The organism is Nocardia arthritidis (assembly GCF_011801145.1).
Lineage (GTDB): Bacteria > Actinomycetota > Actinomycetes > Mycobacteriales > Mycobacteriaceae > Nocardia > Nocardia arthritidis_A.
Map to the genome: position 1 here is coordinate 6,079,692 of NZ_CP046172.1, position 113,953 is coordinate 6,193,644.

The following is a 113,953-nucleotide window of genomic DNA, read 5'->3' on the forward strand; positions in this document are numbered from 1 at the left end:
GTTCGGATTGTCCACGGATTACGAGGTTTTCCTGCTGTCGCGCATGGTGGAGGCGCGCGCCGCCGGCGCGGATACCTCGGCGGCGGTGCGGATCGGCACGGTCAGGACGGCCAGGGTGATCACCGCGGCCGCGACACTGCTCGTCCTGGTGACGGGCGCGTTCACCCTCTCGCCGTTGACGCCGATGCGGTTCATCGGGATCGGCATGATCATCGCGCTGGTGGTGGACGCCACACTGGTGCGAATGTTGTTGGTACCGGCCCTGGTTCAGCTGATGGGCGCGGCCAACTGGTGGCTGCCGTGGTCTTCGCGCCCGCGCCGGTCGGCGGAACTCGCCGATGTCGCGCCGCACACCGAATCGGCCGCCACGATGTAGGTTGCGCATTCCGGACCGACCGGTAGGCTGGCTGCCGTGCGGCCCCAAGCGAATTGGGGCCGCAGCAGCCGATCCGACCGTTGTCCGAACCTTTCTCAGGACCCCGGCCTCGACAAGGATGCTGCCACATCCGCGCGGATAAGTCGCATCGGAACGGCGATTACCGCACGCGCAACGGATCGTGCCGGTGTTCGCTCGCCATGAGCGACAGCGACCTGGGCAAACGCGCCCCCAAAACCGTTGGAAGATAACGAAATCGCAACATACCGGAGCTCATGTTCCCGAATTGTTGTCTACCTGCCTAGATGAGCTCGCCCGCGATGGCGGCGACCAGACCGCCGTCGACGATCAGATCCTGGCCGTTGACATAGGCCGCTTCGTCCGAGGCCAGGAAGGTGATCACATTCGCCACCTCCTCGGCGGTGCCGACCCGGCCCGCGACGATCTCCCCGGCCACCGCGGACTTCGCGTCGGCGGATACCGCGGCATGGAACATCGGGGTCTCGATATAGCCGGGGCTCACCGAGTTGACCCGAATACCCTTGGGCCCCAATTCCGCCGCCAAAGTGTGCGCCAGATTGTGTACGGCCGCCTTGGTCGCCGAGTACAGTGAGCCGCCCGGCAGCCCGCGATGCAGCGTCCACGACGCGTTGATGACTATCGCGCCGCCCCGGGACAGCAGCGGGATCGCCTGCTGGATGGTGAAATACACGCCCTTGAAATTGATCCCGACCACCCGGTCGAATTCGGCCTCGGTGACCGCGTGGTTCGGCCCGAACGAGGCGACGCCCGCATTCGCGAAGAGGATGTCGAGTCGGCCATGACGCTGCCGGATCGCCTCGGTCAGCGCGCTCAGGTCGGCGAGATCCGCTGCGTCACCGGCGATTCCGAGCGCCCGCTCGCCCAGTTCCGCGACGGCGGCGTCGAGTTTGGCCTTGTCACGTCCGGTGACGATCACCCGCGCACCCTCATCGATCAGTCGACGAGCCGTGGCGAACCCCATGCCGCTGGAGCCGCCGGTAATGAGGGCGACCTTGTCCTGGAATCGAAAACTGCTGTGTGCCATGGGTTCAGCGTGCCGCGCTGACCGAAGGGCAACCAGTGCGCAATCAACATGGGTGTGGCACCACCACCTTCACGCCGGTGCCGCGACCCGAACCCGCAGCAGCCGTTCGACCCTGGCCGCGGTTTCGGTATCCGGGCGCGGGTTGTACAGCTCGAGATACCAGTCCGGATGGTCGACGACGGCCAACGTCGTGGTATCGAAGAACAGGTCACCCACCTCCGGGTGATGCACCGCCTTCACCGCCTGAGCCGGAATCCCGACGTCGTGCCGGGCCCACAGCTCGGCGAATTCCGGGCTCAGCGAACGCAGTTCGGCGACCACCCGGCCGAAGCCCGGATCGTCCGGCGCATGCGCCGCCGCGGCGCGAAAGGCGGCGACCACGGCGGGCGCGTTCACGGCCCACTGCCGGTGCGCGCCCCGATACCTGGCATTGGTGAAGAACGAGATCACGCAGTTGTGATCGCCGTCGCCGTAACCGAACACCGTGCGCGTTCCGTCATTGATAGCCAACAGATTCCAATACCGATCGCGCAGAATCGCGGGCCGCGGCGACCACGCATCCACCAACTGCCGCAACTCCGGCCCCACCTCACCCCCGCACCCCCGCCGACCCGCGGCGGATTCAGCCCGGCCAGCACATAAAGGTGCTCCCGCTCCGCCCCACTCAACCGCAGCGCCCGCCCCACCGCATCCAACACCTCCCCGAAACCTTGATATCCCGCCCCTGCTCGAGCCACGTATACCAAGAAACCCCAACCCCAGCGAGCATCGCGACCTCCTCCCGCCGCAACCCCGGCGTCCGCCGAATACCGGCAACAGGTATCCCGACCTCCCCTGGCGAGACCCGAGCCCGCCGAGTCCGCAGAAAATCACGCAACTGCTCACGCCGCCGCCCACGCACCGCAACGGAATCATTGGTCATGACGTGGTCAACAATCGCGCGCCGCCCGGCCCTTCCCGATAGGCCGCGATCTGCTCCGCGCCAGCCTTCGGAATCGGTTCAGTAGTGGTAGCGAGCCTGCACAACGGTGATGTTCTCGCCCGCGACCGAGTAGACCAAGCGATGCTCGTCGTCTATACGACGCGACCAGTAGCCGGATTTGTCACCCTTCAAGGGTTCGGGCTTGCCCAGCCCTTCGAAAGGGTTGCGTTCGATATCGCCGATCAGGCGCATGATCCGTAAGGCTATCTTGCGGTCGGTCTTCACCCAGTGTTCGAAGTCTTCCCATGCAACTTTCGCGAAAGTTATCTTCATTCAAGCCCTTTCGCGAGCGTGTCCATATCCACCTCAACCGTGTCCCCGGCTTCGGCCTGGGCGATGCCCTGGGCGAGACGGGTAGCGTTGGCAGGGGAACGCAGCAGGTAGAGCGTCTCGCGCAAGGAGTTGTACTCGTCCTCGGAGATCAGGACGGCGTTACCTTTGCGGCTGGTGATGTGGATGGCCACGGCGTCGTCGTTGACCTGCTCGATGAGCGGGTACAGGTTGGCCCGGGCCTCACTGGCGGACATGGTGGTCATGGGTGCATTCCTCTCGCAGCGTCACCACAATGGTACCGGATTCCGGTACGAGTCGACTGAAGGAACGAGCAGAGGAAGAGTTGCCATGAGCAGCTTCACCAAATGGGATCGCGACGCCTACCACAAGCGGGTCGGAGCAGAAGAAGCCGCGCGCAGGCGGGCGGAGATCATGGCCGAACAATGGGGACATCAGCTTGCTGAGGAACGTCGGCGGCTTGGCTATACACAAGCGGGGTTAGCTGAGCTGATGGGTGTCACGCCGGGCCGGGTGTCGCAAATCGAGCGCGGAAAAGTTGCAACCGTCGGGGCGATCTCCGCCTATGTCGCAGCTCTCGGAGGAAAACTTGAACTCCTGGCCGATATTGGAGGCCATCTGCTTCGTCTTCCCACACATCCCGCCGCGTGACCATCCCAGCCTCTCGCAGCACATTCGTAGCAGGTCGGTCCGGTTCGAGTAAGTTCCCGCGAGCCCCGCGGAGACATCGGACATGTGGATACCGCGGCCGACCCGACCACTAGTCTCCCCCGTCAATCAGCTTGTGGCTGCGGCGAGTTCGAGGACGCGGTTGTTGGCGGGGTCGACTACCGCGACCGTGCCGGTGCTGTCTATATCGAGACCGGCGAGTTGACCGCCGTGGTCGGTGAACGGGAGTTGGGTCAGCGAGGTCGATCCCGGTCGTTGCAGGTAGACCTGATCGGTGACGATGCAGATACCGGTGCATGCCGGGAATCCGTCGACGATGACATTGCCGCTGTTGTCGGCCGCGATATCTCGGATCAGACCGAAATTGATCTGTAGGTCGACGGCTGTCGCGGATCCCGCGGGGAGTTTCCAGGCATGCGAGCCGACGTTGGCGAGCCCGGCGCCATAGATGTCCCCACTACCGGTGATGGCGAGGCCGTTGTATCCCTGCACGGGCAGCGGGACCGTGCTGGGGCTGGTGGAGCCGGGAGCGAATTTCCAGACGTCCATCGGCGCGGTGTTATTTATATTCGGGCTGCCGGGCTGTTCGGCGGCGACGACGAGGGTGCCGTCGGTGGCGGCGGCGATGCCCCAGGGCGCCTGATTTTGGCCGGTGAAGGTGTAGAAGGTCTGCGGGGTGGCGCTTCCGGCGGGCAGCTTCCAAATGATCTGGTGTTGCGGGTCGGTCCAGTAGATGTTGCCCGCACCGTCGGCGGTGATGCCCCAAATCGCGTTGGCGTCGGCCACCAGCGTCGTTTGGACATTATGCGAATCGAGCTTCAGGATCGCGGCGGGTGGCGCCTTCAATTCACCGACGACGACGGTTCCGGCGCCGTTGAACGTGAGTGCTTGGGGATGGTCGAGATTGGTGAACGGCAGGACGACCGGCGTTCCCTGCGGAGGTGGCGGCGTGGTGGTGGTTGTTGTCGATGTCGGCGGGGATGTGGTCGGCACCGTGGACGTCGAGAAGGCGGCCAGCGAGCGGGTGGCCTTTTCGAGGTACGTTATCCCGTCGACGTCTTTTGTCACCGGGTAGCTGGCGTGGATGCCCGCTTCCGGGCATTTTTTGCCGCACCGTGCGACCACGCCCGGGTCTTTCGGCGCGCAGACGACATCATTCAGGAGGCAGATCTGCGAAATGTGCGTACCGGGCGGTGCGCTGCCGGGCGGGCTACCCGCAAAGGGCATATACGGCTCCATCTGCCCGACGCCCACCCGGCCCGCGCCGGTAGAACCGAAGTTCGCGGTGCCGAAATGCGTAATGGTGTCGCCGGCCCAGCGGTCACCGTCGGCGACGAACAGGGCCGAGTCCACGAAATGGTCGATGAGGTAGCCGGGGCCGAGTTTGTAGATGATGCGGTGCATTACCATCGCACCTTGCGAATATCCGCCCAGCACAACGCGTTTGCCGCTGCATGCCGGGCTGGTTCGAAACTGTTCCAACATCTGCTTCGTGAGCGTGATGCCTTCGTCGATGCTGGCGAAGAAGTTGTTCGGCGCGCCGATGAGCGCGAGTTTTATGGTGTCGACGTCCTGCGCGGGATAGTCGACGGTGACAATCCGCAAATTGCGCCCGGATTTGGCGAATTCGTCGCGCATCGACAGATAGGCGGACGCCATCGGCCCGCCCGCGCCGCTATTGTCTGTGGCTTCTTCGCCCGAGCCGCGTGCGGCGATCAGTACATCGGTCCCGCGGTCGCAGGCGATACCGATGGCCGGATCGACGCATCCGGTGTCGGACGATTGGCGACAGAGCGACAGTCCACTATCGGCCCGCGCGTGCACCGGCGCAACTACGAGAACCACAACGCTGACCGCAATTGCGACCAGCGCGACCGCAGGACCGAACAGTACGTTAGACGGCAGCCGCCTACCCGACGACGACAAGTGAATCCCCTTGGCACGGAAAACAATCTAAGAAATATGACCACGCCCCCGACCAGCACGGCAGGTAGAAAGTAGCAGAATGCCGTCGAACCGTCCATCACTCGAATGTCCAGTCTCTTACCGGGATTCGATCGAGCCACAACCTCGAAACTTTTTCTCGCTAGCCGCTTTTAGCCTGAAACGCCGCGAGGAGTTGCGCCGCCGCATCGTAATAGGCCGCACGGATAACGAATCTGCGGAAACCCCAGCGCTTTTCGTGTCGCGACAACTCGTCGACCAGCTCCGGCAGGGTGCCGATCAGCACGTAGGGTGCGACCAGCAGGTCGGACGCGGTGATGCCCGGTATTTCGGCGGCGAAACGGGTGGCGGCGGCCTCCGCGTCGTCGGTGATCTCGACGTACTGCACCAGCGCCTCGAAGTCCGGGTCGCGGTCGCCTGCGGCCGCCCGGACGTGGTCCATCTGTGCGTCGATTTGGTCGCGGTGCCAGTTGACCTCGTGGTTGTGGCCGTCGGGGAGGGTGCGGCCGGTGCCGGAGAAACTGATGATGTCGGCGTGCCGGGCGGCGTAACGCAGCACGCGGTTTCCGCCGCCGCCGATGCGCAACGGGATGGGCTGTTGGATCGGTCGCGGGCGGGTCAGGACGGCCTCTCGCAGGCGGACGTGCGCGCCGTCGAAGGTTACGGGGTCGCCGGTGAGGAGTCTGCGGGTCGCGTCGGCTACCTCGATCATTCGATCTACTCGGGCGCCCGGCGACGGATATGTGCGGCCCTGCATGAGCCATTCGGCCGGGGTGTGCCCGGCGCCGATCCCGAACTGCGCGCGACCGCCGGATAACAGGTCCAGCGTCGCCAGTTCGTTGGCCAGCGGTAGGGGTTCCCACATGCCCGCGTTGATCACGTTGGCGCCGAGGCGGATTCGTTCGGTCACCGTCGCCGCGGCGGCCAGCGCGACGAGCGGGGCGGTGTAGGAGCCGGGATGGTCCGGGACCAGTAGCGCGTCGAATCCGTCAGCGTCGCACCGGCGGGCGAATTCGCCCCACGAACCCGAACCGGGATCGCCGACCATCGAGATCCGCATCGTCTCCGCCCTTCTCCACCCCTGCCGCACACGGTAATTCGCGATCGGCGCGATGCGCGGAATTCAGCGGAGCGCGAATTCCGGTGTGTCAGCTGCCCGCCGGGAGTAGGGGCGCGACCACCTCGGCGATCTGGGTGGCGAGATCGCAGGTCATGAGGTTCGCCGAGGTGGGTGGCACGTTGGTGGCGACGAACAGCGAGCCGGTGCGCGTCTCCACGTTCACCTCGCAGCCGCCTGGGATCGCGGGATGCGCCTTGTAGCGCAGGGCTTTCCGTGCGCCGACCGCGATATCGGCGGCGTCCGGGAATTTGCTTTTGACCTGTGCGAGCGTGTTGTTCGTCGTCTGCACCACGAAGCCGTAACCCGCCTTCGCGACGTAGACGCAGCCGGTGCGGGTGCTGTCGGCGACGCGGTCGTTCTGCGGTGCGGCAGGGCGGGCGTCCCACTGGTGGTCGGCGAGGATTTGCGGGGTGAGCGCCTTACACGGATCGAAGGGCTGCGATATGGCACCGGCCGAACTGCTGGGGGCGGCCGTTGTCGCCGAATCGCCGCTCGCGGCCTGTCCACCACCGCATCCGGCCAGCAGTGCGGCCACCGCGATCGCGAAACCCGCTGGCGCGGCGCGGAATCGGCGCCTCATGGCTGTAGCTCGCGCATCTTGGCGGCGAATTCGGCGTCGGCGCGGACGTAGGAGTCGCAGATCGTCTTGAACAGCGACTTGATGTCCTGCGCGACCGAAATGTAGTCGGTGAGCGTGTCGTAGGCGTTGTTCGGCCCGCCGACGCCCTTCTCCTGGAACATCCGCACCAGCTCGGCCGCCGAGGTGAATTTCGCTCCGGCGTCCTCGCCGAGGCCCCAGGTCTCGTTGTACGCGATCTGCTGTGCGACGGTCTGCGCGGCAATGAGTTCGGTGATCAGATTCTGGCATGCGGTGTCGATGGCGACGAAGCCCGCCGGATCCATCCGCACCGACAGCGCCCCCGACTTCGCCTCCTGGATATACGAACTGAACGGACTGTTCAATGGCACTGGGCTCACCCCTTCCGGTAGTGCCCTCCGATCATATGGACGTATACCAGCGCCGTCCGGTTCCACCGGATCACAGAGAATCTTTGCGCCGGTCCGCTTTCCACACGGCGTAACGCTCAGGCAGGCAGACCGCGCACGGCCGGAAGCCCGCGCGGATCGCGGTGTCCTCGTCGGCGAAGAAGACCCGCTGGTCACGGTAATGACCACGGGCCAGCGCGCGAAGTGCGGACGGGCAGTCGAGGCGGCCATAGATCTTGGCGCGCCGATGGCCGCCCAACCGCCCCGGGGTCGCGCTGGCGTATGGCCGGCCCGCGGCGTCGAGCAGGGTATACATGGATCCGGTTGGCGTGCGCGGCTATTCGGCGTCGTGCAGGACGAGGCCGAGGGTGTGCCGGATACCGCCGCGCAGGCGGCTCACGCCGTGCCGCACCGGCGCCCGCGACCAGCCGCGGCTGGACGGCGTCGGCCGGTCGCGGGTGGTGAAGATCAGCCCGTGGCCCTGTTCCAGCACGGTGACCGTGCCTTTCGACTGCGCGCGCAGCCGCTGCTCCACCAAGAGGAATTCACCGCCGGTGTGATCTATGCCCGGACGGTCGAGGCCGATCACCACCTGTAGCGGAAATACCAACTCGCCGTACAGGTCCCGGTGCAGTGCGTTCCAATCTCCTTCGGTGTAGCGCAGCAGTATCGGCGTCGGCCTGGATTGCCCTGCGGCGCGGCAGGTTTCGAGCCAGTCGCCGAAGTCGTCCGGCCACGGCGCCGGATCGCCCAATCGCTGCGCCCAGGACCGGGCCACCGGCAGCAACCGCCGGTAGAAAGCCGCGCGCAACTCCATGATCGGCGCGGGCACCGGATCGGCGAAATAGCGGTAGGTGCCCTGCCCGAAGCGATGTCGCGCCATATCGATGGTGGCGCGGAACCGCGGCCGGTCGTCCCACATGTCGACGAACTCGGCGCATTCATCCGGCGTAAGGATGGGGCCGGTCTGGGCGCAACCGTGCGCGTCGAGCTCACCGGCGAGCTCGTCCCACGGTTGCGCGTCGACCCGATCCGTCAGTGCGGCAGTGGATTTCATGCCGCCTCCAGGGCCAGCAGCGTATTCTTCGCCGCGACGCCGCCGACGTACTGCCCGATCGACCCGTCGCTGCGCACCACCCGGTGGCACGGAATCACCACGGGCAGTGGGTTGTTGGCGCACGCCGAGCCGACGGCCCGCACGGCGCGCGGATTCCCGACCGCCGCCGCGACCTCGGCGTAGCTGGCCCGGCGACCGTAACCGATATCGGCCAGATGCTCGATCACCTGCCTGCGGAAACCGCCGGTCAACCGCAGGTCCAGCGGCAGGTCGAAATGCGTTCTGGCGCCTGCGAAATACTCGTCGATCTCGCGGGCCACCGCGTCGAGGCGGCCCGGCGCGGCGAGCACCCGCGGGCTGATCCGGGTGGCCAGTGCGGCGAGCACCGCATCGTGATCCTCGTTCGGGTAGGCGACGCGCACCAGACCCGCCGGGGTCGCGGCGAGCAGCAGCGAGCCGACCGGGGTGTCGACGGTGCGGTAGGCGATATCGAGCAGACCAGCCTGCTCGGCCTCGGCGGCCAGCCTGCGGTGCAGTCCGGCGAGGGTATCGGCGCTATCCGCGGACAGCGCGTCGAACAGGCCGTTCGGATCCGGGATGGTGACCATCATGATCGGTCCTCCTGGTAGATCTTTCGTAAGGTTTTCAGGCCGTCCGCGGCGGCGCGGCGGGCGGCGTCGGTGGAATTGCCGAGCAGTCGGGCGATTTCGGCGTGCGGCAGGCCCGCCAGATAGTGGTAGGCCACGGCCTGGCGCTGCTTGGCCGGCAGCGCCGCGAGCGCGGACCACAGATCCGGGTCGTAGCCCGCCGGATCGGCACCGGGCGCCGGACGCTCGGGCAGCGTGTCGGCCGGAACCGGCGCGCGGGTCAGCGCCCGGCCGACGTCGATGGCGCGGCGGTGCGCGATGGTGACCAGCCAGGCCTCGATATTGGCGTCGGGGGCCAGGTCCGGATAGGCGCGCAGCGCCGAAAGGAAGGTTTCCGACCAGGCGTCCGGCGCGTCATCGGGACCGAGCACCGCCCGGCACACCCGAAGCACCATCGGCCCGTACTCGGCGACCACTTGCTCGAACGGAGGCAAACTCACACCCGGTAGACGCTCCGGGCGCGGAAAACGTGAGATCGGCCGGTCACGGGGTGTTTCCGCGGGAAAGTCCGCTGGCGCGCAGCACCCGGCGTTCGATTCCGGCGCGGATGGCTGCCTCGGCGCCGATGATCCGCACGTGGCGCCGCGCCCTGGTGATGGCCGTATACAGCAGTTCCCTGGTGAGCAGCGTGGATTCCGGTTCGGGCAGCACCACCGAGACCGTGTCGTACTGACTGCCCTGGCTGCGGTGGATGGTCATGGCGAAAACCGTTACCACCGAGGGGAATTGGGTGGGGTGCACCAGATACGGTTCGCTGCCGCGCTGCAGGGCCGCGCGCAGCGAACCGTCGGGCATCCGGACGATGACGCCGGTGTCGCCGTTGTAGATGCGCGCCTCGTGATCGTTGGCGGTGACCAGCAACGGCTGCCCGGGATACCACTGCGACTGATGGGATTCGGGGCCTGCGCCGCCCGCGGCGGCCCATTCCGCGGCCATCCGGTCCCAGCGCTCGACGCCGAACGGCCCCTGGCGATGCGCGCACAGCAGGCGGTGCGATTCGAGCGCGGTCAGCGCCGCCGCAGCGGCACCGGCGCGCGCCGCCTCGGTTGTGTCGCGGGCCGCGCGCACCACGTCGGCGCGCACCGCGGCGACGTCTTCCGGTGCGCTGAAGGACAATTCGTCGCCGCCGGCGCGCAGCAGCGCGAGCGCGGCATCGGCGTCGCCCGCGCGGACCGCGACGGCCAGGTCGGCGATGCGGCCGCCGAAGCGGCGGCCGCGGGTCAGCCGGACGATGCCGCCGCGCAGCCTGGTTCGCTCCAGCCCGCTCAGCGACTCCGAATGACCTTGCGCCGCTTCGGTTTCCGATCCGATAATGCGGTCGAGCAGCGGATTCGGCGCGCCCGCCACGGGACCGGCGACCAGATCGGCCAGCACCGCGCCCGCGTCGACCGAGGCCAGCTGGTCCGGATCGCCGACCAGGATCAGCCGGGTGTCGGGGCGCAGCGCGGCGAGCAGGCTGCTCATCATGGTCAGCGACACCATGGAGGTCTCGTCCACCACGATGACGTCGTATGGGAGCCGGTTGAATTCGTGGTAGCGGAAGCGACCGCTGCGCCCGCGCTGCCACCCGAGCAGCCGGTGCAGCGTCGCCGCGGTGAGCTCGGGCAGGCCGAGCGCGGCGGCCTGTTCGCGCACCGCCTCCTGCAGCCGCGCCGCCGCCTTACCCGTCGGTGCGGCCAGCGCGATGCGCAGCGCGGGCAGTTTGGGATTCGCCCGCTGGTGCGCCTGCAGCAGCGCGAGAATCCGCGCGATCGTATGCGTTTTTCCGGTGCCGGGACCGCCCGCCACCACGGTGGTCCAGTGGGTCGCGGCGAGCGCGGCGGCCAGGCGCTGCCGGTCGGGACCGGCGCCGAGCGGTGCGTCGAAGAGCCGATCCAGTTCGCGCCGAACCAGATCCGGGTCGACCGTCGGGTGCCGCGCCGAACGCTCGGTGAGCACCCGCCGAATCGTCTGCTCCTGCTGGTAATAGCGATCCAGATAGAGCAAAGGGCCGGTGTCGCCGGTGCGTTCGGCCTCGACCAGGCGCAGCGGCCGCAGCGGGCCCGCCTGGCCGCCGCACACCAGCGGGCTCACCCGCAGCGCCGCGACAACCGCATCGATCTGCGGCCACGGCAGCGTCGCCGGATCGACACCCGTTCCGGCGTCCCAGGTTTCGTCGGCGTCGATCCCGATCTCGCGCATCCGGTGCAGTTCGAGACAGACCGATCCGGACCGCACCGCGCGCACCGCGAGGGCCGCCGCGAACAGGACCTCCTCGCTGGATTCCCGGCCGAGCCGGCCGAGCCGCAGCGCGACATGGACGTCGGCGGCCGAAAGCACGCCCGCCTCGTTGAATTCGCGCAGCAGACCGGTGCCGCGCTGCGCGACCTGGATCGATGTCATCGCCGATCACCGGCCAGCAGGTCGGAGAGCTCGACGACGAGGGCCGCGGGCGGATACCAATCGAAAACGCCACAGCCGTGCGGTGTTTCGGGTCCGATCATGCCCCGGACGAAGAGGTAGCGGCAGCCGCCGAGGTGCCGGGCCGGATCGTAGCCGGGCAGCCGCCAGCGCAGATAACGGTGCAGCGCGACGGAATACAGCAGCGCCTGGAGCGGATAGTGCGACCGCAGCATCTCCGCGGCCATCCGGTCGCGGGTGTAGTGCGCGACGGTCAGATCGCCGGTGCCGAGGCGGTTGGTTTTGTAGTCGACGACGATGAAGCGCTGCTCGCCGTCGGGACCCGCGACCCGCAATACCGCGTCGATGCTGCCGGTGAGGTAGCCGCGCAACGGGATATCGTCCAGGTGGGCAACCAGATCGGCGTATTCGTAGAGGTCGTCGTCGGTGGGCAGATGAGCGCGCAGCAGGTCGGCGATCCGGCGCAGGGTCGCCGCCGGGGCGTCGCCGCCCGCCAGCGGCAGCTCGAATTCCAATTCGTTCAACCGATCCCGGTTCGGGATATCGGCCAGGGCGCCGAATCCGAGCGGGGTGCGCAGCACCGCGAGCAGCGCGGTGCCGAGTATCGCCGGATCGGCCTCGGCGAGCAGCTCCTCGGTGGCCGCGCGGCAGCGGGTATGCACCTCGGTGCCGAGATCCGCCACGTCCGTGTCGATCAGCTCCAGCACGCCGTGTACCAGGGTGCCGAATTCCGCGCCGTAGGGCAGCGCGTTCATCAGCGATGGCGCCGCATCCGTTGCGGCCGTGTCCGTTTCGGCGAGCACCGACGGATCGGCTGGTTCGTCCGATGGACCGCGATCGTCCTCGGGTTCGGCATCGGTGACCGCGGCATCGTGCGCGCCCGCGGTGAGCGCCGAATACGAGGTGCGCCGCCAGTGGTGGTCCAGGGCGCGGGTGAACCGCGCGACGGCGAGTTCACCCGTCGGCGTCTCGGTGCGGATGCGCCGCGGCGTCACCTCGGCCGCCGCGTCCACCGCGGCCACCGCGACGGCCTCCGGCGCGCGGGCCGCCCAGGCCGAAAGCGCTTGCACCACAGCGTTGTCCGCGGGCACGGCGGCCTTGGCCGGTACCAGGTCACCGCCATCGGGGCGGCCGAGGATCATTCGGTGCAGCGGCGCGGCCGCGGTGGTGATGGCGGGCGCCCACCACGCGACGATCTGGCACATGGCGCGGGTCAGCGCGACATAGAGCAGCCGCAGTTCCTCGCCCGCCTCCTCGGTTTCGCTGCGCAGCTTGCGCTCGCCGTAGCCGGGGGCCTCTTGACCGCCGACGTCCAGCGCACGGGCGCCGGTGTCGTCGTGGAACAGCAGCGTCTGCGGATACGGGTTCTTCGCGCTGTCCCACGCGAAAGGCAAATAGACGACCGGGAATTCGAGACCCTTCGCGGCGTGCACGGTCGCGATCTGCACCGCGGCGGCATCGCGGTCCAGCCTGCGGCTGCGGTCGGCGACGGCGCCGGAGGCCGGATCGCGCACCCGGTCGGCCAGCCAGCGGGTCAGCGCGGTGAGGCCGAGCGATTCGGTGAGCGCGACCTGATCCAGCAGTTGGGCGATGTGCCGCAGGTCGGTGAGCTCCCGCTCGCCGTTCTCCACCGCGAGCAGCCGTCGCGCGAGATCCGTTTCGGCGGAGAGCTTTTCGAAGACCGCCGCGAATCCGGCGCGGGCGAACAGCCGGGCCGCGTCGCGCAGCTGGGCGCTGATCCGGCCCACCAGATCGGCTCCGCCGCCGTCGATATCGGCCGCGGTGCAGCCGAGAATCGGTGTGCACGCGGCCAACCGGACCCGATCCGCCCGATGCGGCTGTTCCAGCGCACGCAGCACCCACAGCCAATCGGTCGCGGCCGCGGTGCCGAATACGCTGGTGCCGCCGGCGAGCACCGACGGAATGCCGACGCGATCCAAAGCCGCTCGCACCACATCGATTTGCGAACGCGTGCGCACGAGCACCGCGATATCACCCGGCCCGATCGGCCGCGGCGACGGCCCGGCCGAACGCTGCCCCGAGGCCAGCACGGCCGCCGAACGCTCCCACGGCGCCGCCGAGGAATCGGCGACGACCCCGCCCAACGCCTCGATCCCGAATCCGGCGCGCGGTCCGCCATCGGACCCCGCCCGCTGGGCAGTCACGAATTCCGTTGCCGCCGAGCCGGATTCAGCGGTCGGCGCGAGGTCGCGATCGCGCTGCGGCTTGGCCGTATCCAGCGCGACACCGGATTCCAGCAGCCGCACGATATCCGCGGCCAGGTCGTCGGCGACCTTGGCGCGCATCCGGCCGACCGCGGGGAAACCCGATTTGTTCAGCGGCCCAGCGCCTTTGCGCGGCAGACAGCGCAGCCGCAGCGGGGTGATCAGCTCGGCCGGACCGGACAGCCGCGTCCACGGGCGCGTCGCGGCGACCGGGTGTACCAGGATGTCCCGGTGGCCGAGGGCCGCACCGCCGTGCAGATGGTCGAGGGCCGCGAGCAGCCCGGCGTCGCTGCGCCAGTTGGTGGTCAGCTCGCTGCGCGTATCCGCGTGCGCGACGGCGTCCAGGTAGCTGAGCACCTCAGCACCGCGGAAGGCGTAGATGGCCTGTTTCGGATCGCCGACCAGCACCAGGGTGGCGTGCCCGTGGAACGCGCGGCGCAGGATATCCCACTGCAACGGGTCGGTGTCCTGGAATTCGTCCACCAGCGCCACCCGGTAGCGTTCGCGGATGCGGCGGCAGGCGCGCGGCCCGTGCGCCGGATCGGCGAGCACCTCGTGCAGCAGCACCAGCAGGTCGTCGAAGTCGCGCAGCCCCGAAAGCCGTTTGCGCCGTTCGGTTTCCGCGCGCACGGCGGCGGCGAACGCGACCCGCTCCCCCGCCGGACCGCCCTCGTCCGGCACCAGCCGCGCCTGCCGGTCGCGCACCGCGGCCAGGCCGAGCTGATGTGCCTCCTTCAACGAAAATGGCTGTGCCGCACGGGCATACCGGTTGAGGTACAGATCGTCGACCACCGTGCCGATCAGTTCGTCGATGGTCTCGACCAGCCGTGCCCCCGGATCGTGCTCCCCGGCCAGGCCGAGCTCGTCGAGCATGCGCTGGCAGAAGCTGTGCGTGGTGGCGATGGTGCCCGCGTCGAAATCCGAAAGGGCGGTGAGCAATCGGGCCCGCCGCCGCCACACCTCGTCCGGATCCGCCTGCGCCAGATGCCGGATCAGCTCGTCCGGATGCGTCCGCGCCCCGAGCGGATCGGCCAGCGCCGCCGCCACCGCGACGAAGCGGTCCCTGGTGCGCTCCCGCAGTTCCTGGGTCGCGGCCCGGCTGAACGTCACCAGCAGCAGCTGGGTGATATCGACGCCCGCCTCGGCCACATAGCGCACCGCGAGCCCGACGATCGCGTGCGTCTTCCCGGTGCCCGCGCTCGCCTCGAGCACGGTGGTCCCGGTGGGCAGCGACCCGATCGGGTCGAACGGCTCCGCGGTATCGATCCGCGAGATCGTGCTCGCGACCGTCATCCCCGGAACCCGCCCGCCGGTCCGGGAAGGGATCGCGGGGAGATCAATTCACGCATACCCGCCACCATCCCTTCCGATTCACGACACACAGCATCTTTTCCGAAGCGGCGGCCCCGATGCCGGGGGCGCGCCGATCGGGCCCGGAATCGTTCACGGTTGACCCTGCGACTCGGCGCTGAGCAGCGGGACCCACATGCGCCGGGCCAGCGCGCCGAAACGGGTGGATTCGCCGGGTTCACCGCTGGGCGCCTGCGCCGCCATCAGGTCATCCAGGCGGGGCGCCGGACCCCAGACATAGCGCAGATGACGGTCGGTGTGGTCGCCGAACTGTGCGGGACCGTTCGGTCCGCCGTTGAATTCGCGTTCCGCGGCGGCGCACGCCTCCTCGACCGACGCGCCGCGGAAACGGCGCTCGGCGTAGACGGCGGTGGCGGTGGGTGCGACGGGCAGCGGTTCGGTCAGGCCCGCGTCGCGCAATCGCACCAGCTCGCGCAGCGCGGCCATGGCGGCGGGCACATCCGGCGCGGTGAGTTCGGAACGCCAAGCGGGACGGCCGAATTGGCCGCGGCCGGTGGTCACCGCGCGCCACGGCCGGTCCTCGGTGACGGCCAGCGCGAGCAGCGAAACCCACGCCGCGATGCGGTGTTTCGGCGCGAGCCGGGAAAATGTGGTGCGCACCAGCGTTTCCCCGCGCACCTCCGGCACCGTGCCGGTGAGCCTGCGGCCGTCGCCGAGATCGATGGCGATATCGACGGCGCGCGCCTGCCCCGCGTAATCGGCTCGCGCCGCCCGCACCAGCTTGTCGACGGTCTGCTCCACCTCGTCGAGCACCGCGCCGCCGAGGCCGAACGGCGGCAGCGTGCCGCGTCGCCATTCGGCCGCGCGCAGCGCACCGGGCTCCGCGCCGGTGAGCCGGGCGGCCAGCATGCGTTCGCCCAGTTCCCATTTCGCGAGGCCGTCGAGTTCGATGGGCAGCCGGTCGGCGATGTCCTCCTCGTGTTCGGGCACCCGGATGCCGAGCCGCTGCCACAGAAATGCTCGCACCGGATGTTCGGCGAACGAAATCAGTTCGGCCAGGCCGACATCCGCGGGCGCGACGGGAGGCAGCGGTTCCGGCAGGAATTCCGGCCGCAGCGCGGGCGGACGCCCGGCCGAGCGCGCGCCCGCGAGGGCGACGGCATCGAAGCTGAACGGCGCGTCGGCGCGGAAATTGCGACGGTCGAAGGCCTGCAACGGATGCCGGGTGACCACCGCGTCCATACCCGCCGCGCCGACGTGGGCGCGCAGCACATCCAGCAGTTCGGCCACCGGGATGGCGGGCGGGCGGTGCGCGCCGGTGACCGGATCGGCGCCGGTGTGCAGCAGCAGCAACTTCTCCTGGGCCGCCATGATCGCGTCGAGCAGCAATTGCCGATCCTCGCCGCGCGAATCCCGTTCCCCCAGTAGCGGTTCCCTGGCCAGCACATCGTCGCCGTCGACGCCGCCGGGGCGCGGGAACACATCGTCGTCGAGGCCGAGCAGCACCACGACCCGGTGCGGCACCGACCGCATCGGCACCATGGTGCACACGGTCAGTTCGCCGGTGCGGAAATTGGCCCTGGTCGGCCGGGCCGCGAGCCGATTGGCAAGCAGCACGGCGACATCCGGCAGCCGCAGCTGCGCGTCACCGGCGTGTTCGGTGGCCGCGGCGAGTTCGCCGCGCGCCTCGGTGCGCACCCAGGCCTGACTGGCGGGAACGTCGGTGAGCAGGTCGAGCGCGCGGCCGAGCACCTCGGCCCACTCGTGCGCCGGGCGCGGGCCGCGCAGATCGCGCAGGCAGACCGCGAGCCGGTCGACGAATTCGGCGAAGCGCCCGGCCAGGTCGACGTCGTTGCTGTCGACATCGTCGAGCGGGAGCACGAGATCGAGCCAGTCGTCGGCGGATTCGTCCGCGGTGACCCCGAGCAGGATGCGGTCGACGGCCGTATTGAGGGTGTTCTGCGCGAAATCGGCCAGCCCGAACGCCTGCCGCTGCCGCTGGCCGATCCCCCACCGGGCCCCGGATTCGGCGGCCCACTCGCGCAACCGCTCGATATCGTCGTCGTCGAATCCGCAACGGCGGCGCACCGTTTCGGCGGCGGCCAGATCGAGCACCTGCGTCACGGTGACGCGACCGTCGGCCAGTTCCAGCAGCGTGGCGATCACCGCGAGCAGCGGATTGGTCACGCCGCGCCCGCGATCGGCGAGCCGGACCCGCAGCAGATGCGCCGGATGCGCCGAATCCTGCTGCGCCGCGGGCTCTCCGGTCATGCGCTGGCCGAAGGCGGCCAGCACCAGCGGTGCGTAGGTCTCCACCTCGGGGCACATGATCAGGACATCGCGGGGTTCCAGCGTCTCATCGGCCGCGAACAGCCCGAGCAGACAGTCGCGCAGCACCTCCACCTGCCGGGCCGGGCCGTGGCAGGAGTGCACCTGAACGCTGCCGTCGCCGCGAATGTCGCGTGGCGGCCAGATATCGTCACGAATGCCCTGCTGTAGCGCCGCGAGCAAGGTCTGCGAATCCGGCTGCGGCACAAGATCATCGCCCGAAGCAGATGCCGCGGCCGGGGACGAAATCGCTTCGGCACCCGCGGATCGCCCACTGCCGCGATGGTGAATATCGATACCCCGCCCGGCCAACCGCTGCTGTAGTTCGCGTACATCCCGCCCCAACCCGGCCAGCAGCGGATGCCGCACCCGGGTCGCCGAGGCATCGGCCGAACGCGCCACCGCCACGGGCGAATTCGCCAGCTCGGCCCACATCGCCGGGCTCGGATGCGCCAACCACAGGTGCACATCCCGCGCCTCGGCCAGCGCGGAGAACACCGCGAGCTGATCGGCGGGCAGCCGCGTCACACCGAAAAGCGAGATCCGGCAGGGCAATTCCACCGAATCCGGTTCGGCCCGCAGCCGGGCGCATGCCGCGTCGAGTCGTTCCGCGGGGCTCGGCGCACCGATTTCGGCGCGCAGCAGCCGCCACAGCCGCGGCTGCCACCGCAGATCCTCCGGGATCGCGCCGCCCGCACCGTCGGTGTCGGCGCCCGCGACCCATTCGGTGATCAGGCCGGGCCGCTGCGCGGCGTAACTGTCGAAAAGCCCCGCGAGATGAGCCGCCGTCGCGTACCGGCGCCCGATCCGATAATCCTGTCCCGCAACCTGGTTCACGCCGAGATGCCGAGCCAGCACCGCGGCCCACGGCTCACCGACGCATCCGTCGAGCACCCGGAGCAGCGTCCACACCACCCGCTCCGGCGCCCACGGATCGTCTTCCGGCCGCATACGGTTCGCCGCGGCGAGCACTTCGGCCACCAATCCGGCGGGCGGCGGAAACGCGATATTCGCCGCGACGCCATCGCCGCGGCCGCCCACCCCGAGCACCCCGGACAGCCGCTGGGTGAGCCAGCGCTCCACACCCTTGGCGGGCACCGCGACCACCTCCGCCGCGAACGGATCGGCCAGCGGCGCCGACAGCAGTTCACCGAGGACATCGGCGAGGACATCGGCGCGCTCGGCACGGTGGATGTGCAGCGGCATCTGCGCCCTCTCGGTCGGTGGGTAGGGTGGGTCGGTCGGTCGACGGCTTCGCGCACGTTTATACGCGCAGCGATCGGTGCGCAACCCACCCACCCCGCTGCGCCGGCAGTGAATTGAGCCACACCCGAACGATTCGCACGGCCGTGTCACCGCGGTCGCGCGCACCGGATGTGCGACAGTGCTGAACCGGGGAGGAACGGGAAAGGCTGCACCGAAAGGCTGGTTTCGCGTTTCATGGATGCGATGGTGATTCCCCTGGTACCGAGAGGCGGATTCACGGTCCGCCGGGTCGGCGATCGCTGGGAGTTGGTCAACTCGCGACACTACGGCCGCACCGTCGTTCTACATTCCTGGCCCAGGGACAGACATGCGGAGGCGTTCGAGCACTGCTATCGGCTCAACGGCCGCACGGTCGAGGAACTGCGCGCCGCATTCCGCTGAGTACCAGGTCATGGCCCGCGAAAATGCCTGCGGCGCAAGGCGGGCACCGGCGTTAGCACAACGATCGGCCGAGCTCAAGACGTGCGTCCGCGATGCGGATGTGCCATCGTGGTCCCTCGTGCGTTACCCGTTGGTCGCCACCCCTCGCGTGGCCGCATCCGCCTGTGTCCTCGCCGCCGCCGCATTCCTTGCCCGAGCGTGCCCGCGCTGCTACCCGTCGCCGCCGCGGCGCCCGCGCTCAGCGCGGGCTGTATCGCCGGTTTCGACTGCGATATGAGCGCCCGCATCGCGAAGGTGAATTCCTTCCTGGACGGCAAGGATTCCGTCACCGGCTATGTGGTGCGCGACCGGGTGAGCGGCGGCGTATACGCCAATTCCAATGCGGAGAACCAGATCTGGACCGCGTCCACCATCAAGCTGGCCATCGCCGAGGACCTGCTGAACCGGCAGCGGGTCGGCGCGATCACCCTCTCCCCGGAGGACCGCACCGCGCTGGAGTCGATGCTGGCCACCTCGAACGACAATGCGGCGGACCGGCTTTGGAACAAATACGCCGGCCTGGACCGGATGGCGTTCAACAACGCGTTCCGCGCCAACGGTATGAGCGGCCTCGTCCCGCAGCCGACCAACACCGCGCTGTTCCCCGACTGGTCGTTCCAGAAGTGCACCGCCGCCGACCTGGACCGCCTGATGAACAACGTCCTCGATCACATGCATCCCGACGACCGCAACTACCTGCTGGACCGGATGCGCTCGGTGGACAGCAACCAGCACTGGGGCGTTTGGGGCGCGGGCGAGGCGATGCGGCCCGGACTGAAGAACGGCTGGTCCGACGAGCAGGGCGGCTGGGTGGTCAACTCGGTCGGCTTCGCGGGTCCCGGTGAGCGCTACACGCTGGCCATCATGACATCGATGGGCGACAAGGGCGGTTACACCGAGGGCTCCGATATCGACACCAAGGTCGCGCGGATGCTGTTCGAGGGCCGCTAGATTCGGCGCGGTCTCCTCGGAAAACGCTGCTACGCCGTGACTCTGCGCAGGTGTAGCGGCGCGCCGTCGCGCGGGAACGGTATCGAGCTGAATCCCCAAGGCATGCGGTAGCTTTCGGGGATCTCCCATTCGTAGTCGCGCAGCATCGCGGCCAGCACGGTCTTCACCTCGAACATGCCGAAATGCATGCCGATGCATTTGTGCGCGCCCGCGCCGAACGGTATCCAGGCCAGCCGGTGCGATTTGTCCTCGCGCCGCGCTTCGGTGAACCGCTCCGGATCGAATACCTCCGGCCGCGTCCACAGCTCGGGCAGCAGATGGTTCACCTGGTACGCCAGATCGATCTGGGTACCCGCCGGAATGAAGTGTCCCTGAATCTCGGTGTCGCGCACCGCCCTTCGGATCAGGCCGGGCACCGGCGGCATGAGCCGCAGGCTCTCCTTGATCACCAGGTCGAGCTGGGTCAGCCGGTCCAGATCGGCGATGGTGGGCGATTCGACGTCCAGCGCGCGCACCTCGGCGCGCACCCTGCGCTGCCATTGCGGATGTTTGCCGAGGTAGTAGGCGACGGCGGTGGCCGTTGTGGTCGTGGTGTCGTGCGCGGCCATGATCAGGAAGATCATGTGGTTCACCACATCCGCGTCGCCGAACCAGCCGCCGTCCTCGCTGCGCGCGTGGCACAGCCCGGAGAAGAAGTCGGGTGTTTCGGTGCGCCGTTTCTCCGGCAGCATGCCGGTGAAGTACTCCTCCAACACCTTTCGCCCGTGCAGCCCGGCGCGCCAGTGCCCGCCCGGCACCGAATGCCGGACGAATGCCAGCCCGGCGTGTGTGCAGGCCAGGAAGGCGTCGAGTAGTTCGCGCCGTCTGTCTCCCACCTCCACCGCCATGAAGATCTCGGCGGCGATCTCCAGCGTCAACTCCTTGATGGTCGGATACAGCCGCACCGTATTCGCGCGATCCGGCACCCATTTCGCGACACCCGCGCGCACCACCGGAGTCAGCGCGGCCAGATGCGCCTCCAGCCGTTCCCTGGTGAACGCCTGCTGCATGATCCGCCGATGGAATTTGTGTTCCTCGAATTCCAGCAGCATCAGACCGCGCCGGAAGAACGGACCGATGAAAAAGTCCCAGCCCTGGCCGAAATCGCGGCGGCGATGCCCGAGCACCTCATCGATCGCCTCCGGCCCCGCGACCATCGCCCCGTGCGCGCCGAACATGGTGTTCACGGTGACCGGACCGAAGCGGCGGTATCGGTCCATGAGTTCGGCGGGGCCCCAACGCAGATAGTGCAGCGTCCGGCCGAGATACGGCAGCCCGCCGTCGCCGCGCACCCGGGTGCTCTCGCTGCCCGCCGGCGGTGCGGCGAGCGCCGCGGGCCGATTCGGCACCAGCCGCAGCGCCAGATCGATCAGGTGCTCGCTCGGGATCTCGATCAGCGAGATGTTCTCGGAATCGGTGCGCACGCTGGGGTTTCGGTTGACGACACGGTCCCCGGCAACCACGGCAAACCTCCCTGAACGGCCGAAACCTATCGTATGCTCAATTTCACATTTGTTCGGTCACTTGGACGTAGTAAAAGGGCTCGCGCGACCATCGGTAATGGGGCCGACTACGGTTGGGCATGTCAGGAACGTTCGAGGGGTCCCAATCCCCGGTCATCGAGGAGCAGGACGATGAGCAACGAGTCAGCCGACGGCCGCCCGCAGCCCGCGGTGGCCGGACGCACCGGTAAGCACCGCGTCGTGATCATCGGCTCCGGCTTCGGCGGGCTGTTCGGGGCCAAACACCTCAAACACGGCGACGTCGAGGTCACCCTCATCTCCAAGACCTCCACCCACCTCTTCCAGCCGCTGCTGTACCAGGTCGCCACCGGCATCCTCTCCACCGGCGAGATCGCGCCCGCCACCCGGCTGGTGCTGCGCAAACAGAAGAACGCCCAGGTGCTGCTCGGCGAGGTCACCGATATCGACCTGGTCAACAAGACGGTCACCTCGGAGCTGCTCAACCTCGAGACCGTCACCCCCTACGACAGCCTGATCGTCGCCACCGGCGCGCAGCAGTCCTACTTCGGCAACGACCGATTCGCCACCTTCGCCCCCGGCATGAAGACCATCGACGACGCGCTGGAATTGCGCGCCCGCATCCTCGGCGCGTTCGAGGCCGCCGAACTGGTGACCACCCAGGAGGCGCGCGACCGGCTGCTCACCTTCGTCGTCGTCGGCGCGGGCCCCACCGGCGTCGAATTGGCCGGGCAGATCGCCGAACTCGCGGACCGCACGCTGGAGGGCACCTTCCACAACATCGATCCGCGCGACGCCAGGGTCATCCTGGTCGAGGGCGCGGGCGCGGTGCTCGGCCCGATGGGCCCGAAGCTGGGCGGCAAGGCGCAGCGGCGGCTGGAGAAGATGGGCGTGGAAATCCAGCTCAACGCGCTGGTCACCGATGTGGACGCGCAGGGCGTCACGGTGAAGGACGCCGACGGCACCATCCGCCGCATCGAGGCGTCCACCAAGGTGTGGTCGGCGGGCGTGCAGGCCAGCCCGCTCGGCAAGATGCTGGCCGAGCGGTCCGACGGCACCGAGGTGGACCGGGCCGGGCGGGTCGTGGTGGAACCCGACCTCACCATCAAGGGTCATCCGAATGTCTTCGTGGTCGGCGACCTCATGTCGGTTCCGGGTGTGCCGGGGCAGGCGCAGGGCGCGATCCAGGGCGCTACCTATGCGGCCAAGGCCATCAAGGCCGGACTGAAAGGTCAAGCGCCGCAGGAGCGTAAGCCGTTCAAGTACTTCAACAAGGGCAGTATGGCGACGGTGTCGCGGTTCAGCGCCGTCTGCCAGATCGGCAAGCTGGAATTCGGCGGGTTCATCGCCTGGCTGGCCTGGCTCGCGCTGCACCTCTACTACCTGGTCGGCTACCGCAGCCGAATCGTCACGGTGATCCAATGGTTCGTCACCTTCCTCGGCCGCACCCGCGGGCAGATGGCCGCCACCGAGCAGTGGGTGCTCGCCCGGCTCGCGCTGGAACTGGTCAACGCCAGCGGCCAGGAGGCCGACGAACTCACCGGCGCGCTCGGCGCGCCACCAGCGGATAACGGCCGCGCACCCGGGGCACGCACGTCGGACATGCGCGCGGGTTAATTCCGAGCCATCCGGGCGACCGCTCTGTGCGAATGCCGAAGGACAGATTGTCGTCTTTCGGACAGAAAGGTCGTTGATGGAAAGTTCTCGGGAGGGTGCACCCTTCTTCGGGCAATATCGGCGCCGGATGGTGGCCCTGGTCGCGGTCGCCGCGCTACCGGCTGCCGCCGCGCTGGCCGGTGCCGGGACCGCGGCGGCGGAGCCCGCCGCCGAATCGCCGTCCCCGTACTCCGCGCCCGCGCCCCAGAACGAGGCGGATCCGTTCGCCCCGTTGCTGATGACAGTGCCGGGGGTGCTGCTCGCGGTTCAGTCGATGATTCCCCAGCCACTGCCCGGAGTTCCGGTGGATCCACGCATGTACGACTCCGCCGCGGTCGCCGATGCTACCGAGGGTTCGGCACCCGCGGCTGATTCGGGTCCGGCGCAGGGCGACTCGACACCCGCCGTCGATTCCGTTCCGGCACAAGACCGCTCGATACCTGGCGTAGATTCCGTTCCGGCGCAGGACGGTTCGGCGCCCGCGGTCGATTCGGTTCCGGCGCAAGCGGATTCCGGTGCGCCCGTCTTCGTCGGCCGCAACTCGTCGTCCGGCATGCGCGCCATACCGGACGGCAGTGAGCTGGCACCGGTCGACCCGACCCGGCTGCATATGCCGGATCCGGCCACGGCCGCGCCGGTGGCGCCGATCGCACCGCCCGCAGGAAAGCTGCGGGCCGGTGACACCCAGGTCGACATCCCGGCATGGCTGCCCCCGGAACAGGCCGCGCAGGCCAACGGGGCCGCCGCCCGGACCGAGGCGGAGCTGGCCAGGACCCTCGACTCGGCCGGATTCGCGCCGAGCCGGTCGGACCGGATCGCCGCCCAGGCGCTCGGCACCGGCGCCGTCGGTGCCGCGGTCGGCGCCGGGGTGGTCAGCCCGCTGACCGTCGCCGCGGCGATGATGGGCGGATTCATCGGCGCCATGGCAGGTACCCCGTTCGCACCCGCGGGCTGGGTGTTCGGTCCGGTGGCCGGCGCCACCGCGGCCGCAACGCTGGTCACGGTTCCGGCCATGGCGGTCGGGACCGCGGTCGGCGCGGTGGTCGGCGGGGTCAACGGCTACCTGGCGCCGCCGGTGGGCGGCCCCGCGCAGAGCTAGGTTCGGCGTGTCGGGGCCGGACCGTTTCGTGTCGCGAAATCGGTCCGGCCCTTCGGTTTTCGGCAGCGAATTCCGTACTTTGCGCACATCGTGGGCGTTGGCCTGCGACGCAGTGGGTCAGCAAGATCAGTGCCGATCGACAGCTAATCGATGGCAATGTGAAAGGTGTTGCGAGACCCGGAATTAGACCAATCCGCCGGTCCGCCAGGTCCGAATGTGGGTCAGCGAAGGCCACTCCTCGGACGAAAGGTGATCTATGGGCACAGGCAAACACAGAGCTCCCAATCCGCAGCGGCAGAAGGTCGGTTCGATGGTCGCCGCGGGTGCGATGCCCCTGATGCTGGCGCTCGTCGGCACCGGAACCGCCAATGCGGCGCCGGCCACCGCGCCGACGGTCACCCAGCCGGATCAGCAGAAGCCACAGTGGCCCGCAGCGGATGCGCCCAACGTGCAGAAGTACGAGGGCCTCACCATCCCGGACAATACGAAGAGCTCGCTCCAGTGGTCCCGGTCCGTGCCGGACAAGAGCTATCTCGCGCCGGTAGGGGTGCTGCACGCACCAGGTCCGGTCGCACCGGTACCGCCGATCGCGCCGCCACCCGGCAAATTCCGCTTCGGCGACATCCAGGTCGACGCGCCGGACTGGATCAACCAGGAACAGGCGATCCAGATCAACGACAACGCCGCCGTCACCGAGGCCAACCTGGCGACCTTCCTGGATTCGATCGGCATGGAACGCAGCCGCTCGGACCGGATCGCCGGCCAAACCGTCGGCACCGCCGCCGTCGGCGCGCTGGCCGGAGCCGCCTCCGCGGCGCCGTTCGCGCTGACCTCGGCCGCCGTCGGCGCGGCGCTCGGGCTCGTCGTCGGGGTGCCGTTCGTCCCGGTGGGTATCGTCGCGGGTCCGGTGCTCGGCGCGGCCATGGGCGCGGCGGTGATCACCGTCCCCGCGGCGGCGATCGGCGCGGCGGCCGGTGCGGCCGTCGGCGCGGTCAACGCGTTCAACGCGCCGCCGCGAGTAGTGCCCAACGTTTGACGGTTTTCGACGGGGAGGCGGGGTCCCATCGGGGTCCCGCCTCTTCGTTGTAGGTGGTGCCGCACCCCGTCTGAAGAGTGCACACCCCGTACAACCAATGTGCGGTTCGAAGACAGGGTGCGACACCTAAACGCCACATGCCAACGCACCACGTGCCCACCTGGGGCAATCCAGTCGTCGTAGTGGCGCATCCACCACCCGGCGCACCGATCACTCCCCGAGCGCCGCTCCCACCCAGGTGGACAAGCTCCCGCCACCCGCGAGCGGCAACCGGCTCGCCCGCAATCCATCCGTCCAGCTCGCCCGGTCGTCCGGATAGACCAGTTCGCTCGCCAGCGCTCGCGGTGCCGTCAACGCATCGTCAACCGTTGTGCCGTAACCCAATTCGAGGCGATGACGCAGGAGCGGCAGTTCCCCCACATCGGCGGTCAGCTCACCGCGCCAGCCGCCGGAATCCTCCCCCACTCGACCGATCTGCACCCGCTCCCGCAGTCGCAGTCGCGAATCCAGCGCCAACCGCACCGTGGTTATGGCGCGATGCCGCGCGCCGCCCGCGATGATCGTCGGTTCCGGATCGAAATCCAATTCCGCGCCGGTGTCGAGTTCGAAATGCCAGTGCGCCAGGGAATCCGGGGTCGCGGCGCTGGGCAGCGCGATGGTGGCGGCGACAGAGCGCACGGTGAGACGTGCGCCCGCGCCGACGATTATCGCGATATCGAGTTCGTCACCGCCGAGCGGTGTGGCGGCGGTGCCGATCAGGTGCACCGTATCCGCGCCGGTGCGGCGGGCCGACAGCCCGCCGCACGCGTGGATCTGCGGCAGCGCGCCCTTCCGGGCGACGATCCGTAACTCAGTGCGCAACAGCGGATTCCGCGCCACTATCCGCTTCGGCGACGATCCGCAGCTGTTCGCGCACCCAGGCGAGCACCGGGGTGGCGGCCGGGTCCGCGGTGAGCGAGATCAGCGCGGTGGGTCGGCCGTCGCGGACCTTCGCGGCGTCGCGCTCCATCACGCCGAGATCGGCGCCGACGAGCGGGGCGAGATCGGTCTTGTTGACCACCAACAGATCCGAGAAGGTGACGCCGGGGCCGCCCTTGCGCGGCACCTTGTCGCCGCCCGCCACGTCGACGACGAAGATCTGCACGTCGATCAGGCCGGAGGAGAAGGTGGCGGTGAGGTTGTCGCCGCCGGATTCCACCAGGATCAGATCGAGCGGCGGGTTGGCCGCGATCAGGTCGTCGATGGCGTCCAGGTTCGCCGTGATGTCGTCGCGGATCGCGGTGTGCGGGCAGCCGCCGGTCTGCACGGCGGCGATCCGCTCGTCCGGCAGCACGGCGTGGCGGCGCAGGAAGTCGGCGTCCTCGGTGGTGTAGATGTCGTTCGTCAGCACGGCGAGGGACAGCTCGTCGCGCAACTGCCTGCACAGCGCGGCCACCAGGGCGGTCTTGCCCGAGCCGACCGGGCCGCCGATACCGATGCGCAGCGGCTCCCCCGGCGTGCGCACGCGCTTGGGGCGATCGTGCGAGTGATCGTGCGGTTCGCCGTCGATCAGATGCGGGGGCATTGGTGAATCTCCTTCTCTCGGTCGACGTGCGGCTCAGCTGGCGAACAGCGGTATGGCGCGGTCCAGGTGACGTTGGGCCAGCACGTCCTGCAGTGGGTCGGATAGGGCGGCCAGGCCGGTGACGGCCGCGGCGGCGGTGCGGTCGCACAGGCCGGTGAGCCGGAAGGTGCACGCGGCGATGGCGGCCGGGTCGAGCGCGAGCAGCCGCTGCGCCGCGGTGGCGGCGCCGGTGAGCGTGGTGTACACCACGATGCCCGCGAGTTCGGCCGGTGTCACCCCGCAGGCCGCACCGACCGCGCCGAATACCGTCGACAAGTGCGGCCTCACCCCCAGCTCGGACCAATCCCGTTGGGGCCAAAGCTGTTTCGCCAAGCGAAGCAGTCCCCGGCCCTGTGCGCGTGAGGCAGTGCGGGCACCGGGGGACGGCGTGCGCGCATCGGCCTCGGCCTCGGCGCGCGCGGGATCGAGTTCACCCGCGCACACCGCGGCCGCCAGCGACGCCGCCACCAAACCGGAGGTCTCGATGCGCCGCCGCAGATACAGTTCGACGGTCGCGATATCCCGGACCAGCCCCGAGGCCACCGCCTCCTCCACCCCGCCGGAATGCACGTGCCCACCGATCGGCAGCCGCGAATCCGCCAACGCCAGCAGGGTTGCCAGACTCGTCACACCCGAGGACGATGATGCGGCGAAGCCGACCGGCGACGGGTAAACACCGCTTTCACGCACCATCCGATCCTATGCCGCCAATTGTTGCGGATATGTTGCGTGTACTCGAGACCCCGCTGTCGACGGATCCGCGCCCGGCGCGTGGCTGCGGCATCGTCGGGTGGATCGCGGCCCCCGGCCACCGGCCTTGCCGACATCGGTGTCGGTCTACGCGGCCCGCGCAGACAGGTCGACAAGCTCGTCGGCTCACTGCGACTGCCCCGCTGAGCCCCTACTCGGCTGCCTCGGCGTCGAAATCGTGGAGCCCGTTCACCCGGGTGTTGTGTGCGGCCCTGACCAGCCAGACGCCATCCCGTTTCACCATGATCAGCGTGATCAAGCCGCCTCGGTCCTCCGCGCGAGCCGCGCCGGGCAGGCGGTGCTCCGGCCAGGTCCAGGTGGTATGGACCAGCGCGACATCCGGCGTGATCGCATCGATGCTCACGATCCGTTGGGAATAGTTCGACTTCTGGCGTAGCACCGACTCGGGAACGTCCTTGTGTCCCTGGACATTTTCCTCTCGGGTCCGCCACCAGATCCCGCGGTGGGTGATGAAATCCGCATCGTCGGTGAAGTATTCGCCCCACGCGTCCATCTCGTGCCGGATCCACAGCTCGGTCTGCCCGGTGAGCGCCGATCGGATGCTCAGTTCATCTTCCGTGTTCATACCTCGATCATGAAACCTCAACATTACTTAATATCAAGGTCGGCGGATCATGAACTCGCCGAACCGGATCCGGACCATGGCGTCAGCCGTGTCGCGCGCTCCATGAGGCGCTGGGCCTGGCCGCGGGTGAGGCCGGACCAGGCCTGGACCGCGCCGGACCACCACGGTGCGATTTCGCGCGGCCGCGCGACCACCGCGTGACACACCAGATCCGATGCCTCGTCTACGGTCAGGCCCGGCATCCGGCTGAAGTCGGTCGGCGCGCTCATCCTGGTGTGCACCAGCGGCATATAGATGGAACTGGTGGTGAGGCCGTCGGCGGCGATTTCGGCGGCGACGCTGCGCAGCCACACGTCGAACGCCGCTTTGGAGGCGCTGTAGGCCGCCCACTTCGGCATGGGCGGCATCAGCACGCCCCAGGTGGAGATGTTGACGATATGTCCGCGTCGGCGTTCGCGCATGGCGGGCAGCAGCGTGAGCATCAGGCGGACCGGCCCGAGATAGTTGACGTCGATGGTGCGGGTGAAATCGTGGAAGCGGTCGTAGGATTCGTCGATCGATCGGCGAATCGACTTGCCCGCGTTGTTGATCACCACATCGATGTGGCCGTGCTCGTCGAGCAGTTGCCTGGCGAGCCCCTCGACGGCCGCCATATCCGTCATATCGGTCGGGTACACCGCCGCCGTGCCGCCGTCGGCCCGGATCTCGGCGGCGACCGATTCGAGGTCGGCGGCGGTGCGCGCCACCAGCAGCACCGTCGCGCCCGCCGCGGCGAATTTGCGCGCACTCGCCTTGCCGATACCGTGCGACGCGCCGGTGACCAGCACGATGCGACCGGAAACCGCTGCGCGCAACGCCTTTTCCCGAGGCCGGGAGGTGGGGTAGAGCAGCCGGGTCGCAACCCGCTCGGCGAGCGGCCGACCGTTCGACGTCGGTGTGTCGTTCACGCTTAGACTCTATGCCCCGAGCACCGGTCGCACCTGCGCCTCGGCGGGAAAGATCACCCCGGAACACGACCCGATGCAGCCGCACTCATGGCGCGGCGGTCGCACGCTCGTACTCACCGATATCCTGCCTGGTCAGATAGGCGCAAATGCGCAGCCCATCGTCGGCCCGCCGAACCAGCAGATCGCTGCGCAGGTCCAATGTTTCGCCGGATCGGCTCAGCGAGAGCGTCCACCGCGCCGCCACCATCCAGTACTGTCCGCCGAAGTCCGTGACCGTTTGTTCGGCGAATTCGGTGCGCGGCACGGCCCAGGCCATAGCTCCGGCCCGTTTCTCCGCGGCGGCGAGGAATTCGGCGCGGCCGACGCAGCGCGCGGTATTCGGCGTCACCACCAGCAGTTGGTCATCGAAATAGCTTGGCAGCGCGGCGAAATCGCCCGCCTTCATGTTGGCGTCATACCGCAGGATGAAGGCCCGAACCGCGGAATCGTCATGCGAAAACATGACATCTAATTATATCGCGAAACCTCTCCCGAATGCGGGAGGCGCGCCGTGAGGCAGGACGCTTCACGCACCCAGTAGTCCTGCCCCACAGGCGATTCGGCGCCGGATATCCGGCGCCGCTACCCAGACCGATTACGCGCTATCCGCCGACGATGCCCCCGCAGTCCGACACCGGCGCCGTGGCATCCGGCCCGAGCGCGCGAAGACGCGCGGCGGCGGGCCGTTCTCCAGACGTCGATCGATCCGGTGCCAGCATGACCGAAACGGCTTTGTGCCGGATTGTCATTCGATCAACGCCGGCGCGCTCACCGTTCCGCGCGCGCGGCGAACCAGGTGACCACCGCCATGGCGGCGAGCACCACCGCACCCACCACGATCGCGACATGCATTCCGCTGACGAAGGATTCGCGGGCCGCGTGGATGAGCCCGGTATTGCCGCCCGCGGCGTCGATGGTCTCGCCGAGCGTCGCGCCGTACGAGCCGCCGGACCGGAAGACAAGCGCCGCAAGCGATCCCAGCAGCGCCAGGCCCAGCGCATTGCCCAGTTCGAAGCTGGTTTCGGAGATACCGACGGCCGATCCGGCCCGCTCCGGCGGCACCGCGGACACCGCGACATCCGACACCATGGTGAACGCGAGCCCGTATCCGACGCCGCCGACGACCGATCCGATCAGGTACCACGCCAGCCCGCCGTCCACGCCGACGCCGAGCAGCAGCAGGTTGCCGACGGCCGATGCGCTCAGCGCGAAGACGAAGGTGGCCCGCACCCCGAACCGCTGCCCGACCCGCGCGCCGAACATCGAGCACAGGAATACGACGACGGCTCCCGGAATGCCGAACAGCGCCGCGTGCAATGCGTCGCGCCCGGTCACCGATTGCAGGTAGATGCTGGTGAGGTAGCTCGTCGCGGCCAGCGACATCATGCCGGTCAGGCTGGAGCCGATGGCGACGGAGAACTGGGCCCGCCGGAACAGCCGCAGGTCGAGCAGCGGTTCGTCGATATGGGTTTGGCGGCGCACGAACGCCGCGAGCACCACGACGCCGATCACCCCGATGACGATCGCCAACGGGTCGAATCCCTCGGCGGCGGTGTGTTTGATCGCGTACACCACCGGCAGGATGCCGCCGATGGACAGCGCGACGCTCGGCAGGTCGAGCGGTCCGCGCACCCCGGACCGATGTTCGGGCAGCACGAACGGCCCGAGCGCGAGCAGGATCAGCAGCACCGGAATATTGATGAGAAATACCGAGCCCCACCAGAATTGGTGCAGCAGCAGGCCGCCGATCACCGGCCCGATCGCCGATCCGCCAGCGAAGAACGCGGTCCACACGCCGATCGCGGCGGCCCGTTCCCGCGCGTCCGGGAACAGGCTGGAGATCAGCGCCAGGCTGGACGGCAGCAGGGTCGCGCCGCCGATCCCCATCAGCGCCCTGGCCCCGATCAGCACCTCCGGATTGGGCGCGAGCGCCGCGACGACGGAGGCGATGCCGAATACGGTGGCGCCGGCGAGCAGGATGTTGCGGCGGCCGATCCGGTCGCCCAGGTTGCCCATGGTGATGAGCAGTCCGGCGATGAGGAAGCCGTAGATGTCGAGGATCCACAGCTGTTCGGCGGCGGTGGGGTCGAGATCGGCGGTGAGCGTCGGCAGTGCGAGGAAGAGCACCGAGATATCCATCGAAACCAGCAGCACGGGTAGCAGCAGCACCGCGAGTCCGAACCAGGCCCGGCGCGAGCTCGGCGCGGTGGGCGCCGCGGAACGCGCCGTATCCAGGTCAGTCATGCAATCCCTCTCATTGATTCCGTCGAGCCGCGTACGCCGTACACACAGATCCGGGTACAGTGTACGCACGAAGGCTCCGGAACGAAAGCGAGTCATAGGATGACTGAGTCGAAGCTCACCCGGGCGGCCATCGTCGATACCGCCATCACCCTCGCCGATACCGAGGGCCTCGACGCGCTGTCGATGCGCCGGATCGCCGACCGGATGAATGTCGGCGCGATGTCGCTCTACCGGCACGTCGCGAACAAGGACGAACTGCTCGCCCTGATGACCGACGAGGTGGCCAGACAAAATCCGTATCCGTCACCCGACGGTAAGGATTGGACCTGGCGCGACCGGGTCCGCATCGCCGCGGAGATCGATTGGGCGCTCTACCAACAACATCCGTGGGTGCTGCTCACCTTCGCCACCCCGCGCTACAGCTTCGGCCCGCAGAGCCTAGCCTGCCTGGCCTGGCTGGTCGAGGGCTTCCGCGAGCTGAACGTGTCCACCCGCGAGGCCACCACCATGTCGTTCACCGTCTGGAACTACATCTCCGGCGCGACGCTGCCGCATATCAGCGCGGCGCTCATGGCACGCAAGGAGATGAATCCGGAGGGCACGAACGGTTTGCGATCACTATTGGAAGGAAGATCACAGTATCCCGTTCCGGCGGCGCTGGCCGATCTCGACGGCGCGGGCGTCAGCGATCTGACCCAGGAAGACCTGCTCTTTCTCGGATTGACCGCGCTGTGCGACGGATTCGAGGCCCGCGCCGGTCAGCTGACCCGGGCGAACGACAGTTGACCTCTACTTAAGTCGAGGTTCAAGGATGGTGTCATGCATGCCATCCAGCTACACGCATTCGGCCCGGCCGAGAACCTGCGGTACGACCTCGTGCCCGACCCGCAGCCCGGGCCGGGCCAGGTTCGGATCGCCGTCGCGGCGGCCGGAGTCCATCTCGTCGACACCACACTCCGGGCCGGGCAGCCGGGGCCGTTCCCGCTGCCCGACCTGCCGACGATTCCCGGAAGGGAGGTCGCGGGCAGCGTCGACCGGGTCGGTCCGGATATCGATCCGGCCTGGCTCGGCAAGCGGGTGGTCGCGCACCTCGGGGCGGCCCCCGGCGGTTATGCCGAGCTCGCCGTGACGGAAGCCGCACGGCTGCACGAGGTTCCGGACGGCATGGCTGCGGCCGATGCCGTCGCGATGATCGGCACCGGGCGCACCACCCTCGGCATCCTGCAGTTCGCCGAGCTCGGACCCGACAGCGTCGCGATCGTCAGCGCGGCGGCGGGCGGTATCGGCACCCTGCTGGTGCAATACGCGAAGAACGCGGGCGCCTACGTCGTCGGGCTGGCCGGTGGACCCGCGAAAGTCGAACTGGTGCAACGCAATGGCGCGGACATCGCCGCCGACTACACCCGCGACGACTGGGCCGACACCGTGCGCGCCGCACTGGACGACCGCAGGGCAACCGTGCTGTTCGATTCCGTCGGCGGCGAATTCGCCAGGGCCGCAATCGATCTGCTAGGCAAAGGTGGGCAGCGCCTGGTGTACGGCTGGTCCGGCAGCGACGAGGAACCGCTGAAATTCTCCGAGACCGAACTGGCCGCCCGCGGCATCACCTCCGAAATCGTGCTCGGCCCCGCGATGCTGCGGCCGGTGGGCGGTGACATCCGGGTGCTGGAGGACCGCGCCATGGCCGAGGCCGCCGCCGGGCGGTTGCGCCCTGCGGTGCAACGGTTCTCGCTCGCCGAGGCCGCCGAGGCGCACCGCGCGCTGGAAACCCGCGCGACGGTCGGCAAGGTGGTGCTGGTGCCGTGAGCCGTTAATCCGTTGAGCCGACCCGCCCGGCTCCCCTACCGTCATCCGGTATGGGGATGAATACGCTGCTCAACGTCGTCGATGTCGAGGCGACCTGCTGGGACGGCCCCATTCCATCGGGCGCGATCCACGAGATCATCGAAATCGGGCTCACCGTGGTCGATTCTGCGGCCGGGACACGAATCGCCAAGCACCGCATCCTGGTTCGGCCGGAACGGTCCACGGTGAGCGAATTCTGCACCGAACTCACCGGACTCACCCAGGCCGAGGTCGATACCGGCATCTCGTTCGCCGAGGCCTGCCGCATGCTGGCCGACGAATACGACGCGCACGCCCGCCCGTGGGCCAGTTGGGGTGACTACGACCGCAAACAGTTCCTGCGCCAGTGCGAGAACACCGGTGTCGCTTACCCGTTCGGCCGCAGGCACACCAACGCGAAGCAGATCTTCGCCGAGGCGTACGGCCTGCGCAGGCGCCAGGGCATGGCGGGGGCACTGCATATCGCGGGGCTGCCGCTGGAGGGCCGCCACCACTGCGGCGCGGACGACGCCTGGAACATCGCCGCGCTCGTCCTCGATCCGAAGGTCCGCAATGCCTGGCGCACAACGACTTTCGCGACGTGACGGTCAGACCGTCGGTTCGCCGTCGACCACCGCGTAGATGAAGCCGTCCCAGCCTTTGCGACCCACCGTCTGCAGTACGGTCGCCGACGCGCCGATATCGGTGCCGAACAGCTCGATCACCTCGCGGCTCGCCTTGATCGCCGCATCGTCCGAATCGGCGTCGGCCACACCGCCATTGCGCACCACATTGTCGACGATGATCACCGAACCGGGCCGGGTCAGCCGCAGCGCCCACCGCACATAATTGCTGTTGTTGACCTTGTCCGCGTCGATGAACACCAGATCGAAGGGTTCCGGCTGCTCCTGCGCCAGCACGGGCAGCGTGTCCAACGCGGCGCCCACCCGGATCTCCACCCGCTCGCCGACACCGGCCCGGTCCAGGTTCTCCCTGGCCACCTCGGCATGCTTCTGCTGGTATTCGAGGGTGATCACCTTGCCCTTCTCCCCGACCGCCCTGGCCAGCCAGATCGTGCTGTAGCCGCCGAGCGTGCCGATCTCCAGCACCCGTCGCGCGCCCGCGGTGCGGGCGATCAGCTCGAGGAATTTGCCCTGCGCCTCGCTTACATCGATCGGCGGCAGCCCGGCCTCCGCATTCGCCTGCAGCGCCGCTTCCGTTTCCGGATCGGTCACCAGCGCGCTCACCACGTAGTCATCTACTTCAGCCCATTCGGTTCCGCTCATATCGGCAGTCTGCCATCCCACCCGCGGCGGATCGTTTTGAATTCGGTCACAGGCCAAGACCATCCGCGGCTCTTGCGGAATCGGCAGCTGTCCCGAATTCGGTCACAGGCCGAGACCACCCGCGGCCCTTGCGGAATCGGGAATTGTCCCGGGTCACAGGCATGAAACCGCCCCCGGCCCTTGCGGATCGGGGGCGGTTGAACCAACTACTGCTGGTAGCCGCTCGGCGGCTGCCACGGACGTCCGTGCGGATCCTCCGGACGATAGGCCGGGGGCGGGGGCGGCTGATAGGCCTCCGGCTGCTGGGCGGGCGGCTGCGGCGGCGTGGCATTCGGGACCTGCGGCACCTGCGGCACCAATCCCTCCACCGGCACCCGCGCACTGGCCTCGGCCGCACGCACCGCCCGCTCGATATTCGGATCCGACGAGGTGTCGAACCAATCCGCCACCTCCGAATCGTCCTCCGCGGCTTTGGTTTCCGCGCCGTCGGCAGTCGGCGGCTCGTACCGGAAGACGCCGTCCTCGCCCTGCGTGCCGAAACTCTTCGCGAAACCCTCCAGCGCCTTGCCGAAATCGCTCGGCACCAGCCACACCTTGTTCGCGTCGCCCTTGGCGACCAGCGGCAGGGTCTGCATGTACTGGTAGGCAAGCAGTTCCGGTGTCGGCTTACCGGATTTGATTGCCGCGAAGACCTTTTCGATGGCCTTTGCCTGGCCCTGCGCCTGCAGGTAGGCGGCGGCGCGCTCACCCTGTGCGCGCAGGATCCGGCTCTGCCGTTCACCTTCCGCGGACAGGATGGCCGCCTGCTTGGAACCCTCGGCGGACAGGATCTGCGCCTGCTTGGCGCCCTCGGCCGTCTTGATCTGCGATTCGCGGGTACCTTCCGCGGTGAGGATCATGGCCCGCTTCTCGCGGTCGGCCTTCATCTGCTTTTCCATCGACTCCTGGATCGACGGCGGCGGATCGATACTCTTCAGCTCGACGCGCGCCACCCGCAGGCCCCAGCGGCCGGTGGCCTCGTCGAGTACGCCGCGCAGCTGGCCGTTGATCTGATCGCGGGAGGTCAGCGTCTGCTCCAGGGTCATGCCGCCGACCACGTTGCGCAGCGTCGTCACCGTGAGCTGCTCGACCGCGGCGATGTAGTTGCTGATCTCGTACACCGCCGCCTGCGGGCTGGTGACCTGGAAGTACACCACGGTGTCGATGTGCAGGGTCAGGTTGTCCTCGGTGATCACCGGCTGCGGCGGGAACGACACCACCCGTTCGCGCAGGTCCACCTTGGCCCGCACCCTGTCCGCGAAGGGCACCAGGAATGTCAACTGGCCGGACACGGTCCGCGAATATCGGCCGAGCCGCTCGATGACCGCCGCCTCCGCCTGCGGAACCAGGGCGATCGATTTGAACACCACCACCACGACCAATAGGACAAGGACGGCGGCAACGATCAATACAGCCATTACGGCCCCTTCCAGACGACGGCGGTCGCGCCGTCGATCTTCATGACGTACACCGTTTCACCCTCCGGATACTCCTCCGTCGGATCGAGCGGCCGGGCGGTCCACACCTCACCGCCCAGCTTGATCCGGCCGCTGTGCTCGGCGACCCGTTCGAGCACCAGCCCCGACTTGCCGGTCAGCGCCGCGACATTGGTGGCGACCGGCGGCGGAGTTGCGAAGCGCCGCAACAGAACCGGCCGCACCACGAACAACAGCAGCAGCGAGGCCACCGCGAAGATCACCGCATCGGCCACCACCGGGGTGCCGGCGCCGAATCCGATACCGGCGGTTATGAGCGCGCCGCCACCGAGCATGAGCAAGGTGAAATCACCGGTGAGCATCTCCGCCGCCGCGAGCAGAGCTCCCGCGACCAGGAAAAAGATTGCGGCCACGAAAACCACTCTAGTGCGATGGCTCCGATCCCGGGCGCTAAGTTCGACCCGTGAGTTCCCGTGACAGGTACGGCGATATCTTCTCCGGCCATCCACGCAAACAGCGCCGCGCGGTGCCGACGGTGGTGGCGGAGCGGGATCTGGTCGTCGAGGATGCGGCGACCGGATTCTGCGGCGCCGTAGTCGGTTTCGAACGCAGCTACGACGGCGAGTTCGTGAAATTGGAGGACGCGCGCGGCGCGGTGCGGCTGTTCGCGCTGCGCGAGGCGGCCTTCCTGATCGACGGCGAACCGGTCACCCTGGTGCGGCCTACCGTGCGACAACCCAAGCAGCCCGCCCGTTCCGCCTCGGGCTCCACCCGGGTCGAGGGCCTGCGCGCCAAGGTCGCCAAGGCCAGCCGCATCTGGGTGGAGGGCGTGCACGACGCGGCGTTGGTCGAGCGGGTGTGGGGCCATGACCTGCGGGTCGAGGGCGTTGTGGTGGAACACCTGGAGGGTTTGGACAATCTGGCCGAGCGGCTCACCGAATTCGGCCCCGGCCCCGGCCGCCGGGTCGGCGTGCTGGTCGATCACCTGGTCACCGGGTCGAAGGAGACCAGGCTCAGCACCGGACTCGGCCCGCACGTGCTGGTCACCGGGCATCCGTACATCGATGTGTGGCAGGCGGTGCGGCCGTCCGCCGTCGGCATCGCGGCGTGGCCGGACATCCCGCGCGGCGAGGACTGGAAGACCGGGGTGTGCCGCAGGCTCGGCTGGGGCACACCGCAGGACGGGTGGCGGCGAGTGTACGACGCCGTCGAATCGTTCCGCGACCTGGAAACCCCGCTCATCGGCGCGGTGGAACGGCTCATCGATTTCGTCACCGAACCCGAGTGATTCCGGACGGCCCGACAAGATGCCGGAGCTCCACACCAGCCTCTATGCTCGGTAATTATGTGTTCTCCCAGTGCCACGCTGACCGTGTGGGCCGGTTCCTGGCTGGCCGGCTCCAGCGCGCCCGATGACGTGCTGGAGGCCCTGCACGCATGGGCGCCCAAGCACACCATCGCGGCGGGCGACCCGGTCACCGGCGGCCGCACCGACCTGCCGTGGTCATCCCGCGGCAACCTGCCGGGCACCGGAGTCATGGCCCTGCTCAAGGTGATTCGCGAAACGATGACCGAGCCGGGCGCGCTGCTGCGGCTGGTGCTGCCGGTGCCGGGCGATGTGCGCGGCCTGCCGGCGGGCACCGCATTCGCCGCCGACGCGATCGACGCCGGCGAGGGGCTGTTGATCGGTGTGCCCGGCGCCGAAGGCACCGGGCTCATCCCGCAGTGGGCCGATGAGGACACCCTGCAGTGGACCGTCTACAGCACGCCCATTCCGCCCGCGCCCGGCCCCGATATGTCGCTGGGTGAGGCGGAATACGCGATGCGCGAGGCGGTCCGCGACGCCGCCGACGCGCTGATGCAGCTGCACACCACCTCCGTCGGCAACTCCGACACCGACCCGCGCGAACTCATCGAGGCCGAGCTCGCCGACTACGCCCGGCACGACTATCCGGATTCGATTCCGTTGCGCGCCAGGCGAATTCTGGACACCGCCGATCATGTCGCGGCCATTCTCACGGTGGCCCAACGCGAACCGGCATCCGCGCCCACCTCGGCCAGCGCCATCGTCACGCAGGAAACGCTGCTGCGGCCGCTGTGGGACGCGATCCGCGCGGCGCGGCTGGCCGCGGTGCACGCCCCGGCCCGCGGCCGGGCCTGAGCGGCTTCCAAAGAACAAGCGCGGCAAGAACATTCGCCGACCGTACGGTTCGTCGCAGCCTACCTCCCCGGAATACCAAGTGCGCCGCGCGAATTCGAGTGCGTGCCGAGCCGGGAACCCTAAACTGTTCCACCATGATCAACCGTCGCCGGATCGCCGCCGCGTTCGCGACCGCACCGCTCGGACTCGCAAGTTTCACCGCACCCGCCGCGGCGGTGATCGGCGGCGCGCCCGCCGACGCCGCGTCCTATCCGTGGCTTGCCGCCATCGGATCGCCGCTGTTCGCCACGCGCGCGGACGGACAATTCTGCGCAGGCGTGCTCATCGCGCCGGACCGGCTGCTCACCGCGGCGCACTGCGCCGTCATCGCGCAGTTCGCGCCCATCCCACCGGCCATCACCTTCGGCCGCACCGAACTGGCCGCGCCCGGCGGAGATAACGTGCGCGTCAAGGAGATTCGGGTGGATCCGGATTTCCGTGTCTCGCTCGTCGACGGTGATCTCGCCTTCCAGAACGATCTGGCCATCCTCACCCTGGACCGGCCACTGCCCGGCCCGATCGCGGAAACCGGTGCGCCACACGGCGATTCTGGTGCGGTCGTCGGCTGGGGCGCGACGACGCCGGACAATTGGTCGAATACCGCCCTGCACACCGCGACGGTCCCGATCGTGCCGGATGACCGGTGCGGCACCGCATATGGACCCACCTACGACCCGGCGACCATGCTGTGCGCCGGATCCACCGCCGCCGACACCGGCCAATTCGACAGCGGCGGACCACTTCTCGTCGACGGCCGGGTGATCGCCATCCTCTCGTGGGGTAAGAGCGGCGACCACCCCGGCGTCTATATGCGGATTCCGGCGCTCAACTTCTGATCAGCTGATGAACGGGATGTACCCCGGGTAGACGAAGTGGCTCGGACCGCCGCCGGGCTGCCCCCAACCGGCGATCGCGTTGAACGGCAACTTCTTCAGCTCATGCGGGTTGCCGTCCTGGTCGGCCTGCCAGCACTGCATCGTCACCCCGTGGAAGCCGGCGCACACGATCCGGGTGCTGGTGCCGAACGGCGAGGTGAGCCGGTAGCTTCCGTCGAACGGATTCCAGTACCCCGGATCAGACGGCGTCAGGAAGTTCTTGGTCTCGAAGACCGAGACCGGACTGTTCGGTTGCTGCACCGGCCAGTCGTCCGCGGCGGCGTTGCCCGCACCGGCGATCAGCGCGGTACCGGTCGCGGCCGCGGCCGCCATGGCGAGGGTGACGCGTCGGGAAGTGGTTTTCATTCGTGCCCCATCCTTCGGTTATCGATTGATGAACAGCATCGTCTTGACCATCGGTCCCGGTGTAGTTAACCGTTAGCTTCGTGACCACCCCCGAATTCCTTGGGCAGCCAACAGCACCGCGGCCGTGGCGAGGAACGGGGCGACCACGAAGGCCAAGCCGCCCATGGCCAGATCCGGATCGTGCAGGGCGATGTTGTTCCAGTGGTTGGTCGCCAGGAATTGCGTGGTCACCTGGAATGCGGCGTGGAATCCGATACTGGTCCACAGGCTTCCGGTTTTCGCCCGCAGCGCACCGAGTACCAGTGCGAAGACGAAGAACAGCACGATCCGATCGATCGTCGTCGCCGAACCGTGCAGCACACCCCATGCGGTGAACAGCGCGGCCTGGCCCACCACCGTAACGGCGGCGGAGTAGCGCTCGCGAAGGTTGGCGAAGAAGTAGCCGCGAAAGATGAGCTCCTCCGGAATCGCCTCGAACAGCAATACCAGCACCACGAGTCCCGCCAGCGAGAGCAGCGTCCGCGGCAGCGAGGTGCGCGGATCGATATCGGCCCAGCCGAGCCCGAGCAGCACCGCCGCGGTCACCCCGGCCGGAACGGCCCAGCACGCCGCGCCGAACAGAAACTGCCGCCACCCACGCGCGAACGAGGTCCACTCGAGTCCGGACCAAGGCCGCCGGTCCAACCAGCGCCGCGCCGCGTAGATCAACGGAACCGTCACCAACGTCGCGCCCAACGCGCGCAAGATATGCAGGCCGTGGGTGTACTCGGCACCGAACACCGCGGACACCCCACGGGTCAGCACCAGCCACCAGACAACCACCGCAACGAATACGACACCACCCCGGACAACCAGTCCGGGCCGCTCAACTCCTCCAAATACACCCACACCGCAAGGTATCTCGCGATCACACTGCCCGGCGTCCTCCAAAAGTCGGACCTGTGGCCCGCCGAGAGTTCGGCCTCGGTTTTCCGGGGGATCGGTGAGTTGGTTTGTGGTTGCGCCGCTACGACGACTGGATCGCCTGAGATAGGCGCGTGGTGCGTTGGCATGCGGTCTCCCGGTTCCCGCCCCGGATGACGCTGTGCCCGCGTAGGTTCCGGCTTCTCGCGTATGCAATTGCTTGCGCGAGAAGCCAATTGCTATGCGCGAACCGGTTACCTACTCCCGGCGCGACCCGCAGCAGCCGATGGCGCACGGCGCACCGTTCAGGGTGCAGCCCAAGCTTTCGAAGGTGCTCAAATGCGCCGCAGCGGAACCGGTCAGCTGCTCGTCGACCAACTCGGCGACCAGTTGGGCGAATCGCGGGTCGGTGCCGGGTGTGGCCGCGCGGGCGAAGGCGATGCCGAGTTCGGCGGCCCGGTCCCTGGCCTCGTTGTCGAGATCCCAGATCACCTCGAGGTGGTCGGAGACGAATCCGACGGGGCAGACGACCACCGCGCGCACGCCCGATTCGGCGATCCGGTCCAGGTGGTCGACGATGTCGGGTTCCAGCCACGGCACCTGCGGCGGGCCGGAGCGGGACTGCCACACCAGGTCGTAGTCGTCGAATCCCGTTGCCGCCGCGCACAATCGGGCCGCCTCGGCGACCTGGCGGCTGTACAGCTCACCGGTGCCGGGCGGGCCCGCGACGGCGTCGGCGCGCACCGGGATCGAATGCGCGGTGAATACCAACCGCGCCGCATCGCGAACATCCCGCGGCAGTTCGGCGACCGCGGCGCGGATGGCGTCGGCGAACGCCTCGATCAGCAGCGGATGGTCGAAATACTGTCGCAGCTTGAGCATTTCGGGCGCATCCGGGCCGACGGACGCGCGCGCCCGGACGATATCTTCCTGGTACTGCAGGCAACCCGAGTACCCGCCCCATGCCGATGTGGGAAATACCAGGGCGGAACGGATTCCGTCGGCGCGCATCCGCTCGACGGTGTCCTCCACCATCGGATGCCAATTCCGGTTACCGAAGTACACCGGCAGATCAATTCCGCGCGAAGCGAATTCGCCCTCCACCGCCTTGATGATGTCGCGGTTGAGCGCGTTGATCGGCGAAACACCGCCGAAGTGCAGATAGTGCTGCGCGACCTCGGCGAGTCGCTCCGGCGGCACGCCCCGGCCCCGAGTGACGTTCTCCAGGAACGGCATCACGTCCTCGGGGCGTTCGGGGCCGCCGAACGAGAGCAGCAGCAGCGCGTCGTAAGCCATTACCTCAGTTTGCCGAGAAATTCTCGGGGAACCAGGTGTTGTGGCTGGCGCCACCATCCACGTAGATGATCGAACCGGTGGTGCCGGGCAGCCAATCCGAGAGCAGCGCGCAGATCGACCTGGCCACCACCGTCGGATCGTCGACGTCCCAGCCGATCGGGGACGCGCCGTCCCAGTAGGTGTTGAGCTGGTTCAGCTTGGCCGCGTCGTCGGTGGCGGTGCCCGCGATGGCCTTGGCGGCCAGCGTCTTGATCGGGCCCGCCGCGATCAGGTTGGAGCGAATCCGCTTGGCATTGCCCACTTCTCGGGCCACATACCGGTTCACCGACTCCAGCGCGGCCTTGGCGACGCCCATCCAGTTGTAGAACGGCATGGCGGTGCGCGGGTCGAAGTCCATGCCGACGATCGAACCGCCCTCGTTCATCACCGGCAGCACGGCGCGGGCCAGCGAGGCGTAGCTCCACGCGGAGATTTCGAACGCCTTGGCCGCATCCGGGCCCGGACCGTCGAGGAACGGCACCGCATCCGGCCCCATCAGGGTTTTCGGCGCGAACGCGATGGAGTGCAGCACGCCGTCGACACCCTCGGGGGCGTGCTCGCGCACCCGCTCGGCCAGCGTCGCCAGATCCTCCTCGCTGGTGACGTCGAGCCCGATGGCGGGCGGGACCTCCTGCGGCAGCCGCTTGGCGATCCGATCGATCAGCCGCAGCCGTTCCGGGATGCCGGTGATGATCACCTTGGCGCCCTGCTCCTGGGCCACCGCCGCCGCGTGGAACGCGATCGACGAATCGGTGATGATGCCGGTGATCAGGATGGTCTTACCTGCGAGCAGTCCGCCCATGAGTTCTCGGTTCTCCTGAGAGTTGGTGGTGGGGTACCACGGCCGCGAAACCCTACGGCCGCAGGGTGATTCGTCAGGGTGTCAGTGGCCCATGCCCATGCCGCCATCGACCGGGATAATCGCGCCGGTGATGTAGGAGGCCTCGTCGGAGGCGAGGAAGCTGATGGCCGCGGCGACCTCTTCGGCCTGCCCCATCCGCCCTGCGGGGATGACCTTCAGTGCCGTCTCGCGCATCTCCTCGGTCATGTCTTCCCGAGTCATGTCACTGTCAATGAGTCCGGGTGCCACCACGTTGGCGGTGATGTTGCGCGAGCCGATCTCCCGCGTGATCGCACGTGCCATACCGACCAGGCCCGCCTTCGAGGCGGCGTAGTTGACCGACCCGGGCGCACCCATCTGACCGATTACCGAGCCGAGGAAGATGATGCGACCCCAACGGGCGCGCAGCATCGCTCGGTTGGCACGCTTGGCGACGCGGAACGCACCGGTCAGATTCGCATCGATGACGCGACTGAACTGCTCCTCGCTCATCCGCATCAACAGCGTGTTATCGGTGATGCCCGCATTGGCGACAACGACTTCCACCGCACCCTGATGCGCCTCGACCTCGGAAAACGCTCGATCGATCGATTCCGCATCCGTCACATCGCATTTCACACCGAACAGACCGTCCGGCGCCCCCGAACCACGATGGGTGACGGCCACCTTGTGCCCGTCGGCGTGCAGACGCTGCGCGACCGCGAGTCCGATGCCGCGATTACCGCCGGTCACCAGCACGGACCGGGATGTGAGGTTCGACATGGCGACCAACCTACCTGGTGAAGTCCTCGACACCACTATCGGTACGCCCCAAATTTCGGCCCATGACTCCGTCGATCCGATTCTCGGCAATTACAAATGACAAAGCCCGGCCGCCTGGCCGGGCCGTGCCCACAAAATTGTCCGGATCCGCGCGCCGTTCGGCGATAAGACCACGGTGGTTCCCAACCCCTCAGACTCGATTGGTCTGGTAGAGACCCCACATCTGGTAGCCGTTCACATCGGCTTGACCGAGCGGTTTGCAGTAGGTGTTCGGCTGGGCTTTCGGCCCATTCAACAGCGCATTGCAACGGGATTCGGCATCGGGTCCGGTGAAGGGCAGGTACAACAGGACGTCGGCCGCCGCCACTCCTGTTGGTCCGAGCAGTATTCCACCGATCGCGGCCGCGAAGATCAACGATCGCTTCAGCATTTCATTCCTCCGATTGCGGTAATGCGAAACAGCAACAGAGAAATCAAATACGCTGCGGCCCAACAGGTGTACCGCCGACCGTGCTCTTGGCAGACAGCTGGCAGAGTTGGCAGCCGCAGATCAGGGCAACCGTTGCCTGCCGAGCAGACCCGTCACGACACCGGCGGCGACGAACAGCATGCCGAGCAGCAGCCAAGGTCGACTGGCATCGCCCCTGGTGAGCTCGAAGCCGATCTGCTCCTGCAGCGTGTTGTACACCTGCGTGAGTTCGGTCAGGCTGGATGCCTTGTAGAACTCACCGCCGGACAGCCGGGCGATCTCCCGCATCGCGTCATCGTCGACGGGTACGGACTGCCGCTTGGTGCTGCCGTCACTCGGGTCCGGAATATCCACCGCACCCCAGCTCGTGCCATACGAAATCGTCGAGATCGGAACGTGTTTGCTCTTCGCCAGCCGAGCCGCGACGTATTCGTGCCGCGGATTGTCCACATCCTCGAACGCCGGAACGGTCTGCTTACCGTCGGACATCAGCACGATGCGGGCGGGCGGCGGGTCCTGCGAACCGCCGAGCACCGAACCCAGTGTGTCGATGGCCTGCAGCGCGGTGATGATGCCCTCGCCGGTCGCGGTGCGTTCGGCGAGTTTGATGTTGTCGATGGCCGCCTTGGCCTGTTCATGGTTCGGGGTCGGCGTCACCAGCACCGACGCGGTGCCCGCGAAGGTGATGAATCCGATGTTCAAACCCGATGGCAGCCCGTCGACGAATTCCTTACCCGCCTTCTTCGCGACCTCGATTCGGCTGGGCGGCACGTCGGTCGCCTCCATCGAGAGCGATACGTCCATCACCAGCATGACGGTGGCGCGGTTGCGGGCCACCTTCTTGACCGCGGTGGGCCCGGCGGCGGCGATGGTGAGAAATACCAGGCCCGCCACCAGGAGCACGATCGGTATGTGCCGCAACAGACTCGGCCGCGTCGGGGCGACCTTCTCCAGCAGCTCCATATTGGTGAAGCGCAGCGTGTTCTTGTGCCGTGACACCTGAACGAGCACATAGCCGAGCACGATCAGCGCGACGATCACGAGGAAGCCGAGCCAGACAGCAGAGGTGAATCCGGAAATACTCACTGGCGTGGTGCCCGCCCGCTCGGGGCGCCGAAGCTGTGGCGCCGGGTGGATACGAACCGGACCACATCGGCGATCCAGTCCCGGTCGGTCTGCAGGGTGAGCACCGGCGCTCCGCAGCTGCGCAGGGCCTGTTCGACCTGTTGCCGGTGCCGTTGCGCCGCGGTCGCGAAGTCGGCGCGCAGCGTTGGGGTGAGGCTGAATTCGCGGGTGCGCCCGGATTCCGGATCGTGCAGCACCACATCGCCGACATCGGGCAGTGTCAGATCGCGCGGATCGAGCACCTCCACCGCGAGCAGTTCGTGCCGGGCCGAGATGGCGCGCAGCGAACGCTGCCAATCGATTTCACCGAGGAAATCGCTGATCACCACGGCGAGACCGCGTTTGCGCTGCGGTCTGCGCAGTGCCTCGATGCCGCCGCGCAGATCGCCGCGCACACCGTCGCGGGCGTGCGGGGTGGTCGCGATATCGCGCAGTAGCGACTGCGCGTGAATTCGCCCGCTGCGCGCGGGAATTCGCACCAGTCGCTCGCCGGTGGCGACGACGGCGCCGATCCGGTTGCCGCCGCCGCTGGTCAGATGGGTGATGGCCGCGGCGGCCGCGATGGCGAGATCGCGCTTCTGGCACAGCGCGGTGCCGAAGTCGAGGCTGGCCGACAGGTCCACCACCATCCAGGTTTCCAGCTCGCGGTCGGCGATCATCTGCCGCACGTGCGGGTGGGTGGTGCGGGCGGTGACCGACCAATCCATTTGGCGCACATCGTCGCCCGGTTGGTAGGCGCGCGCCTCACCGGGTTCGGATCCGGGGCCCGGGATGAGCCCGAGGTGGTCGCCGTGCAGGACGCCGTCGAGTTTGCGCCGGACCGTGAGTTCGAGCGTTTTGAGCGCCGCCGACAGCTTCGGATCGGTGAGCTCACCCGATCGGAAGGACGGCGGGGCGTGGTTCGGCGTCGTCACTTCGGCTGGTTGTTACCCGCGGGCTGCGGCACCTGGCCGACGGGCTGCATATTCGGCTGTTGCGGAACCGGTTGCGGCACACCGTGCGGGCCCATCGCGGGCGGTGCGGGCGTCGCGGGGGCTCCCGGCGCGACGGCCTGCGGCGCGACCTGCGGCAGCCCGACGGTCTGCAGCACCCGCTTGACCACGTCCTCGGGGCTGATCTCGTCGGCGAGCGCGTCGTAGGACAGCACCAGGCGGTGTCGCAGCACATCCGGGATCACCTCGACGACATCCTGCGGCACCACGTAATCGCAGCCGCGGATCAGCGCGACGGCGCGGGCGGCGGCGATGATGCCGAGGCTGGCGCGCGGCGACGCACCGTAGGACACCCAGTTCGCCACGTCGGTCATGCCGAATTCGGCCGGGGTGCGGGTCGCCGCGATCACTCGGACCACGTAATCCACCAGGGCGTGGTGCACGAAGGTGTTCGCGGCCAGCTCCTGCAGCCGGATCAGCTCGGCGGGCTCCAGGACCTGCTTGGGTTCCGGTGGGGTGACGCCCATCCGGTAGATGATCTCGCGCTCCTCCTCCACCGAGGGGTAGTCGACGACGACCTTGAACAGGAAGCGGTCGCGCTGCGCCTCGGGCAGCGGGTACACGCCCTCGCTCTCGATCGGGTTCTGAGTCGCCATGACCAGGAACGGATTCGGCATCGGGTAGGTCTTGCCGCCGATGGACACATGCCGCTCGGCCATCACCTCGAGCAGCGCCGACTGCACCTTGGCGGGTGCGCGGTTGATCTCGTCGGCGAGGACGAAATTCGCGACCACCGGGCCGAGTTCGGTGTCGAATTCCTCGCGGCCCTGGCGGTAGATGCGGGTACCGGTGAGGTCGGTCGGCACCAGGTCGGGCGTGAACTGCACGCGGGAGAACGAGCCGCCGACCACCTTGGCGAAGGTTTCCACCGCGAGCGTCTTCGCGATGCCGGGCACACCCTCGAGCAGCACGTGACCGCGCGCCAGCACACCGACGAGCAGCCGCTCGACCAGCCGGTCCTGCCCGACGATGACCCGCTTGACCTCGTAGATCGCCTTTTCCAGGGTCTGGACGTCACGCTCCAGGGTGCTCGGTGCCGATGGCGCATCTTTCGCCAAATCGGCCCCACTCACACCGTCCGTCGAAGTCACCAAAATCCCCGCTTTCGCTTTGGTCCTGTGCGTGCTGCCACAACTATTCCAGGTATCGCCGCCGGATGCCGCAACCGGACCCCGGCAGAACCTAGGAAACCGATGTGAATCCAGCGCTGCCGAACCAGAACACAGCGACTCAACCGGTGACTATGCGCACCGCATAAGGCATGATGCCACCTTCGCGCACCGGCGACACCCTGACGACGTCACCGGACTGCGGCGCCTCCACCATCTGCCCGTTGCCGAGATAGAGCGCGACGTGCTCGCTGCCGTTGGGTCCCCAGAACAGCATGTCGCCGCGAACCCGTTCGGCCACCGGCACTCTGGTGCCCGCGTTGTACTGGTAGCCGCTGTAGTGCGGCAGCGAGACGCCGATGCCGGCGAAGGCGTAGACCATCAGCCCGGAACAGTCGAAGCCGACCTTGTTGTAGTCGCCGTAGCTGTCGGCGACGCCGCCGTCCCGGATGCCGAGGGTCGGACCGTTCTCGTCGCCGCCGCCCCAGGAGTATTGAACGCCGAGCTGCGACATCGCCCGGTCCACCACGGTTTCGATGGCGTCCGAGCCGCCGATCGACGGCATGGCCGCCGCGGGTGGCCGGCGCCGCGGCGGGGTTTGGGTCTCGAGATCGGTGTGCGGGCGTTTGCCGTCGCCGAGTTGGGCGGCGCGATCCCGGGCGGCCTGGTCGGCGGCGGCGCGCGCGGCCGCGGCGGCCGCCGCCGCCCGCATCGCCGCCTCCTCGGCCTTGCGCTGCTCGTCCCATGAGTTGTACGCATCGCGCTGGGCCACCAGCCCGGCGACATTCTTGCGGGCCAGGTCGAGGCGGCCCTGTGCGGTCTCGCGCTGCTGAATCAGGTTGTCGCGCTGCGACTTCTGCCGGTCCAGCTCGGATTTCGCCGCGGTGACGGCCTGTTCGGCGTCGGACTTCTTCTGCTCGGCGGCGGTCGCGGCCGAATCGGCCTCCGTTTTCGCCTGCCGCGCAAGGGAATTCTTATTCGCCTCGGCGACCTGGGCCCGGCGCAGGCCGTCGAGCACATGCTGCTGCTGTTTGGCCACCACGGCCAGCAGCTGCGCCCGGTCGAGCACCGTGTCCGGGGTGGACGCGGCGAGGAAGGTGATCATGGTCGGCGTCGCGGGTTTGGTGTAGGCCTGTGCGGCGAAGACGTCGAAGTTGCCGCGCGCCTGCCCGACCTGTGCGGTCGCATCGGCCAGTTCCCGCTGCGAGTCGGCGACCGCGACGACGGCGCGATCGCAGGCTGCGCGGGCGTCCTGCAGGTCGACCAGCGCCTTGTTCACCGCCTCGCGCTTGAGCTCGACCGCACCGTCGAGCTGCTGCAGCTGCTGATCCGCCGCGGCGACCTGGTTGATCAGCCCGCCGACCTCCGCGACGCCCGCGTCGACCTGCGCTCTGCCCTCGGTGATCTGGCCGTCGCTCGGATTCGGCGGCGGTGGCGGCACCGCGCCGGCCGGTCCGGCGGCGATAGCGACCGAGACGGATAGCAGCAACCCCAGAGCGACCCATAGTCGAGGCCGGGAACCGACCTCACCGCTGCTGCGCATCGCACCTCCCGAGGATCCGACCGTGGCTCTATTCGATTCGCGGCGCGGTCGCGGCCGACAGCCCGTTGACCTCACCAGCACCAGCCGAACCAAGAAGCTCAGTGGCCGACGGATAGCCCTTGCAACACTTCTTTCCCATCAGAGAACAAACGAACCGTACGACACTTTTTTCACGGAGGAAACACCGGTAACAGAATCACACCAGCGTAATTCGTACGTTGCCCGCAATTAGCTCAACGCGCGTCAGGATTCGCGGCCGAAAAACAAACCAACCGTCAGGAAAAGTTGCTGAGCGGATACCCGCTACGAGGCGTTGGCCCCACTCTCGGCCGCCGCCGAAACCCCCACCCGCGCAGCCTCTTCCGAGCGACGCCGCGCCTTGAGGTAGTACAGCCCACCGACGGCCAGGACCGTACCGGCCAGCAACACTCCGGTAATAGCCGTCCATGGCGTGCCGCCCGGGCTCTCCAACCGGTCCACGAAGATCTGCGCCGACTGCGCCGAATCGCCGCCCTTGAACTTGGCGCTGTCCTCGGCCCATTCCAGGCGCGCCCGGTTGATCGAATCGCTCCAGGTGCCGACCTGATCGGCACTGAACACCACGACGGTGCCGTGTTGGGTCTTGCCGACCTCGGTGGCCAGGTCCCGTAAGCTCGAGTCGTGGGCCGGATTACCGGGAACGACCACAATGCTCAGCGAGATCCCATGGGCTCTCGCGTCGGCGGCGATTGCCGCGAGTTCGTCCTTGTCCCTGCCCGTCAGGGTGGCCACATGACCCGCCGCCAGGTCGGCGTTGATCTCCACGATCGTCGAATCGTCCACACCCGGCGGCAGTTCCGCGGCCATGGGGGTGAGAACCGAGGTGTGCGAGACGGTCATGTTCCATCCGGTCTGTCGAGCCGCATCGGCGTGCGAAGCGACGGGCATCCAACACTGCAGGGCGAGCGACGCTGGGTCATCACCCGACTGCTCGAATGCACAGTACGCGACCGGAACTCAGCGCATGCGCACGCGGCGCGCGGTTCGCCCCCCGCACGTTTCACAGGACAAGCGTACTGTTAGTCTCGACGGCGCGAGGAACCAGTGCCTGCGAGCAGTGGCTGCCCTCCATATACGTAGTCGCCGGCACAGCCCCGCCGGCGGCGACCCTCACAGACGAGTGGAGCTGACGTGACGACAAGTATCGATACTTTCGGCGCCAAGGGCACCCTCGAGGTCGGAAGCAACTCCTACGAGATCTTCCGCCTCTCCGCCGTGCCGGGCACCGAGAAACTCCCCTACGCACTGAAGGTCCTCGCGGAGAACCTGCTTCGCACCGAGGACGGCGCGAACATCACCGCGGACCATATTCGCGCCATCGCGAGCTGGGATCCGTCGGCTCAGCCGAACACCGAAATCCAGTTCACCCCGGCCCGCGTGATCATGCAGGACTTCACCGGCGTGCCCTGCATCGTCGACCTGGCCACCATGCGCGAGGCCGTCGCGACCCTCGGCGGCGACCCGAACAAGGTGAACCCGCTGGCCCCCGCCGAGATGGTCATCGACCACTCGGTGATCATCGACGTATTCGGCCGCGAGGACGCCTTCCAGCGCAACGTCGAGATCGAATACCAGCGCAACGGCGAGCGCTACCAGTTCCTGCGCTGGGGCCAGACCGCCTTCGACGACTTCAAGGTCGTGCCGCCGAGCACCGGCATCGTGCACCAGGTCAACATCGAGCACCTCGCGCGCGTCGTCATGGTCCGCAACGGCCAGGCCTACCCCGACACCTGCGTCGGCACCGACTCGCACACCACCATGGTCAACGGCCTCGGCGTACTCGGCTGGGGCGTCGGCGGTATCGAGGCCGAGGCCGCCATGCTCGGCCAGCCGGTCTCCATGCTGATCCCGCGCGTGGTCGGCTTCAAGCTGACCGGTGAGATCCAGCCGGGCGTCACCGCCACCGACGTCGTGCTCACCGTCACCGATATGCTGCGCAAGCACGGTGTGGTCGGCAAGTTCGTCGAGTTCTACGGCAAGGGCGTCGCCGAGGTGCCGCTGGCCAACCGCGCGACCCTGGGCAATATGAGCCCCGAATTCGGTTCCACCGCCGCGATTTTCCCGATCGACGAGGTCACCGTCGAATACCTGAAGCTCACCGGCCGCAGCGATGAGCAGGTCGCGCTGGTCGAGGCGTACGCCAAGGAACAGGGCCTGTGGCACGACGCCGACAAGGAGCCCGCCTACTCGGAGTACCTGGAGCTCGACCTGAGCACCGTGGTGCCCTCGATCGCGGGCCCGAAGCGTCCGCAGGACCGGATCCTGTTGTCGGAGAGCAAGATCGCCTTCCGCAAGGACATCCACAACTACACCAACGATCCGGAGGCCACGCCGCACTCGCACCTGGACGAGGCCATCGAGGAATCGTTCCCGGCCAGCGATCCGGCCGCACTGGCCTTCGCCGACGACGACGCCGTGCTGCCGACCGCCGCGAACGGCAGCACCGGCCGCCCGTCCAAGCCGGTCAAGGTGTCGACCGAGGAGTACGGCGACTTCATCCTCGACCACGGCGCTGTCGTGGTCGCCTCCATCACCTCCTGCACCAACACCTCCAACCCGTCGGTCATGATCGGCGCGGCCCTGCTCGCCCGCAACGCGGTTGAGAAGGGTCTGACCCGCAAGCCGTGGGTGAAGACCTCGATGGCGCCGGGTTCGCAGGTCGTCAACGGCTACTACGAGAAGGCCGGCCTGTGGCCGTACCTGGACAAGCTGGGCTTCAACCTGGTCGCGTTCGGCTGTGCCACCTGCATCGGCAACACCGGTCCGCTGCCGGAGGAGATCTCCAAGGCGGTCAACGACAATGATCTGACCGTCACCGCGGTGCTGTCCGGCAACCGCAACTTCGAGGGCCGCATCTCCCCCGACGTGAAGATGAACTACCTGGCGTCGCCGCCGCTGGTCATCGCGTACGCGCTGGCCGGAACGATGGACTTCGACTTCGAGCACGACGCGCTCGGCAAGGACACGAACGGCAACGACGTCTTCCTGCGCGACATCTGGCCGTCGCCGCAGGAGATCCAAGACACCATCGACCGGGTCATCTCCCGCGATATGTTCCTCGAGGACTACAAGGACGTCTTCAAGGGCGACGAGCGCTGGCGTTCGCTGCCCACCCCGGAGGGCAAGACCTTCGAATGGGCCGAGGAGTCGACCTACGTCCGCAAGCCCCCGTACTTCGAGGGCATGCCGCAGACCCCGACGCCGGTCACCGATATCAAGGGTGCGCGCGTGCTGGCGCTGCTCGGCGATTCGGTCACCACCGACCACATCTCCCCGGCGGGCAACATCAAGCCGGGCACCCCGGCCGCGCAGTACCTGGAGGCCAACGGCGTCGAGCGCAAGGACTACAACTCCTACGGCTCGCGTCGGGGCAATCACGAGGTGATGATCCGCGGCACCTTCGCCAACATCCGGCTGCGCAACCAGCTGCTCGACGACGTCTCGGGTGGTTACACCCGCGACTTCACCCAGGACGGCGGCCCGCAGGCGTTCATCTACGACGCCGCGCAGAACTACCAGGCCGCGGGCATCCCGCTGGTGGTGCTCGGCGGTAAGGAGTACGGCTCGGGTTCCTCGCGCGACTGGGCGGCGAAGGGCACCAGCCTGCTCGGCGTCAAGGCCGTGATCACCGAATCGTTCGAGCGCATCCACCGCTCGAACCTGATCGGTATGGGCGTCATCCCGCTGCAGTTCCCGGCCGGCGAGTCGGCCGCGTCGCTGAAGCTGGACGGCACCGAGACCTTCGATATCGAGGGCATCACCAAGCTGAACGAGGGTGTGACTCCGAAGACGTTGAAGGTCACCGCCACCAAGGAAAACGGTGAACGGGTCGAGTTCGACGCGGTGGTCCGGATCGACACCCCCGGTGAGGCCGACTACTACCGCAACGGCGGCATCCTGCAGTACGTGCTGCGCAACATGATCAAGGCGTAATAGCCTGGACAGCGAAAGGTGCGCTTCCCCGTCGCCCGGGCGAAAGCCCGGGCCCGGCAAGGGATTCCGGCGTCGTCCGGATGACGGGGCAGCGCACCCCTTCGTATGCGGCACCGGAACGGAAACGGAGGCTTGATTGCCCAAGGTCAGTGACGACCACCTGGCGGCCCGGCGCAGCCAGATCCTCGACGGGGCGCGCAGCTGCTTCGCCGAGTACGGCTACGACGGCGCGACGGTGCGGCGGCTCGAGGAGGCCACCGGGTTGTCCCGCGGCGCGATCTTCCACCACTTCCGGGACAAGGACGCGCTGTTCCTGGCGCTGGCCCAGGAGGACGCGGATCGGATGGCCGACGTCGCGGCCAACCAGGGCCTGGTGCAGGTGATGCGGGACATGCTCGCGGATCCGGCCCAATTCAACTGGCTCGGAACGCGTTTGGAGATCGCGCGGCGGCTGCGCACCGATCCGGAATTCCGGGCCAACTGGGAGCAGCGGTCCGAGGAGGTCACCGCGGCGACGCTGGCCCGCCTGGAGCGCCGCAAGGCCGAGGGCGCGCTGCGCGACGACGTGCCCACCGATGTGCTGCTCGGCTACCTCGACCTGGTGCTCGACGGGTTGATCGCCCGGATCGCTTCCGGGCACACCAACGAAAACCTCTCCGCCGTATTGGATCTCGTGGAGGCCTCGGTCCGGCGCAAACCGTAGGCTCAGCCGCAGCAGAGACCGAGGCCGCCGGTCGGCGCTGCCGTGTATTCCTGTGCGGCGGTTTCGGTTTCGCGAAGCATCCGCTCGCGGTCCCGGGAGTCCAGGTAGTGGCCGCGGGTGATGACGGCGTGGATGGCGCGGGTGTTGCCGATCGCGGTGAGCGGATTCGCGTCGAGGACCACCAGATCGGCCTGTTTACCCGGTTCCACGGTGCCGGACACCTTTTCCAGGCCGAGGCAGCGGGCCGCGTCCCGGGTGGCGGCCTGCAATGCGCGCATCGGCGAGAACCCGGCCCGCACAAGCCATTCCAGTTCCTCATGTAGTGCGATGCCCGGGAAGACGTACGGGTTGCTGGTGTCGGTGCCCGCGACGATATCGACACCGGCCTGATACATCGCGCCGAGCAGTTCCAGTCGCGAATCGAAATTGCGTTGGCGTATCGCGATTTCGGCCGGTTCGACGGCTCGCCCGACGGGATTGGCGGTCCACGCCTTCGTGATATCCGTCGGCAGATAGCGCAGATATTCCTGTCCGCCCGCATTGCTCGGGTCGCCGTCCCGTACCCGGCGCAACACGGTGATGGTCGGGCACTGCCAGGCGCCGCGCTCCTTCAGCAGTGCGAACAGTTCCGCCGCCCGCTGCGGGCTGTAGCTGTCGGCGGCCGTGCGCTCCAAGTGGAGGCCGCGCTCGAGCCATTCCTGCCCGAAGTCGGGACCCGAGGCCATGGCCTCGATTTCGGCGTACAGCTCGTCGCGCCGGGCCGAGGTGGTGAGCTGCATGCCGTACATGTGCTCGACGGTGTACTGCCCGAGCCGGACCGCCTCGTCCACCGGAATACGGCTCGGCACATGGCCGCCGAATCTGATCCCGATCCTGCTCGCCTCGTCGGCGATGGCCGTGAAGCTCTCCCTGGTGAGCAGCGAATAGACCTTCACGAAGTCGTAGCCGTCGGCGCGGGTGCGCCGCACCTCGGCGCGCGCCTCGGCCTCGGTGCCGACCACCGCGGAGTCGGGCCAGATACCCGGCCTGCCGTCGATGATGTTGCCCGCGGTCACGATTCGCGGGCCGAGCGTCTCGCCGCGTTCGATGCGTTCGCGCAGCGCGAGGGTTTCCGGCGCGCCCCACATTTCCCGGATCCCGGTGACGCCGTGCACGAGATGCATCGGCGGGAAGATCTTGTCGGCCTGCGCACCGTGGGTGTGCATATCCCACAGGCCGGGGATGACGTATTTGCCGGGCAGTTCGAGCACCCGGACCGGTTGCGGCAGCGGCGCATCCGGAAAGCGGCCGACCGCGAGGATGCGATCGCCCGCCAGCACCACCGTCGCGTCGGGCAGCGGCGCCGCGCCCGTGCCGTCGATGACGGTCACCTTGGTCAGCACCGTGACCGGAGCCGAATCATCCGCTGCCGCAGCGGTCGCCCGCGTCCCGAGCCCGCCCGAGATCGCGCCGACCGTACCCGCCGCCAACCATCCGAGGAGTTCGCGCCGGGCCAGTCCGCCTATATCCCCACTGTTCGTCCGTACCACTCCACCGAACGTACCGTCCGGGTCGGCGAATGCCGAGCGATTTCTCGCGCGGGCAGCGGGAAATCCGTTGCCGGAAAGGGTCTCTCGTCAGTAGTTGGCGTTCAGGTAGTCGGCGGCATGCGTGGTCCACAACACATTGGTGCCCGGCATGGTGTGCCCGGAGTACAGCACATGCTGTCCGTCCGGCCACGGCGTGAGATAACCGAGCAGCCCGCGCATCGCGTCGGCGTAGCGGTCCAGATTCGAGATCGGGTCGCGCAGCAGCCATTCGAGCAATTCATGGAAGATCAGCGGCGTCAGGTTGCCGATCCTGGCCCCCTCCAGGAAGGAGAACGGCGAGATGCCGACGTCGATGAAGCGCAGCGGCGAATCGGCGGGCGATGCGGTGATGATATCGCCGGGGTTGGCGTATTCGCGGACGTCCACCGTCGGCGGCCAGACACCGCGCTGTCCATGCAGGCCGTAAGTGTTCGGCGGGCAAAGGTTTTCAACCGACTGCCCGGCCCGGCGGAGCGGATTGGCGATATTCACCGCGAAGGCGATCTCCAGCGGCGACCCGTCGGAATTGGTGTAGATCCCGGCGGCGACACCCTCCAATATCCCGCTCACGCAGAGACCGCCGAGCGAATAGCTCAGCAGCCCACAGACATTCGGCGAATCCCGGATCGCATCGACGGCGGCCGCGATCCCCAGCCGCACCGATGTGTCCAGCGACGGCCCCCACAGATCCGGCGTCGCCCCGATCGAGGCGGGCCAATCCGGCTCGAAACAGTGGAAACTGTCCGGGTCGAGCAGTTTCGCCACGTCCCGCAGCATGCCCGTCGGCGTGCCGTTGGGATTCCGCGGCTCCCCGGTCCCGCGCAACGTAATGATGTCGATCATGTCTTCCCCTCACGCACCGAAGCCTTCGGCGCCCCACGCTGAAGATATGACGGTTATCGCTCGGGAACCCGAGTAGTTAACTACTTCATGCCGGCCGGTTCACTGACCGAACCAGCGTTCATCACGATAGCGGCGGGATGGCCCGCCGCGAACCCCGGGGTGATCGTTCGCGGCGGGCGACACCTCCTTTCCTCGCGCCACCCGCGCACCGGCCTCTCGAGTCCGGTGGCGGGCAGTCGATTTCGTCAGCGCTGATTCGGCTTGTGGCCGTGGTTGGCCTTCTTCTTGCGGCCTGCGCGTTTTTTGCTGGCCCGTTTGGACACAGGTACTCCGTTTCTGTTCAAGCGGCGAGCTGGTTGGTCCAGGACGCCAGTCGGGTTCTGGCGCGCGAATTGCCCACCAGCGCAGCGGGTTCGGCTTGTTCCGCGCCGACGTAGTAGCCGCCGCTGACGACCGGTGTCGCCGGGGCGCTCAGCGTGGCGAGCAGGGCGGCGGCGGTGTCCAGCGGCGCGGTGGCGTGGCTGCGGACCTGCGGCATGTCGATCTCGAAATCGGCGGGGTGCACGTTCACGACGGTGAGTCCGGCGGGTCCGGTCTCGGCGAGCGAGCGGCCGAACATGGTCAGGGCCAGCTTCGATTGCGCGTAGACCGAGAGCTGGGTGTAGATGCCGCGGTTGCGGTCCAGATCCGTGTAGTCGATATTGCCCCCGGTGTGCAGCTTGGACGTCACATTGAGCACGCGGCCGCGGGATTCGGCGATCAGTTCCGCCAAGGCCATCGTCAGTCGTTGCGGCGCAAGGTAATTCACCTGGAAGGTCAGCTCGTGACCGTCCGCGGTGTGCGATTTGCGCTGCGGCGCCGCGATCGCCGCGGCGTTGATCAGCGCGTCGAGGCGCGGCAGCACGGCCGCCAACTCCCGGCCGAGCTGACCGACCTCGGCGAGGACCCGGAAGTCCGCGTCCACCGGGCGGATCCGGTCGGCGGGCGCCCCGGCGTGAACCAGGCGCTCGACGGATTCGTCGGCGCGCTCCTTGTCCTGCGCATGCGCGAGCACGGTGGCGCCGTCCGTCGCCAGGCGCAGCGCCGTCGCGTAACCGAGCCGTTCGTCGACGCCGGTCACCAGCACGACCCTGGCAGCGGACGAGAATTCGGACATAGCTCTCCTATCGAATGATGGTGTGCGGCAGAAAGATAGAGACGCGCACCTACGGAATCGCAACGAAAATCGCGAGTGGACAACGAAAGTCGCGCTGCACGCGACCTTCAGTGGAACCGCCGAACCGCGCCTGATGGACGCGGCGGCATCGCCGTTACCGGATCCGGCTCGGCCGAAGCGAATTCGGCGGTGAGCTCAGCGGGACGGCGTGAAAATGACCGAACGACTAGCCGCGACTCGGCGGTTCGTCCTCACTCCCGAAGCCGACCAGCTCCAGGGCGGATGGCGGCACGGCCGCGGCTCGGGCAACACCGGACCGCCCGCGCACGGCGCGGCGGACTCCGAGGGTTGCGGTCATGTCTCGATCAAATCCGATTCGATACACCGGCGGCAAGCCATCCGCGACCGGATTGACGAATCCTTAGCGCCGCACCGTCATTCGGATTCGAGGCTGGTGAGCAGCAGCCGCACGATGCGGTCGAGTTCGCGCCGGTCCTCGGCGGAAAGTACGGCGAGCAAACGGGTTTCGTTCGCGGCGTGCGCGGTGACGGCCCGGTCGATCAGCTCGCGCCCCGCCTCGGTGAGCGCGACCCGGACGGCGCGCCGGTCGGCGGTGTCGGTGATCCGCCGCACCAGACCCGCGGATTCCAACCGGTCCAGTCGCCCGGTCATGCCCGCGCGCGACAGCATGAGGGTGCCGGCGAGTACCGACGGGTTCAGCTCGTATGGCGTACCGGCTCGCCGCAACGCCGCGAGCACATCGAATTCGCCGCGCTGCAGGCCGTGCGCGGTGAAGACGGCCTCGATCTCCCGCAGCGCGATCGCCTGCAACCGTCCGAGCCGTCCGGCGATGCCCATCGCCTCCAGCTCGAGATCGGGCCGCTCCCGTGCCCACTGCGCCAGGATCGCGTCCACCACATCCTCAGCCATGGACAGGATTCTATTCGATGGTTTATAGTTCGCTAGCGAATTATCAAGTAGCGAACTACTGGAGGACGATATGACCACCGCACGCATCCCCGCCGCGATCCGCCGGGCCGAGGACGCCGAGATCCACACCACCCCGGGAGTGCGGATGCGGCTGCTGATCGATGCGGCCGAGGCCGGCGGGGCGGTGAGCACGCTGGAGGTGACGATGGACCGGGGCGCCGACGGCGCGACGCCGCACTACCACACAAAATCCGACGAGCTGTTCTATGTCGCCGACGGCGAACTACAGGTGCTCACCGGCGAGGAGATCGTCACGGTCGGCGCGGGTGGCGCGATCGTGGTGCCCAAATTCATGCCGCACGCCTTCGGCGCCGCACCCGACAGCCCCGCGCGCATCCTCATCGCGCTGATGCCCCCGGTCGAACGCTTCGGGTATTTCCGCCTCCTGGAGCGATTCGTCAACGGCGAGGCCACACTGGCCGACCTCGGGGCGCATCAGGAGGAATACGACAACTACTTCGTGGATTCGCCGCGGTGGTGGGCCGAGCGCAATGCCAACCGCCGGTGAATGTGGTCCAGATATCAGCCCTGAACAGGAACAACCCGCGTGCGGGCGGGAGTTGATCGAGATATGACCTATTCCGTCCCAGTCACCGTCCGCGGCTACGAGCTCGACACCCAGGGCCACCTGAATCAGGCGGTATACCTGCAGTACGCCGAGCACGCCCGCTGGGAATGGCTGCGGGCGGCGGGTCTGCCCCAGGACAAACTGCTGGCCACCGGCGTCGGCCCGATCGTCCTGGAGAACAACATCAAGTACCGCCACGAACTGCGTGGTGGCGACGAGGTCACCATCACCTGCGAATTCGTTTGGGCCAGAAACAAAACCTTCGGTATGCGCCACGAGGTGCGCAAGCTCGACGGCACCATCGCCGCGGAGATCACGGTCACCGGCGGCCTGCTCGACCTCACCGCGCGCAAACTGGTGCCGAATCCGGGCGAGCGACTGCGCGCGCTCGCCGAGCGCCCGGACCTTCTCGGCACCGAGAAGGATTAGCACGCGCGCATTTGCAAAACCGCCAATCGTCGGCAATAACCCGCCAGCCTTCCCGATCGGAAGTAGCTGAGCGATTGCGGCCACAAGGTTTCCTGGTCATCGAAAATCTTTCGGCGCTAGGGCATCCCGCGCCCAAATCCGGTTTGCCGAACCCGGTGAAATCTCGTGATCCGAACCGAACGGGCCGACCTGCGCGCTATGATCCACATCACGCTCGGGGGTCCTGGCAAATCGCGAGCAGATCGGAGTCAGATATGACCGACGCCATCCACTTCTCCGGTGCGGCGCTGCCCGAGGGACGGCAGTCGGGGTGGGCGAATACCGACCGCGTGCCTCCGCTCCAGGGTCTACTGGTCGCGGAGTCCGACCGCGAGATCACGGTCCGGGTCGCCGAGGGCACCTGGACCTTCCGCCGATCCGATGTGCTCCGGATGCGTGACGGCGCAGCCGGATCCGGCGCGGCGAGCGAGGGCCGCCCGGTCATGATCGATATCAGAGCGGGCGCCACCGCCGATTTCACCAGGCGGCTGCGCATCGACCTGATCGACCGGCCGCTCACCATCGCCGACGAACCGTCCGAGGCGCTGGGCGACGAACTGCTGCAACAACTCACGCAGTCGTGGGCCGATCGGCTTCGCCTGCCCGACAAGCCCGGCGCCGGCGGTGCGACCTTCACCTATTGCCAGACGAGGTCGGCGGCGGGCAGCGACGACGGCATCAACTGCGACAGCCTGGACTGAGTGGGTTCTCCCATGTCGGCACGCCGGACGGGTTCGGTCCTGATCGTGTCCGAGTCGGATGATCTGCACGCCTCCGCGATGGCGGCGACGCTACGAGAACATCACGGGCTCAGCCCGATTCACCTCGACCTGCGCGACTTCCCAAGGGAGTCCGGCAGTTTCCGGCTCGACCGGCTCGGCACCGCCCGATCCCTTTCGCACGTAATCGGACTCGACGATGTCGGCGCCGTGTGGTGGCGCCGCCCGCACCCCTGTGTGGTGCCCGCCGGCGTGCGCGCCGCCGACGACGCCTACCGCCAAGCCGAATGTGACGCGTTCATCCAGGGCCTCGTCTGGTCCATTCCGGCGCTGTGGGTCAACGATCCCGGCGCCGATCGCACCGCGGGCCGCAAGATCGTGCAGTTGGAGACCGCGCGCCGAGCCGGCTTCGCCATCCCGGAGACGCTGATCACCAACGATCCCGACGAGGCCCGCAGTTTCGTCGAATCCCGGCCCGGCCCAGTGGTTTACAAGCGCACCGGAACCAGCCGCGCCGAATTCGCCGAGACCAGGATCATCACCGCGGCCGACTACCCGAGGTTGGCGGGCATCCGCTCCGCGCCGACGACCTTCCAGGACTACGTCGAGGCCGACTGCGATCTGCGCGTGGTTTGGGTGGACGGCGTCGAATGGACCGTACGCATCGACTCGCAGGCCGGTGTCGGCCGGGTGGACTCCCGGCTGGACACCTCCGTCGAATTCGCACCCGACCAGCTGCCCGCCTCGGTGAGCAAATCGCTTGCCACGTTGATGGGCGCGCTCGGATTGTCCTTCGGCGTCTTGGACATTCGGCTCGGCGCCGACGGCGAGTACTACTTCCTGGAGGTCAACCCGCAGGGGCAGTTCGCCTATCTGGAGATCAAGACCGGGCTGCCGATCTTCCGCAGCCTGGCAGGCCTCCTGGTGCACGGTGACGGGATGGTCACCGAACAGCCGTGAACCCGCGGTAGCGCGACGGGCGCCGGCGCACGATCCGAATGACCGAACCTATTGGCTCTTACGGCGATTCGCCCCACCACGGCTGCGGAGCTGCACATGCGACTCCACCAGCACGTTGTGGATGAAACCGTACGAGCGACCGGTCGCCCGTGCCAGCGAGCGGATGCTCGCCCCCGCTTCGTACTGCTTCTTCAGCTGGGATTGCAAGCGGTCCCGTGACTTACCGGTGACGCGCGTCCCCTTACCCAATGTGGCCTTGCCTGATGTGGGCCTGTCGCTCATGGCTATCCTCCGAGTCGCCGAGCAGCGTCTTTCCAGGCTAAGTTCTCCGCACTCCGTGATCAACGGGTCAGTGTGATGAAACTCACGCACGCCGAAGAAGTTCCGGAATTTCGAGGGCCGTGAACCCTAAGTTGCCAGTTGTTGAACGACGCGCACCGGAACTCAGGCCAACTGGATCAGCTCGAGGTACTCGGCCGACCAATGATCTTCGGTGCCGTCGGGCAGCAGGATGACCCGCTCCGGATTCAACGCCTCGGCCGCACCCGGGTCGTGGGTCACCAGCACGACGGCGCCGGTGTAACTGCGCAGCGCGTCGAGGACCTGTTCGCGGGAGACCGGATCGAGGTTGTTGGTCGGCTCGTCGAGCAGCAGCACGTTGGCCGCCGACGACACCAGGCCCGCCAGCGCGAGCCTGGTCTTCTCACCGCCGGACAGCGTGCCCGCAGGCTGGTCCAGCTGCGGGCCGGAGAACATGAACGCGCCGAGCAGACCGCGCAGGTCCTGCTCACCCGCATCGGGTGCGGCGTGCCGAATGTTCTCCCACACCGACGCCGCATCGTCGAGGGTGTCGTGCTCCTGCGCGAAGTAGCCGATCTTCAGGCCGTGCCCGGGCACCAGACCGCCCGCCGTCGGCTGTTCGACACCCGCGAGCAGGCGCAGCAGCGTGGTCTTGCCCGCGCCGTTGAGGCCGAGCACCACTACGCGGCTGCCGCGGTCGATGGCCAGGTCCACGCCGGTGAAGATCTCCAGCGAGCCGTAGACCTTGGTCAGGTTCTCGGCCATCAGCGGCGTCTTGCCGCAGGCCGCGGGCTCCGGGAACTTGATCCTGGCCACCTTGTCGGCGACGCGCACGTCGTCGAGCTCGTTGAGCAGTCGCTCGGCCCGCTTGACCATATTCTGTGCCGCAACGGCTTTCGTCGCCTTGGCGCCGAGCTTCGCGGCCTGGGCCTTCAGCGCCGACGCCTTCTTCTCGGCATTGGCGCGTTCGCGGCGACGGCGCTGTTCGTCGGTGGCGCGGGCGTCGAGGTATTTCTTCCAGCCCATGTTGTAGACGTCGGCCTCGCCGCGCACCGCGTCCAGGAACCACACCTTGTTCACCACCGCGTCGAGCAGCTCGACGTCGTGGCTGATGACAATCAGCCCGCCGTCGTGGCTCTGCAGGAAGCCGCGCAGCCAGGTGATGGAGTCGGCGTCCAGGTGGTTGGTCGGCTCGTCGAGCAGCAGGATGCGATCGGAGCGGCCGCCGCTGCCGTCGGAGGCGGAGAACAGGATGCGCGCCAACTCGATTCGGCGGCGCTGACCGCCGGAGAGGGTGCGCAGCGCCTGGCCGAGCACCCGATCCGGTAGGCCGAGGCTGTGGCAGATCCGGGCGGCCTCGCTCTCGGCGACGTAGCCGCCGAGAGCCGAGAAGCGTTCCTCGAGGCGGCCGTACTTGCGGACCGCCTTCTCCCGCTCGTTCTCGTCGGCCACCTCGGCCATCAGCGCCTGCTGCTTTTCCATATCCCGGATCAGCGTGTCGAGGCCGCGCGCCGAGAGCACCCGGTCGCGGGCGAGCACGTCGAGGTTGCCCTCGCGCGGATCCTGTGGGAGATAACCGATTTCGCTCGACCGCAGGATGGTGCCCGCATACGGTTCGCCCTCGCCCGCGAGTATCCGCAGCGTGGTGGTCTTACCGGCGCCGTTGCGCCCGACCAGTCCGATCCGGTCGCCTGCCTGCACCCGCAGCGCAGGCCCCGGGGCCGACAGCAGGGTGCGGACTCCGGCCCGGACCTCCAGGTCGGTCGCGGTGATCACAGATGACTCCTCACTCCGGATGCGGTGCTGATCGGTTGCTGATCGATTGTGCGTCTCGCTACGCACAAGAACTACCGATTTTACCCGTCCGCCGGTATCCCCCCGAACGCCGCGAGGTGTGACCGCGGTAACCCGAATCCGAACGGGCGACGCCGGAATCGACATCGATCGCGCGGTCCGCGAACGCGGGTTGACCGAGACGCGCCCCCGAGACTGAAGTAGCGTGCCTGCACATGAGTACCGATCTGTTGGGCAAGGGTGCGCTGGTCTCCGGGGCCAGCCGGGGCATCGGCAAGGCGATCGCGGCCGAACTGCTGCGCCGCGGGGCGAATGTGCTGATCACCGCGCGCAAGCCGGAACCGCTCGAACAGGCCGCCGCGGAACTGCGGGAGCTCGGCCATCAGGGTGCGGTCGTCGCGCTGGCGGGCAATTCCGGTGATGCCGACAGCAGGGCGGCGGCCGTCGGCCGGGCGGTATCCGAATTCGGTTCGCTCGACATCCTGATCAACAACACCGGCATCAACCCGGTGTACGGGCCGCTCATGGAGGCCGACCTGAGCGCGGTCCGCAAGATCTTCGACGTGAATGTCGTTGCGGCGCTTGGTTATATCCAAGAGGCGTACAAGGCGTGGATGCGGGACAACGGCGGCGCGATCGTGAACGTCGCCAGCGTCACCGGCCTGCGCTCCACCGGGGTGATCGGGGCATACGGTTCGTCCAAGGCGGCGCTCATCCGGCTCACCGAGGAGCTGGCCTGGGAACTCGGGCCGGGCATCCGGGTGAACGCGGTGGCGCCGGGCCTGGTCAAGACCAAATTCGCGGGCGCGCTGTACTCGGCCGACGAGGAGCGGGTGGTGAGCAACTATCCGATGGGACGGCTCGGCACCCCCGAGGACGTCGCCGGACTGGTCGGCTTCCTGGTCTCCGATGCGGCGGCGTGGCTCACCGGCGAGACGATCCGGGTGGACGGCGGACTGCTCGCGACCGGCGGCATCTAACGCCAGATCAGCGCGGCCAGCGTATCGGCGTTGCGGTAGTGCAGGTACTTCTGCACCATCGATGGGTCGACGGCGCCGGTCGCGGTGGCGAAGGTGACGACGACGAACTCCTTGCGGCTGCCATCCTTCCACTTGCCCGTGGTGAAGTGCTCGATATAGGTGCCCTTGCGCAGGCTGAGGTCCTTGTCGGTGTACTTGCCGACCGCGGCGGCGGCCTCGGCCTCGTCACCCATGCCGAGAATGAACTGGGTGAGCATCAGCCCGCCGTTCTCCGCCTTGTACACCAGCTCGGCGGCGTACTGGCAGCCCAGCGCGGTGAGCTTGCCCTGTTTCTCGATCGGGTGGCAGTCGGCGTAGTCGCGGCCGTCCACCCAGTCGGCGTGCAGGGTGACGTCGTCGTATTTGAAATCCCAGTCCTTGTTGCCGTATTCGGTGTAGCTGAGGTGTCCAGCGGACGGTTTGCCCGGTGCGGCGGTGATGGCGGGCGGCTTCGAGATGGTCGGCGCGGCGGCCGTGGTGGTGTCGGCCGCCGAGGTGTCGCTGTCGTTCCGATCGGACAGGGCGAAGAAGCCGATCGCGACACCGAGCGCCGCCACCACGAGCACCGCGACGGCGACGAGTGCGCCGGTGTAGGACTTGCGCGGCGGGGCGGGATATATGGGCGCGGCCTGGTATGCCGGATTCCCTTCGGACTGTGGTTGATCCGATGGTTGCTGCCAGGCCTGCTGCGCCCAGGACTGCGGATTCGGCTGCTCCGGGGCCGGAGGCTGTTGCAAGGTCGGCGGGGTTGGCTGGCCTTGCGCCGGGGACTGCTGCCAACCCTGCGCAATCGGCTGCCCTTGCGCCGGAGACTGCCAGCCCTGCGGAGTGGACTGCCCTTGCGCCGGAGACTGCCAGCCCTGCGGAGTGGACTGCCCTTGCGCCGGAGACTGCCAGCCCTGCGGAGTGGGCTGCCCTTGTGTCGGAGACGGCTGCCAGGTCGACGGAGTCGGCTGGTCTTGCGACGAAGGCTGCTGCCAGCCCTGCGCGGTCGGCTGACCTTGCGCCGGGGACTGCTGCCAGCCCTGCGCGGTCGGCTGACCTTGCGCCGAGGACTGCTGCCAGCCCTGCGCGGTCGGCTGCCCCTGCGCCGGAGACTGTCCGCCCTGCGGAGTCGACGCATCGGACGGCTGCGCCGAGTGCGCGGGCTGATCCCACCAGTTCAGGACCTCATCCTGCGGCTGCTGCGGTTCGTTGCCGTGCGTCACTCGTCTACCACCTTTCGCGCCCGACGGCGGGGCGCACTCCCCACGGGCGCGCCGTCGGGCTACCACGGTACCGGGCGGCCGGTACCTGCGCGGACCGCGCTCAGTAGGCTCCCGGATTCGAACGAAGGGAACGATGCGATGCGCGCCGACATCGTGGTCTGCGGCCTCGGCCCGGCCGGCCGGGCGCTGGCACACCGCTGCCTGACCCGAGGCCTTTCGGTGCTCGCGATCGACCCGCACCCGGATCGCGCCTGGACCGCCACCTACGCCGGATGGCAGGACGAACTGCCGAGCTGGCTGGCACCCGAGGCGATCGCGGCGACGGTCCGGCAGCCGATCGCGTGGGCGCTGCGCGAACACCGCTTGCACCGGCCCTACGTCGTCCTGGACACCGCCCGGCTGCGCGAATCGCTGCCGCTCGACGGTGCCCGGGTGCTCGCCGACCGCGCGGTCGAATTGGGTCCGCGCACCGCGACGCTCGCCTCCGGCCGCACCATCACCGCGGCCCGGGTGATCGACGCGCGCGGCATCGCCCGCTCCCCCGCGCTGGCCGAGCAGACCGCGTACGGCGTGATCGTCGACGCCGCACGCGCCGCCGGTATCGCGCCGCTGTTCATGGATTGGCGCCCCGACAACGGCGCGGAACCCGGTGCGCCGCCGTCCTTTCTGTACGCCGTGCCGCTCGGCGGCGGATCGATGCTGCTGGAGGAGACGTGTCTGGCCGGGCGACCCGCCATCGATACCGGCGTGCTGCGCGATCGTCTGCATCGTCGATTGCGTTGCCGCGCAATCGCGCTCACCGATACCGACCCCGTCGAACGGGCGCGCTTTCCGCTGGAGGGCGGCGGGCCGGGACGGCGGAGATTCGGCGCCGCGGGCGGATTCACCCATCCCGCAACGGGTTACAGCGTCGCCGCCGCGCTGGCCGCCGCCGATGCGGTCGCGGCGGGCGGCGCGCCGACGCCGGTTTCCGCGCGCGCGGTGCACGCCCTGCGCAAGGCCGGGCTGCGCGCGCTGCTCGCGCTGCCGCCCGCCGAAATCCCGGATTTCTTCGAGGCCTTTTTCACGCTGCCGGATTCGCTGCAACGCGCCTATCTTTCCGGCCGCACCGATCCGCGCGGCACGGTCGCGGCGATGAACGCGCTCTTCGCCGCCGTACCCGCGCGGCTGCGGCGCCGGATCGCGGTGGCGACAATTTTCCGATGAACCGCGACACTCGGACGTCCATTCGCTCGCGCATTCGAATGGGTTCGGCCATGATTGAGGAATGGCACGAGCTATTTGGAAGGGCTCGATTGCATTCGGGCTGGTAAACGTCCCGGTCAAGGTGTACACGGCGACCGAGGACCACGACATCCGGTTCCACCAGGTGCATGCCAAGGACGGCGGACGGATCAAATACGACCGGGTGTGCACGGTCTGCGGAAAGTCGGTACAGTTCGCCGATATCGATAAGGCGTACGAGTCACCGGAGGGCGACAAGGTCATCCTCACCGACGAGGATTTCGCCAAACTGCCCGCCGCCGAGAAACATGAGATTCCGGTGCTGCAGTTCGTGCCGTCGGACCAGATCGATCCGATCCTGTACGACAAGAGCTACTATCTGGAACCCGATTCGTCGACGCCGAAAGCCTATGTGCTGCTGGCGAAAACGCTGGAGCGCATCGACCGCACCGCGCTCGTGCATTTCACGTTGCGGCAGAAGACCCGGCTGGCCGCGCTGCGGGTGCGCGACGGCATGCTGGTGTTGCAGGCGCTGCTGTGGCCCGACGAGGTGCGCGCGGTCGAATTCGAATCCCTGGACGATGTGGCCGAGCCGCGCCCCCAGGAGATCAAGATGGCGGAGACCCTGGTGGACACCATGTCGGACGATTTCGATCCGGGCATATTCACCGACGAATATCAGATCGAGCTCAAACGCCTGCTCGACGAGGCGATCGCGAGCGGTACCGGCAAGGTGACCCGGCAGGAGGAGGCGGCGCCCGCGGAGATGGACGCCGAGGTGGTCGATCTGGTCGCGGCGCTGCAGCGCAGCCTGGAGGCCAGCGGGCGCCGGGCGGCCGCGAACGGCGGCGCGGCGGAGCCGGAGAAGAAGCCTGCCAAGAAGGCCGCGGCGAAGAAGGCCGCGGCGAGCAAGTCCGCCGCGAAGCCCGCGAAAAAGGCCGCCAAGAAGTCCGCGGCCCGCAAGGGGGCGTGACCGGAAGCACCCGGTTTACCCTGGCAAACTGGTCTGCCATGGACTCCGACATAGTTATCGTGCCGATGGGCCTGGGACACCTGCGACAGGTCCTGGATCTGGGGCACGAGGTCTTCGATATCAATGCCAAGCCGTACACCTCGTGGTCGCTGACCTCGGTGGCCGAGCACCTGGACAGCCCCGACAACGCGTGCTGGGTCGCGCTGGATTCGGATCGGGTGGTCGGTTTCGTCTTGGGATCGATGGAGTTCGAACTACGCGACGACTGGGCCTACCTGGAGTGGATCGCCGTCGCACCCGATATGCAGGGGCACGGCATCGCCCGCAGGCTGGTCGACGTCTGCTCCGAGGCGCTGTTCGCGCGCGGCGCGCGGCGCATCGTCACCGATGTGGAGTCGCACAATCGCGCGTCGGCGGCGCTGATGGAACGCAGCGGGTTCACCGCGGCGGCCACGGTGACGCTGTATGTGCGGCCGAATCCCGATGATCCGGAACCGGAGTCGGCGGAGACCCTGCCCGCGGTGCCGATCGGCACCAAGCGCGACCTGATCCGGCGCGGCCGGTTGGCGGGCGAGAAGCGCGGGGCGCGTTCGTAGTTCGCGAATTCGTGGTGGGAGTTGGGTCCGCTCAGTCCGGTGCTTGCGCGCGGACCCGCCCCTCTTCGAAGAACGCGAGCAGGTCGGCCACCGTGCCGAGTTCGTCGCGCGGCCGCAGCGCACCGAATGACGCGTTCCAGAACGCGCCGGTGCGCGGAGTCCACGGCCCGACGTACGCGTACGGTCTTGGATGCGCCGAATCTCCCGGTGACACACCGTAATTCACTTCGTCGGCGGTGACCGCCAGGTCGAAGTGCTCCGGCCACAGCACCGGCGTGGCCTCGGGCAGCAACCGCCGCAGGGCCGCATCGCCGATCCGGAACCAATCCTCCAGCACCGCAACCGATTCCGCATCCACCTTTACCTCGGCATCCAGGTCCATTTCGGTGGTGTCCTGATACACCCCCTCCGGCGGACCGGCCTGCACCCCTGCCAACGCCGCCAGCTCCCGATAGCTACCGCTCAGCGGCGCCCGCCCACCGTCCCAAACCAGCTCGGCTCCCCGCACCGAAACCGGCAACGTGACGCCCCCGAACCCACCCTCGACCACCCCGAGCCGAATGGTCCCGAACTCCCGATGCTGTGGCCCCGCGATCACCAACTCCGCCACAGCATGCAGCGTTTCCCTGGTTTTCCTATACAGTGCGTCGTCCACACCGAGATCATCCCCGGTGTGGACGACGCCTGCACCTAATTCACCGACTGGTCCGGTTCACCCTCTTCGGGAACGGTGATGTCGAAACGCTGCAGGATGGCTTGGACACCGCGGTTCACGCCGGTCATCTCGCCCCGCAGGGACTCGATTCGTCCGTCGACCTGGTTGAACCGTCGATCGACCTCGTCGAACCTCTGATCGACCTCGCCACGCAGCTCGGTCATGTCGGCCTGGAGCCGTTTGAGTTTCTTCCTGAATTTGAGGATATCGGCCTCGTAAACGCCGCGGTCCTCCTTCCAAGTTTTGTGCTTATCCTCCAAAGTCTTCACACGCTCATCCAGCTGCGTCAAAGTCACCGTCATAAGGCCGCCTTTCGCATGCTTCTACGTCAACAGTTTTCTTGGCCAGCCCGGACCATGGGAGAAGTCCCCGTACATACATTTAAGAAAATCAGACGCGAGCCTCAGAGAGACACTGCGCCGACAAGGTTATCGAATCACGAAAAACCGGGCGTGATCGGAGCATAACAGCTCCTGCGGGGTCGCGCACTCGAAATTAGCAGACACCTCGATCAGACTGGCGCACAAGGGATCTCGGGCACCGACCATCACTCATCGTCGGCGGCGATCACGATGCCGAAGTGCTCGACTATCGCCTGCAACCCCCGCTCGAGGCGGGTCATGCCCTGCTTGATGTCCCAGGCGTCACGGTTCGCCTCCTCTTGAGCCGACTGCAGTCTCGAGATCGTGAATCTGTACTCGCCAACCCTGCGCTGCAGATCCCTGACCCGCATACGGATGTCACCTATATCGTCACGCTGGCCCTGCGAAAACTCAGGGTCGTCGCTCGCCTCATCGACCTTCTTAGCGATGCGGAGCGCGATTTCAGCTGCGAACAAACGTTTTTCGAGATCTTCGATCGTTACTGCCATGACTACCCCCTTACTAGTTGCGATTACACACAACACTTTAAGCACAACGACCGACCGCACATTTACCGAAACGTGATCTATGCGGCGACCCGGGTCGAAAGTTCCAAAAGATGAGCCGCGCGGGTTCCATTCGGACACAGACGATGTCGGACCCGTCCGTTAGCATCGGCGCGTGCTGGTGTTGAGTGGACGTGATGTCGAAGAGCTGCTCGATTTGGATCGACTGGTCGATGCGGTCGCGGCGGCGATGGCGGATTTGAGTGCGGGGCGGGTGTCGATGCCGGACCGGATCGGGGCGTTCGTCGACGCGCCGCGGACCGGAATATTGGATATGCCGGTGTATGTGCCGTCGACGAGATCGCTTGCGAGCAAACTGGTTTCGATATTTCCCGGGAATTCCGGGACGGAACTGCCGGTGCGGCAGGCGGTGATCGTGGCCTTCGATCCGGCCAACGGCGCGCCCGCGGCACTGATGGATGCGACATACCTCACCGCGGCGCGGACGGCGGCCTGTTCGGCGCTGTCGGCGAAACTGCTCGCCCGCGCGGATGCCACGACGCTCGCGGTACTCGGCACCGGGGCGCAGGCGCGGGAGCACATCAGGGCCGTCGCGCGGGTGCGGCCGATCGAGACGATCCGCGTCGCCGGGCGCAATCTCGCCGCGGCGCAGGCGCTGGCCCGCGAACTGGCCGATGAGGTCGGTGCCCGGATCACCGCGACCGACTCCTGGCAGGATGCGCTGCGCGACGCCGATATCGCCTGCGGCACAACCTATGCCGACGAGCCGGTGCTGCGCCGGGCCTGGATCGCGCCCGGCGCGCACCTCACCTCGATCGGTTACAACCCGCGCGGGCGCGAGATCGATGACGAAACCGTCGCCGAGGCCGCGCTCTTCGTCGAGGACCGGCATGCCGCGCTCACCGCGACCCCGCCCAATCTCGATATCGCCGAACCGATTTCGCGCGGCATCATCACCGCCGAGGATATCGCGGGCACGCTGGGCGAACTCGTCACGGGAAGCGTCGAGGGCCGCACCGGCGACGAGCAGATCACGCTCTACAAATCGGTGGGTGTCGCAGTGCAGGACGCGGCGGCGGCCACATTGGTGTTGGCCGCGGCCCGTGAACAGGGCCGCGGCCAACAGGTGGATCTCTGAGTTATTGCGCCGCAGCACAGTTCGGCTACCAAGCCCGAACTACTTGCGGAACTTACCCTCCAGCTCCTTCAACGTCGCCTGCAGATCATCGGGCGAATTCGTCTTGAAGTTGCCGTCGAAACCCTTCTCCGCCCGGATCGCCGCCTCGACCTCCGGATCGTGATACAGCTGAACGAGTTTCAGATATTTCGGGTTGTCCTTGTCGGCGGCGCGGGCGGCGAACACATTGATGTACTGCTTGAGGTCCGGCCGCTCCGGATCGTCGGTGTAGATGGTCTGGTCCTTACCCAAACCCGCTGGGCGCGCGAAGGTGTCGTCGACGAACGCGGCATCCGCGCTGTCCAGCGATGGCGCCGTCAGGGTCGGATCGATGGGAGTCAGCTTCACCTTCGACGCGCCGGTATCGACGTCCTCGATCTTGGAATCCCAAGTGGCGCCGCCCTTCAGCACGATCAGCCCGGCGGCGGCCAGGCTCAGCAGCGGCCGCACCTGGTTGGCCGGATTGTTGCTCAGGGTGATCTGGCCGCCCTTCGGGATGTCGGCGACCGTCTTGTGCTTCTTCGAGTACAACGTCAGCGGGAAGATCTCGGTGGCCCCGATCGGCACCAGCGTGTCGTTATTGCGCACGTTGTAATTGGCCAGGTAGCGCACGTGCTGGAATTTGTTGAGATCGATCTGCCCTTGGGACAGCGCGGGATTCGGCTGGTTGTAGTCGCTGAAGTTGGTGAAGGCGACGGTGATGCCCTGCTCGGCGGCCTTCTTCTTGAATACCCCCCAGTGCGGCAGTGCGAGATCGTTCACACCGATGCGCACCGTGTCGCCGGAGTGTTCCTTACCACAGGCCACGCCACCGGCGGTGAGGGCGAGCAGAAGGGGAATCGCCAGCATACGGCGCAGAATTCGCATTGGAGGCAAACTAGACGATCGTACAACTTTTGACCAGGGTTTCGCTCAGCACAATCGGAACTGTTGCCACCCGGATGCTCCGGCCGCTTGGATAACCGGGTTCAGAGGCGCGCCGGGCGGATCATCCGCCCGGCCGCCGCATGTTGCGACAAGTTTCGGGAGCACGAGTGAAATTCCATCGGGTACTGGCGATCCCGGTCCTGGTAGCTACCGCCGCCCTCACCATCACGGCGTGCGGTGCCAATGACAAGGCGTCTTCCGACACGGTAGTCCGCATCGGCACCACCGACAACGATCCCTCGTGGGACGTCTTCGAGCAGAAGGCCAAGGAGAAGGGTATCGCGGTCAAGATCACCCACTACTCCGACTACAAGCAGCCCAATGTCGCGGTCTCGCAGAAGCAGATCGACCTGAATCTGTTTCAGCACCTGCAGTTCCTCGGCTCGTACAACGTCGCGAACAACGACGATCTGACCCCGATCGGCTCCACCTACATCGTGCCGCTCGGCCTGTACTCGAAGAAGCACAAGGCGCTCGCCGAGATCCCGCAGGGCGGCGAGATCGCCGTCCCGAACGATCCGACCAACCAGGCCAGGGCGCTGTTCGTGCTGCAGGCCGCCGGTTTGGTGAAACTGTCCGGCACGCCGCGCCAGCCCTCCCCCGCCGATATCGACAAGGGCGCCTCCAAGGTGAAGGTCACCCCGGTCGACGCCGCGCAGACCGCGCTGTCGCTGGCCTCGGTGGACGGTTCGATCATCAACAACACCTTCCTGGACCGCTCCGGCATCGACCCGAATTCCGCGCTGTACAAGGATGATCCGAAGGATCCGAACGCCGAGCCATACATCAACGTCGTGGTGGCGCGGAAGGCGGACAAGGACAACCCGCGCTACCAGCAGATCGTCGACCTGTGGCACGACCCGGCCGTGCAGAAGGCGCACGCCGAGGCGACCAAGGGCACCGCGCTCGAGGTGAAGCGCCCGGCGGCCGATCTGGAGCAGATCCTGCAGCGGGTGCAGCAGCAGGCGCGTTCGGACAAGTGAGTACTGATAACCGACCTGCGGTCGAATTCCGTTCGGTCACCAAGGTTTTCGGTAAGGGCGCGGATCGCCATGTGGCGCTGGACAATATCGATCTGCGCATCGAGCGGGGCGAAATCTTCGGTGTGATCGGCTATTCCGGCGCGGGTAAGAGCACCCTTGTGCGGTTGATCAACGCGCTGGAGCGGCCGACCAGCGGCACCATCGAGGTCGCGGGCACACCCATCACCGGTGTCTCCGAGGCGAGCGTGCGGCGGCTGCGCCGGGATATCGGCATGGTGTTCCAGCAGTTCAACCTGTTCCGATCCCGCACGGCCGCGGGCAATATCGAATATCCGCTGAAGGTGGCGGGGTGGAAGCGAGCCGAGCGCAAGGCGCGGGTGGCCGAATTACTCGACTTCGTCGGCCTTTCCGACAAGGCGCGCAGCTATCCGGATCAGCTCTCCGGCGGGCAGAAGCAGCGGGTCGGCATCGCCCGCGCGCTGGCGACCAATCCGTCGCTGCTGCTCGCCGACGAGTCGACCTCGGCGCTGGACCCGGAGACCACCGGCGAGGTGCTGCGGCTGCTGAAGAAGATCAACGCCGAACTCGGCGTCACCATCGTGGTGATCACCCACGAGATGGATGTGATCCGCGCGGTGGCCGACCGGGTCGCGGTGCTCGCCGAGGGCCGGATCGTCGAATTGGCAAGCACATTCGAGGTTTTCGCGACTCCGCGGGCGACGCCGACACAGTCGTTCGTGGAAACCGTGCTGCACAACCGTCCGTCGGCGGCGGAGTTGGCCAGGCTCCGGGAACGGCACGGCGGCAGGCTGATCACCGTCGAGGTCGACGACCGGCGCGGTATCGGCGAGGCACTGGCGACGGCCACGCACGCCGGTGCGCGCTTCGAGGTGGTCTACGGCGGGGTCAGCACGTTGCAGGACAAGACATTCGGCAGCGTGACGCTGGCGTTGTACGGCCCGGACGACGCCGTCGAGAAGGTGATCGACCAGCTCGACCGCCAGGCCGTCGCCGGTGAACCGGCCGGGTCGTGAAAGGGGCTGCCATGCATCAGGATTGGGACAAACTGCGGCCGGTGCTGAACGAGTCGATCGGCACCACGATCTATTTGGTGCTGGTCACCTTCGTGGTCGGCGGATTGATCGGGCTGTTCCTCGGCACCGCCCTCTACACCACCCGCAAGGGCGGACTGTTGGCGAACGCGCCGATCAACCTGCTGCTCAACGTCGTGGTGAACGTGGTGCGGCCGATCCCGTTCATCATCCTGCTCGCCGCGCTGGGCCCGGTGACGCTGCAGGTGGTCGGGACCACGATCGGCAGGGACGCTGCGGTATTCGTCATGATCGTCGCGGCCTCGTTCGCCATGGCGCGGATCGTCGAGCAGAATCTGGTGACCGTCGATCCCGGTGTCATCGAGGCCGCTCGCGCGGTCGGCGCCGGGCCGCTGCGGATCATTTTCACGCTGTTGATCCCGGAGGCGTTGGGGCCGTTGATCCTCGGCTACACGTTCGTGGTGATCGGCATCGTCGACATGTCGGCGATGGCGGGCGCCGTCGGCGGCGGCGGACTCGGCGATTTCGCACTGACCTTCGGATATCAGCGATTCGACTGGCAGGTGACGTTCGTCGCGATGCTGATCATCATCGTCGGTGTACAGGTCGTGCAGTTCTTCGGCAACTGGCTTGCCCGAAAGGTGCTGCGCCGCTGAGTTTTCCGCACAACCAGAAAGGGCGCCGAGCAAATCGCTCGGCGCCCTTCGCGGTTCAGCCCGCGTTGTGCGTGCAGGCCGTCTGCAGGATGCTCGCCTGCACCGGGGCCGCGCTCAGCGAGGCCACCGGCGGACCGAAGGCGTCGATCGCGGCACGCTCGGCCTCGGCCTTGCTCGGCGCCGACCGGCCGATCATCGAGCCGTTCTTCACCGCGATCGAACCGCATCCGTCGACGAACCGGACGATGACGCTGCAGTGTCCGGACACGCAGCGCCCCAACGCCGAAGCGTCCGATTCTTCCCAGCTCGGGTAGTCGGTGGCCCAGATGGTGTGCGCCTTGCCGTCGACCACCTCGACGGCCATCGATCCGTAGTACCTACCGTCGGGACCCGCCTCGGCGGATGCGAAACCCGCACCGACCGTCACTGCGGCCATCGACGAAACAGCTAACCCCAGGGCAGTTTTGCCCAGTACAGACATCGAGAATCTCCCCGTTCGAACGGCTTCCGAAGCGAAGCCATTCCCGATCTTGGTGGAGCCCGGCTCCGATGTCCAACCCCGGATGGCGGAATCCGTTGCTACTGCGCGTTCTTGGCGCACTGCGTCGCGACGATATCGGCGGCGCGCGGCGACGCGCTGCCCAGATCCGGGAACGGCGGCGCGCTCTCTCCGAGTCCGGCAACGGCCTGCTGCTCCGCCTCCGCCTTGGATGGCGCGGTGGCCCACCCGAATCGGCCGTCGGCGGCCCGTGCGACGGCGGCACAGCTGTCGCTGTACCGCAATTCGATGTGGCAGTCGTAGACGCCGCATTGGTCGATCGCGACGGCGTCGGCGGATACCCAGCTGCGCTGGTCGACCGACAGGCCGATCCGGCCGGTGCTGCGGGAGATCGACAGGGTGCCGAAGTAGGTCCCCGAGGGGGGCACGGCGGGCGCGGCGCTCGCCTCGACGGCGCCGAAGGCCGCGGCCGACGTCACCGCGAGCCCGAGCACCGAATTCCGCAGTAGTGACACGACGAATTCCCTCCCGTTTGCGAAGTCCAACGGGCTCGATCATCGTGCAGCGCACCCGGACTGTCCAGTATTCCGTTGCGATCCAGCGGATTCGGGCCCCCGACGGTGAGGCAGCGGCGGCAGTCGAGCGCATCGCATTCGACGGGTGACGGCGTCTCGGTCTCGAGCAGCGACCCGATACCGAAGCCGGCCAAGCCGAATGCCGCGACCGAGGTGGCCGCGATCAGCGAATTACGAAACGACATAACGTTTTTCCTCCCCTTCTCCGACCCGCCTCGCCCCCACGCGCCAGGCGATGCGTTTACTGCCTGCTCCGAGCCTTTTCCCCCAACTCGACCCCGCCGCGACAACATCCGTGGCCGTGACGGGTGCGATCCCGGTAATCGCCAGTCCCGCCGCGGCATACGGCGCGACCAGCCGCGAAAGTAGGCCCGTCTCGGTCACGGCCGGTCCGGCGGCCCGGTCGTGCTCGGTCACCGACAGCAGAATCGTCAGTGCCGCACCGGGTTTCATGATAGCGGCCACGGACGCCAGCATGTGGGCATCCGCGGTGAGCAGTCCGCGCAACAGCGAACCCCACGGGAAATTCACCGTCACCCGGTCGGCGATGTCCGTCAACGCGGCGGGCAGACGTTCGATACCCGCGGCGACGAATATCGCGTTGGACGGTCCACCGCGCAGCGCCCGCCGGGACGCCTCGGCCATCGCCGAAGCATTCGCGTCGACGCCGATCACCAATACTTCGGGATCGGCCGCCGCCGCGGCCAGCACCGCCCGACCGTCACCGGTACCCAGGTCGATCCGCACCGCCCGATAACGGGCAATCAGATCTCAGAATCAACCGACATCCATATCAGACATGCTCTTACCTCGTACAACGCGCATGTCGGCAGCGTAACGATGAGCCGCCGACATGCGCATCCGAATTTCTTCCTCAGTTGGGAACCTCAACGTAGCAACCGCTCTCAGCCCCACATATAGCAACAACTGGTCAGGCCAACTCGGCATGCGGACCGCGGTGTATCGCCAGGTACACGTCGTTCCGGATGGAGTTGGCCGCGGCCGCGGTGAGCGTGCATGTCAGCGGCCGAATGGTCAGACGCACAAGAGCATTCGTCTGGCCAGGCACGATTCCCAGTCTGGCCCTTGCCGTTTCGGGTAGGTCGGCGTAGGGCGTGCGGGCGGTGACGTGCACCGATTCGATATCGCCTGCCCGGTCGCGCAGCGCCGCGCGCACCAGATCGCCGAGGGTTTCGTCGTCGGTGTCGTCCTCGATCACCACGGATAGATCGCGCCGCACCGCGGGCAGCGCCGAGACCGGCCGCCACGGCGTGAGATCGAGCAGTTGTCCGACCACCCGTGGATCGTCCGCGCGCAGGTACCGGATATCCGGAATTCCCTTGCGCAGCATCAGCGCTCGATCGAGGCCGAGGCCGAGCGCCAGCCCGGACCAGCGCGCAGGATCCAGTCCGGCGCCGCGCAGCACATTCGGTGCGATGCGGCCACATTCGGCCAGCTCGAGCCATTCGTCGCCGAGCAGCACATCCACCTGACAGCCGTCGACCGTGTACGGATGCCGCGCCGGTGTGGTTCGCCATCGCGCACCCGGCAGCACCGCCGCGACGAGTCGGTCGATCATCTCCAGCAGGTCCGCCGCCCCGAGATCGGCGGCGGAGCGCAGCCGCCACAGATCCACCTGGTGCGGCTCGCCCGAATGGATCCGGTCGACGACATCCCTGCGGTAGACCAGCCCGGGCACAACGATCAGCTCGTCGATCGAATCGCCTTGGGAGACAAGCGCATGCCGACGCAGAACGACCGGTATATCCGCGGTTGTGTGGCTGCGCAACATTACGGTGGGGCTCAGATACCGGGTGTAGCGCACGTCGCGGGTGATATCGCCCGGGTCGTAGCCGAGCCCGTCGTAGTTGTCCGCCACCGCGACGATCGGCGGTGTGCGGACCAGGCGGACGGGTATCGCCCACGCGGTGGTCAGCGCGGCGACCAGGTCGTCGAGCAGCAGCTGCATGGCGTGCGGCCCCTGCGCGGCATCGGTGAGGTCCCGGATGGTCAGCGCGCGGGACAGTTCGGTGGGATCGAGATAGGTGGTCACGGTATTTCCTCGGGGTTCGATCGGATGGGTTGCTCATCCCCGGTCCGACCGCCGCGGGAAACTACGTGTGATCAGCGCACGCCGACGAGCCCGCGGCCGAAAGCCGGCCGGGGCACAGAAATCGCCTGCGCGCATTCATGATTCGATCATAACAATCGATGCACCCGATTTATCGCCGAAGGCCGCCCGATCCGGTGCGATACACCGGTTCGGGCGGCCTTCGATGCGGGTTAAACCGTGAAGCCGAGGGCGCGCAGCTGCTCGCGGCCGTCCTCGGTGATCTTGTCCGGACCCCACGGCGGCATCCAGACCCAGTTGATCTTGAGATCCTCCACCAGCCCGCTGCGCACCAGCGCGTTGCGGGACTGATCCTCGATGACGTCGGTGAGCGGGCAGGCCGCCGAGGTGAGCGTCATATCGATGGTGGCGATATTGTCCTTGTCCACCTGCAGCCCGTAGACGAGGCCCAGGTCGACCACGTTGATCCCGAGTTCCGGGTCGACGACGTCGCGCATCGCCTCCTCGATATCCTCGAGCAGTTTGATCTCCTCGGCCGACAGTTCGGCCGTTTCGGTGGCCGGGGTGGCCGGTGTCTCGGTCATGACATATCCCCATTCCCCATGGTCCGCTTGGCCTCTTCCGCAGAGGTTATCCGCACGACGGCATCCTTGAACGCCATCCAGCCGAGCAGCGCGCATTTCACCCTGGCCGGATATTTGCTGACGCCGGCCAGGGCGACGCCGTCGCCGATCACATCCTCGTCGCCCTCGATCGCGCCGCGGCTGGAGATCATCTCGCTGTACGAGTCGACCACCTTCAGCGCCTGCTGCACCGGCAGCCCGATCACCTGATCGGTGAGGATCGAGGTGGCGGCCTGGCTGATCGAACAGCCCTGGCCGTCGTAGGAGACGTCGGCGACATCGCCGTTGTCGTCGAGCCGCACGCGCAGGGTCACCTCGTCACCGCAGGTCGGGTTGACGTGGTGCACCTCGGCGCCGAACGGTTCGCGCAGCCCGCGGTGATGCGGATGCTTGTAGTGGTCCAGGATGACTTCCTGGTACATCTGCTCCATGCGCATGTCTTATGCAACTCCGAAGAAGCTCTGAGCCTTCCGCACCGCGGCGACCAGCGCATCCACCTCGTCGAGGGTGTTGTAGACGCCGAACGAGGCGCGGGCGGTGGCGGCGATGCCGAACCGGCGGTGCAGCGGCCATGCGCAGTGGTGCCCGACCCGGATGGCGACGCCCTGGTCGTCCAGGATCTGCCCGACATCGTGCGCGTGCACGCCGTCGACGACGAATGCCACCGCACCGCCGCGGTGCACGTTCTCGGCCGGGCCGATGATGCGAACGCCGTCGAGTGCGCCGAGTCCGTCCAGCGCCGCGCTGATCAGCGTATGTTCGTGTGCCGCAATGGCTTCCATGCCGATTCCGCCGAGATACCGCACGGCCGCACCCAATCCGATGACCTGCGAGGTCATCGGCGTGCCCGCCTCGAAGCGCTGCGGCGGCGGTGCGTAGGTGCTGTGATCCATGAAGACGGTCTCGATCATGGAGCCGCCGGTGATGTACGGCGGGGTGTCCGCGAGCACCGCGCGGCGGCCGTAGAGCACGCCGACGCCCATCGGGCCGTACATCTTGTGACCCGAGAACGCGGCGAAATCCACGTCCAGCTCGCGGAAGTTCACCGGCAGATGCGGCACCGACTGGCAGGCGTCGAGCACGGTCAGCGCGCCGACGGCCTTCGCGCGGCGCACCAGTTCGGTGACATCGGCGATCGCGCCGGTCACATTGGCCTGGTGCGCGAACGCGACAACCTTTGTCGCGGGCGACAATTCGAGCGAGTCGAGGTCGATGCGGCCGTCATCGGTGACCCCGTACCACTTGAGCGTGGCACCGGTCCTGCGCACCAGCTCCTGCCACGGAACGAGATTCGCGTGATGTTCCAGCTCGGTGATGACGATCTCGTCGCCCGGACCGACGTGGTAGGGAAAACGGTTGTCCCCGAAGGCATTCACCACGAGGTTCAGCGATTCGGTCGCATTCTTGGTGAAGACGATCTCATCCGCGTCCACGCCGACGAACGACGCGACGTCGGCCCGCGCGCCCTCGTAGGCGTCGTTCGCCTCCTCGGCCAGCTGGTGCGAGCTGCGATGGACGGCGGCATTGCTTTCGAGCAGGAACGCCCGCTCGGCGTCGAGCACCTGGAGCGGCCGCTGCGCTGTCGCACCGGAATCCAGGTACACCAACGGTTTTCCGTCGCGCACGGTGCGGCCGAGGATCGGGAAATCGGCCCGGATCCTCGCGACATCGAGTGTGCGCACGGTGGCTGTCATATCAAGCTCCTACAGCGGCCGAGGTGAATCGCACGTATCCGTTGGCGTCGAGTTCCTCGGCGAGTTCGGGGCCGCCCTCGGCCACGATCCGCCCGCCGACGAAGACGTGCACGAACTGCGGCTGGATGTAGCGCAGGATTCGGGTGTAGTGGGTGATCAGCAGGATGCCGCCGTTCTCGCGCTCCTTGTAGCGGTTGACGCCCTCGGAGACGATGCGCAGCGCGTCGACGTCCAGGCCGGAGTCGGTCTCGTCCAGGATCGCGATCTTCGGCTTCAGCAGACCCAGCTGCAGGATCTCGTGACGCTTCTTCTCACCGCCCGAAAAGCCTTCATTCACACTGCGTTCCGCGAAGGCCTGGTCGATCTCCAGCTCGGACATCGACTCCTTGACCTCCTTCACCCAGTGCCGCAGCTTGGGCGCCTCGCCGCGCACGGCGGTGGCGGCGGTGCGCAGGAAGTTCGACATCGAGACGCCGGGCACCTCGACGGGGTACTGCATGGCCAGGAACAGGCCGGCCCGCGCGCGCTCGTCCACCGACATGGCGAGCACATCCTCGCCGTCGAGGGTGATCGAACCCTGGGTCACCGTGTACTTGGGGTGCCCGGCGATCGCGTACGAGAGGGTCGACTTGCCGGAGCCGTTGGGGCCCATGATCGCGTGCGTCTCACCGGATTTCACGGTGAGATCGACGCCCTTGAGGATCTTGACGGTCTCACCGTCCGGCGTGGCGACCTCGACGTGCAGGTCCTTGATTTCCAGGGTGGTCATGGAGTTCCTTTGCGGGATAAGGGGATTCGGGTTCAGGCACCGATGGCGGCGAGTTCGGCCTCGATGGCCGTCTCCAGCCGCTCCCGGACCTCGGGCACGGCGATCTTCTGGATGATCTCGTGGAAGAAGCCGCGCACCACCAGACGGCGGGCCGCCTCCTCCGGGATACCGCGGGCGCGCAGGTAGAACAGCTGCTCGTCGTCGAAGCGGCCGGTGGCGCTGGCGTGCCCGGCGCCGACGATCTCGCCGGTCTCGATCTCCAGGTTCGGCACCGAATCGGCGCGGGCGCCGTCGGTGAGCACCAGGTTGCGGTTCACCTCGAAGGTGTCGGTGCCCTCGGCGGCGGCGCGGATCAGCACATCGCCGACCCAGACCGTGCGGGCGTCGCCCTTGGGCGAGGCCGGATCGCCTTGCAGCGCACCCTTGTACAGCACATTGGATTTGCAGTTCGGGACCGCGTGGTCGACCAGCAGGCGCTGTTCGAAATGCTGTCCGGCGTCGGCGAAGTAGAGGCCGAGCAGTTCCGCGTCACCGCCGGGGCCGTCGTATTTGACGGTGCCGGTGAGGCGGACCAGGTCGCCGCCGATGGTGACGGCGGTGTGCCGCAGCGTGGCATCGCGGCCGAGCCGGGCGTGGTGCGCGGTGGCGTGTACCGCGTCGTCGGCCCAGTCCTGCACCGCGACCACGGTGAGCCGGGCGCTGTCGCCGAGCACGAATTCCACGTTCTCCGCGTAGGTTCCGCTGCCCCGCTGGTCGATGACCACGGTGGCGACGGCGAAATTGCCGAGACGGATCTGCAGGTGACCGTATGCGGTCTTACCCTCGCCCGGCCCGGTGACGGTGACCGTAACCGGCTCGGCCACTTCGGTTTCCGCACCGACGGTCACCACGGTGGCCTGTTCGAAGCCCGAGTATGCCTGCGCCGCTACGCGATCCGACGGCACACCGGCGGCGCCGAGCCGAGAGTCATTGCGGTCCACCGTCTCCACGGTCACGCCGGCGACCGGGGTGACCTCGACGGTGGCCCGGCCATCGCGCACCGCGGTGCCGTCGTGCAGACCGCGCAGGCGGCGCAAGGGGGTGAAGCGCCACGCCTCGTCCTTGGCGGAGGGCACCTCGAAGGCGTTCACATCGAAGGAGGTGAACACCTCCCCCTTGTTGACCGCGATACGCGCCTCGCCGGCCTCAGCAACATTCTCGACCGGCATCAGCCGACCGCTCCTTCCATCTGCAGTTCGATCAGGCGGTTCAGTTCGAGCGCGTACTCCATCGGGAGTTCCTTGGCGATCGGCTCGACGAATCCGCGCACCACCATCGCCATCGCCTCGTCCTCGGTCATACCGCGGCTCATCAGGTAGAACAGCTGATCCTCGGAAACCTTGGAGACGGTGGCCTCGTGGCCCATCGTCACGTCGTCCTCACGGATGTCGACGTAGGGGTAGGTATCCGAGCGGCTGACCGTATCGACAAGCAGCGCATCGCATTTCACCGTCGACTTGGAGCCGTGCGCACCCTTGTTCACCTGGACGAGGCCGCGGTAGGACGCCCGTCCGCCGCCGCGCGCCACCGACTTCGACACGATGGTCGACGAGGTGTGCGGCGCCAGGTGCAGCATCTTCGCGCCGGTGTCCTGGTGCTGGCCCTCACCCGCGAACGCCACCGAGAGCACCTCGCCCTTGGCGTGCTCGCCGGTCATCCAGACCGCCGGGTACTTCATGGTGACCTTGGAGCCGATATTGCCGTCGATCCACTCCATGGTCGCGCCCGCCTCCGCCTTGGCCCGCTTGGTGACCAGGTTGTAGACGTTGTTCGACCAGTTCTGGATGGTGGTGTAGCGGCAGCGGCCGCCCTTCTTCACGATGATCTCCACCACTGCGGAGTGCAGCGAGTCCGAGCTGTAGATCGGCGCGGTGCAGCCCTCGACGTAATGCACGTACGCACCCTCGTCGACGATGATCAGCGTCCGCTCGAACTGGCCCATGTTCTCGGTGTTGATCCGGAAGTAGGCCTGCAGCGGAATGTCGACGTGCACGCCCGGCGGCACGTAGATGAACGAACCGCCCGACCACACCGCGGTGTTCAGCGCGGAGAACTTGTTGTCACCGGCCGGGATCACCGAACCGAAGTACTGCTGGAAGATCTCCGGATGCTCCTTGAGACCGGTGTCGGTGTCGAGGAAGATCACGCCCTGCTGTTCCAGGTCCTCGCGGATCTGGTGGTAGACGACCTCCGACTCGTACTGCGCGGCGACACCCGCGACGAGGCGCTGCTTCTCCGCCTCCGGGATACCCAGCTTGTCGTAGGTGTTCTTGATGTCCTCGGGCAGCTCGTCCCAGCTGGCGGCCTGCTTCTCGGTGGAGCGGACGAAGTATTTGATGTTGTCGAAATCGATGCCGTCGAGCTTGGAACCCCACGTCGGCATGGGCTTGCGGTCGAAGATGCGCAACGCCTTGAGCCGGATGTCGAGCATCCACTCCGGCTCGTTCTTCTTGGCCGAGATGTCGCGCACGACCGCCTCGGAAAGACCACGTTGCGCGCTGGCGCCAGCGACATCCGAGTCAGCCCAGCCGTAGCCGTACTTACCCAGGGAGGCGATGGTCTCCTCCTGGGTGAGCGGCTGCACCTGGTCAGTGGTCGTCGTCATTCGGCACTCCTTCCGGAGTCGTTCGTTCGTACCGTCGCGGGCTGTGCGGCGGATTCTGTTGTGGCTGTTCGGTTTTCGGTATTCGGCAGGACGAACAACGGCACGTGCGTGGTGCACGCGCAGTCGCCGTTGGCGATGGTGGCCAGCCGCTGCACATGCGTGCCGAGCAGTTCCCGGAACGCCACCAGCTCGGCCTCACACAGCTGCGGGAACTCCTCCGCGACGTGCGCGACCGGGCAGTGATGCTGGCAGATCTGCACGCCCGCGCCCACCTTGCGGGTGGAGGCGGCGAAGCCCGCGCCGGTGAACGCCTCGGCGATCTCCCCGGCCTTGGCCGCGGTGCGCTCCGGGGTGTGCACGTCGAGCGGTTCGATCCCGGCCACGATAGTGCGCGCCCGTTTCCTGGCGAATTCGGTGATGGCCTGTTCGCCGCCGATCTCGCCGAGCTGGCGGATGGCCGCCCCGGCCAAATCGTCGTACGCGTGACCTAGCCGACCGCGGCCCGCGGCCGTCAACTGGTATTGCTTGGCCGGCCTGCCGCGACCTTTCTGCTGCCACGGCGCGGACCTGCCCGCCCGCGCCTCACCCGATTCGATGAGCGCGTCGAGATGCCTGCGCACCCCGGCCGGGGCCAGGCCGAGCCGCTCCCCGATGGCGGTCGCGGTGATGGGACCCTCCTCGAGCAGCAATTTCACAATGGCCGCCCGGGTATGCCCCTCGCCTCCGACCGTCGCGGGTGCGGCGGCCGACCCGGCGGCAGGGCTGTGACCTGCGCCGTCGTCGTTGTTCCGCAAACCCACGGTTTTCACAACATCAGTGTGGCGGAATTCCTTCCCGAAATCTAATAAGGGTGCCCTGAGTACTTGACGCCCCGAGCTGGGCAAATGCCACATTCGTCCAGGACGCGCCCGGAATGATCCGCTGCGAGCCTGGTCACAGTGGCCGTATTGAATAACGAAATGATTTCGAAGACGGTGGTCATCTGGATCTGATCCGACCGGTGTGATCAGTCGGGTCAGCACCTCCGCATTCGCTCCGGCCATGCGCGGGCTGGGGGCGGGCTGCGCCCGGCAGCGCCCACTAGGCTGCGTCTCGTGGCAGTACTGGACGGCGCGCGGCGCGGGGCATCCGCATTCCAGCGCAAGGCATTCGCGCTCGGGCGCCGGGCACTCGGGCTCGACGTACCGGCGCCCGATCACACCATCGCGGTGTTGCACAGCGCGGAATCCGAAGTGCCGGGGCTCAACCGGAAGGAAACGGTTCAGCTCGACCGGATCCGGCTGCTCGGCGCGACCGGAACGGTGCTGATGGCGATCAGCGCGCTCGGCATCGGCGCGCAGCCGGTGCAGCAGAATCCGACATCGGGCATGCGGGTGCTCGGCCTTTTCGCGCGGGCGCACACCGGATCGCTGGCGATGTGCATGATCGGCACGGTCGTCGTGGTGCTGGCCTGGCTGCTGCTCGGGCGCTTCGCGATCGGCGGTCTCGGCGGATCCCCGGTGCACCGGCTGACCAGATCGCAGCTCGACCGGACCGTGCTGCTCTGGATCATCCCGCTGAGCATCGCACCACCGCTGTTCAGCAACGACGTGTATTCCTATCTGGCACAGAGCGAAATCGCCGAACGGGGACTCGACCCGTACATCGTCGGGCCGAAGGCCGGACTCGGCGTCGACAACGTGCTCACCCGGAACGTGCCGACCATCTGGCTGGGCACACCGGCGCCGTACGGTCCGCTCTTCCTCTGGATGGGGCGCGGCATCGCCTACCTCACCGGCGACAACATCATCTTCGGCGTCTGGGCGCATCGGGTGCTGGCGCTGGCCGGTGTCGCGTTGATCGTGTGGGCGCTGCCCCGGCTCTCGGTGCGCTGCGGAGTCGCGCCGGTCAGCGCGCTGTGGCTGGGCGTCGCCAATCCGCTGGTGCTGTTCCACCTCGTCGGCGGCGTGCACAACGACGGCCTGATGCTCGGATTGATGCTGGCCGGACTGGAGTTCTGCCTGCGGGCCATCGAGGATATGCATCCGTTCAACGGGCGGGCGTACGCGATGCTGATCTTCGGGGCGATCGTCATGACGATGTCGTCCTCGATCAAGTTCACCTCGATCATCGCGCTCGGCTTCGTCGGGATGGCGCTGGCGAGACGCTGGGGCGCCAACTGGCGCGCGGTACTGATATCGGCCGGGATGCTCGGCGGAGTAGCCATCGGCACAACGCTTTTCATCACCGCGGCGAGCGGGCTCAGCTTCGGCTGGATCTTCACCCTCGGCGTGGCGAACGCGGTGCGCAGCTGGATGTCGCTGCCCACGGCGCTCGGCATCATCACCGGATTCGGCGGCGTACTACTGGGATTGGGCGATCACACGACCGCTCTGCTCAGCATCACCAGGCCGATCGCCGCCGTCGTCGCCGGATTCCTTTCGCTGCGTATGCTTTTCGCCACCCTCACCGGGCGGCTGCATCCGGTGGGCGCGCTCGGCGTCGCGCTCGGCGCGATCGTGCTGCTCTTCCCCGTCGTGCAACCGTGGTATCTGCTGTGGGCGATCGTGCCGCTCGCCGCATGGGCGACCAGACCCGCCTTCCGCGTCCCGGCGATCGCGTTCTCGGCGGTGGTGAGCGTCATCCTGATGCCGAGGGGCGCCGACCTCGCGGTATTCCAGATCGTCGGGGCGGCAATCGCCACCGTCATCGTCTCGGTGCTGTTCATCGTGCTCACCAGAAATGTGCTGCCGTGGCGACGCGAGCCGGGGGTGTCGGCTCCGTCACACCGGGCCACGCCCTACGGTGTTGCACCGTGACCGAGCGAAACCTGGGCATTGCCGCCCTGGCAGGTACGCACCGCGGCGAGGACGCCTCGTGACCGAGCGCAGCGAGGGAACCGTGGGCACAGGACCATTGAGCCCTGGCGAGGACGCGTCGTGACCACTTCCGGACCCGCCGTCCGCGTCGACGGGGTCGTCAAACGCTACGGGGACACCACCGCGGTGGACGGGATCGGCTTCGATGTCGAACGCGCGCAGGTACTCGCGCTGCTCGGCCCGAACGGCGCGGGCAAGACCACCACCGTCGAGATGTGCGAGGGGTTCGTCACTCCCGACTCCGGATCGGTGCGGGTGCTCGGCCTGGACCCGATCGCCGATTCGGATCGGCTGCGCCCGCGCATCGGCGTGATGTTGCAGGGCGGCGGCGCGTATCCGGGTGCGCGAGCCGGGGAAATGCTCGACCTGGTGGCCGCCTATTCGGCCGATCCGCTGGACCCGGAGTGGCTGCTGCGCACGCTCGGACTGCAGGACAATCGCCGCACCCCCTACCGGCGGCTGTCCGGCGGCCAGCAGCAGCGGTTGGCGCTGGCCTGCGCGCTCGTCGGGCGGCCGGAGATCGTGTTCCTCGACGAACCGACCGCGGGCCTGGACGCGCAGGCGCGGCTCATTGTCTGGGAACTGATCGATTCGCTGCGCCGCGACGGTGTTTCGGTGCTGCTCACCACGCACATGATGGACGAGGCCGAGCAGCTGGCCGACCAGCTGGTGATCATCGATCACGGCCGGATCGTCGCGGCGGGCACGCCCGCCGAGGTGACCGCGCACGGCGCCGCCGGACAGTTGCGTTTCACCGCCCCACCGAAACTCGATCTCGAATTGTTGAAAGCCGCGCTGCCGGAGGGTTTCTCGCCGCGCGAGACCGCGCCGGGCGCGTATCTGGTGGAGGGCGAGATCAGCCCGCAGGTGCTGGCGACGGTGACCGCGTGGTGTGCGCGAATCGACGTGCTGCCCAGCGATATCCGGATCGACCAGCGCAGGCTGGAGGACGTCTTCCTGGAACTCACCGGACGGGACCTACGCGGATGAACCAGTCGGCACCGGCCGCGCGCTTCGCGCCCGGCACCTTCTCCCCCGACCCGCGGCCGAATTCGCGCCCGGCCATGCTGGCCGCGCAGACTCGGCTGGAGTTGATCCTGTTGCTGCGCAACGGGGAACAGCTGCTGCTCACCATGTTCATACCGATCACGCTGCTGATCGGGATGACGCTGCTGCCGTTCGGCGATCTCGGATCACACCGGGTGGACAAGATCGTGCCCGCGGTGATGATGGTCGCGGTGATGTCGACCGCGTTCACCGGCCAGGCCATCGCGGTCGGCTTCGACCGCCGCTACGGCGCGCTGAAACGCCTTGGCGCGACCGCGCTTCCACGCTGGGGCATTATCGCGGGCAAGAGCGCCGCGGTGCTGATCGTCGTGGTGTTGCAGGCGATCCTGTTGGGCGCCATCGGATTCGCGCTCGGCTGGCGGCCCGGGATCGCGGGGCTCGCGCTCGGCGCGGTGGTGATCGCGCTCGGCACCGCGACCTTCGCGGCGATGGGTCTGCTGCTGGGCGGCACGCTGAAGGCGGAAGTGGTACTGGCGCTTGCGAATATCCTCTGGTTCATTCTGCTCGGCATCGCGAGTGTGGTTTTCGCCACCGACCATCTGCCTACGGCGGTGAACATCCTCGCCAGGCTGGCGCCGTCGGGCGCGCTCGCGGTGTGCCTGGAGGAGGCGATGCGCAGCAGCGTCGACTGGTTCGGGCTGGCGGTGCTGCTGGTGTGGGGTGGGGTTTCCGGCGCGCTCGCGACGCGCTATTTCCGTTTCCAGTAGCGGATATTCGAACCCAACGACGACATGTAGTAGACCGGTTGCGGGTGCCGCCGAGGCGCTCGCTACCATCGTTGCGTGCTGTATCGCGCATTCCTGCGACTCGTCGATCTGCTCCCGCTGCCCTCCCTCCGGGTGCAGCGGGCGTTCGCCCTCGCGGTCATCATTTCGCAGGCCGGGATCTGCGTCACCGGTGCGGTCGTCCGCGTCACCGCATCCGGCCTCGGCTGCCCGACCTGGCCGGAGTGCTTCCCGGGCAGCTTCACCCCGGTCGGCGTATCCGAGGTGCCGGTGTTGCATCAGGCCGTCGAATTCAGCAACCGGATGCTCACCTTCCTCGTCTCCCTGTGCGCCGGGCTCATCGTGCTCGCGGTGGTCCGCGCCCGGCGCCGCCGCGAGGTGCTGGTGTACGCGTGGCTGATGCCGGGCGGCACCGTGCTGCAGGCCGTGATCGGCGGCATCACCGTGCGGGCCGGGCTGCTCTGGTGGACCGTCTCGGTGCATCTGCTCGCCTCGATGCTCATGGTCTGGCTGGCGACCGTCCTGTTCGTGAAGGTCGGCCAGCCCGACGACGGCATCGAAACCGTCCAGGCGCCAACGCCTTTGCGCTGGCTCACCGGACTCACCGCGGTGGTGATGGCCGCGGTGCTGGTGGCGGGCACCCTGGTCACCGGTGCCGGACCGCATGCGGGCGACAAGAGCATCACGCGGCCGGTGCGGCGGTTGGAGGTGGATATCACCCCCCTGGTCCACCTGCACGCCGAACTGCTCGTCGCCTACCTCTCGCTGCTGATCGGACTCGGATTCGGGCTGTTCGCCGTCGGCATCACCCGTCGCGTCCGCATCCGGCTGTTCGCGGTGATCGCGACCGTCTGCGCACAGGCACTGCTCGGGGTGGTCCAGTACTTCACCCACGTGCCCGCGGCCCTCGTGGTCTTCCACGTCGGCGGCGCCACCCTGTGCATCATCGGCACCGCGATACTGTGGGCGGCGCTGCGCACCCGGGAGAAAGTGTCCGCGCCGGAGCCGGTGGCGCTGGCCACCTGAACCATCCGGCCGCCGGACCGGTGACATAGGTCCCTGCGGCCGAGGTCCGGCGACCCGGTTGTCGCGGCCCCTGCTACTGCGAGGGTCGAGCTATGACCACCCTCGCCAATCAGCAGTCCATCGTCGTCGGGATCGATGGCAGCACAACCGCTCTGGCGGCGGCCCGATGGGCGGGCGTGCTGGCCGCTCGCCAGCGCGTGCCGCTCGTCGTCCTGGGGGTCGTTCCCCTGGTCGATTACCGGATCGCCGCCTCCGCCTGGGCGGAGCTCGACATCCTGCCCAGCCTGCGGGCCGCCGCCGAGCGCAATGTCGCCGCCGCGGCGGCCGCCGTCCGGCAGGATCAACCCGAGCTGGAGATCCGCCCGCTCGTCGTCGACGGCGATGCGGCGCACGCGCTGGTTCAGGCGTCCGCCGCGGCCCGCCTGCTGGTGGTCGCCGCGACCCCGGGCAACCGGCTCACCACTTTGCTGCTCGGCTCCACCGCACTGCGGGTGGCCAATAAGGCGACCTGCCCGGTCGCGGTGTGGCGCGGCGATATCGAGCACCCGCTGCCGGACCGGCGGCCGGTGCTGGTCGGCGTCGACGGCAGTCCGGACGGCGAGGACGCGCTGGCCCACACGTTCGAAACGGCCTCGCTGCTCGGCGTCGATATCGTCGCGTTGCACGCGTGGGAGGATCCGGATCTGTTGCGCTGGACCGTACTTCCGGAAAGCTGGCCGGATCTGGCGACGCAGGAGCAGGAATTGCTGGCGGAGCGGCTCGCGGGCTGGCAGCCACGGCCACAATCGGGTCGCGGGCCTGCTCGTCGGGTCGACCAGCCAGAACCTGCTGCACCACGCCCCGTGCCCGGTCATCGTCTGCAGGCAGCCGGCGTGAATCCAGAACGCATTGCGGCACAGGGAAAGTGACAGCCATGAGCATCCGGGCGGACCGGCGCGACATCGTCGTCGGCATCGACGGCTCGAATACGGCGCTCAACGCGGCGCGCTGGGCGGCGTATCTGGCCGTCGCGCTGCGGGCGCCGCTCGTGCTCGCCAATGTGCTCACCGGGCCGTACTTCCGTAGCGAGACAACGGCATTGAGCCGATCGGAGGATCCCGGCCGCGAGGACTACCTCGGGCAGAGCGTACGCATCGCCCGGGTCCTGCTCGATCAGGCGGCGGAACTGCTGCGAACCTGCACACCCGAGCTGCCGGTAACCACCGAAATACTGCACGGCTCCGCCCATTCCGCACTGCGACGACGCACCGAACGGGCGCGGATGCTGGTGGTCGGCGCGGATACCGCATTCGGCTCGAAGCTGCTCGGCGCCACCGCGATACATGTCGCGCTGCACGGCCACTGCCCGGTGGGTGTGTGGCGCGGCGACGCGGGACGACCCATTCCGCGCGACCGCACGATCGCCGTCGGCGTCGACGGAACCGCGCTGAGCGAGCCCGCGATCGGGCACGCCTTCGAACTCGCCGACGCCCTGCGCGTACCGCTCACGGCGGTGCACCTCTGGTCGCCCGCGCGGATCCCGCCGATCGGCGGGTACATCGATCGCAACGCCGAGGAACAGGCGGTGCTGTCGGAATCGCTCGCCGGTTGGTCGGAGCGGTTCCCCGATGTCGAGATCATCCCGGTCCCGGTACCCGCGATACCGGCCGCCTTTCTCACCGAAATCGCCCATACCGCACAGCTTTTGGTGATCGGCACGCATGGCCGGTCACTGCTCGGCGCGGCCCTGTTCGGATCGACCAGCCGCGAGTTACTGCAACAAGCCCCCTGCCCGGTGCTCGTCTGCCGGAGCGAACCCTCGGCCGGAGAGGACCGACCCCGATGACAGTTCGTGATGACCGCGGCGAGACCGATTACGGCACAGCGCCGCTCGGCCCGATCGCGATCGGCGTCGCCGTCGTGCTGCTCGGCGGACTGCTGATCGCGCTGCCCCGCATTCCGGGCTGGGCGCACGACTGCGGCGCCACCCTCATCGCCATGGCCGTCGTGCTGCATCTGGCGCTGGCCGGTGGCCTGCTGCGCTGGGGCATCGACGAAATGCTCGGCGGGCCGGTCGATCGACTCGCGTCGGGCCGGAGCATATTCCGGCGGCGAGCAGCCGCCGGAGAACCGTTATTCGTTGCGCGCCTTGGGGAATCGAGTCTGCCGGGCGACCCAGCCCGCCATCTTGGCCCAGTGCCCCTCGCGCGGGGTGACGATCGAGGTGAGTTCGCGGTCCCATTCGTCGGCCGCGGTGAGACCGTCGACGGTGGTGACGAGTTCGGCGACCGTTTCCAGGTCGGGAACGACGCGGTCGCCGAGGATGCCGTCGGCGCCGATCAACGTGAGCCGTACGCCGACGCGACCGATCGGCTGCGGGACGACGGTCGCGGAGCCGCCGTGCTCGGCGACGAAACCTGCGACGGACTCCACGAGGGAACCCGACAACTTCAGCGGGGCCGGGGCTGCGTGAGCACTCATGAGCGGAAGTTTACCGGCCAGTAGGGAATTGTTCCGGCAGCCGGGTGGGTTAATGGGTGCTATGCGCTCCATACAGGTTTCCGAAAACGGCGGTCCCGAGGTCCTGAAATATGTGGAGGTGCCGGATCCGCGGATCGGACCGGAGCAACTCCTCGTCGACGTCGACGCGAGCGGCGTCAACTACATCGACGTCTACTTCCGGATCGGCCGGTACCCGCAGCCGCTGCCCTACATCCCCGGTTCGGAGGGCACGGGCGTGGTGGCCGAGGTCGGCTCGGCGGTGACCGAATTCGCCGTCGGCGACCGCGTCGCGTGGGCCGCGGCGCCGGGCAGCTACGCCGAACGCGTCGCGGTGAACGCCGCCGTCGCGATCCGGGTGCCGGACGGGGTGGCGCCCGAGACCGCCGCCTCGGTGCTGCTGCAGGGCATGACCGCGCACTATCTGCTCAATTCGATCTACGAACCGAAACCCGGCGAGTCGGTGCTCGTCCATGCGGGCGCCGGCGGCACCGGGCTGTTCCTCACCCAGCTGGCGGTCGCCAAGGGCGCCAGGGTGATCACCACCGTGTCGTCCGACGAGAAGGAGGCGCTGTCGAGGGAGGCGGGTGCGGCCGAGGTGCTGCGCTACGGCGACGATCTGGCCGAGCGGGTACGCAAACTCACCGACGGCGTCGGCGTCGCCGCGGTATACGACGGCGTCGGCGCGTCCACCTTCGAGGCCAGCCTCGCTTCGCTGCGGGTGCGCGGCATGCTGGCGCTGTTCGGCGCGGCCAGCGGTCCGGTGCCGCCGTTCGATCTGCAGCGACTGAACCCGGCGGGGTCGGTGTTCGTCACCCGGCCGACGCTCGCCCACTACACCCGCGACCGCGCCGAATTGGTCTGGCGCGCAGGCGATGTCTTCAATGCCATCGCCGACGGCACGCTGCGGGTTCGCACCGGCGCGAGCTATCCGCTGGCCGAGGCCGCACAGGCGCACCACGACCTGGAGGCGCGCAAGACCACGGGCTCGATTGTGCTGCGGCCCTGAGTGATTCGACGCCGGTTGATTCGACCTGGCGTCAGGTAACCGGCGTTGCCGACCGACGGCACGCGTCATGGAATTCGGCCCCGGGCAACGTCTTTCAGCACCCCGGGGCCGAATCGTATTTCTCCCCTGATGCCGTACGGAGTCGACCCGCCGCGTCGACAACCATTGCCACCAGTTCCCCGAACAGCTTGTCCGGATCCCCGAAAACGGTCTCCCCCATTGCCGCGGCATGCGGATTCGCCGTGGTGTCAACGCGTTCCGACCGCTGCTCGACCGAATACCGGCCGTCCCCGGCCTGCGCCTGTTCCTCGATGCAGAAGCCGGTCACGAAGTCGTACAGCAGTTTCGTCGCGCGTGACGCGTCTGCGATGGTGAATCCCTGCCGCACAAGCGAACTCAGCCGGGCCTCCTGATCGCGGTAGATCGCGGGATCGGTGAGATAGGTACCGCTGATCATCTTCGCGCCGTCCCGGTGGGTGAGCAGCCGCCGCCGCAGCGCCGCGGCGAATTCGAATAGTTCCCGATCCCAGGACAGGTCCCGCGTCAGCGCGTCGATCTCCGCGCCGAGCCGCCGCCAGATCTCGGTGGTCATCTCGTCGAGCAACTCCTGCTTGTTTCTGACGTGCCAGTACAGCGCGGGCGGCTTCACCCCCAGTTTGTCGGCGACCAGACGCACCGTCAGCCCGTCCAGCCCGGCCTCGTCCAGCACCGCCAGTCCGGCCGTGACGATCGTCTCCTTGGTGAGTCCGCGTCCCATACTTGACAGCTTAACGTCATTAAGGAGATCCTCGGACCGACGCCAATTTAACGTCGTTAAGGAGACCTCATGAAGGCGGCAATACTCGGCAACGCGGGAGAAACCCCTGCATACGGCGATTTCGCCGAACCACCCGAACAAGACGGCCGGACACTCGTCGACCTGGTCGCCGCGGGCATCCACCCCCTGGTCCGGTCGCTGGCGAGCGGTTCGCACTACGGCAGCACCGATATCTACCCACTGATCCCCGGCGTGGACGCGGTCGCTCGGACCGCCGACGGCACGCTGGTGTACACCGGATTCACCAAGGCCCCGTACGGCACCATGGCCGAGCGCATGTCGGTACCGTCCGGCATGCACTTCCCGCTGCCCGCCGGCGCGGATCCGACGCGGATCGCGGGCGGGATGAATCCGGGCATGTCGTCCTGGCTCATCCTGCAGGATCGGCTGAATACCTTGCGCGCCAACCCGAATGGGCCGAAGACACTCGGCACGGTGCTGATCCTCGGCGCGACCGGCATGGCGGGCCTGCTGGCGATCCAGAACGCATACCGGCTCGGCGCGAATCGGGTGATCGCGGTGGGGCGCGACGCGGCCGCCTTGGACCGTGCGAAAGCCTATGGCGCACAGACGGTCACACCCACCGACCGTGACGAGACAGTGGCCGCCCTGATCGACGCCATCGGCGCCGAAGCGCCTCGATTGGTGCTCGACTATGTCTGGGGCAAACCCGCCGAGGCCGCATTCGCCGCACTGGCCCGACCGGGTCTCAGCGAAGACGACGCCGGTATCTCCTACGTCCAGATCGGCGCCCTCGCCGGGGCGGAGGCGGCCGTTCCCGCGTCGCTGCTGGGCGGCCACCGCATCAGCATTTCCGGCAGCGGCATGGGATCTGTTTCGGTACAACGGATTCTGGCCGCGATCCCGGAATACCTGAACCTGATCGCCACCGGGAAGGTCGAGGTGCCGGTACGCACCTACCCGCTCGCCGAGATATCCGCGGCCTGGAAGGCGGCCGCGGACAGCGGAATTCGCGCGGTGGTCGTTCCCGGCTGAGCCGGTTCAGCAGTCGCGGCCGGTGAGTCCGCGATAGACGAAGCGGGTGAGCGCATCGATGGCCTGCTCGTCGGACATTTCCACGGCGCCGTCCTCGACCGCCTGGAGTAGACCGGTGACGAGCAGGAACATCATGGCGAGGCTGGCGTCGGGTCGTGCGGGCAACTTCAGGCCGCGCTCATCGAACGCGTCTAGATGGTCGATGATGTCATCGCGCTGCTGTTTCCCGAATTGCCATGCCTGCCTGGCGAATTCGTCGTCGACCAAAGCGGCCTGCTGCACCGATCGATAGACCGGCCAATGCTTGCGCGACGACCGCCAGAACACCTCGACATGGAAGCGGACCGCGGCAGGATCGGTGAAGTCCGGATTGTGCTCACCCGTCTCGACGTGCCGATCCTCGTCCGCCGCAACATCGTTCAGCAGTTCCCGGAGCAACTGCTCCTTACTGGCGAAGTGGTTGTAGAACGAGCCCGCGGCCCGGCCCGCCGCCGCGGTGATGTCGGTGATCTTGGTGTTGAGGTACCCGCGCTCGGCGAACAGCCGCCGGGCCGCGGCCTTGAGCGCCTGCTCGGTTTCCGCCGATCGTTCCTTGCGACTCATGGACACCCGCATCACCTCCTTGACAACGAAAGGTATCAACTCCAATACTGAACTCACATTCACTGAATGTAATTTCAGCAAAAGGGAGTTGTCATGCCACAGCAGGTACTCATCGCGGGCGCCGGACCCACCGGGCTCAGCCTGGCCATCGACCTGGCCCGCCGCGGCGTGCCGGTACGCATCGTCGAACAGGCCGGATCGCATTTCGCCGGATCGCGCGGCGACGGCATCCAGCCGCGCACGCTGGAGGTTTTCGACGACCTCGGCGTGCTCGACGCGATCATGTCCGCGAGCATCCCCGTGCCCGTGATGCGGATCGTCATCGACGGCGACCAGGTCGGCGAGCGCCGGATCGCCGAACCGCAGGCCCCGACACCGGCCGTCCCCTACCCCAACGTGCGGATGCTCGGCCAGTCCGATACCGAGGCGATCCTGCGCGACCGCCTGGCCGCACTCGGCGTGTCCGTCGAACTGTCCACCGCCCTTGTCGATTTCACACAGGACGACACCGGTGTCACCGCCCGGCTCACCGGCCCGGCGGGTCCGGAAACCGTTCGTGCGGCCTACCTCGTCGGTGCCGACGGCGGCCGCAGCGCGGTGCGCAAGACCCTCGGCATCCCCTTCGACGGCACCACCGACGAATCGCTGCGCATGCTGCTCGGCGATGTCCGGGCGGACGCGCTCGACCACGATTTCGGCTACTGGTTCGCCACGGCGGAGCAGCCGATGGACGGAATCATGCTCTCGCCCTTGCCCGGACGGCCGCACTTCCAATTCGCGGCCCCGCTGGAACCGGCCGCCGAACCGACGATCGACGTGCTACAGCGCTATCTGAACGAGTACGGCGGCACCGGAATCACGCTGTCCGACCTCACCTGGGTCACCGTCTGGCGTCCGAATATCCGCCTGGCCCAACGGTTCCGGGACGGCCGCGTCTTCCTCGCCGGTGACGCCGCGCACACCCATCCGCCCACCGGCGGCCAGGGCATGAACACCGGCATCCAAGACGCGTACAACCTCGGCTGGAAGTTGGCCGCCGCACTCGACGGCACCGATCTGCTCGACAGCTACGAGCGCGAGCGCCGCGCCGTCGCCGCCAGGGTGCTCGGCATCAGCAGCGACCTGATGGACCGGACGCGGGCAGGCGATCCGAAGGCGATGGAACGCGGCGAGACCACCCGCCAGCTCGATATCACCTACCGCGATCCGGCGGCGGACGGCCCGCTGGTCACCGGCGACCGCGCACCCGATGCCCCGCTGAAAGACGAAGCCGGACAGCCGATCCGCCTCTTCGACCTGTTCCGCGGCCCACACGCGACACTGCTCTGCTTCGGCGAAACACCAACGCCGCCAACCCAACAGGGCGTCGAGGTCTACACGGTGGTCCGCCCGGGCGACACCGCCCCCGGCCGCTACGTCGTCGACGTGGACGGCCACGCCTTCGCCGCCTACCACGCCGAGGTCGGCACACACGTACTGATCCGCCCGGACGGTTATCTGGCCGAGTACATCACGCGAAACTAACTCACAGACAACTGATCTCGCGCTATCACCGGGTAGTTGTCCGGCGCTTCATTCGTATGCCTTCGCCATAGCGTGGAAGGACTTCTTAGGGGTGAGGCTGCCATCCGGCATCAGCTTGCATACCCCGTAGGACGCCATGTCGAGGTCGAACAGCGGGTCCGTGCGGTGTGGGAACTCGTAGCAGGCGAAGGTGAACCAGAACGCGGTGTCCACGCCCTCCTCATCGAAGACCGCCAGCATCTCGTGCAGGTAGCGGACCTGCTCGTCCTCGTCGCGGGTATAGACCCCGTCGAGCCGGGTCGGGTTCGCCGGATTGTCGACAATGGTCCAGCCGAGGCCGCCGCGGGCCGCCGCGCCCCGGTACGTGCAGCAGCCGAACTCGGTGGCCGCGAGCGGCTTACCGTGCCGGAAGTAGGTTCGAAGGCCTTCGCGAAAGGCATCGCCGGAGTCGCCGTAGGCATCGGCGCTGACGATATCGAAGGGCGTCCAGTCGATCTGCTCCCAGATGCCGGAGGCGTAGGTGAGTTTGCCGCGGAACCGTTCGCGCACCACCGCCGCGATATCGACCAGCACGACATCCAGCCGCTTGCCGATCTCCTCGATCGAGGCCAGCGCCGCGGAATCGCCGTCGGTCACGGCCTTGATCCTGGCGAGACTGTCTTCGCCGGGGAGGAAGCCCGCGGCGAACAGGCTCAGCTCGCAGCCGGTGACGAATACGTCGGCTCCCACCTCCTGGGCGCGGTCCGCGCAGTCGGCGAAGTACGGCACCAGCTCCGCGGCGGACAGTTCACAGGGGAACGGGGAGAACCAGACCTCGAGCCCGGCATCGACGGCGTGCCCGGCGGCGATGGCCAGCCGTTCGGGGTCGCCGCCGGTGATCCGCACGGCGTCGCAGTGCAGGTCTTCGGCGATGATCCGAATCTCCCGCCGCACCGCGTCGGCGTCGAAGACGGGCCGCGAATTTCGCCCACCGGGTGTGAAACCGGTGTCGTAGGTAATGCCCTTGGCACGCATGTCATCGCTCCTTACGAATGTTGTTGTCCCGCCGCCGGATCCGAACGTTAGGCAGGACACGAAACACCGGTCAACGAAACCGGCCCGGGATCGGAGCCGTCTTCGCTGATCACTGCCCCGATCGCCGATTGCAATGACGCTGCCGACTAATGCACGCCGAAGGGCTTCTGTTGCAATGGATTACGCCCGACTCGCATACTGGCGTCGAAATCGACCGGAGCGAGGAGCCGACCGAATGCCAGGACGCAGGTTGACCGGGGCCGACCGACGGCAGATCGCCGCGGGCTTGGCGCAGGGCCTGGATTACGCCGGAATCGCGCGCTGCCTGGGCCGACCCGCCTCGACGGTGAGCCGCGAGGTCGCGCGCAACGGCGGGCCGGGCCGCTACCGCGCGGACCTGGCACAACTGGCCACCACCCACCGCGCCCGGCGCAGCCTCCGCCCGCAGGCGACCACGAAGCGGGCCGTCGAACGCGGCGGCCCCGACCCCGACGCGGCGGCCGCGTTCATGGCCGACCTCGCCGCGGTCCTCGTCGAGACCGGTATGCCGCGCACCGCCGCCGGCGTGATGGCGTGCCTGTTCACCTCGGAGACCGGCAGCCGCACCGCCGCCGAACTGGCGCAATCTCTGCGGGTCAGCGCGGCCACCATCTCGCAAGCCGTCGGCCTGCTGCAACAACACGGGCTGATCCGTCGCGACCGGGATGGCCGGAGCAGGCGCTACCGGTATTCGCTCGACGAGAACGCGGGCCTTCACTCCGCGGTGATCGGCGTCCGCGCCAACCAGCGATTCGCCGGCACCGCCCTGCGCGGCGCCGAAATCTTCGGCACCGACACCGCCGTCGGAATCCGGCTCGCCAGCGCGGGCCGATTCCTCGAACTACTCGGCGACGACATCCTCCGCGCGGCCGAAAGGCACTGGCTCGCCACCGTGGGCGCCGGTACCTATTCCGGCCGGACGGCTACCTCAGCCGAAGAAACTGCCGATCGTGTCCCAGCCGAGCACCGAATCGACCGCCAAGCCGCAGAAGACAACGGCCAGATAGTTGTTCGACTGTAGGAACAACCGCAGTGGTTTGACCGATTCGCCGCGCCGCACGCCCGCGTAGAGCTGATGCGCCATGAGCAGGAACCAGGCTCCCGCCACCAGCGCCACCGCGGCGTAGACCACACCGGTGGCCGGGATCAGCGCCAGCGTGGTGAGCACGGTCAGCCAGGTGTAGACGACGATCAGCTTGGTGACCTTCTGCTCCGTCGCCACCACCGGCAGCATCGGCACCCCGGCCGCGCGGTAATCCTCCTTGTAGCGCATGGCCAGCGCCCAGGTGTGCGGCGGCGTCCAGAAGAAGATGACGCCGAACAGCGCGATGGCGGGCCAGCCGATACTTCCGGTCACCGCCGACCAGCCGACCAGCGCGGGCATACATCCGGCCGCACCGCCCCACACCACGTTCTGCGAGGTGCGGCGCTTGAGGCCGAGGGTGTAGACGAAGACGTAGAACAGGATCGTCGCGACCACCAGGGCACCGCTGAGCAGGTTCGCCTGCCACCAGAGCCAGGCGAACGACGCGATGCCGAGCACGACGCCGAAGACGAAGGCCTGGCGGGTGGACACCGCATCCCTGGCCAGCGGGCGCTTGGCGGTGCGCTTCATCACCTTGTCGATATCGGCGTCGGCGACACAGTTCAGCGTGTTGGCGCTGGCCGCGCCCATCCAGCCACCGAACAGGGTGGCCAGGATCAGGCGGATATCGATGTGGCCCCGGTCGGCCAGCAGCATCGTGGGAATCGTTGCGACCAGCAGCAATTCGATGACGCGCGGTTTGGTGAGCGCGATATAGGCGAGTGGTCGCCGCAGTAGTCGCGACAGCAGGCCGTCACCGTTCAAACGGTCGGCCAGCGCTGTCGCGGAGGAGCCGTGCGCACCATGGCCACCCGGCTGATCACCGATCCGCACTGTTTCTCCTCGCACACTGTGCATCGCATCCGGCATTGGAACAGCAGCGCGCTCTGCCCTGCTGCTCGGCAGTGCTAGCCCAGTGCGGCGCGGCTACTACTACAGAGGATGGTAGACCCTCGGCGGCACCGCTTTCGCCAGCGCCCCCTCGCGGCGCGGACATCCATACGGGACGAACCGACCGGATCGCCCGACACGGTGCCGCCGTAAGCCGGGTTCCCGACATCGTGCTCACGCGGCACATCTAGGGTGGAACGAGTACGCCGCGAGTACGCGAGTCCGTCGACGAAACCAATGTCAGGAGAACCTCGGTCGTGTCAGTCACAGACGCCATCCGCGCCCTCACTCAGCCGAACTACCCGGACGACTGGACGGATCTGGACACCAAGGCCGTCGACACGGTGCGGGTGCTCGCCGCCGACGCGGTGCAGACCGCCGGTAACGGCCATCCGGGCACCGCGATGAGCCTCGCGCCGCTGGCCTACACCCTCTACCAGCGCGTGCTCCGGCTCGACCCGCGCGATCCGAGCTGGGTCGGCCGCGACCGGTTCGTGCTGTCCTGCGGACATTCCAGCCTCACCCAGTACATCCAGCTGTACCTGGCCGGATTCGGTCTGGAGCTGGACGATCTGAAGAACCTGCGCAAGTGGGGTTCGCTCACCCCAGGTCATCCGGAGTTCCGGCACACCGACGGCGTCGAGATCACCACGGGCCCACTGGGTCAGGGTCTGGCCTCCGCGGTCGGCATGGCGATGGCGGCGCGCCGCGAGCGCGGCCTCTTCGATCCGGATGCCGCCCCCGGCAGCAGCCCGTTCGACCACCACATCTTCGTGGTCGCCTCGGACGGCGACATGGAGGAGGGCGTCACCTCCGAGGCGTCCTCGCTGGCGGGCACCCAGCAGCTGGGCAACCTGGTGGTGATCTACGACGACAACCGGATCTCCATCGAGGACGACACCACCATCGCGTTCACCGAGGATGTCGCCGCGCGGTACCGGGCGTACGGCTGGCATGTGCAGACCGTGGAGGGCGGCGAGGACGTCACCGCCATCGAGACCGCCATCGCGGCGGCCAAGGCGGAGCTGCGCAGGCCGTCGATCATCGTGCTGCGCACCGTGATCGGCTACCCGGCGCCGAACAAGATGAACACCGGCGCCTCGCACGGCGCGGCGCTCGGCGCGGACGAGGTCGCGGCCACCAAGAAGGTGCTCGGCTTCGATCCGGAACAGTCCTTCCAGGTGGACGACGCGGTGATCGCGCACACCCGCAAGGCGATCGAGCGCGGCGCGGCGGCGCATCAGGAGTGGCAGACCGGTTTCGACGCGTGGGCACAGGCGAATCCGGAGCGCAAGGCGCTGTTCGACCGGCTGCAGGAGCGGCGTCTGCCCGAGGGCTGGGCCGCGAATCTGCCGACGTACGAGGAGGATCCGAAGGGCGTCTCCACCCGTAAGGCCTCCGGCAAGGTGCTGGCGGCGCTGGCCTCGGTGCTGCCCGAACTGTGGGGCGGCTCGGCCGACCTGGCCGAATCCAACAACACCACGATGCCGGGCGAGCCGAGCTTCGGCCCCGAGGCCATCTCGACCGGTATGTGGAAGGCCGACCCGTACGGCCGCACCCTGCATTTCGGCGTCCGCGAACACGCGATGGGCGCCATCCTGAACGGCATCGCGCTGCACGGCCCGACCCGTCCGTACGGCGGCACCTTCCTGGTGTTCAGCGACTACATGCGCCCGGCGGTGCGGTTGGCCGCGCTCATGCGGGTGCCGTCGGTGTACGTCTGGACGCACGACTCCATCGGCCTCGGCGAGGACGGCCCGACCCATCAGCCGATCGAGCACCTGGCCGCGCTGCGCGCCATCCCGGGCCTGAACGTGGTCCGGCCCGGCGACGCCAACGAGACCGCCTTCGCCTGGCGGACCATCCTGGAACGCGACAGCAGCGAACATCGTTCGCATTTCTCGGTTTCCGAGCTGCCGCACCAGGACGGCCCGTCGGCGCTCGCGCTCACCCGCCAGGACATCCCGGTGCTGGCGGGCACCAGCTTCGAGGGTGTTTCGAAGGGCGGCTACATCCTGGCCGAGGCGTCCACCGGCACCCCGCGGGTGATCCTGATCGCGACCGGTTCGGAGCTGCAGCTTGCCGTCGCCGCCCGCACTACGCTGGAGGAGCAGGGCATCGCGACCCGGGTCGTCTCGATGCCGTGCATCGAGTGGTTCGACGCACAGGACAAGGCTTACCGTGACGAAGTGCTGCCGCCCGGCATCGCCGCTCGCGTGGCCGTCGAGGCCGGTATCGCGATGCCGTGGCACCGCTTCACCGGTGACCGGGGCGAGATCGTGTCGATCGAGCACTTCGGCGCGTCCGCCGACTACAAGACCCTGTTCCGCGAATTCGGCATCACCGCCGACGCCGTCGTGGCTGCCGCGCAGCGCACGATCGAGAACGTGAAGGGATAGAACCCATGGCACAGAACGAGAATCTCGCCGCCCTCTCCGCGGCCGGCGTATCCGTCTGGCTCGACGACCTGTCCAGGGACCGGATCCAGTCCGGGAATCTGGCCGAGCTGATCGAAACCCGCAGCGTCGTCGGAGTCACCACCAACCCGACCATTTTCCAGGGCGCGCTCAGCAAGGGCCACGCCTACGACGCGCAGGTGAAGGAGCTCGCCGCCCAGGGCGCGGACGCCGACGCCGCGATCCGCACCATCACCACCGACGACGTGCGCTCGGCCTGCGATGTGCTGGCCGGGGTGTACGAGACGACGGGCGGTGTCGACGGCCGGGTGTCCATCGAGGTGGACCCGCGGCTGGCCTTCGACACGGAAAAGACCGTGGCACAGGCGATCGACCTGTGGAAGACGGTCGACCGACCCAACCTGTTCATCAAGATTCCGGCCACCGAGGAAGGCCTGCCCGCGATCACCAAGGTGATCGCCGAGGGCATCAGCGTGAACGTCACGCTGATCTTCTCGGTGCAGCGCTACCGCTCGGTGATGGGCGCCTACCTGGACGGGCTGCGCAATGCCAAGGCCGCCGGGCACGATCTGGCCCGGATCCATTCCGTCGCATCGTTCTTCGTATCCCGGGTGGATACCGAGATCGATAAGCGGCTGGAGGCCATCGGCACGCCGGAGGCGCTGGAGCTGCGCGGTAAGGCCGGAATCGCCAACGCGCGCTTGGCATACGCCGAATACCAGGACGTATTCGACGGCGGCGCGCACACCTCCACCTACGCGGTGCTCGCCTCGTCCGGCGCGAATCGGCAACGGGCGCTGTGGGCTTCGACCGGCGTGAAGAATCCGGATTACCCGGACACCATGTACGTCACCGAGCTGACCGCGCCGAACACCGTGAACACGTTGCCGGAGAAGACGATCGAGGCGGTGGCCGACCACGGCGAGATCCGCGGCGACACCATGTCCGGCACCGCGGCCGCCGCGCAGGAGGTCTTCGACCGGCTCACCGCCGTCGGCATCGATCTGGCCGACGTCTTCGACGTGCTGGAGCGCGAGGGCGTCGACAAGTTCGAAAAGTCTTGGGAAGAGCTGCTTTCCGCGACCACCGCTGAATTGGCCGGAAGCAACTGACCCAGATGGCCGGCAGGACACAAACCTGGCAGAACCCGCTGCGCGACGAGCGGGACAAGCGGCTCCCCCGCATCGCGGGCCCGTGCAGCATGGTGATCTTCGGCGTCACCGGCGACCTCTCCCGCAAGAAGCTGATGCCGGCCATCTACGACCTGGCGAACCGGGGGCTGCTGCCCCCGGGCTTCGCGCTGGTCGGCTTCGCCCGGCGCGACTATGCGGACGAGGATTTCGCGCAGGTGGTGCTCGACGCGGTGAAGGCGCATGCGCGCACCCCGTTCCGGCAGGAGGTCTGGGACCACCTCGCCGAGGGAATTCGCTTCGTACAGGGCACCTTCGACGACAACGACGCATTCACCCGGCTCGCCGATACCCTCGCCAAGCTGGACAAGGACCGCGGCACCGGCGGCAATCACGCCTTCTACCTGTCGATTCCGCCGAATATGTTCCCGGTGGTGCTCGACCAGCTGTCCCAGCACGGGCTGGCCAAGCCGGAGGCGGTCAACGGCCGCAATCCGTGGCGGCGGGTGGTGATCGAGAAGCCGTTCGGGCACGACCTGGAAAGCGCCCAGGAGCTGAACGCCCTTGTCAACCGGGTCTTTCCGGAGGAAACGGTCTTCCGGATCGACCACTACCTCGGCAAGGAGACGGTGCAGAACGTCCTGGCGCTGCGCTTCGCGAACCAGCTGTTCGACCCGATCTGGAACGCCAACTTCGTCGACCACGTCCAGATCACCATGGCCGAGGACATCGGATTGGGCGGGCGCGCAGGCTATTACGACGGCATCGGCGCCGCCCGCGACGTGATCCAGAATCATCTGCTGCAGCTGCTCGCGCTCACCGCCATGGAGGAGCCGATCAGCTTCCAGCCGACCCAGCTGCAGCTGGAGAAGATCAAGGTGCTCTCGGCCACCAAACTCGTCGAGCCCCTTGATGAGACCACCGCGCGCGGACAGTACGCGGAGGGCTGGCAGGGCGGCGAGCACGTGGTCGGCCTGCTCGACGAGGAGGGTTTCGACCCGCAGTCGAAGACCGAGACGTACGCCGCGATCACGCTCGAGGTGGATACCCGGCGCTGGGCCGGCGTCCCGTTCTATCTGCGCACCGGAAAGCGCTTGGGTCGCAGGGTGACCGAGATAGCCGTGGTGTTCAAGCGCGCCCCGCATCTGCCGTTCGACCAGACCATGACCGAGGAGCTGGGGCAGAACGCGCTGGTGATCCGGGTGCAGCCGGATGAGGGCATCACCATGCGCTTCGGCTCGAAGGTGCCCGGTTCCGGCATGGAAGTGCGCGACGTCAATATGGATTTCAGCTACGGCGAGGCATTCACCGAATCCTCCCCCGAGGCATACGAGCGCCTGATCCTCGATGTGCTGCTCGGGGTGCCGTCGCTGTTCCCGGTGAACGCGGAGGTCGAATTGTCCTGGCGCATCCTGGATCCGGTGCTCGAGCACTGGGCCGCCAACGGCAAACCGGAGCAGTACGAGGCGGGCACATGGGGTCCCGCGTCGGCCGACGAGATGCTCGCCCGCACCGGGCGGGAATGGCGGCGGCCGTGATCATCGACATGCCGGACACGACGACCGGCGACGTCACGAAACGCCTTGTGCAGCTGCGGGAAAGCAATGGCGTCATCACCATGGGCCGGGTGCTCACCCTGGTGGTGTGCACGCTGGACAGCTCCGAGGCCGAGGACGCCATCGACGCCGCCAACGACGCCAGCCGCGAACACCCTTGCCGGGTGGTCGTTTTGGCGCGCGGCGATCGCGAGGCGCAGACCCGGCTCGACGCGCAGATCCGGGTCGGCGGCGACGCGGGCGCGGCCGAGGTGATAGTGCTGCGACTGCAGGGCGAGCTGGTGAGCCACGAGAGCAGCGTGGTGATCCCGTTCCTGCTGCCCGACACCCCGGTGGTGGCCTGGTGGCCGCGGGGCGCGCCGGAGTTCCCGTCCAAGGATTCGGTCGGCCGCCTGGCGACCCGCCGCATCACCGACGCCACCTTCGCGCCGGATCCGCTGTCCGCCATCAAGCGGCGGCGCGGCTCGTACGCCACCGGCGACACCGATCTGGCCTGGAGCCGGATCACCTACTGGCGGGCCCTGCTCGCCGCCGCCATGGACGAACCGCCGTACGAGCCGGTCAGCTCGGTGACGGTGTCCGGGTTGCGCGACGAACCGGCGCTGGACATGCTGGCGGGCTGGTTCGCCGCCCGGCTGGACTGCCCGGTGGTGCGGCGCACGGGTGCGCTGCGGGTGGAGGTGCACCGCCCGTCGGCCTCGATCGCGATCGAACGCCCGCAGACCGGGCGCACCGCGACGCTGACCAGGACCGGGGATCCGGATCAGCGAATCGCGTTGGCGCGCAGGGAAACCAACGAGTGCCTGGCCGAGGAGCTGCGCCGGTTGGACGCCGACGAGATCTACGCCGAGGCGCTGGCCGGAATCGAGAAGGTCACCTATGAGTGAGTACGAAGTGCTGAGCGATACCGACGGACTGGTGGCGGCGGCCGCGGCGCGGTTCGTGGACGTGGTCGTCGCCGCGCAGCGGGCGCGCGGCTCGGCGTCGGTGGTGCTGACCGGCGGCGGCACCGGAATCGCGCTGCTGGAGCTGGTGCGCCGGGAGCCGGGAGCCATCGACTGGTCGCGGCTCGACGTCTTCTGGGGCGACGAAAGGTTCGTCCCCGCTGGCGATCCCGAGCGCAACGACCTGCAGGCCCGGCAGGCGCTACTGGACCACGTTCCGGTGAATCCGGCCCGGGTGCATCCGGTGTCCACCTCGGACGGCGAGTATCCGGATCCGGTCGAGGCGGCCGCGGAGTACGGCGCCGCCGTACACGCCCACCTGGCCGAGCACGGCGCCTTCGATCTGCATCTGCTCGGCATGGGCGGTGAGGGACATGTGAATTCGCTCTTCCCGCACACCGCCGCGGTGCGCGAGGAGCACGAACTCGTTGTCGCGGTGAGCGATTCGCCGAAGCCGCCACCCGTGCGGGTGACGCTGACGCTGCCCGCGGTGCGGCGGGCCCGGCATGTGGTGCTGGTGGTCGGCGGAGCGGGGAAGGCGGAGGCCGTCGCGGCGGCGATGGGCGGAGCCGATCCGGTCGACTTCCCGGCCGCGGGCGCGATCGGTTCGGAATCGACCACCTGGCTGCTGGACAAGGCCGCGGCGGCCCGGCTGAGCTGAGTCGGCAGGGTTCGGTTTTCCGGGCCCGCTTCGCGCAAGATCTACGCCGATCGCGCACCGTGATCGACAATATTCCGGAAAATGCTGTGCGACAGGTTGTTCGAGCCGTAGGCTCCTGGCCGTGAGGGCGCGATGACGGACGTTGATCTCGACGAACGGTTCCGGGCGGAGATCTCCGCGCTGACACCCCGGCCGCACCGGCCGCCGACCGAGGAGATCGCGCCGGGCATCACCGGAGCGCAATGCCTGGAGCTGTTCGAATCCCAGGCCACAAGTAGGCATCTCGACCTGGCCGCGCGCCGCCTCGGCAGCGCCAAGCGCGGGTACTACAGCATCGGTTCGTCCGGTCACGAGGGCAATGCCGCGCTGGCGATGGCGCTGCGCACCACCGATCCCGCACTGCTGCACTATCGTTCGGGCGCGTTCTTCGTGCAGCGCTGCCGTCAGGTCGGCGGGCTGGACCCGATCCGGGACGTGCTGCTCGGCGTCGTCGCGGCGGCCGCGGACCCGATATCCGGCGGCAGGCACAAGGTCTTCGGCAGCAAACCGGCCTCGATCATCCCGATGACCTCCACCATCGCCTCCCACCTGCCGCGCGCGGTCGGGCTGGCCTTCGGCATCGAACGCGCACAGCGCCTGGGTGTTCCGGCCGAGTGGCCGTCGGATGCGGTGGTGCTGTGCAGTTTCGGTGACGCGTCGGCGAATCATTCGACCGCGGTCGGCGCCATCAATGCCGCGATTCACACGGCCCACCAAGGGGTTGCGCTACCGCTGCTGTTCGTCTGCGAGGACAACGGGATCGGCATCAGCGTGCCGACGCCGCCGGACTGGATCGAATACGCGTACGGCAGCAGGCGGGGACTGCGCTATTTCACCGCCGACGGCTGCGATCCCCTTGCGGCGCTGACGGTTTCGCGGCAGGCCGCCGACTGGGTGCGCGAGCAGCGCAAACCCGCGTTCCTGCGGTTGCGCACCATCCGGCTGATGGGCCACGCGGGTTCGGATATGGAGGCCGCCTACCGCCGCCCCGGCGATATCGCGGCCGACCTCGTGCACGACCCCGTACTGGCGACCGGACGCCTGCTCGCCGAATCCGGCGTCGCCCGGCCCGACGAGGTGATCGACCGGTACGACGAAATCGGCGGCCGGGTCGCGTTCATGGCCGAAGTGGTCTGGCGGGAACCGAAATTGACCTCTGCGGCGGCGGTCATGGCGCCGCTGGCTCCCGCGCATCCGGACGCGGTGCGCGAGGATGTGCTGCGCGGGTCGTGGACCGCGGTCGAAACCACTTCCGCCGCCGCGGCATCGGGCAGCGGCGTCCCCGCGACTGATTCCGCGGCCGCGCCGAATCAGGCAGCGGCGCAGGGCGATCCGCTGACGCTCGCGCAGGCGATCAACGGCACCCTCGCCGACATCATGGTGCGCGACCGCGACGTGCTGGTATTCGGCGAGGACGTCGGCCGTAAAGGCGGCGTCTACGGCGTCACGAAGGGCCTGCGCAAGCTGTTCGGCGCGCGCCGCGTCTTCGACACCCTGCTCGACGAACAGAGCGTCCTCGGCACCGCGCTGGGTACGGCGCTCACCGGATTCGTGCCGGTGCCGGAGATCCAATACCTCGCCTACCTGCACAATGCCGCCGACCAACTGCGCGGCGAGGCGGCGACCCTGCAGTTCTTCTCGCACGGCCACTATCGCAACCCGATGGTGGTCCGGATCGCCGGCTACGCATATCAGAAGGGTTTCGGCGGCCACTTCCACAACGACAATTCCGTTGCGGCGCTGCGGGATATCCCCGGGCTGGTGGTGGCGTCGCCATCCCGCGCCGACGATGCCGCCGCCCTGCTACGCACCTGCGTCTCGGCGGCCAGGGTGGACGGGCGCGTCTGCGTCTTCCTCGAGCCTATCGCGCTGTACCACACCCGTGATTTGTACAGCCCCGGCGACAACGGTTGGCTGGCAACGCCTTCCGGCGAGCATGTGCCCATCGGGCGGGCCCGCTGCTACGGCGACGGCGCCGACCTCACCATCGTCAGCTTCGCCAACGGCGTTCCGATGAGCCTGCGCGTGGCGGCCCGGCTCGCCGAACGCGGTGTACACGCTCGGGTGCTCGACCTGCGCTGGCTCACCCCGCTGCCCGCCGACGATCTGCTGCGGCACGCCAATGCCACCGGCCGGGTGCTGATCGCCGACGAAACCCGGTACAGCGGCGGTGTCTCCGAATCCGTCTGCGCCGCCCTGCTCGACGCCGGATTCGACGGCCGAATCGCCCGCGCCACCAGCGAGGACAGCTTCGTTCCGCTCGGACCGGCCGCCGACACCGTGCTGCTCGACGAGACCAGGATCGAGGCCGCCGCCGACAAACTCCTCGCCGACCGCTGACCCGCACAGCACACCGCGCCCGATCCGGGGACCGATTCGCCCGATTCGGTACAGCAGCGCAGGTTCGGGCGATTCGGAGTCGGCCCGCACCCGGCCGAATACAGTAGAGGCAGCGGTGACCTGCGGCGGAAGGGGATGGTCATGACGGGGATGTCCATGCTCGGCGAGGTGCGGCCGGAGCACCGGCACACACCGGACGGAGATCTGGTGTTACTGCACTACCTGCGGTCGTTCCGGTTGCCGGTGCTCGAGGTGTGGTCGGCCTGCACGGATCGAAACCAGTTGTCGCGCTGGCTCGGCGCCGTCACCGGGGGCGGCGGAAACCTGACCATCGAGCCGTCGGACGGACCGGTGCCGGGGGCGCTGGCCATCCGGATCGATCACTGCCGCGCGCCGCACGAACTGGTGTTGCATGTGGACGGCGGCCTTGTCGAGCTCGCGTTCAACCAGGTCGGCGTCGTCACGACGGTCGAACTCGTTCGCCGTCATCTCTCGCCCGCCGCCGCGGCCGCGATGGGGCCGCGCTGGCAGTACCTCCTCGACCGGCTCACCGCCTATCTCCAGGGTGAGCAGCTGCCGCGCTGGTCGGATTATCCGAAGCTGACCGACGAGTACCACTGATCGGTACCCCGCCCGAACTGCGTACGGGCGGTGAGTCTTTCACAGCGTGTAGTGTGGATCGGTTCGGCCGATGGACAGGTGGAGGCGGCTTTGCAGGTTGGCGACGTGCTGGTCAAACGCGAGGATTCGGGCGAGTGGGCCGTGGTGAAGGTGCTCGTGGTGGATGTGTGGCCGGATGGCGGTGAGCTGCTGCACTGCCTGATGTATCGCTCCACCAGTGAACGACCGACCCCGGACGTGGTGGCCGGGCTCGAGGTGCTGGCCTACCATGCGCCGTTGCGCGCCACGGCCTTTCGCGGCGCGTGGGAGGTGCTCGGCACCTGTGCGGTCGCCCCGGCGGATCTGGTCGGGTTCCACGAGTACCTCAAACGGGTGGACTTCCGCCGCTATCTGGCGGAGACCGGGCAGAATCTGGAAACCGTTGTCGCCAGAGCCAATTCGCATTTCGCGGCGGGCGGCGCGCTGAACGATCAGCAGCGGCACCGCGAGGCCATCGAGGAATACACCAGGGCCGCCGACCTTTTCCCGCTCTTCTACGAGGCCATCGACAACCGCGGCTTCAGCTATATGAACATCGGCGATTACCGTTCGGCCCTCGACGATTTCGAGCATTCCCTACAAATCCACCCCGACGGTGAGGCCGCCTACTTCTCCAGCGGTGAATGCCTGCTCCGGCTGGGCAAATTGGATGAGGCCGAGGCCATTTTCGAGGCGGGCGCGGTGGATTCGACCCAGTACCGGGAGCTACATCAGAAATTCCTCGGCCTGGTGCGCGATCTGCGCGGCGACGGGTTGCCGTCCACCGGTTGACGCCTAATGGGCGCTGCCGGACGAAGTCCGTCTTCAGACCGCGCATGGCCGGAGCGAATGCGGAGGTACGCCTACGTTCGCGCGGCCTCGCGGCGCAGGGCGCCGAGATGGGCGGTGAGCAGCGCGTTCACCTGGTCGGCGCGTTCCAGTTGTACCAGATGGCCCGCACCGGACACCTCGGTGACGGCGCGCAGGTCGGGCACGTGGGAACGCATGGTGGCCAACGGATCCCGGCCGCTGAACCCGGCCATATCCAGATCCTTCGCACCGTACAGGAAGAACGCGGGCACGGTGACCGTGGTCGGCAGCTCGGCGGTGAGCTCCCAGTTGCGGTCCAGGCAGCGGTACCAGTTGAGCCCGCCGGTGAAGCCGGTGCGGACGAAATCCGCTGCCAGCGTATCGAATTCATCCTTGTCGAGCCACGGCCACGGCAGCGCGGGCGCCTGCGGCAGCACGTCGAGGTAGCCGTGATTCTCGGCGGGATACCGCCAGACGTCGAAGTAGTTGTACTCCGCGCTCAGCGCGTAGTAGACGCGGGCAAGGAAATCCCTTGGGTGCGCGTCGAGTTCGGCATCGGCGACGCCGGGCCGCTGAAAATAGTCCAGGTGCAGGAAATGTCGCCGCGCGGCCTTGGCCCACAGTTCGCTCGGGCGGCGCGGCGGCCGCGGCGCGTACGGATTGTTCAGCACCATCACCGCGCGCACCCGCTCCGGCGCACGCAGCGCCAACTCCCACACCAGGGCCGCGCCGAAATCGAGTCCGACGAAAACCGCCCGCTCGGAACCGATCTCGTCGAGCAGGCCGAGCAGATCGCCGATCACCGCGCGGTTCGTGTACGCCGCCGGATCCGCGGGCGCCTCGGTGCGGCCGTAGCCGCGCAGATCCGGCGCGATGGCCCGGTATCCGGCCGCCGCCACGGCCGCCAGCTGGTGGTGCCAGATGAACCAGGTGTGCGGGAACCCGTGGCAGAAAATAACCGGGTCACCGGCGCCCTGTTCGGCCACGTGCAGCCGAATATCGTTGGTGGTCACGAACCGATGGGTTACCTGCACGACCAACTCCATAGCTAGAACACGTTTCTAATGGTCGGTAGTGTACCGAGGTCATGGACGCAACACCTGGCAAGCTATCCGACCGCATCGCGGTCGTCACCGGCGGGAGCCGCGGCATCGGGAAGGGTATCGCGCTGGAACTCGGCGCGGCGGGCGCGACGGTCTACGTCACGGGCCGGTCCGCCACACCGGGCAAACTGCCCGGATCGGTCGGCGAGACCGCGGCCGCCATCGACGAGGCGGGTGGGCTTGGCGTGCCCGTCGTCTGCGATCATCGCGACGACGACGCGGTGCGCGACCTGTTCGACCAGATCCGGGATACCAACGGCCGCTTGGACATTCTGGTCAACAACGTCTACGACTCCCCCGCGAGCGCCCGCTGGCTCGGTAAGCCGTTCTGGGCGGTGCCGCCGCACGCCTGGGACGAGACCTTCGATATCGGCGTCCGATCCCATTACGTGGCAAGCCATTTCGCCGCACCGCTGCTGCTGGCCGCGGACGGCCTGATCGTCAACGTGTCCTCGCCGGGTTCGCGGCGCTACCTGCACAACGCCGTATACGGTGTCGCCAAAACCGCGCTCGACCGGCTCACCGCCGATCTGGCGCACGATCTGGCCGATACCGGGGTCACCGTGGTATCCATTTGGCCCGGCATCGTGAATACCGAACTGCTGCAACTGGTTCCGGCCGACGCCAGCGGTCACCGCCGCATCACCCTGCCCGGCGAGGGCACCTTCGACCTCGACGAGGCCGAAACCCCGCGCTTCGCCGGACGCGCCGTGGTCGCACTGGCCGCCGACCCCGCGCGCCGGGCCCGCACCGGATCACCGTGGCCGATGGCCGATCTCGCCGAACATTACGGCTTCACCGATATCGACGGCCGGGTGCCGCGCACCGAATGACAGCGCAAAGCGGCCGGACCACGCCGGGCCCGGCCGCGAAGACGACGCTGCGCCGGGCGCACCCGGCCGCATCGATCAGGAGAACTTGATTTCCAACCCGATGCCGAGAATGCAGATGAGCCAGATCAGCCCGGTGAAGATGGTGATTCGGTCGAGGTTCTTCTCCACCACCGTCGACCCCGACAGGCTGGACTGGACGCCGCCGCCGAACAGGCTGGACAGACCTCCACCCTTGGCGCGGTGCAGCAGCACCAGCAGCACCAGCAGCACGCTGGTGATGATCAGGAGGATATCCAGGAACATCCGCATGCCGATCAGTCTATGCGGTCGTCCGAATCACACCGAATCAGGCACGCTTACGCGCGCTCGCCTGCCGTTTTCCCAGCTCCTGCAAGGCGAACCGCCCGGCCGGTACCGTGGTGCTCGATAACCACATACGAGGAGTGCGTGAGATGGATCCAGTCGCCGACGCCGTCCGGACGATGGCCCGCCGCTTCGCCGAACTGGCGGCCGCGGCCCCGGATCAGAACCGATCGGTGGCGGCCACACCGGGCTGGTCGATCGGCGACGTACTCGGTCACGTCGCGATGGAACCGTCGCGCTACCGCGAGCTGGCGCTCGGCCGCGGCGAATGGCCCGCCCGCGCGGCCGAATTGCCCGCCTTCAACGCCGAACAGATCCGCACGCTGCCGACCCGCGATCCCGAGAAGCTGGCGGCGCGCCTCATCGCCGACACCGACGACTTCCTGGAAACCGTCGCCGCGGGCGGGCCCGACTTGACGATGATGTTCGACGGCGATCAGCGCATCAGGGCCGACCGGGCGCGCGGAACGCTATTGGCGGAGTTCATCGTGCACGGCCACGACATCGCGGCCACGCTCGGCAGGCCGTGGTCGATTGATCCGGCGCATGTGCCGATCGTCATGGACGGTCTCACCCAGGTGATACCCGGCTGGGTCGATCCAGCCCGATCCGGCGGCCATACCGCCAGCTATGAGCTGCGGCTGCGCGGCCTCAACCGCTATTTCTTCCGGTTCACCGCCGGACAGGTGACCATCGGCGAGCCGGGACCGGTCGATGTGCATATCAGCGCCGAACCGGTCACGCTGCTGCTGTTGAACTACGGCAGGCTCGCACCGTGGAAACCGGCGCTCACCGGCAAGGTGCTGGCCTGGGGCCGAAAACCTTGGCTCGCACTGGGATTCAACCGGCGATTCCTACCGGCCTAGTCGAAGGCGTCCCGCCCCTGTGCGCCGCCCCACCTGCAGGCGCTGTCGGCGAAGCCGTCCGCAGCGCGCATGGCCCGAGCGAATGTGGAGGTACGCCTGACAGGCGCTGTCGGTGAAGCCATCCCCGGCCCCGCGCACGGCCGAACGAACGCGGACGTACGCCTAATGGACGCCGTCGGCGAAACCGTCCGCAGCCGCGCATGGCCGGAGCGAATGCGGACGCCTAGTGCGGCTGCACCGCTACGAGGTGGGTCTGCGCTTCGCCGGTCGCGAATTCCGCTACCGCCTCCTCGTGCGCCTGATCCTGTGCGGTGAGCCGCACCTGGTGCTGATGCATATGCTCGGCCCACGATCGGACCACGAAAGCCTCTACGTACCGGTCGATTTCGCCGACATCGCGGTACAGGCGCCACTCCATCGCACCCGTCCGCTGCATGGACCGGCCGACGTAGGCCATCGCGGCGAGGAAATCGTCGATGCGGTCCTCCGGCACGTCGTAGCGGCGCATCACCAGCACCGGGCCGTCGGACGGATCCGGTTCGACGGCGAGTTCCGGATCCGGCCAGAACGGCGTCGGCGTCAGATCGACCTCCTCGGCGTTGTGCCGGATCTTCAGCCACAGCGTGCTCACCGCGCAGCCCCCCAGCAGCACCGCGGCGGCGAGCAGCGCGCGCACCGGACCGAATGCGCCCGCCACCAGACCCCAGATCAGCGATCCGACCGCCTGGCCCGCCATGAACACCAGCAGATACACCGACAGCCCGCGCGCACGCACCCATGCGGGCAGCAAGAGCTGCACCGTCGAATTCAGCGTCGACATGGACAGCATCCAGGCCAGTCCGGCGCCGACCAGCAGCGCGAGCACCACCGGCAGATTGGGCACGACGGCGACGCCCGCGGTGGCGACGCCGAAGATCACCGCCGCGGCGGCGAGCCGCTGGGTCGGGGTGAGCAGCACCCGAATCCGGGACAGCGACAGCGCGCCGCACACCGCGCCGACACCGAGCGCACCGAGCATCAGGCCGTAACCCGATGAGGTGAGGCCGAGCTGGTCGCGGGCGATCACCGGCAGCAGCGCCCACACCGCGCTACCCGGGCCGACGAACAGGATCGTGCGATACAGCACCTTCCTGATCGCCGGCGCCGAGCGGACGAATCGG

117 protein-coding genes and 1 pseudogene (2 of these 118 only partly in view) are annotated in these 113,953 nt (G+C 67.9%); 48 read left to right on the forward strand and 70 right to left on the reverse strand.

Annotation, left to right across the window (positions count from 1 at the left end):
• On the forward strand, positions 1-376 hold the final stretch of the coding sequence (locus tag F5544_RS27295; RefSeq protein ID WP_167475831.1) for an MMPL family transporter. Its footprint begins 1,751 nt before the window's first position; 376 of the gene's 2,127 nt are visible here — the last part of the coding sequence; its start codon lies beyond the left edge, outside the window; the stop codon is at positions 374-376.
• 301 nt (positions 377-677) lie between these two features.
• On the opposite strand, the gene F5544_RS27300 is transcribed toward F5544_RS27295, so the two are convergent.
• The 5 genes from F5544_RS27300 to F5544_RS27315 form a co-directional block, all read right to left on the reverse strand.
• Positions 678-1,442: a glucose 1-dehydrogenase gene (locus F5544_RS27300; RefSeq protein ID WP_167475832.1), complete on the reverse strand. Its 765-nt coding sequence runs from the start codon at positions 1,440-1,442 to the stop codon at positions 678-680.
• A 69-nt stretch (positions 1,443-1,511) separates the two neighbouring features.
• The gene (locus tag F5544_RS46550) at positions 1,512-2,018 is read right to left on the reverse strand and encodes a transcriptional regulator (protein WP_238846691.1); all 507 of its coding nucleotides are present in this window, start codon (positions 2,016-2,018) and stop codon (positions 1,512-1,514) included.
• A gap of 88 nt (positions 2,019-2,106) precedes the next feature.
• Positions 2,107-2,364: a helix-turn-helix domain-containing protein gene (locus F5544_RS46555; protein WP_238846692.1), complete on the reverse strand. Its 258-nt coding sequence runs from the start codon at positions 2,362-2,364 to the stop codon at positions 2,107-2,109.
• Between the two features lie 78 nt (positions 2,365-2,442).
• A complete protein-coding gene (locus tag F5544_RS27310) occupies positions 2,443-2,697 on the reverse strand; it encodes a Txe/YoeB family addiction module toxin (protein ID WP_167475833.1) in 255 nt (84 codons plus the stop codon).
• Entirely contained in the window at positions 2,694-2,960 is a 267-nt protein-coding gene (locus F5544_RS27315; protein ID WP_167475834.1) for a type II toxin-antitoxin system Phd/YefM family antitoxin, read from the reverse strand. Before F5544_RS27315 ends, F5544_RS27310 begins: the two co-directional genes overlap by 4 nt.
• Positions 2,961-3,045: 85 nt before the next feature.
• Between F5544_RS27315 and F5544_RS27320 the strand changes: the two genes are divergently transcribed.
• Positions 3,046-3,366 carry a helix-turn-helix transcriptional regulator gene (locus tag F5544_RS27320; RefSeq protein ID WP_167475835.1) on the forward strand — a complete coding sequence of 107 codons (321 nt, stop codon included), beginning with the start codon at positions 3,046-3,048 and terminating at the stop codon, positions 3,364-3,366.
• Between the two features lie 126 nt (positions 3,367-3,492).
• Here the strand turns inward: F5544_RS27320 and F5544_RS47120 are convergent, their stop codons facing one another.
• The 11 genes from F5544_RS47120 to recC form a co-directional block, all read right to left on the reverse strand.
• Positions 3,493-5,229, reverse strand: a complete 1,737-nt coding sequence (locus tag F5544_RS47120) for a cutinase family protein (protein ID WP_167475836.1) — start codon at positions 5,227-5,229, stop codon at positions 3,493-3,495.
• A gap of 241 nt (positions 5,230-5,470) precedes the next feature.
• The gene (locus F5544_RS27330; RefSeq protein ID WP_167475837.1) at positions 5,471-6,388 is read right to left on the reverse strand and encodes a TIGR03621 family F420-dependent LLM class oxidoreductase; all 918 of its coding nucleotides are present in this window, start codon (positions 6,386-6,388) and stop codon (positions 5,471-5,473) included.
• Between the two features lie 88 nt (positions 6,389-6,476).
• A complete protein-coding gene (locus F5544_RS27335) occupies positions 6,477-7,028 on the reverse strand; it encodes a DUF3558 domain-containing protein (protein WP_167475838.1) in 552 nt (183 codons plus the stop codon).
• Complete coding sequence (locus tag F5544_RS27340) at positions 7,025-7,417, reverse strand: hypothetical protein (RefSeq protein WP_167475839.1); 393 nt, start codon at positions 7,415-7,417, stop codon at positions 7,025-7,027. The genes F5544_RS27335 and F5544_RS27340 overlap by 4 nt, the downstream gene beginning before the upstream one ends.
• Positions 7,418-7,487: 70 nt before the next feature.
• Positions 7,488-7,751, reverse strand: a complete 264-nt coding sequence (locus F5544_RS27345) for an Ada metal-binding domain-containing protein (protein ID WP_167475840.1) — start codon at positions 7,749-7,751, stop codon at positions 7,488-7,490.
• Positions 7,752-7,772: 21 nt separating this feature from the next.
• Positions 7,773-8,492, reverse strand: a complete 720-nt coding sequence (locus tag F5544_RS27350) for a 2OG-Fe(II) oxygenase (RefSeq protein ID WP_167475841.1) — start codon at positions 8,490-8,492, stop codon at positions 7,773-7,775.
• Entirely contained in the window at positions 8,489-9,100 is a 612-nt protein-coding gene (locus tag F5544_RS27355) for a methylated-DNA--[protein]-cysteine S-methyltransferase (protein WP_167479513.1), read from the reverse strand. The genes F5544_RS27350 and F5544_RS27355 overlap by 4 nt, the downstream gene beginning before the upstream one ends.
• Positions 9,100-9,573, reverse strand: a complete 474-nt coding sequence (locus F5544_RS27360) for an RNA polymerase sigma factor (RefSeq protein ID WP_167479514.1) — start codon at positions 9,571-9,573, stop codon at positions 9,100-9,102. Before F5544_RS27360 ends, F5544_RS27355 begins: the two co-directional genes overlap by 1 nt.
• A 49-nt stretch (positions 9,574-9,622) precedes the next feature.
• Positions 9,623-11,521 carry an exodeoxyribonuclease V subunit alpha gene (gene recD / locus F5544_RS27365; RefSeq protein ID WP_167475842.1) on the reverse strand — a complete coding sequence of 633 codons (1,899 nt, stop codon included), beginning with the start codon at positions 11,519-11,521 and terminating at the stop codon, positions 9,623-9,625.
• Positions 11,518-15,057 carry a UvrD-helicase domain-containing protein gene (locus F5544_RS46565; RefSeq protein ID WP_167475843.1) on the reverse strand — a complete coding sequence of 1,180 codons (3,540 nt, stop codon included), beginning with the start codon at positions 15,055-15,057 and terminating at the stop codon, positions 11,518-11,520. The genes recD and F5544_RS46565 overlap by 4 nt, the downstream gene beginning before the upstream one ends.
• 150 nt (positions 15,058-15,207) lie before the next feature.
• Positions 15,208-18,609 carry an exodeoxyribonuclease V subunit gamma gene (gene recC / locus F5544_RS27375; RefSeq protein ID WP_167475844.1) on the reverse strand — a complete coding sequence of 1,134 codons (3,402 nt, stop codon included), beginning with the start codon at positions 18,607-18,609 and terminating at the stop codon, positions 15,208-15,210.
• Between the two features lie 243 nt (positions 18,610-18,852).
• Here recC and F5544_RS27380 point away from each other — a divergent pair, with 243 nt between their 5' ends.
• Both F5544_RS27380 and F5544_RS27385 read left to right on the forward strand, forming a co-directional pair.
• Positions 18,853-19,050 (forward strand): hypothetical protein, encoded by a 198-nt coding sequence (locus tag F5544_RS27380; RefSeq protein WP_238846693.1) that lies wholly within the window; start codon positions 18,853-18,855, stop codon positions 19,048-19,050.
• Positions 19,051-19,248: 198 nt separating this feature from the next.
• Positions 19,249-20,040, forward strand: a complete 792-nt coding sequence (locus tag F5544_RS27385) for a tat pathway signal sequence (RefSeq protein ID WP_238846694.1) — start codon at positions 19,249-19,251, stop codon at positions 20,038-20,040.
• A gap of 29 nt (positions 20,041-20,069) precedes the next feature.
• Here F5544_RS27385 and F5544_RS27390 read toward each other — a convergent pair whose 3' ends face one another.
• Positions 20,070-21,542: a cytochrome P450 gene (locus F5544_RS27390; protein ID WP_167475846.1), complete on the reverse strand. Its 1,473-nt coding sequence runs from the start codon at positions 21,540-21,542 to the stop codon at positions 20,070-20,072.
• Between the two features lie 171 nt (positions 21,543-21,713).
• Here F5544_RS27390 and F5544_RS27395 point away from each other — a divergent pair, with 171 nt between their 5' ends.
• From F5544_RS27395 to F5544_RS27405, 3 genes are all read left to right on the forward strand, one after another.
• On the forward strand, positions 21,714-23,177 hold the full coding sequence (locus tag F5544_RS27395; protein ID WP_167475847.1) for an NAD(P)/FAD-dependent oxidoreductase: 1,464 nt from the start codon (positions 21,714-21,716) through the stop codon (positions 23,175-23,177).
• A 76-nt stretch (positions 23,178-23,253) separates the two neighbouring features.
• The gene (locus F5544_RS27400; RefSeq protein WP_167475848.1) at positions 23,254-24,315 is read left to right on the forward strand and encodes a hypothetical protein; all 1,062 of its coding nucleotides are present in this window, start codon (positions 23,254-23,256) and stop codon (positions 24,313-24,315) included.
• Positions 24,316-24,571: 256 nt separating this feature from the next.
• Positions 24,572-25,351 (forward strand): hypothetical protein, encoded by a 780-nt coding sequence (locus F5544_RS27405; protein WP_238846695.1) that lies wholly within the window; start codon positions 24,572-24,574, stop codon positions 25,349-25,351.
• Positions 25,352-25,561: 210 nt separating this feature from the next.
• Here the strand turns inward: F5544_RS27405 and F5544_RS27410 are convergent, their stop codons facing one another.
• The 7 genes from F5544_RS27410 to F5544_RS27440 all read right to left on the reverse strand — a co-directional run bounded on the left by F5544_RS27410 (position 25,562) and on the right by F5544_RS27440 (position 31,520).
• On the reverse strand, positions 25,562-26,212 hold the full coding sequence (locus F5544_RS27410; RefSeq protein ID WP_167475849.1) for an urease accessory protein UreD: 651 nt from the start codon (positions 26,210-26,212) through the stop codon (positions 25,562-25,564).
• On the reverse strand, positions 26,202-26,915 hold the full coding sequence (gene ureG / locus F5544_RS27415) for an urease accessory protein UreG (protein WP_167475850.1): 714 nt from the start codon (positions 26,913-26,915) through the stop codon (positions 26,202-26,204). Before ureG ends, F5544_RS27410 begins: the two co-directional genes overlap by 11 nt.
• Positions 26,916-26,948: 33 nt before the next feature.
• Entirely contained in the window at positions 26,949-27,584 is a 636-nt protein-coding gene (locus tag F5544_RS27420; protein WP_167475851.1) for an urease accessory protein UreF, read from the reverse strand.
• A 271-nt stretch (positions 27,585-27,855) separates the two neighbouring features.
• A complete protein-coding gene (locus F5544_RS27425; protein ID WP_167475852.1) occupies positions 27,856-28,290 on the reverse strand; it encodes a YybH family protein in 435 nt (144 codons plus the stop codon).
• A 47-nt stretch (positions 28,291-28,337) separates the two neighbouring features.
• On the reverse strand, positions 28,338-29,237 hold the full coding sequence (locus F5544_RS27430; RefSeq protein ID WP_238846696.1) for an SDR family NAD(P)-dependent oxidoreductase: 900 nt from the start codon (positions 29,235-29,237) through the stop codon (positions 28,338-28,340).
• Positions 29,238-29,322: 85 nt separating this feature from the next.
• Entirely contained in the window at positions 29,323-29,739 is a 417-nt protein-coding gene (locus tag F5544_RS27435) for a DUF4440 domain-containing protein (RefSeq protein WP_167475853.1), read from the reverse strand.
• Between the two features lie 305 nt (positions 29,740-30,044).
• Positions 30,045-31,520 (reverse strand): MFS transporter, encoded by a 1,476-nt coding sequence (locus F5544_RS27440; protein WP_167475854.1) that lies wholly within the window; start codon positions 31,518-31,520, stop codon positions 30,045-30,047.
• A 99-nt stretch (positions 31,521-31,619) separates the two neighbouring features.
• On the opposite strand from F5544_RS27440, the gene F5544_RS27445 reads away from it, so the two are divergent.
• From F5544_RS27445 to F5544_RS27455, 3 genes are read left to right on the forward strand one after another with little or no spacing between them, the layout of a single operon-like run.
• Complete coding sequence (locus F5544_RS27445) at positions 31,620-32,306, forward strand: TetR/AcrR family transcriptional regulator (RefSeq protein WP_167475855.1); 687 nt, start codon at positions 31,620-31,622, stop codon at positions 32,304-32,306.
• A 33-nt stretch (positions 32,307-32,339) separates the two neighbouring features.
• Positions 32,340-33,326, forward strand: coding sequence for a zinc-binding dehydrogenase (locus tag F5544_RS27450; protein WP_167475856.1), 987 nt, complete (start codon positions 32,340-32,342; stop codon positions 33,324-33,326).
• A gap of 50 nt (positions 33,327-33,376) precedes the next feature.
• Positions 33,377-33,949, forward strand: a complete 573-nt coding sequence (locus tag F5544_RS27455) for a 3'-5' exonuclease (protein ID WP_167475857.1) — start codon at positions 33,377-33,379, stop codon at positions 33,947-33,949.
• A gap of 3 nt (positions 33,950-33,952) precedes the next feature.
• On the opposite strand, the gene F5544_RS27460 is transcribed toward F5544_RS27455, so the two are convergent.
• The 3 genes from F5544_RS27460 to F5544_RS27470 form a co-directional block, all read right to left on the reverse strand.
• The gene (locus F5544_RS27460; protein ID WP_167475858.1) at positions 33,953-34,630 is read right to left on the reverse strand and encodes an O-methyltransferase; all 678 of its coding nucleotides are present in this window, start codon (positions 34,628-34,630) and stop codon (positions 33,953-33,955) included.
• 206 nt (positions 34,631-34,836) lie between these two features.
• Positions 34,837-36,087 carry an SPFH domain-containing protein gene (locus F5544_RS27465; protein WP_167475859.1) on the reverse strand — a complete coding sequence of 417 codons (1,251 nt, stop codon included), beginning with the start codon at positions 36,085-36,087 and terminating at the stop codon, positions 34,837-34,839.
• Positions 36,087-36,518: an NfeD family protein gene (locus F5544_RS27470; protein WP_167475860.1), complete on the reverse strand. Its 432-nt coding sequence runs from the start codon at positions 36,516-36,518 to the stop codon at positions 36,087-36,089. The genes F5544_RS27465 and F5544_RS27470 overlap by 1 nt, the downstream gene beginning before the upstream one ends.
• A 50-nt stretch (positions 36,519-36,568) precedes the next feature.
• Between F5544_RS27470 and F5544_RS27475 the strand changes: the two genes are divergently transcribed.
• The 3 genes from F5544_RS27475 (at position 36,569) to F5544_RS27485 (ending at position 39,141) form a co-directional block, all read left to right on the forward strand.
• A complete protein-coding gene (locus F5544_RS27475) occupies positions 36,569-37,393 on the forward strand; it encodes a DUF3097 domain-containing protein (protein ID WP_167475861.1) in 825 nt (274 codons plus the stop codon).
• A gap of 57 nt (positions 37,394-37,450) precedes the next feature.
• Positions 37,451-38,266, forward strand: a complete 816-nt coding sequence (locus F5544_RS27480; protein ID WP_167475862.1) for a hypothetical protein — start codon at positions 37,451-37,453, stop codon at positions 38,264-38,266.
• A gap of 134 nt (positions 38,267-38,400) precedes the next feature.
• Positions 38,401-39,141 (forward strand): S1 family peptidase, encoded by a 741-nt coding sequence (locus F5544_RS27485; protein ID WP_167475863.1) that lies wholly within the window; start codon positions 38,401-38,403, stop codon positions 39,139-39,141.
• Here F5544_RS27485 and F5544_RS27490 read toward each other — a convergent pair whose 3' ends face one another.
• The 11 genes from F5544_RS27490 to F5544_RS27540 all read right to left on the reverse strand — a co-directional run bounded on the left by F5544_RS27490 (position 39,142) and on the right by F5544_RS27540 (position 49,504).
• Complete coding sequence (locus tag F5544_RS27490) at positions 39,142-39,546, reverse strand: hypothetical protein (protein ID WP_167475864.1); 405 nt, start codon at positions 39,544-39,546, stop codon at positions 39,142-39,144.
• Positions 39,547-39,618: 72 nt separating this feature from the next.
• Positions 39,619-40,368, reverse strand: coding sequence for a CPBP family intramembrane glutamic endopeptidase (locus tag F5544_RS27495; RefSeq protein WP_238846697.1), 750 nt, complete (start codon positions 40,366-40,368; stop codon positions 39,619-39,621).
• Positions 40,369-40,707: 339 nt separating this feature from the next.
• Positions 40,708-41,745: a ferrochelatase gene (locus F5544_RS27500; protein WP_174867418.1), complete on the reverse strand. Its 1,038-nt coding sequence runs from the start codon at positions 41,743-41,745 to the stop codon at positions 40,708-40,710.
• Between the two features lie 4 nt (positions 41,746-41,749).
• The gene (gene inhA, locus F5544_RS27505) at positions 41,750-42,586 is read right to left on the reverse strand and encodes an NADH-dependent enoyl-ACP reductase InhA (protein ID WP_167475866.1); all 837 of its coding nucleotides are present in this window, start codon (positions 42,584-42,586) and stop codon (positions 41,750-41,752) included.
• 81 nt (positions 42,587-42,667) lie between these two features.
• The gene (gene fabG1 / locus F5544_RS27510; RefSeq protein WP_167475867.1) at positions 42,668-43,387 is read right to left on the reverse strand and encodes a 3-oxoacyl-ACP reductase FabG1; all 720 of its coding nucleotides are present in this window, start codon (positions 43,385-43,387) and stop codon (positions 42,668-42,670) included.
• A 190-nt stretch (positions 43,388-43,577) separates the two neighbouring features.
• A complete protein-coding gene (locus F5544_RS27515; protein ID WP_167475868.1) occupies positions 43,578-43,817 on the reverse strand; it encodes a hypothetical protein in 240 nt (79 codons plus the stop codon).
• A gap of 120 nt (positions 43,818-43,937) precedes the next feature.
• Complete coding sequence (locus tag F5544_RS27520) at positions 43,938-44,942, reverse strand: VWA domain-containing protein (RefSeq protein ID WP_167475869.1); 1,005 nt, start codon at positions 44,940-44,942, stop codon at positions 43,938-43,940.
• Entirely contained in the window at positions 44,939-45,895 is a 957-nt protein-coding gene (locus F5544_RS27525; RefSeq protein ID WP_167475870.1) for a DUF58 domain-containing protein, read from the reverse strand. The genes F5544_RS27520 and F5544_RS27525 overlap by 4 nt, the downstream gene beginning before the upstream one ends.
• On the reverse strand, positions 45,892-47,031 hold the full coding sequence (locus F5544_RS27530) for an AAA family ATPase (RefSeq protein WP_428847183.1): 1,140 nt from the start codon (positions 47,029-47,031) through the stop codon (positions 45,892-45,894). The genes F5544_RS27525 and F5544_RS27530 overlap by 4 nt, the downstream gene beginning before the upstream one ends.
• Positions 47,032-47,203: 172 nt before the next feature.
• Positions 47,204-48,625 carry an NlpC/P60 family protein gene (locus tag F5544_RS27535; protein ID WP_167475871.1) on the reverse strand — a complete coding sequence of 474 codons (1,422 nt, stop codon included), beginning with the start codon at positions 48,623-48,625 and terminating at the stop codon, positions 47,204-47,206.
• 303 nt (positions 48,626-48,928) lie between these two features.
• Positions 48,929-49,504, reverse strand: a complete 576-nt coding sequence (locus F5544_RS27540) for a DUF6676 family protein (protein ID WP_167475872.1) — start codon at positions 49,502-49,504, stop codon at positions 48,929-48,931.
• Between the two features lie 291 nt (positions 49,505-49,795).
• Here F5544_RS27540 and acnA point away from each other — a divergent pair, with 291 nt between their 5' ends.
• Together acnA and F5544_RS27550 are read left to right on the forward strand one after the other, a co-directional pair.
• Positions 49,796-52,597, forward strand: a complete 2,802-nt coding sequence (gene acnA, locus F5544_RS27545; protein WP_167475873.1) for an aconitate hydratase AcnA — start codon at positions 49,796-49,798, stop codon at positions 52,595-52,597.
• A gap of 136 nt (positions 52,598-52,733) precedes the next feature.
• Positions 52,734-53,300, forward strand: a complete 567-nt coding sequence (locus F5544_RS27550; protein ID WP_167475874.1) for a TetR/AcrR family transcriptional regulator — start codon at positions 52,734-52,736, stop codon at positions 53,298-53,300.
• A gap of 2 nt (positions 53,301-53,302) precedes the next feature.
• Here F5544_RS27550 and F5544_RS27555 read toward each other — a convergent pair whose 3' ends face one another.
• The 5 genes from F5544_RS27555 to F5544_RS27570 form a co-directional block, all read right to left on the reverse strand.
• Complete coding sequence (locus F5544_RS27555) at positions 53,303-54,829, reverse strand: amidohydrolase family protein (protein WP_203217363.1); 1,527 nt, start codon at positions 54,827-54,829, stop codon at positions 53,303-53,305.
• Between the two features lie 87 nt (positions 54,830-54,916).
• On the reverse strand, positions 54,917-55,711 hold the full coding sequence (locus F5544_RS27560) for a hypothetical protein (protein ID WP_167475875.1): 795 nt from the start codon (positions 55,709-55,711) through the stop codon (positions 54,917-54,919).
• A gap of 340 nt (positions 55,712-56,051) precedes the next feature.
• Positions 56,052-56,867 carry an SDR family NAD(P)-dependent oxidoreductase gene (locus F5544_RS27565; RefSeq protein WP_167475876.1) on the reverse strand — a complete coding sequence of 272 codons (816 nt, stop codon included), beginning with the start codon at positions 56,865-56,867 and terminating at the stop codon, positions 56,052-56,054.
• Positions 56,868-57,093: 226 nt separating this feature from the next.
• Positions 57,094-57,225 (reverse strand): hypothetical protein, encoded by a 132-nt coding sequence (locus F5544_RS47125; protein ID WP_275106969.1) that lies wholly within the window; start codon positions 57,223-57,225, stop codon positions 57,094-57,096.
• A 77-nt stretch (positions 57,226-57,302) separates the two neighbouring features.
• Entirely contained in the window at positions 57,303-57,797 is a 495-nt protein-coding gene (locus F5544_RS27570; protein ID WP_167475877.1) for a MarR family winged helix-turn-helix transcriptional regulator, read from the reverse strand.
• Positions 57,798-57,867: 70 nt separating this feature from the next.
• On the opposite strand from F5544_RS27570, the gene F5544_RS27575 reads away from it, so the two are divergent.
• The 4 genes from F5544_RS27575 to F5544_RS27590 all read left to right on the forward strand — a co-directional run bounded on the left by F5544_RS27575 (position 57,868) and on the right by F5544_RS27590 (position 60,572).
• Complete coding sequence (locus F5544_RS27575; protein ID WP_167475878.1) at positions 57,868-58,365, forward strand: cupin domain-containing protein; 498 nt, start codon at positions 57,868-57,870, stop codon at positions 58,363-58,365.
• Between the two features lie 63 nt (positions 58,366-58,428).
• Positions 58,429-58,854 carry an acyl-CoA thioesterase gene (locus tag F5544_RS27580; protein WP_167475879.1) on the forward strand — a complete coding sequence of 142 codons (426 nt, stop codon included), beginning with the start codon at positions 58,429-58,431 and terminating at the stop codon, positions 58,852-58,854.
• 254 nt (positions 58,855-59,108) lie between these two features.
• Positions 59,109-59,594, forward strand: a complete 486-nt coding sequence (locus tag F5544_RS27585) for a hypothetical protein (RefSeq protein ID WP_167475880.1) — start codon at positions 59,109-59,111, stop codon at positions 59,592-59,594.
• Between the two features lie 45 nt (positions 59,595-59,639).
• Positions 59,640-60,572 carry a hypothetical protein gene (locus F5544_RS27590; protein WP_238846698.1) on the forward strand — a complete coding sequence of 311 codons (933 nt, stop codon included), beginning with the start codon at positions 59,640-59,642 and terminating at the stop codon, positions 60,570-60,572.
• A gap of 48 nt (positions 60,573-60,620) precedes the next feature.
• Here F5544_RS27590 and F5544_RS46570 read toward each other — a convergent pair whose 3' ends face one another.
• Positions 60,621-60,854: a helix-turn-helix domain-containing protein gene (locus tag F5544_RS46570; protein WP_120045075.1), complete on the reverse strand. Its 234-nt coding sequence runs from the start codon at positions 60,852-60,854 to the stop codon at positions 60,621-60,623.
• A 162-nt stretch (positions 60,855-61,016) separates the two neighbouring features.
• A complete protein-coding gene (locus F5544_RS27600; RefSeq protein ID WP_167475881.1) occupies positions 61,017-62,648 on the reverse strand; it encodes an ABC-F family ATP-binding cassette domain-containing protein in 1,632 nt (543 codons plus the stop codon).
• Between the two features lie 233 nt (positions 62,649-62,881).
• On the opposite strand from F5544_RS27600, the gene F5544_RS27605 reads away from it, so the two are divergent.
• Complete coding sequence (locus tag F5544_RS27605; RefSeq protein WP_167475882.1) at positions 62,882-63,646, forward strand: SDR family oxidoreductase; 765 nt, start codon at positions 62,882-62,884, stop codon at positions 63,644-63,646.
• On the opposite strand, the gene F5544_RS27610 is transcribed toward F5544_RS27605, so the two are convergent.
• Positions 63,643-64,893 (reverse strand): hypothetical protein, encoded by a 1,251-nt coding sequence (locus tag F5544_RS27610; RefSeq protein ID WP_167475883.1) that lies wholly within the window; start codon positions 64,891-64,893, stop codon positions 63,643-63,645. The two genes, F5544_RS27605 and F5544_RS27610, sit on opposite strands and share 4 nt — an antisense overlap.
• A 138-nt stretch (positions 64,894-65,031) precedes the next feature.
• Between F5544_RS27610 and F5544_RS27615 the strand changes: the two genes are divergently transcribed.
• The 3 genes from F5544_RS27615 (at position 65,032) to F5544_RS27625 (ending at position 67,686) form a co-directional block, all read left to right on the forward strand.
• Positions 65,032-66,099: a lycopene cyclase family protein gene (locus F5544_RS27615; protein WP_167475884.1), complete on the forward strand. Its 1,068-nt coding sequence runs from the start codon at positions 65,032-65,034 to the stop codon at positions 66,097-66,099.
• A 61-nt stretch (positions 66,100-66,160) separates the two neighbouring features.
• Entirely contained in the window at positions 66,161-67,090 is a 930-nt protein-coding gene (locus tag F5544_RS27620) for a Ku protein (protein WP_167475885.1), read from the forward strand.
• A gap of 38 nt (positions 67,091-67,128) precedes the next feature.
• Entirely contained in the window at positions 67,129-67,686 is a 558-nt protein-coding gene (locus tag F5544_RS27625; RefSeq protein WP_167475886.1) for a GNAT family N-acetyltransferase, read from the forward strand.
• Between the two features lie 31 nt (positions 67,687-67,717).
• Here F5544_RS27625 and F5544_RS27630 read toward each other — a convergent pair whose 3' ends face one another.
• The 3 genes from F5544_RS27630 to F5544_RS27640 form a co-directional block, all read right to left on the reverse strand.
• Positions 67,718-68,341 (reverse strand): hypothetical protein, encoded by a 624-nt coding sequence (locus F5544_RS27630; RefSeq protein WP_167475887.1) that lies wholly within the window; start codon positions 68,339-68,341, stop codon positions 67,718-67,720.
• A 35-nt stretch (positions 68,342-68,376) separates the two neighbouring features.
• Complete coding sequence (locus tag F5544_RS27635) at positions 68,377-68,703, reverse strand: hypothetical protein (protein WP_167475888.1); 327 nt, start codon at positions 68,701-68,703, stop codon at positions 68,377-68,379.
• A 245-nt stretch (positions 68,704-68,948) separates the two neighbouring features.
• Complete coding sequence (locus F5544_RS27640; RefSeq protein WP_167475889.1) at positions 68,949-69,272, reverse strand: hypothetical protein; 324 nt, start codon at positions 69,270-69,272, stop codon at positions 68,949-68,951.
• A 172-nt stretch (positions 69,273-69,444) separates the two neighbouring features.
• On the opposite strand from F5544_RS27640, the gene F5544_RS27645 reads away from it, so the two are divergent.
• Positions 69,445-70,428 carry an ornithine cyclodeaminase family protein gene (locus tag F5544_RS27645; RefSeq protein WP_167475890.1) on the forward strand — a complete coding sequence of 328 codons (984 nt, stop codon included), beginning with the start codon at positions 69,445-69,447 and terminating at the stop codon, positions 70,426-70,428.
• Between the two features lie 39 nt (positions 70,429-70,467).
• Here the strand turns inward: F5544_RS27645 and F5544_RS27650 are convergent, their stop codons facing one another.
• Positions 70,468-71,316: a MetQ/NlpA family ABC transporter substrate-binding protein gene (locus F5544_RS27650; RefSeq protein WP_238846699.1), complete on the reverse strand. Its 849-nt coding sequence runs from the start codon at positions 71,314-71,316 to the stop codon at positions 70,468-70,470.
• A 158-nt stretch (positions 71,317-71,474) separates the two neighbouring features.
• On the opposite strand from F5544_RS27650, the gene F5544_RS27655 reads away from it, so the two are divergent.
• Genes F5544_RS27655 through F5544_RS27665 form a run of 3 tightly spaced genes read left to right on the forward strand, consistent with a single transcriptional unit; the run spans position 71,475 to position 74,085 of the window.
• Complete coding sequence (locus F5544_RS27655; protein ID WP_167475892.1) at positions 71,475-72,377, forward strand: MetQ/NlpA family ABC transporter substrate-binding protein; 903 nt, start codon at positions 71,475-71,477, stop codon at positions 72,375-72,377.
• Positions 72,374-73,411: a methionine ABC transporter ATP-binding protein gene (locus F5544_RS27660; RefSeq protein WP_167475893.1), complete on the forward strand. Its 1,038-nt coding sequence runs from the start codon at positions 72,374-72,376 to the stop codon at positions 73,409-73,411. Before F5544_RS27655 ends, F5544_RS27660 begins: the two co-directional genes overlap by 4 nt.
• Positions 73,412-73,422: 11 nt before the next feature.
• Positions 73,423-74,085 carry a methionine ABC transporter permease gene (locus F5544_RS27665; protein ID WP_167475894.1) on the forward strand — a complete coding sequence of 221 codons (663 nt, stop codon included), beginning with the start codon at positions 73,423-73,425 and terminating at the stop codon, positions 74,083-74,085.
• A gap of 55 nt (positions 74,086-74,140) precedes the next feature.
• On the opposite strand, the gene F5544_RS27670 is transcribed toward F5544_RS27665, so the two are convergent.
• The 12 genes from F5544_RS27670 to F5544_RS27725 all read right to left on the reverse strand — a co-directional run bounded on the left by F5544_RS27670 (position 74,141) and on the right by F5544_RS27725 (position 83,853).
• Positions 74,141-74,521 (reverse strand): DUF4189 domain-containing protein, encoded by a 381-nt coding sequence (locus F5544_RS27670; RefSeq protein ID WP_167475895.1) that lies wholly within the window; start codon positions 74,519-74,521, stop codon positions 74,141-74,143.
• 143 nt (positions 74,522-74,664) lie between these two features.
• Entirely contained in the window at positions 74,665-75,099 is a 435-nt protein-coding gene (locus F5544_RS27675) for a DUF4189 domain-containing protein (protein ID WP_167475896.1), read from the reverse strand.
• Positions 75,060-75,344, reverse strand: coding sequence for a hypothetical protein (locus tag F5544_RS27680; RefSeq protein ID WP_167475897.1), 285 nt, complete (start codon positions 75,342-75,344; stop codon positions 75,060-75,062). Before F5544_RS27680 ends, F5544_RS27675 begins: the two co-directional genes overlap by 40 nt.
• Entirely contained in the window at positions 75,331-75,927 is a 597-nt protein-coding gene (locus F5544_RS27685) for a class I SAM-dependent methyltransferase (RefSeq protein ID WP_428847184.1), read from the reverse strand. Before F5544_RS27685 ends, F5544_RS27680 begins: the two co-directional genes overlap by 14 nt.
• Before the next feature lie 163 nt (positions 75,928-76,090).
• Positions 76,091-77,212, reverse strand: a complete 1,122-nt coding sequence (locus tag F5544_RS27690) for a hypothetical protein (protein WP_167475899.1) — start codon at positions 77,210-77,212, stop codon at positions 76,091-76,093.
• Between the two features lie 230 nt (positions 77,213-77,442).
• Positions 77,443-77,814, reverse strand: coding sequence for a metal-sulfur cluster assembly factor (locus F5544_RS27695; RefSeq protein WP_167475900.1), 372 nt, complete (start codon positions 77,812-77,814; stop codon positions 77,443-77,445).
• Positions 77,811-78,290 (reverse strand): Fe-S cluster assembly sulfur transfer protein SufU, encoded by a 480-nt coding sequence (sufU, locus tag F5544_RS27700; protein ID WP_167475901.1) that lies wholly within the window; start codon positions 78,288-78,290, stop codon positions 77,811-77,813. Before sufU ends, F5544_RS27695 begins: the two co-directional genes overlap by 4 nt.
• Positions 78,291-78,293: 3 nt before the next feature.
• Positions 78,294-79,547, reverse strand: coding sequence for a cysteine desulfurase (locus tag F5544_RS27705; RefSeq protein WP_167475902.1), 1,254 nt, complete (start codon positions 79,545-79,547; stop codon positions 78,294-78,296).
• Position 79,548: 1 nt separating this feature from the next.
• Positions 79,549-80,316: a Fe-S cluster assembly ATPase SufC gene (gene sufC, locus F5544_RS27710; protein ID WP_167475903.1), complete on the reverse strand. Its 768-nt coding sequence runs from the start codon at positions 80,314-80,316 to the stop codon at positions 79,549-79,551.
• A gap of 32 nt (positions 80,317-80,348) precedes the next feature.
• On the reverse strand, positions 80,349-81,524 hold the full coding sequence (gene sufD, locus F5544_RS27715; protein WP_167475904.1) for a Fe-S cluster assembly protein SufD: 1,176 nt from the start codon (positions 81,522-81,524) through the stop codon (positions 80,349-80,351).
• On the reverse strand, positions 81,524-82,960 hold the full coding sequence (sufB, locus tag F5544_RS27720) for a Fe-S cluster assembly protein SufB (RefSeq protein ID WP_167475905.1): 1,437 nt from the start codon (positions 82,958-82,960) through the stop codon (positions 81,524-81,526). Before sufB ends, sufD begins: the two co-directional genes overlap by 1 nt.
• Positions 82,957-83,853, reverse strand: a complete 897-nt coding sequence (locus F5544_RS27725) for a helix-turn-helix transcriptional regulator (RefSeq protein ID WP_167475906.1) — start codon at positions 83,851-83,853, stop codon at positions 82,957-82,959. Before F5544_RS27725 ends, sufB begins: the two co-directional genes overlap by 4 nt.
• A 201-nt stretch (positions 83,854-84,054) precedes the next feature.
• On the opposite strand from F5544_RS27725, the gene mptB reads away from it, so the two are divergent.
• The 7 genes and pseudogenes from mptB (at position 84,055) to F5544_RS27755 (ending at position 90,462) form a co-directional block, all read left to right on the forward strand.
• Positions 84,055-85,758 (forward strand): polyprenol phosphomannose-dependent alpha 1,6 mannosyltransferase MptB, encoded by a 1,704-nt coding sequence (mptB, locus tag F5544_RS27730; protein ID WP_167475907.1) that lies wholly within the window; start codon positions 84,055-84,057, stop codon positions 85,756-85,758.
• Positions 85,759-85,878: 120 nt separating this feature from the next.
• Positions 85,879-86,808, forward strand: a complete 930-nt coding sequence (locus tag F5544_RS27735; RefSeq protein ID WP_174867420.1) for an ABC transporter ATP-binding protein — start codon at positions 85,879-85,881, stop codon at positions 86,806-86,808.
• On the forward strand, positions 86,805-87,593 hold the full coding sequence (locus F5544_RS27740) for an ABC transporter permease (protein ID WP_167475908.1): 789 nt from the start codon (positions 86,805-86,807) through the stop codon (positions 87,591-87,593). The genes F5544_RS27735 and F5544_RS27740 overlap by 4 nt, the downstream gene beginning before the upstream one ends.
• 75 nt (positions 87,594-87,668) lie before the next feature.
• Entirely contained in the window at positions 87,669-88,637 is a 969-nt protein-coding gene (locus F5544_RS27745; RefSeq protein ID WP_167475909.1) for a COX15/CtaA family protein, read from the forward strand.
• Positions 88,638-88,729: 92 nt separating this feature from the next.
• A pseudogene (locus F5544_RS27750) lies at positions 88,730-89,350 on the forward strand (universal stress protein); the annotation flags it as partial.
• Positions 89,351-89,435: 85 nt separating this feature from the next.
• Positions 89,436-89,513, forward strand: coding sequence for a universal stress protein (locus F5544_RS47605; RefSeq protein WP_428847185.1), 78 nt, complete (start codon positions 89,436-89,438; stop codon positions 89,511-89,513).
• A gap of 37 nt (positions 89,514-89,550) precedes the next feature.
• Entirely contained in the window at positions 89,551-90,462 is a 912-nt protein-coding gene (locus tag F5544_RS27755; RefSeq protein ID WP_167475911.1) for a universal stress protein, read from the forward strand.
• A 287-nt stretch (positions 90,463-90,749) separates the two neighbouring features.
• Here the strand turns inward: F5544_RS27755 and F5544_RS27760 are convergent, their stop codons facing one another.
• Positions 90,750-91,097 carry a hypothetical protein gene (locus F5544_RS27760; RefSeq protein WP_167475912.1) on the reverse strand — a complete coding sequence of 116 codons (348 nt, stop codon included), beginning with the start codon at positions 91,095-91,097 and terminating at the stop codon, positions 90,750-90,752.
• 61 nt (positions 91,098-91,158) lie between these two features.
• Here F5544_RS27760 and F5544_RS27765 point away from each other — a divergent pair, with 61 nt between their 5' ends.
• Positions 91,159-92,124, forward strand: coding sequence for a quinone oxidoreductase family protein (locus tag F5544_RS27765; RefSeq protein WP_167475913.1), 966 nt, complete (start codon positions 91,159-91,161; stop codon positions 92,122-92,124).
• Between the two features lie 94 nt (positions 92,125-92,218).
• Here the strand turns inward: F5544_RS27765 and F5544_RS27770 are convergent, their stop codons facing one another.
• Positions 92,219-92,881, reverse strand: a complete 663-nt coding sequence (locus F5544_RS27770; protein WP_167475914.1) for a TetR/AcrR family transcriptional regulator C-terminal domain-containing protein — start codon at positions 92,879-92,881, stop codon at positions 92,219-92,221.
• Positions 92,882-92,950: 69 nt separating this feature from the next.
• Here F5544_RS27770 and F5544_RS27775 point away from each other — a divergent pair, with 69 nt between their 5' ends.
• A complete protein-coding gene (locus tag F5544_RS27775; protein WP_167475915.1) occupies positions 92,951-93,937 on the forward strand; it encodes a quinone oxidoreductase family protein in 987 nt (328 codons plus the stop codon).
• A 6-nt stretch (positions 93,938-93,943) separates the two neighbouring features.
• On the opposite strand, the gene F5544_RS27780 is transcribed toward F5544_RS27775, so the two are convergent.
• The gene (locus F5544_RS27780) at positions 93,944-94,597 is read right to left on the reverse strand and encodes a TetR/AcrR family transcriptional regulator (protein WP_238846701.1); all 654 of its coding nucleotides are present in this window, start codon (positions 94,595-94,597) and stop codon (positions 93,944-93,946) included.
• A 36-nt stretch (positions 94,598-94,633) separates the two neighbouring features.
• On the opposite strand from F5544_RS27780, the gene F5544_RS27785 reads away from it, so the two are divergent.
• On the forward strand, positions 94,634-96,064 hold the full coding sequence (locus F5544_RS27785) for an FAD-dependent monooxygenase (RefSeq protein WP_167475916.1): 1,431 nt from the start codon (positions 94,634-94,636) through the stop codon (positions 96,062-96,064).
• A 48-nt stretch (positions 96,065-96,112) separates the two neighbouring features.
• Here the strand turns inward: F5544_RS27785 and F5544_RS27790 are convergent, their stop codons facing one another.
• Positions 96,113-97,078 (reverse strand): hypothetical protein, encoded by a 966-nt coding sequence (locus tag F5544_RS27790; protein WP_167475917.1) that lies wholly within the window; start codon positions 97,076-97,078, stop codon positions 96,113-96,115.
• Between the two features lie 235 nt (positions 97,079-97,313).
• Here F5544_RS27790 and F5544_RS47130 point away from each other — a divergent pair, with 235 nt between their 5' ends.
• Positions 97,314-98,138, forward strand: a complete 825-nt coding sequence (locus F5544_RS47130) for a helix-turn-helix domain-containing protein (protein ID WP_203217364.1) — start codon at positions 97,314-97,316, stop codon at positions 98,136-98,138.
• Here F5544_RS47130 and F5544_RS27800 read toward each other — a convergent pair.
• Complete coding sequence (locus tag F5544_RS27800; protein WP_167475918.1) at positions 98,046-99,035, reverse strand: heme o synthase; 990 nt, start codon at positions 99,033-99,035, stop codon at positions 98,046-98,048. The two genes, F5544_RS47130 and F5544_RS27800, sit on opposite strands and share 93 nt — an antisense overlap.
• Positions 99,036-99,349: 314 nt before the next feature.
• Here F5544_RS27800 and tkt point away from each other — a divergent pair, with 314 nt between their 5' ends.
• The 8 genes from tkt (at position 99,350) to F5544_RS27840 (ending at position 109,610) form a co-directional block, all read left to right on the forward strand.
• Positions 99,350-101,491 carry a transketolase gene (gene tkt / locus F5544_RS27805; protein ID WP_167475919.1) on the forward strand — a complete coding sequence of 714 codons (2,142 nt, stop codon included), beginning with the start codon at positions 99,350-99,352 and terminating at the stop codon, positions 101,489-101,491.
• 5 nt (positions 101,492-101,496) lie between these two features.
• On the forward strand, positions 101,497-102,621 hold the full coding sequence (gene tal, locus F5544_RS27810; RefSeq protein ID WP_167475920.1) for a transaldolase: 1,125 nt from the start codon (positions 101,497-101,499) through the stop codon (positions 102,619-102,621).
• A gap of 5 nt (positions 102,622-102,626) precedes the next feature.
• Positions 102,627-104,177 carry a glucose-6-phosphate dehydrogenase gene (gene zwf, locus F5544_RS27815; RefSeq protein ID WP_167475921.1) on the forward strand — a complete coding sequence of 517 codons (1,551 nt, stop codon included), beginning with the start codon at positions 102,627-102,629 and terminating at the stop codon, positions 104,175-104,177.
• Positions 104,174-105,082, forward strand: a complete 909-nt coding sequence (gene opcA, locus F5544_RS27820) for a glucose-6-phosphate dehydrogenase assembly protein OpcA (protein ID WP_174867421.1) — start codon at positions 104,174-104,176, stop codon at positions 105,080-105,082. Before zwf ends, opcA begins: the two co-directional genes overlap by 4 nt.
• A complete protein-coding gene (pgl, locus tag F5544_RS27825) occupies positions 105,075-105,800 on the forward strand; it encodes a 6-phosphogluconolactonase (protein WP_167475923.1) in 726 nt (241 codons plus the stop codon). The genes opcA and pgl overlap by 8 nt, the downstream gene beginning before the upstream one ends.
• Positions 105,801-105,932: 132 nt before the next feature.
• Positions 105,933-108,179 carry a thiamine pyrophosphate-dependent enzyme gene (locus F5544_RS27830; RefSeq protein ID WP_167475924.1) on the forward strand — a complete coding sequence of 749 codons (2,247 nt, stop codon included), beginning with the start codon at positions 105,933-105,935 and terminating at the stop codon, positions 108,177-108,179.
• A 141-nt stretch (positions 108,180-108,320) separates the two neighbouring features.
• Entirely contained in the window at positions 108,321-108,800 is a 480-nt protein-coding gene (locus tag F5544_RS27835) for an SRPBCC domain-containing protein (RefSeq protein ID WP_167475925.1), read from the forward strand.
• A 90-nt stretch (positions 108,801-108,890) separates the two neighbouring features.
• Entirely contained in the window at positions 108,891-109,610 is a 720-nt protein-coding gene (locus tag F5544_RS27840; RefSeq protein WP_167475926.1) for a tetratricopeptide repeat protein, read from the forward strand.
• Positions 109,611-109,681: 71 nt separating this feature from the next.
• Here the strand turns inward: F5544_RS27840 and F5544_RS27845 are convergent, their stop codons facing one another.
• Positions 109,682-110,674 carry an alpha/beta fold hydrolase gene (locus F5544_RS27845; protein ID WP_167475927.1) on the reverse strand — a complete coding sequence of 331 codons (993 nt, stop codon included), beginning with the start codon at positions 110,672-110,674 and terminating at the stop codon, positions 109,682-109,684.
• A gap of 41 nt (positions 110,675-110,715) precedes the next feature.
• Between F5544_RS27845 and F5544_RS27850 the strand changes: the two genes are divergently transcribed.
• Entirely contained in the window at positions 110,716-111,564 is an 849-nt protein-coding gene (locus F5544_RS27850) for an SDR family NAD(P)-dependent oxidoreductase (protein ID WP_167475928.1), read from the forward strand.
• 75 nt (positions 111,565-111,639) lie between these two features.
• Here F5544_RS27850 and secG read toward each other — a convergent pair whose 3' ends face one another.
• Entirely contained in the window at positions 111,640-111,873 is a 234-nt protein-coding gene (gene secG / locus F5544_RS27855) for a preprotein translocase subunit SecG (RefSeq protein ID WP_167475929.1), read from the reverse strand.
• A gap of 143 nt (positions 111,874-112,016) precedes the next feature.
• Between secG and F5544_RS27860 the strand changes: the two genes are divergently transcribed.
• Positions 112,017-112,793, forward strand: coding sequence for a maleylpyruvate isomerase family mycothiol-dependent enzyme (locus tag F5544_RS27860; RefSeq protein ID WP_167475930.1), 777 nt, complete (start codon positions 112,017-112,019; stop codon positions 112,791-112,793).
• Positions 112,794-113,016: 223 nt separating this feature from the next.
• Here F5544_RS27860 and F5544_RS27865 read toward each other — a convergent pair whose 3' ends face one another.
• A protein-coding gene (locus F5544_RS27865) for an MFS transporter (RefSeq protein WP_167475931.1) crosses the window boundary here: on the reverse strand, positions 113,017-113,953 show its 3' portion. 662 nt of this gene lie beyond the right edge of the window; only the last 937 of its 1,599 coding nucleotides appear in the window; its start codon lies off the right edge, out of view; it ends in the stop codon at positions 113,017-113,019.

Coding starts and splice junctions, on each gene's coding strand:
- F5544_RS27835 (WP_167475925.1), top strand. CDS start 108,321: ATGACGGGGATGTCCATGCTCGGCGAGGTGCGGCCGGAGCACCGGCAC.
- F5544_RS27770 (WP_167475914.1), bottom strand. CDS start 92,881: ATGGGACGCGGACTCACCAAGGAGACGATCGTCACGGCCGGACTGGCG.
- F5544_RS27850 (WP_167475928.1), top strand. CDS start 110,716: ATGGACGCAACACCTGGCAAGCTATCCGACCGCATCGCGGTCGTCACC.
- pgl (WP_167475923.1), top strand. CDS start 105,075: ATGAGTGAGTACGAAGTGCTGAGCGATACCGACGGACTGGTGGCGGCG.
- sufB (WP_167475905.1), bottom strand. CDS start 82,960: ATGACGACGACCACTGACCAGGTGCAGCCGCTCACCCAGGAGGAGACC.
- recD (WP_167475842.1), bottom strand. CDS start 11,521: ATGACATCGATCCAGGTCGCGCAGCGCGGCACCGGTCTGCTGCGCGAA.
- F5544_RS27695 (WP_167475900.1), bottom strand. CDS start 77,814: ATGACCGAGACACCGGCCACCCCGGCCACCGAAACGGCCGAACTGTCG.
- F5544_RS27830 (WP_167475924.1), top strand. CDS start 105,933: ATGACGGACGTTGATCTCGACGAACGGTTCCGGGCGGAGATCTCCGCG.
- F5544_RS46555 (WP_238846692.1), bottom strand. CDS start 2,364: ATGACCAATGATTCCGTTGCGGTGCGTGGGCGGCGGCGTGAGCAGTTG.
- F5544_RS46570 (WP_120045075.1), bottom strand. CDS start 60,854: ATGAGCGACAGGCCCACATCAGGCAAGGCCACATTGGGTAAGGGGACG.
- F5544_RS47130 (WP_203217364.1), top strand. CDS start 97,314: ATGCCAGGACGCAGGTTGACCGGGGCCGACCGACGGCAGATCGCCGCG.
- F5544_RS27465 (WP_167475859.1), bottom strand. CDS start 36,087: ATGGCTGTATTGATCGTTGCCGCCGTCCTTGTCCTATTGGTCGTGGTG.
- F5544_RS27575 (WP_167475878.1), top strand. CDS start 57,868: ATGACCACCGCACGCATCCCCGCCGCGATCCGCCGGGCCGAGGACGCC.
- F5544_RS27425 (WP_167475852.1), bottom strand. CDS start 28,290: ATGAACACGGAAGATGAACTGAGCATCCGATCGGCGCTCACCGGGCAG.
- F5544_RS27500 (WP_174867418.1), bottom strand. CDS start 41,745: ATGGCTTACGACGCGCTGCTGCTGCTCTCGTTCGGCGGCCCCGAACGC.
- F5544_RS27705 (WP_167475902.1), bottom strand. CDS start 79,547: ATGACAGCCACCGTGCGCACACTCGATGTCGCGAGGATCCGGGCCGAT.
- F5544_RS27635 (WP_167475888.1), bottom strand. CDS start 68,703: ATGACGGTGACTTTGACGCAGCTGGATGAGCGTGTGAAGACTTTGGAG.
- F5544_RS27785 (WP_167475916.1), top strand. CDS start 94,634: ATGCCACAGCAGGTACTCATCGCGGGCGCCGGACCCACCGGGCTCAGC.
- F5544_RS27560 (WP_167475875.1), bottom strand. CDS start 55,711: ATGATCGACATCATTACGTTGCGCGGGACCGGGGAGCCGCGGAATCCC.
- F5544_RS27515 (WP_167475868.1), bottom strand. CDS start 43,817: ATGCTGAAGCGATCGTTGATCTTCGCGGCCGCGATCGGTGGAATACTG.
- F5544_RS27845 (WP_167475927.1), bottom strand. CDS start 110,674: ATGGAGTTGGTCGTGCAGGTAACCCATCGGTTCGTGACCACCAACGAT.
- F5544_RS27585 (WP_167475880.1), top strand. CDS start 59,109: ATGACCGACGCCATCCACTTCTCCGGTGCGGCGCTGCCCGAGGGACGG.
- F5544_RS27740 (WP_167475908.1), top strand. CDS start 86,805: ATGAACCAGTCGGCACCGGCCGCGCGCTTCGCGCCCGGCACCTTCTCC.
- F5544_RS27330 (WP_167475837.1), bottom strand. CDS start 6,388: ATGCGGATCTCGATGGTCGGCGATCCCGGTTCGGGTTCGTGGGGCGAA.
- F5544_RS27620 (WP_167475885.1), top strand. CDS start 66,161: ATGGCACGAGCTATTTGGAAGGGCTCGATTGCATTCGGGCTGGTAAAC.
- inhA (WP_167475866.1), bottom strand. CDS start 42,586: ATGGGCGGACTGCTCGCAGGTAAGACCATCCTGATCACCGGCATCATC.
- F5544_RS27440 (WP_167475854.1), bottom strand. CDS start 31,520: ATGACTGACCTGGATACGGCGCGTTCCGCGGCGCCCACCGCGCCGAGC.
- F5544_RS27540 (WP_167475872.1), bottom strand. CDS start 49,504: ATGACCGTCTCGCACACCTCGGTTCTCACCCCCATGGCCGCGGAACTG.
- F5544_RS47125 (WP_275106969.1), bottom strand. CDS start 57,225: ATGACCGCAACCCTCGGAGTCCGCCGCGCCGTGCGCGGGCGGTCCGGT.
- F5544_RS27315 (WP_167475834.1), bottom strand. CDS start 2,960: ATGACCACCATGTCCGCCAGTGAGGCCCGGGCCAACCTGTACCCGCTC.
- F5544_RS27480 (WP_167475862.1), top strand. CDS start 37,451: ATGTGTTCTCCCAGTGCCACGCTGACCGTGTGGGCCGGTTCCTGGCTG.
- F5544_RS27860 (WP_167475930.1), top strand. CDS start 112,017: ATGGATCCAGTCGCCGACGCCGTCCGGACGATGGCCCGCCGCTTCGCC.
- F5544_RS27570 (WP_167475877.1), bottom strand. CDS start 57,797: ATGGCTGAGGATGTGGTGGACGCGATCCTGGCGCAGTGGGCACGGGAG.
- sufD (WP_167475904.1), bottom strand. CDS start 81,524: ATGCCGGTCGAGAATGTTGCTGAGGCCGGCGAGGCGCGTATCGCGGTC.
- F5544_RS27350 (WP_167475841.1), bottom strand. CDS start 8,492: ATGAAATCCACTGCCGCACTGACGGATCGGGTCGACGCGCAACCGTGG.
- F5544_RS27405 (WP_238846695.1), top strand. CDS start 24,572: ATGGGCACAGGCAAACACAGAGCTCCCAATCCGCAGCGGCAGAAGGTC.
- F5544_RS27565 (WP_167475876.1), bottom strand. CDS start 56,867: ATGTCCGAATTCTCGTCCGCTGCCAGGGTCGTGCTGGTGACCGGCGTC.
- F5544_RS27455 (WP_167475857.1), top strand. CDS start 33,377: ATGGGGATGAATACGCTGCTCAACGTCGTCGATGTCGAGGCGACCTGC.
- F5544_RS27775 (WP_167475915.1), top strand. CDS start 92,951: ATGAAGGCGGCAATACTCGGCAACGCGGGAGAAACCCCTGCATACGGC.
- F5544_RS27670 (WP_167475895.1), bottom strand. CDS start 74,521: ATGGCCGCAGTGACGGTCGGTGCGGGTTTCGCATCCGCCGAGGCGGGT.
- F5544_RS27485 (WP_167475863.1), top strand. CDS start 38,401: ATGATCAACCGTCGCCGGATCGCCGCCGCGTTCGCGACCGCACCGCTC.
- F5544_RS27445 (WP_167475855.1), top strand. CDS start 31,620: ATGACTGAGTCGAAGCTCACCCGGGCGGCCATCGTCGATACCGCCATC.
- F5544_RS27380 (WP_238846693.1), top strand. CDS start 18,853: ATGGTGATTCCCCTGGTACCGAGAGGCGGATTCACGGTCCGCCGGGTC.
- F5544_RS27460 (WP_167475858.1), bottom strand. CDS start 34,630: ATGAGCGGAACCGAATGGGCTGAAGTAGATGACTACGTGGTGAGCGCG.
- F5544_RS27760 (WP_167475912.1), bottom strand. CDS start 91,097: ATGAGTGCTCACGCAGCCCCGGCCCCGCTGAAGTTGTCGGGTTCCCTC.
- F5544_RS27335 (WP_167475838.1), bottom strand. CDS start 7,028: ATGAGGCGCCGATTCCGCGCCGCGCCAGCGGGTTTCGCGATCGCGGTG.
- recC (WP_167475844.1), bottom strand. CDS start 18,609: ATGCCGCTGCACATCCACCGTGCCGAGCGCGCCGATGTCCTCGCCGAT.
- F5544_RS27435 (WP_167475853.1), bottom strand. CDS start 29,739: ATGTTTTCGCATGACGATTCCGCGGTTCGGGCCTTCATCCTGCGGTAT.
- sufU (WP_167475901.1), bottom strand. CDS start 78,290: ATGCGCATGGAGCAGATGTACCAGGAAGTCATCCTGGACCACTACAAG.
- F5544_RS27310 (WP_167475833.1), bottom strand. CDS start 2,697: ATGAAGATAACTTTCGCGAAAGTTGCATGGGAAGACTTCGAACACTGG.
- F5544_RS27650 (WP_238846699.1), bottom strand. CDS start 71,316: ATGCTGGCGATTCCCCTTCTGCTCGCCCTCACCGCCGGTGGCGTGGCC.
- F5544_RS27625 (WP_167475886.1), top strand. CDS start 67,129: ATGGACTCCGACATAGTTATCGTGCCGATGGGCCTGGGACACCTGCGA.
- F5544_RS27765 (WP_167475913.1), top strand. CDS start 91,159: ATGCGCTCCATACAGGTTTCCGAAAACGGCGGTCCCGAGGTCCTGAAA.
- F5544_RS27320 (WP_167475835.1), top strand. CDS start 3,046: ATGAGCAGCTTCACCAAATGGGATCGCGACGCCTACCACAAGCGGGTC.
- F5544_RS27345 (WP_167475840.1), bottom strand. CDS start 7,751: ATGTATACCCTGCTCGACGCCGCGGGCCGGCCATACGCCAGCGCGACC.
- fabG1 (WP_167475867.1), bottom strand. CDS start 43,387: ATGTCGAACCTCACATCCCGGTCCGTGCTGGTGACCGGCGGTAATCGC.
- F5544_RS27725 (WP_167475906.1), bottom strand. CDS start 83,853: ATGTGGCATTTGCCCAGCTCGGGGCGTCAAGTACTCAGGGCACCCTTA.
- F5544_RS27355 (WP_167479513.1), bottom strand. CDS start 9,100: ATGGTCACCATCCCGGATCCGAACGGCCTGTTCGACGCGCTGTCCGCG.
- F5544_RS27535 (WP_167475871.1), bottom strand. CDS start 48,625: ATGCGCAGCAGCGGTGAGGTCGGTTCCCGGCCTCGACTATGGGTCGCT.
- F5544_RS46565 (WP_167475843.1), bottom strand. CDS start 15,057: ATGACGGTCGCGAGCACGATCTCGCGGATCGATACCGCGGAGCCGTTC.
- F5544_RS27580 (WP_167475879.1), top strand. CDS start 58,429: ATGACCTATTCCGTCCCAGTCACCGTCCGCGGCTACGAGCTCGACACC.
- F5544_RS27665 (WP_167475894.1), top strand. CDS start 73,423: ATGCATCAGGATTGGGACAAACTGCGGCCGGTGCTGAACGAGTCGATC.
- F5544_RS27640 (WP_167475889.1), bottom strand. CDS start 69,272: ATGGCAGTAACGATCGAAGATCTCGAAAAACGTTTGTTCGCAGCTGAA.
- F5544_RS27790 (WP_167475917.1), bottom strand. CDS start 97,078: ATGCGTGCCAAGGGCATTACCTACGACACCGGTTTCACACCCGGTGGG.
- zwf (WP_167475921.1), top strand. CDS start 102,627: ATGGCCGGCAGGACACAAACCTGGCAGAACCCGCTGCGCGACGAGCGG.
- F5544_RS27400 (WP_167475848.1), top strand. CDS start 23,254: ATGGAAAGTTCTCGGGAGGGTGCACCCTTCTTCGGGCAATATCGGCGC.
- secG (WP_167475929.1), bottom strand. CDS start 111,873: ATGCGGATGTTCCTGGATATCCTCCTGATCATCACCAGCGTGCTGCTG.
- tal (WP_167475920.1), top strand. CDS start 101,497: ATGGCACAGAACGAGAATCTCGCCGCCCTCTCCGCGGCCGGCGTATCC.
- F5544_RS27605 (WP_167475882.1), top strand. CDS start 62,882: ATGAGTACCGATCTGTTGGGCAAGGGTGCGCTGGTCTCCGGGGCCAGC.
- sufC (WP_167475903.1), bottom strand. CDS start 80,316: ATGACCACCCTGGAAATCAAGGACCTGCACGTCGAGGTCGCCACGCCG.
- F5544_RS27490 (WP_167475864.1), bottom strand. CDS start 39,546: ATGAAAACCACTTCCCGACGCGTCACCCTCGCCATGGCGGCCGCGGCC.
- F5544_RS27300 (WP_167475832.1), bottom strand. CDS start 1,442: ATGGCACACAGCAGTTTTCGATTCCAGGACAAGGTCGCCCTCATTACC.
- F5544_RS27450 (WP_167475856.1), top strand. CDS start 32,340: ATGCATGCCATCCAGCTACACGCATTCGGCCCGGCCGAGAACCTGCGG.
- F5544_RS27395 (WP_167475847.1), top strand. CDS start 21,714: ATGAGCAACGAGTCAGCCGACGGCCGCCCGCAGCCCGCGGTGGCCGGA.
- F5544_RS27615 (WP_167475884.1), top strand. CDS start 65,032: ATGCGCGCCGACATCGTGGTCTGCGGCCTCGGCCCGGCCGGCCGGGCG.
- F5544_RS27755 (WP_167475911.1), top strand. CDS start 89,551: ATGAGCATCCGGGCGGACCGGCGCGACATCGTCGTCGGCATCGACGGC.
- ureG (WP_167475850.1), bottom strand. CDS start 26,915: ATGCCCCCGCATCTGATCGACGGCGAACCGCACGATCACTCGCACGAT.
- F5544_RS27680 (WP_167475897.1), bottom strand. CDS start 75,344: ATGTCGTTTCGTAATTCGCTGATCGCGGCCACCTCGGTCGCGGCATTC.
- F5544_RS27655 (WP_167475892.1), top strand. CDS start 71,475: ATGTTGCGACAAGTTTCGGGAGCACGAGTGAAATTCCATCGGGTACTG.